This is a genomic window from Streptomyces sp. NPDC039424 (assembly GCF_055639495.1).
In genome coordinates, this window is record NZ_JBVKAI010000023.1 from 1 (window position 1) to 89,104 (window position 89,104).

The following is an 89,104-nucleotide window of genomic DNA, read 5'->3' on the forward strand; positions in this document are numbered from 1 at the left end:
ACAACACCAAGCCCGCACCAGCCACTACAAGCGACACGGACACAACCCCTGACCTGGCCATCAGTCACCACAAGCACCGTTGCAGTACTAAGGCCTGTAGTTTGGATCATCCCGGCGGCGCGGGGTCTGATGCGCACATCTGCGAACCAGAGCCTTCTCGGGTCGGCCACGAGGTACCGCACTTCACAGCCGGGCTGATCCAGACGACGGCCCTGGTGCTGCGCCGCGGAAGCTCCGCCGATCAGTTTCCGGCTCTTGTGTGGTCTACCCTTCGACGAAGGGAGCGCACCATGCGCAAGATCATCGTTTGCACGTTCCTGACGCTGGACGGCGTCATGCAGGCGCCGGGCGGTCCGGACGAGGACGCTCAGAGCGGCTTCGAGCACGGCGGCTGGCAGAAGCCGGTGGCCGACGACGAGGTCGGCACGGCCATCGCCGGTTGGTACGAGCACTCCGACGCGATGCTGCTCGGCCGCAAGACGTACGAGATCTTCGCGTCGTACTGGCCGACCGCCGACCCCGACAACCCGTTCACCCATCGGATGAACAGCATGCACAAGTACGTGGCGTCTCGGACCCTGACGTCCGTCGAGTGGCAGAACTCCACGCTGCTGGAGGGCGACATCGTCGATGCCGTACGCAAGCTGAAGGCGTCCGACGGCGGCAACATCAACGTCGTCGGCAGCGGCGACCTTGCCCAGACCCTCATGCGGCACGGCCTCGTCGACGAGTACCGGCTGACCATCCATCCGGTGATCATCGGCACCGGCAAGCGGCTGTTCGCCGAGGGAGCGATCCCCACTGCGCTGGAGCCGATCAGCGTCTCGTCGACGAAGGGCGGCACCATCGTCGGCGTCTACCGGCCGAACGGTAAGCCCAGCTATGACAGCTATTAGACGGCTTGGTTTGGATCACCGGGCAGACCACAGGAAGATGCCCGCTACGTGGAGTCCGGCCAGGTAGATGGCCGCGGTCTTCTCGTAGCGGGTGGCGATGCCTCGCCACTGCTTGAAGCGGTTGATGCATCGCTCGACGGTGTCGCGCTGCTTGTACGTCTCGCGGTCAAAAGCCAGCCTTCTGCCGCCCGGATGCCGCGCTTGCGCAGGTGCTGACGAATAGGCCTTGTCGGCCGGGACGGCGACCGGCCTGGTGCGGGGGCCGTCCGCGTCGGCACGGAACACGCAGGCGTCTCATCACCTCGCGGAAGGCGGGCGCGTCAGCGGCCTGCCCGGCGGTGAGGTGGAAGGCCAGGGGCCGACAGCGGCCATCAGCTGCGAGGTGGATCTTTGTCGTCAGCCCACCGCGGCACCGGCCGAAGGCATGGTCCACCGGCTCTCCGGGCGGGGCCCCTTTTTGCGGGCCCCGGCCGCGTGCTGGTGGGCACGCACGATCGTGGAGTCCACCGAAACAGCCCAGTCGAGGTCCTCGTCGGCGTCGGCCTGGGCCATCAGCGCGGTAAACACCCGCTCCCAGGTACCGTCGACGGCCCACATCCGCAGCCGGTTGTAAGGGCACTGAGCCGATCAGCCCCAAGATGTCTCGGACGTACTCCTCGAATTCGAGCACCTCGCCAAGTTGCTTGCGCGCGTTCACGTGTGTGATTCCTTTTCGTACGTGGGCGTGAATGGCCGGGACGTGCCGAGTGGGCCGACGGAGGGCGGCACCGGGCGGCCGACCACCCCGTGATGCTGAGCGTCGCCCGCCGCCTGATCGACGCCTGGGACCGCCGCGGGCCCCGGGAGTGCCGGTGGACGTGGCTGACGACATGACTCGGGGGACCTTGGACACCTGCCGCAGGAAGCTGCTGCCACGTGCAGCCCGACGTCGCCACGGACACGATCGCCGCCAGCACCTCCCGGTCGCCGTGACGACGCCGGCCACCCCCTTGAGGGCGCGACGGCTCCTCCGGCACCGCACGCTGGAACAGCTCCCACAGCTCGTCCGGCACCAGTCGCTCAACAATCCCTGCCAGCGACAACCCCACCACACGGCAGCAGGCCCAGTACGCCTGGACCCGAAGTGCGGTAACCGCCCTCGCCACCACAGTCAGGGAACAGGCCGCACGCCCGAAACAGGTGCGAAGTGGAAGCGGCTCCCAACTACAGCCTCACCGGTACGTCATGTGAAGCAACCCGGACGAGGGCCCTGCTCGGCGCGGTGGGCGAGGACAAGACGGCCAACAGTGGCCTCCGCCGCCTCCTCGCGGGATCCCACGCGGCGCCCCGGACCTGCCCGGCCCCCGGCAACCTCCGCCGCCGTCTCCCTGACCAGCCAAGGCGCCGACCTTTCCCATACGGTGCGCGCACCAGGTGGAGGTTTCCGCGCTGGGACTCCCGACCAGTGCCTCAGTCACCGGCTTCCTTTGCTGCTTGGTGAGCCACTACTGGTAGGAGAGGCGCTGACGCTGCCGGAGGGACTGGCGGAGGGCCTCGCGGAAGGGCTTGCCGTCTGCGAGGGCGAGCTGGGGCGGCGGCTACTGGTGCTTCGGCTACTGGAGCTTCCAGGGGTCGGCTCAGCCTTCACCGGTGGCGGCGCACTGGTGGTGGCGGGAGGCCGAGAAACCGTTGACCTGCTGGGAGTCGCCGTCGGCAGACGACGCCGGAGCTCGTCACTGTTGCGGTCCCGGACGCCCTTTCTGGCCGGGTGCGTCGTCACACGCTCCGGTGAAGCCGGTGAATCGGTGACGCGGACCCCAGGCTCCTCGGGAGATGGCTGTGCGGGGACCGAAGCTGCTCGTGGGGCTGTCGACTGGGGAAGCACCGATGCAGTGGCCACGCCCCCGAGGACAGTGAATGCGGCTGCGGCAAGAGACCGGACGGCATACTTCTTCAGCCGCGACGGCCGGTCGAACCGGTCTGCCGGCGAGTCGGGCAAGGGAGTTGCTGACCCAGGAAGGGGGGACCCCGAGGAGCCCGGTCCCCCGCTGAAGCGGACCTCCGGCATCGCGGCGTCGACGGCCGGAGCACCGTCTGTCCGATCGCTCAGCTGTGCCATGCCGGGGTCGTATGCCCCGCACTCCGGGCAGGTTACGGCGCCGTTGAGCGTGCGGCTGCACGGGATGCAGTAGTCCACGAAGCGACCGTTCTCTCAGTCCTCGAGTTGACGGGAGGCAGGGTGCGCCCAAGCGGGGCAGCAGTCAGCGGTGGGGAAACGCCGCTGGGTTTGTTTCGGACCGATCTTTAACATGTGCGAACCTCACTTACCGTTCTGCGGGTGGGTCACCGGTTACTGGGGTCAACGGGGCGGATCGAACGAGTGCTCAGTCGCTGACTGAATAGTGAGGTATGTAACTCCGCCGGAAAGGTCGTCAATCACCGGGACGGCGCGGCAGCCTCGGCGTACGAGCCGACGGTTGCGGCTCAATGCCGGCCGATGCTGCTCACTTCCCAGTGCTCGACGTCCCTTGCCGCGCAATGGTTCTCTTCGCTCCTGCGATGCCTTGGGGGCAGGGCGGGTCAGGCGGAGAGGGGTCCGCGGGCAGCAACAACGGCACCACCGCCACAGCCAGTCGTCTCTGCCGGGGCCGACGCGGCGACAGCGGTCGTATCAGTGTCGACACGCTGGGCGTGCGGGTTTGCGTGAACGGCAGTTCGGGACTCTCCTTGTCGATCTCTGCCGCCTACTCACGCATACGGTCGGCGTCGGCGAAGCGCGGATAGCGGTCGATGCCCAGACCTGGACGTCGTCCTCGAACCCGCCGCCGCGCCGGTCCGCGCATCGACACCCAGGGCTGGCCCGCGCGGGTCCATTACCGCCGGCGCGGTGGCGCGGATGCGCCGATTTCCGCAGTACCAGGCTCACCGTGCCCGCACCCGACAACCGTCCGAGACCACCCCGGTCACGCGGCACCGCACGGCCCGGCACCTTCCGGCCATCCGGCGGTGCCGGGCCAAGGGCAGCTACTCAGGGGCAGTTGACGACTGTGTCCCCCGTGTCGCGGTTGCAGGTGTCGAAGCTGAGACCGCCGTCGAGGTTGTCGTTGAAGAGTACGTTGTCCACGGCGTTGAGGGAGTCGTTGCCTTCGCCACCGTTGTGCGTGTCGTTGCCGCTTCCTCCGGTGAGGGTGTCGTTGCCCTGGTCTCCGTTGAGTGTGTCGTTGCCGTCGTCACCGTTGAGGGTGTCGTTGCCGGCATTACCGTTGATGGTGTCGTTGCCGGCCAGTCCGGAAATGGTGTCGTTGCCGGGTCCACCGTTGATGGTGTCGTTGCCAGGGGTGGCACGCAGTGCGCCGGTTGCGGGGTCGTCACCGATGAGCCGGTCTGCCCGGGGGCCGCCGTTGAGGTGGTCGTCACCCGCGCCGCCGATCACCGTCCCCGCAGCATCCAGGTTGGGCGAGATGGTGACGTCGTCGTCGGCGTCCTTGGCATTCACTTGGATCACCGCGACGGGCAGCGGGCAGTCTGCGGTGTGCGTCGAGGTCAGCTGACAAGGAGCGACAGCGGACACGGTGTCCCCCGCGTCCGTCACCACGACAACGTTGCCCTGCCGCCGGATGGTGATGTCGTTCGCCACAGCATCTTCGGCCGTGACGACCAGGGTGCTGCCCACCTGCTCGACGACCGTGGTGTCGGCGAGTGTTCCGTCGGCTGGCGCCACGCCGACCGCAGGGGAAGCATCGACCATCAGGGCGCAGAGAAGTGTGCCCACGGCCACCACCATGGTGCTGATACGCCGTGCTGCCATCGGTCCCCGCCTTTGGTGTCGTCTCGTCGTAGACCTGATGCTGGTGTGCTGCTCATGCACGCTCATCAGGGGCACCCGCTGACGGAGTCGCCGAGGTCAGCACGGCAGTCGTCCACGTCGGCGCCGCCTTCGACGTAATCGTTGCCGCTGGCGTCGTCCACGGCGTCGATCGCGTCCCGGCCACCGCCGCCGTCGGCGTAGTCGTTGCCGGCCCCGGCAACGATCTGCTCGTTGCCGCTGCCACCGCCAATCACGTCGTTGCCCGAATTTCCGTTGATGGTGTCCGAGCCGCCGCGTCCCTCGATGGAGTCGTTGCCCGCGCCGCCGAAGATCCGGTCCGCGTCGGCTCCCCCGGTCAGGGTGTCGTTGCCTGCACCGCCGGAGAGGAAGTCGGAACCCTCGTCCCCTTCGAGTGTGTCGTTGGCGGAGCCGCCGAGAAGGTTGTCGTCGCCCGCGCCCCCGATCAGAGTGACACCGAGGTTCCCCAGCGAGGAGGTGACGTTGTCGTTCTGGTCACCGGCGTTGACCACGAGTTCAGTGGTGTCGGCGGCCGTGCAGGCGACTTCCGTCGTACTGATCGCGATGCAGTCGCCGGACGGCGCGACGGTGTCTCCCGTGTCCCGGATTCTGATGCTGTTGCCGGTCTGCCCAACGGTGATGCTGTTGCCCCGCCCCACCCCGGCAGTGACGGTGATGGTGGTGCCGGTCTTGTTCACCAGCGTTGTGGCGAGAATCCCTGCCGACCGCGTGGCCGAAGCCGCGGCGGATGTGTCCGTGAGGTACAGATTGAAACCGCACACCGCCGCCAGAAGCACGACGCTGTGACGAACCGTTCTTCTCATGAACTGCTCCCCTCGAATGGGAATCCTGATTGGATCTCACGACCGGGCGCATTGCCCTTCCTTCGATCACCGGCTCTCCGATCACCGGACCGACCGCGCGCAGCAGTTCATACGGTGATGCCGTGGGCGAAAGCGTTGAACGTGTGGGATACGTCCCTCCTGGCTCCACTCCCGGATGGCCTTCCAGCACTCACCGGTCCTCGACCACGGCCCTCCGCTCAACGCCAACCCCCTGCCTGCACCCGGCCGGTGTCACCACTGGGTGGCCTGGGCACCCCGAGCATGCCGGGATGGGAAGCCGCACTGAAGACGAATTACCGCCATTGCCGGATTCATTTCCTCCGCGCTGTGGATCGCCGTCCTCATCGTGCTGGATCGATCACTCGGGCATGACAAACCCCAGGGTTTTCTCAGCTGAGCGTGTGTAATTTACGATTCATCCGTGCCGTATTGAATTACTGCCAGGCCCGGGTGAAGCCAGCACAGTTGCTGTGAAACGCCGTTGAGCGGGGCCAAATGGAGCCCTGCGGACCTGCCTCGCTGTGTGGTGGGTCTGTGGGGAGAGTGCCGAGCTCAGCACGGCCGGGACGTAGACCACCGCGGAGTTCCTGCGCACGGCGACACCGGGCGAGCGCTGTCGCGGCCACCGAGCACCTGGTTGGTACCCCGACCACACCCGACCGGGGCCGGTCCTGCGGTGAGGGCAGCACGGCGGGTGACGTGGAGCGCGCCGGCGATCTGGTGGAACAGCACGTCTGCGGCTTCCACAACGACGTGGTCCGCAAGGCCTGGACATGCCGGAGCCCGGAGTCCCTGAGGAGGCTGGGGCCGGGACCCGGGACGGAGCCGTCGTCCGGGCGGCGTGCGGGCCGCTGCGGCGAGCTCGTTCCGAAACTGGTTTTTCCGCAGACAGCGGTGGCAGGAGCGGCGCCCCTTTAGAGTCGCTTCATGAGGGAAGCACCGGATCCGGACCGCGGCGTGCGGTCGCGGAACGCAATTCTCGACACCGCGACCGAACTGATGTCGCTGCACGGCTATGCCGCCACGTCCATTTCGATGGTCTCCGCCGCCTGCGGGCTGCCCGTCAGTTCCATCTACTGGCACTTCGGCAGCAAGGACGGCGTCTATGTCGCGGTGCTCGAACGTGCCAGGGTCTCCTTGCTGTCGGCGCTGCCCCCCGTGGCAGTGCCGGGCGCGGACATCGGTGAGCGGCTCGACACCTTCCTCGAAGCGGTCGGAGATGCCTTCCAGCGCCATCCGCGCAACGTGAAGCTGCTCATCGGCCTGGGCATGCTGCAGCGCACCGCCAGCGCGGCGGCCCTGGCCGAACTGCACCACTACCGGGATGCTCTGCTGGTCTGGGCGCGCGACTCCCTCAGCTCCGTCTTCGGACTGCACGCCCGCCCGGAGGCCTCGGGCCAACTCGCCCGCTTCGCCCTCAGAGCGGCGAGCGGAACCGCCGTCGCGCGCTGGTTCGATCCGGCAGCTTCCCTCGACACCGGCGCGCTGCGCGTCGCTTTGCTCGCTCTGGCGGCCCACCAAGGCGTACCCCTGGGAGCGTCCGCTGCGGAGCCGGCCGACGGAGAGCAGTCGAGCGGGTAGGCACTCGCCGGGCAGCGGGCGTTGCCGACTTGGCCGCAGCCGCTGCCCGGTACTGCGGGCGTCGCCCCTCAGGACACCGCGTGCCGCTGCCAGAACGCGCAGCGGTGGTCGGCCGCGAAGTCGTCGGTGGGGGCCGTCCGGTCCGCGGCGAGCACCTGAACGCCGTCACGGTCGGTTGCGTATCTCGGCCACAGGGGAGCACCGGGTCCGTTGGGATTGCCGGTGGCGGCGAACCGGGCCCAGTAGCCCGTCATCGTCGAGGACAGCCGCCGCTGGGCGGGAGTCAGCGGACGCAGCGAGCCCATCGGGAACAGGTAGGCCAGTTCCGAGGCGTGGAAGGCGCCCTGCGGGGTGTGCGGCGCGGGGATGAACGGCGGCGCCTCGGGGTCGTTGAACTCATACGCGTACACGGGTACCCGCCCGCTGTACAGACGGCTGTCGCCTCTCGCCGGGCAGGCGAAGAACCGGTCGGTGCCGACCGCGGAGTACGCCAGGTTGGGCGAGGGATAGGCCGAGGCCGGGTAGGTGTCGAGGATGGCGGCCGCCTCGGCGGGGTACCGCGCCTTGATCAGGGCGGCGTAGGTCGCGGGTGTGAGTGGTCCGCCTCCGAGCAGGTCGACGCGGAGGGCGGTGAAGTACCGGTACTCGTCGTGGGTGCTGCCGCTCAGGACGGGGACGGCGTTCGCCCGTCCCGCCGACCACGCCGCGCGCGGCGAGACCGGAAGGACGCGTGGACCGGTGTTCGCCGCCCACAAGGCCGAGCCCACGGAATCGTCGGCGAACAACTCGGTGACGGAAGCGGCACGCAGACAGGCCGCCGCGGCCGACGGGTCGGTGCAGCCGACCGAGGCCGCGAAGCTGCTTCCCCGCTGCTCGGCCGCCGCCAGGGTCAGCGGGGCGAGGGCGGCGTCCGACGCACAGCTGCCGCTCTGTTGCACGGCCCGGTGGAAGAGCCCCTTCGCGGTCGGCGAGGCGATGTTGAGGCAGGTGTCGACGGATCCGGCGGACTGACCGCCGAGGGTGACCCTGTGACGATCCCCGCCGAACGCCCCGACGTTGTACCGCACCCAGCGCAGGGCGGCCTGCTGGTCCATCAGACCGTAGTCACCCGAGGCACGGTCCGAGCTCTCCGCGGACAGGGCGGGATGGGCGAGGAACCCCAGGGCGCCGAGACGGTAGTTGACCGTGACCACGACAATCCCGCGCCGGGCGAGGGCGGCTCCGTCGTAGTCGCTTCCGGAGCCATAGGCGTTGCCGCCGCCGTGCAGCCAGACGAGGACCGGCAGAGCCCCGCCACTGCTGTGGGGCGGGGTCCACACGTTCAGGAACAGGCAGTCCTCCGAGGTGCTGCCCGTCCGGTTGGACTCGCCGGGCAGGACGGGTCCGCCGTCCGGGAGCAGCGTCAACGGCGGCTGGGGGCAGGGGTTGCCCGGCGCGGTGGCGTCCCGTATCCCGGACCACGGTGCGGGCGGCCGGGGTGGTTGCCACCGCAGTGCCCCCGTGGGAGGGGCGGCGAAGGGGATGCCCTGGAAGATCCGGCCGCCTCCGGGTCCGGCCGTGCCGCGCACCGGGCCGGCCACGGTCCGGACGACCAGGGGGTCGTGGTCGGCGACAGCGGAGGCTTCTGAGGGCGCCGTGATCGACAGCAGCAACGCCGCGAGGGCGGTCATGGCGCGGGTCGCGGTGCGGCGCGCGCTGGGTAATCTCATCGTCTGCTTCCCTTCCGGTCGGCGTCCTGGCCGGAGCCACTGTTCGTCGGACGTATCTCGATTGCTGTGCACGCCGGTGGCCCGGATCACTGCGCGCGTTCGTAGGCGCCGATGTCACAGGCCACGCCCTGGGGGCGGGGGACGCCGCGCTGGTCGGTGGCCGGGCACCGGGCGGCCGCGTCCAGGGCCGGGCTGCCCGGCAGCAGCGCTCGGGTGTCAGTCGGGCCGCCGTTGTCGGCGAGTGGTCCGAGTAGCGCGGTACGGCTGGGCAGGTCGCCCTCTGCGGTCAGATGACAGCTGCCGTCGCCGTCGATGTTGTGGCCGAGGGACTGTATGGCGGCGAAGGCCTTCTCGCAGTCACCGAGGGTGCCGTCGCCGGTGTTTCCGGCCACGATCGAGTTCCGCAGGACCAGTCGCCCCAGTGGCAGGTCGATGACGTCGGGAATGGGTGAGGGCAGACTGTCCAGGTAGGCGGGGGCAATGTTGATACCGCCCCCGTGGGGTGCACTGTTCCCGGTGACCGTTGAGTTGAGGATCGTCACAGTCCCGAGGCCCCGGACATCCACTCCTCCGCCGTAGCCGCCCAGGCTTCCGGGACGGTCGCCCGGATCCGTTACGCGGTTGTCCGCGATCGTCGAGTTGACCACCGTGCCGCTGTCGTCGAACCTGATCCCTCCGGCCTCCCCCGCGGTGTTCCCGCTGACGGTGCTGTCCACCAGATCCAGGTGGGAGTCCGGGATGTTGAAGATGCCGCCGCCGTAGCCGGCGGAGTTTCCGGTCACGGCAACGCGCCGCAGCGTCATGTTCCCGGCGTTGGCGATCCCGCCGCCCCCGGTGTCGGTGATGGGCACCTCGTGCTGCTTGGCGGCTCCCCCCGTGATCGTCAGATCGGAGAGCTCGGTGTCGGCCCGCATGCGGAGGACCCGGTCGACGCGGTTGGCGTCGATGACGGTGGCACGGGTACCGGTGCCCCGGATCGTGGTGGGTGCGTTGATGTTCAAGTCGCCCGTCGTCGGGTCCGGATGGGATGTGCGGAGGAACAGGGGGTTGGGCGGAATGGTGAGGCGGTATCGGCCGGTGGGCAGGACGATGGTGCTGCCGGGCCGGGCATTGGCTGCCATGACCGCCGCACGCAGAGTGCACCGGCCTGCCGCAGTGCGGCACACACCGTCCGACGGATCGGCGTCCACCGCGTCGGACGTGGCGTCGACGGTGAACTCCGTGGGACCGGCCTCCGCGGCCGACGCGGGCACGGGGGCGGCGATGGTCAGTCCTGCCGTCAGGGCGAGCAGGACGGCGGCGGGTGTGCGGGCGTTCTTGTCCCTCATCGAAGGAACTCCTGTCCACGTAGGGGCGCTTGCTCGTGCTCCGGTCAGCGCAGGCTGCCGGCGTTCCACGACCACTCGGGTCGGTACGAGGCTGTGCTGGGGCTACGGGGTGAGCTGAGAGAGGGGAAGGGGCGTGCGCGGCGGACGCCTTTGAATGGGCGGGGGGCGCACGTTCCCGTATGCGGGGAGGCACGGTCGGCACCAACTCGCTGTAGCGAGCGTTCCATTCATGGGCGGTAGCTGTCCAGAGATCTGACAGAAACCCCGGCTCCCCGGGTCGTCCCCCGCTCGGTGTCGCCCAGTGGGTCGACCGGATCGCGGAACGGTGCGGGCAGTACAGGGTGAGGCAACTGACGGCCTTCAGCCAGTGGTGCCCCGGCCGGGCTCGTCCCCTGCCGGTCTCGGCCCAGGGGGCCAAGGACACCAAAGGGTCAGCAGGAGCGTCGGGCGGTGTCCCAGGGCGCGCGGTGGATCCACGCCCCGGTTCCTCCCGGAGCCCGAGTACCGGGCGCCCTTGCGAACGGCACCGGACCGTACGGCATGAACCACGTCGACACCGCGGCGAATCCGCGCGGCATGACTTACGAACCGACCCTGCGGAATATCAAGTTGGCCATTCTCACCGCGTTCGGTGTGCTGGGTCACTAGGGGGTGCCTGCGAGGGCCGGGCTGCCTGCGCATAGGGGGACCGCGCGAACAGCGGCGGTATCCGACTGAGAGCATGTGTGCTATGAACGCTGATTCTCCCTCTCCCTCCGCCGCCCCTGCCGCGGGCTTCCTGGCCGAACTCCGGGACGCCATCAGCATCCGCGCCTTCGGACTCGTACTGGGCGGCCTGCTGATACAGCTCGCCTTCACCGTCTCCTACCTGGGCGCCTTCCACTCCCCCACTCCGCACCGGATTCCGGTGGCGGTGGTGGCCCCGGGGCAGGCCTCGGCGCAGATCGTGGCCAAGCTCAACGGGCTCGCCGGCGACCCGGTGAAGGCGACCGCCGTCGCCAGCGAGTCCACCGCCCGGCAGCGGATCATGGACCGGAGGGCGGACGCCGCCTTCCTGTTCAACGCGAGCGGCACCAAGGACACACTGCTGGTCGCCTCGGCCGGCGGCCCCTCGGTGTCACAGACCGCCTCACAACTCGCCCAGAAGATCGAGGCTGTGCAGAAGCGGCGGATCGCGATCACCGACATCCAAGCCCCGAACAGCGGCGACGGGCGCGGCATGACCTCCTTCTACCTGGTGCTCGGTTGGGTGGTCGGCGGCTACCTGACGGCGACGATCATGAATATGTCGGCCGGTTCACGGCCGGTCAACCAGCACCGGATCATCATCAGGCTGGCGGTGCTGGGGCTGTACGCGATCGTGTCGGGTGTTGCCGGCGCGGTGATTGTGGGCCCGGTGTTCGATGCGCTGAGCGGTCACTTCTGGGCGCTGAGCGGGATCGGCGCCATGGTGGTGTTCGCGTCGGCGGCGACCTCGCTCGCGCTGCAGACGCTGCTGGGCATGCTCGGCACCGGGCTGACCATCCTGCTGTTCGTGGTACTGGGCAACCCGAGCTCGGGCGGGGTGTATCCGTCGGTGCTGCTGCCGGGCTTCTGGAGCGCGATCGGCCAGGCACTGCCGCCGGGCGCGGGCACCACGCTCGTCCGCAACACCGTGTACTTCGACGGGCACGCCACGGCGGTCGCCTGGTGGGTGCTCGGGGCCTACACGGTGGGCGGTACCGCGATCGCGCTGGTCGCGGCCTGGTGGCGGGAGCGGCGCAAGGCGGCGGCCGTCAGCACCGTGGCGTCAACCGGCAGCGGGCCGGACACCGTGCCTGCGGGGTGACGGCCGTACCGACCCGTACGAAGCGTGGATGGCGGTCAGCTCAAAGGCCCACAGCAGCACGGACAGGACGAGCGCCGACTCCAGCGTCGAAAATCACCGACCGATGCGGGCGCGCGGCTCCACCGCCGAAAGGAACCAGGCTCAGCACGGCCGGCCGCCGCGGCCTCCGCATCCGCCTCCGGGATGAAGCGACCTGGCTCGATATCACTCCGGGCCGTGCCGCTGGGCAACCAACCTGCCATGCTCAACGGCGATGCGTAGGCGCGCGGCCCAAGACCTGCGAAGTTGGTTTCCTCGGCCGCGAGCGTCACGCAGTCGGCTTCGGGCAGCAACCGCGGATCAACTACGCACCGCCGATTCCCCGCGCGGCGCCCGCCGCGATGGCAGTGCGCTGCTGAAACTCAGATCCCGGCTTCGCCCGCGATGCGACGGGCCTCGTCCACAAGCGCATCGATGCGTTCCACGGTGGGCGTGCCTGTCGCGCTCTTGTTCTTCGGTTCCTCAATCGTCCGCCTCATCACGCCCTCGGCGATCACGGCCACCTTCCACAGTCCCAGTACATGCCAGAATTGCAGTGCCGCCGGGTCCCGGCCTGTTTCGGTCAGGTACACCTGAGCGAGCTCGGCCCGGTCCGGGAAGCCTTCCATGACGGAGGCGGCGAAATCGCCCCCGGTGTCCTCCTCCCCTGCTTCCGGCCAGTACGCCAGCAGGCCACCCATGTCCGCCAGCGGGTCACCCAGCGTCGACAGCTCCCAGTCGAGCACCGCGGTCACCTCCCCGCTGTCGTAGGAGGTGATGACGTTGCGCAGATGGAAGTCGCCGTGTACGAGGGTGAGTTCGCGCTGCTCGGGGACGGCTGCGACCAGGCGCCGGGTGAGGTCCTCGAGGGCGGGCAGCTCGCGGGTCCTGGACTTCTCCCACTGGCCCGACCACCGCTTGAGCTGACGCTGCGCATACGGCTTGTGGCTTGCCAGACCGGTCAGCCCGGTTGCCTCGAGATCGACCGCGTGGATCTTCGCCAGCGTCCGCGGCAACGACCTCCCGATCGCCCGGCGGCGCTCGGGCGTCAACGACCGCACGATCGACATCCTGTCGACGACCTGGCCGTCCACGAATTCCATGAGCAGCAACGGGACGTCGGTCACGGCAGGCTCATCGGTCAGCCCGAGCACCCGCGGGGTCGGCACGGCGGTGCCCTCCAGCGCGGTCAGAATCCGCGCCTCGCGGGCCACGTCGTGCGCCGATGCCAGCAGGCGGCCCAGCGGTGGGCGCCGCAGCACCCACCTGCGGCCGTCCAGGTCCCGTACCAGGTAGGTCAGATTCGACTGGCCGAGCCCGATCCGGTCGAACGTCAATGGCCCGGCGAAGTCGACGCCGAGGGTCTCGAACCAGCGGTTCACCGCCCCGGCGTCGACTCCCACGATGTCCGCGCTAGACACCGATGCCGGCTCCTTGCCTGAACGGGAGCGCGTCACCGAGTAGTTGCCCGCCGTCGATCACCATGGTCTCGCCGGTGATCCAACTCGCGGCGTCCGAGGCGAGAAAGGCGACCGCCGAGGCGATGTCGGCAGGCTCTCCTATGCGCCCGAGCGCCGTAGCGGCGGATACGGCCTGCTCGTGCTCCTTCCACAGAGCCTCGGCCAGTTTCGTGCGCACCACACCTGGTGCCACGGCGTTGACGCGAACCTTCGGCGAGAGTTCGAGGGCCAGTTGCTTCGTGAGATGGATCAGTGCGGCCTTCGACGCGTTGTAGAGCCCGATGTTGGCTTCGAGGGACATGCCGCCGACCGACGCGGTGTTGACGACCGCCCCGCCGTGCTCGCCCATCCAGGCCCGGGTGGCCAGTCCCGTCCACAGGACGGGAGCCCACAGGTTCACGTCGAAGGTCTTGGCGAACCGGCCGTGGTCCTGGTCGATGACCGGTCCGAAGGCCGGGTTGGTCCCCGCGTTGTTGACGAGGATGTCCAGGCTTCCGAAGCGCTCGATCGCCAGATCGACACAGCGCTGGGCCGCTTCTTCGTCGACGGCGTGCGCACCTACGCCGACTGCCGTGCCCTCGACCTGGGCCGCGGCGGCGTCGGCTGCCTCCTGGGACCGGGAGGTGAGGACGACGTTTCCGCCGGCGGCGGCGATGGCCTGGGCGATCGCCAGCCCGATTCCGCGCGAGGCGCCGGTGACGACGGCGGTGCGACCGGTGAGATCGAGTCCTGTCATCTCAGTTCACCGCTGCCTTCTGGCCACCGGGGGTGCCGGTGCCGTTCACCACCGCGGTGTCCGCTCCGCGGTACTGCCGCAGTTCGTGTCGGGCGATGGCCCGCTTGTGGACCTCGTCGGGACCGTCCGCCAGCCGCAGCGTCCGCAGTTGTGCGTACATCATCGCCAACGGGAAGTCCTCGGTCACTCCAGCTCCCCCGTGCACCTGGATCGCGCGGTCGACCACCTTCAAAGCGATGTTCGGGGCCGCCACCTTGATGGCCGCGATCTCGGTGCGCGCTTCCTTGTTTCCGACCGTGTCCATGAGATACGCGGCCTTCAGCGTGAGCAGGCGGATCATCTCGATCTCGATACGCGCTTCCGCTATCCAGTCCTGGACGTTGGACCGGTCGGCAACCGGACGACCGAACGTCACCCGCGACTGCGCGCGCCGGCACATCAGCTCCAGTGCCCGCTCGGCCGCGCCGATCGCCCGCATGCAGTGGTGGATCCGGCCGGGACCGAGCCGGGCCTGGCTGATCGCGAAACCCTCGCCCTCGCCCTTGAGTACGTCCTTGGCCGGTACCCGGACGTCGCTGAAATCGATTTCGGCGTGCCCCTCGCGGTCCTGGTAGCCGAACACCGGCAGCCCGCGCATCACCGTGACCCCGGGGGCGTCGATCGGGACGACCATCATCGACTGCTGCCGGTGCGGGGCAGCGGTGGGATCCGTCTTCCCCATGACGATGAGCACCTTGCAATTGCGGTGCAGGGCGTTGGACGCGAACCACTTACGGCCGTTGAGCACGTACTCGTCGCCGTCGCGCTCCATCCGCAACTCGATGTTGGTCGCGTCGGAACTGGCGACACGCGGCTCGGTCATCGCGAAGGCCGAGGCCATCGTCCCGTCGAGCAGGGGCTTGAGGTACTTCTCCTTGTGCTCGTCGCTGCCGAACAGCGTGAGCACCTCCATGTTGCCGGTGTCGGGAGCGTTGCAATTACACGCCTCGGAGGCGATGTGGCTGCGGCCCATGATCTCTGCCAGCGGCGCGTACTCGAGATTTGTCAGCCCCGGGCCCCACTCGGGGTGCGGGTGGAAGAGGTTCCACAGTCCGCGCTTGCGCGCCTCCGCCTTGAGGTCCTCGATGATCGGCGGATGGAAGTGCGGGTCGCCCGACGCGCGCATCTGCTCGTGGTACACCGCCTCAGCGGGGTAGATGTGGGCATCCATGAACTCGAGCAGATCCGCCTGGTACTTCTTGGCGCGATCCGACATCTCAAACAGGGACATCTGAACTCCTGACAGGTAGGGGAGGAAAACTTGGTGGGCGCTTGTCGAGGTGACTGGCCACGCCTTCGACGAAGTCGGCCCCACGGAAGGCCTGCAGCATGAAGCCTTCCGCCCGCCGCACGGAATCGGCGTAGATGCCGTCCGCGTCGTCGCGCAGTTGGCTCTTGATGGTCGCCATGGCTGCCGGGGAGCAGCGCGCCGCGAGTTCGGCGGCGTACGCGACAGCCGCGTCGACCACACTGCCGGTGGGCACCAGGTGGTCGAGGAGTCCGATACGCAGTGCCTCCTCGGCGTCCACCATGCGGCTCGACAACAACAGGTCCGCTGCCCGGCTGTGCCCCACCAGCCGGGGCAACAACCAGGAGATGCCGTACTCGGCGATCAGCCCGCGCTGGGCGAATGCCGTGGTGAATCGGGTCGAGGGCGAGCCGAAGCGGATGTCGCAGTAGAGCGCCTCCACCATGCCCAGGCCCGCAGCCACCCCGTTGACCGCACCGATCAGCGGTTTACGCAGCGTCAGTGGCACGTCCCTCGGCCGGCGCCTCGCCCGGTGCGCCTCGGAGACCTCGCCGACCGCCTGCAGCCGCTGGAGGTCGGCGCCGGCGCAGAATCCGCGTCCCGCGCCGGTGACCACGACAACGCGTACATCCGGGTCGTCTTCGGCGGCGTCGAGCAGCGTGAAGTAACGGTTTTCGAGTCCGTCCGTCCAGGCATTGAGCTTGCGCGGACGGTTGAACGTGAGCACCAGCACCGGCCCGCGGTGTTCGGCGACGACGAGCTCGCTCGGCATGCCGGTCATGCCTGCCCCAGCAGGGAGCTCTGGTAGCGGCGCATCCCGCGCAGCCACCGGTCGTAGTCAGAGCCCTTCTGCCGGTACATGTCCAGAACGTCCTCATGCGGCAGGATCAGAAAGCGCTCTTCCTTGATCGCGGCGAGGACGGTGTCGGCGACCTCGGCCGGCTCGAGGACGTCACCCGCTGACGTGACGGCCTGCGTGGCCGCTCTTCCCAGCACGTCCCCTGAGTCTTTCCCCGCGGACAGCATGCTGGTGTTCACCCCCATCGGGCACAGACAGCTGACACGGATCCCGCGATCGCCGTACGTGACACTCAGCCATTCGGCGAAGCCGACGGCCGCGTGCTTGGTGACGGCGTACGTGGCGGAGCCGATCTGGGTGAGCATCCCGGCCGCCGAGGCGGTGCTGACGAAATAGCCCTCGCCACGCTCGAGCCACCGCGGCACCAGGAGCTTTGCCGCCCGGACGTGGGCTCGCAGGTTCACGTCGATCGAGAGGTCCCAGTCCTGCTCGCTCGCGTCGAGCCCGAGCGCCCCGGCGATGCCCGCGTTCGCGAAGTAGAGGCCGACCGGACCGAACGTACTCTCCGCCAGGGCGATCAACCGCTGGATCTGGGCGGTGTCCGACACGTCCGCCCCGGCGCTGACGGTGCTTCCCGGATGGTCGGCGTTGACTCTCTCCGACACCGCTCGCGCGGTGTCGGCGTCGAGGTCTGCGACGACGACCCGGGCACCCTCGCGAGCGAGCCGTGCGACCAGCGCGCGGCCGATGCCGCCACCGCCACCGGTGACGATGGCGACTCTTTGTGCAATGTTCACAGCGAACCCTCCGTAGCGGGCGTGCGGAGCTGCGGCAGGGCCTCCGAGACGATGCGACCGGTGGCTCCCCCCTCTGTATAATTGAATCCGACGTCAAGTTCAATCATGGAATGCGCCTGACACATCCAGAAGGCGCGCCTCGCTCGACTGGCTAGGAGCTCCCCGGTCGGTCCACGGCGCCTTTCGTCGGCCCCCAGAGGTACAAGCGGATCCGGCGAGGTTCAGCAGCGGACAACGCTTTCATCCACGAGTGACAGCCACCTGCGGTTCGACGGCTGCGGCGGGCCAGGTAGCGGGTCGCGGTCAGGGTGATCTGCCGGACCACGGGTGGGCGCGGCTCGCGCCCCGGACGCTCCCTTGGCGTGAGTGGGGCGACAAGCCGCAGTTGATCCCGGTCCTCGAACGTACCCGGGCCGGCGTCCTACGTCGTGCACGGCACGGTTTCCGCCGCAGCGATCCGTGTGTGGCTCCGGCCGTCATCCGCCCGACCGGCCCTGGCCCCGTCCGCATGCGGGTCAGTCCAGGCCTTGCGGCGGGCGCAGCCGGTCCTCGTCGCGATGCGTGCGCCAGGATCCGGAATCGGTGAACGGTCGTGGGCGGCCGACTCGCGCCCCGGCCGGGTAGTCGGATCAGCGGTGGCTGGGGAACCGCAGGGCGTTCGCCCAGAGCCGGGTGACCGTGGACACGAGTTCCTCGAAGTCCACCGGCGTACGTTCCTCTTGCCCTTCGCCGAGCACGAAGGCGTTGTAGGCCATGACGCTGACCATGCCCGACAGCGCACGGGAGGCCATCATCGGATCCACCTCACGGTCTGCGACGCCCCGCTCCTGCAGGTCTGCGATGCCGCGGGCGTTGCGGCGGATGAACGCGTCCGCGCGCCGGCTTCGGAACTCACGGAACTCCGGCTCCACTTGCGCGACTTGCTCAAGCAGTCCCATCAGCTTCGCGTTCCGTTTGTATGCCTTGAGATACGCGCGATTGCTCGCCTCGAGGACCGCGTACGGATCGTCGGTGCTCTGCACCCGGCCCATGCCGGGGTGCATCATGTCCTCCTGCGCCTCCAAGAGGACGGCGGCAAGCACCTCTTCCTTGTTGGCGAAGTACGTGTAGAAGGATCCCGCCGCGCATCGCGCCTCTTCGGTGATGTCGGTCAGGCGGGTGTCCAGGTAGCCGTCCCGCTCGAACACCTTCCGCGCGGCCGTCACCAAAGCAGCGCGTGTCCGCGCTCCCCGCGCCGTCGACGGCGGCTCGCGGAGTTGCGAGAGGGGCGCCATGGGCGGTGCCTTCTCGCTGTCGTCCTCCTCGGGGGCAAGGGTGTTCATCCCAGAAACTGTACTTGAATCCGACGCCAGAGTCATAAACGCTCGGGGCACGACGTGGAGAGCTCAGTGCCGGCCGGCGGGTACGTCGCCGGGCGCGGGGTCGCGGGTCAGAGCGGTACGGTCGATGGAGCGCTTGAGGATCTTGCCGGACGGACCCTTGGGAAGCGCGTCGACGAACCGGACGATCGCCGCTCCCGTGCCCAGTTCGGCACGTCAGCGGCACTGAGCTGCGAACCGGGCCGGGCGGTGACGAGCGCGACGACCTCCTCGCAGTAGTGGTCGTCGGGAACGCCGATGACGGCTGCCTCGATGATGTCCGGATGCCCGTAGAGAACTTCCTCCACCTCACCGGGGCAGTCATTGTGGCCGGCGCAGATGATCAGGTCCTTGATCCTGTCGACGGTGCGCAGGTCGCCGTCGGGTTTCGCCGAGGTCGCCGGTCGGAACCAGCCGTCGGGCGAGATCGCCGCGGCGGCGTCCGCGGGGCGGTTCCAAGCCGCGCATCACCGTGGGTCCCTTGATGTGGACCTCGCCGACGGTGCGCGGTGCGCACTCATGGTCGTCACTGCCACGCACCTGTACCTGCGGTCGCGGGACCGCCCTGCCGGTGTACCCGGTCCCGCCGCCGTCGATGTCGGTGAACGTGCCGAACGCGGTGGATTCGGTGAGCCCATACCCTTCGAGGACGGTGCAGCCGAAGCGGGCCTCGACGGCCCGGACGGCCTCCCAGTGCAGCGATGCGCCGCCGGGGACGGCGACACGGAGTTGGGCACTTCGGGCCGGCACCGGCCGTGGCTGGTCGCGTCCAGGCACGGCCGGAACGAAAGAGCTCAGCCCAGCAACTCAGCGCTGCCGGCCGGTTCTCGCCGCTCTTGTCCATTGATGCGGTGCCGTTCGATGGACGAACGCCGGTACACCTCCTGCCGCACCCGCTGGATCTCGCCCATGGGCCGGTGTTCCTCGCGTGATCGCCACGGCGTGATCGACGTGGCGTCAGCGGCCGCCAGGTTGTCGTTCCCACCGATGTTCTGGCGCGGAAGACTCACACCGGCGACTGTCACCCAGGGGGACAGGTCCTCGGGCCACTTGACGGACGTGTTGTCCACCGGCATCCGGGCCAGATCGGTGTTGAGCTGGACCTGGAGCTCGAAGGAGTGGTCTCGCTCCGCAGACTCGGCCACCAGGGTGCGGCGGAATGCCTCGTTGTCCGCGCGCACGTCCACGATCTGGTGCGTGAGGGAGGCCAGGGACGCGGCCGTCGGCACGGCACGGATCTTGGCGATGTGGTCGCCGTACCGGAAGGCGCCCATGCTGTTGTAGGTGTACGACAGCAGGTTCCTGCGCGGGACGGCAGTGAACGACAGCATGGCGAGCAGTTCGTCCCACAGCCAGCTGTCGGGATCGGTGAGCGTCTGCCGACGGGTCAGGAACTCCGCCATCCAGGTCTTGCGGCGGGCTGGGTCCACCAGGGCCTCGGGCAGTTCGGCGAACAGATCCTCGATCACCATGTAGTCGTAGGCGGTGTTCGCGAAGAAGACCTCGTTGTTGATCAGGTTGAGGTCGAAGGTGCCGCTGTCTCGTTCGTCGTCCAACAGCGAAGGGCCGGCGACCTCGAACAGCTTGATGCCCATTCCGCACGCAGCGCCCAGCTGGTGGTCGGGGCGGTGGTGGCCCAAGCCGTTCGAGTAGCGGACGACGGCGTCGTACGTGGTCGGCCGGGCGAAGATGCCCTGCCCGTAGAAGCCGGGGTTGTCACCAACCGTGACCGTGGCCTTGAGGAGGCCGTAGGTCTTTCCGTGGGCGGTGCGGACGGCGCGGCCGACGGTTTCGCGCTCGACAGAGGCGCGAGTACGACGCGCCACCTGAGCCACAATCGCCTCCATCTCCTCGTCATAGGTGGGGCGTTCATTGGGACGGTAGTCGTCGTAGCGGACGGGATGCATGATGCCGCCTCTCTGTTGTGGTGCACTACCCGCATACGCTAATGCGCAATTTGATTGCGCACAATGTAACTGTGGGTAATGACACATTCGCAGCATCCGATCGTCAGTGCTCTGGTTGGTCCCGCGGGGGCATCTGCCCGGGCTATGCGGAAGACCTACCGGCGCGGGTGCCGGCGGTGAGGGGCATCAAGACCGCGTCCCGCACGGTGAGTTGGTCGTTGAAGGTGCTTGGCCTCCCGGCCGACCAGGTCCGGATCGACATGCCAGGAGTACGGGGCATCTTGGCGGGGTGCGGTCAGACGGGGCGTCGCGAGGCAGGCCCTAATACGCGCGGCCCGGGTTGAGGATGCCCGAGGGGTCGAAGACGGCCTTGATGCCGGTCATCAGCTCCCGCTCGGTGGGACCGAGTTGTGCGTCGAGGTAGGGCGTCTTGAGGGAGCCCACGCCGTGCTCGCCGGTGATCGTGCCGCCGAGCGCGAGCGTGGCGGCCACGATGCCGTCGAACGCGGCACGGGCACGATCAGCGGCGTCAGGGTCGGTGGCGTCATAGACGATGGTCGGATGCAGGTTGCCGTCGGCGGCGTGGCCGAAGGTGCCGACCAGCACGCCGTGGTCGGCAGCAGTTCGCTCGATCGCGGCAATCAATCGGGGAAGGTCCTGAACCGCGACGCCGACATCGTCGAGCAGCGTGGTGCCCAGTCTCTCCAGCGCCGGGTACACCGTTCGTCTGGCCTGCATGAACATCTCGCCTTCCGTCGGGTCGGCGGTGTGCAGCACCTCGGTGGCGCCGCCGGCTTCAGCCAGCCTGGCACAGGTGGCGGCTTCCTGATCGGCGGACGGCCCGTCGCACTGGACGAGCAGCAGCGCCCCGGCCGACTCGTCCAACCCCATGCGTGTCAGGCGATTCACGGCGCGAATACAGGTGCGGTCCATCAGCTCCACCGCCGCTGGGTCGGCGACCGCCGCGATCTGCAGCACGGTGTCGACTGCCTGTTGGGACATCGGGAACGCGGCCACCGCGGTCGCGGTGGCCGTCGGGAACGGTCGCAGTCGCACGGTGGCGTCCACGATCACGGCGAGGGTGCCTTCGGAGCCCACGAGGAGCCGGGTGAGGTCGAGCCCGGTGACGTTCTTGCGGGTCGGCGGACCGGTACGGATCACGCGGCCATCGGCGAGTACGGCCGTCAGCGTGGCGACATGGTCGGCGGTGACCCCGTACTTGGCGCAGCACATGCCGCCTGCGTTCGTCGCCAGGTTGCCGCCGATGGTGGAGATCGCCTTGCTGCCCGGGTCCGGCGGATACCACAGACCGTGCTCGCGAGCGCGGGCGTCGAGATCGCCGGTGAGCACGCCCGGCTCCACGGTTGCCGTCCGGCCGGCCACGTCAAGGGCCAGGATGCGGTCCATCGCGGCGAGCGAGAGTACGACGCAGCCGTCGATCGCATTTGCCGCGCCGGCCAGCCCGGTGCCGGCCCCCCGGGTCACCACCGGGGCGTGATGGTCGCCGGCCACGCGCAGTGTGGTGATCACCTCATCGGCCGAGCGGGCACGTACCACCGCCGCCGGGTGCCCCGCCGGGGCCAACAGGCACTGGTCACGGCGGTAGGCCTCCATCGCGTCCCGGTCGGTGACCACCCGGCCCGGGAGCGCGGCGGCGAGGGCGGCGGCGACGTCCGCGACAACCTCGGTCATGGCGTCTCCGGCTCGTAGAAACCACTGACGTGAGCCACGACCAGCTCGGCGGCACGGTCGGTCGCGCCCGCGTCCAGCGCGTCCACGATCGCCTGGTGCTCGGCCAGCAGACGCGCGAGCACCGTGCCCTGATCGGCCACCGCGTCGAGCGCGTCGAGCAGGTAACCGGCGATGCAGTCGCGCAGCACGCCGATGACGAAGCCCAGTGCCCGGTTACCGCCGGCGTAGGCGAGCTGCACGTGGAATTCCACGTCAGCGGCGTGGAAGGTGTGGATGTCGGTGTTCTCCACCGCCGCCGCCATGGTCACCAGGCAGGACCGAGCCGCATCGGGCACGGAGGTGGTCTGCCGTATCGCCTCCGCCTCCAGCAGCATGCGCAGCGCCACCAGGTCCCCCAGCGGGATCGCGCCGACCTGCAACGCGGTGCTCAGCGCCAGGCCCGCCGCGCCCGCCGTGCGCTCGTGGGTGACGCGCGGACGCGCGGTGGAAACGGTATCCGCCCCGCTGATCAGACCGTGCGCCTGCAACACCCGAAGCGCCTCGCGAATGGTGGACCGCCCGACACCGAAGGACTGGGCCAGTTCGGTTTCCGTGGGCAGTTCGGTGTCGGCGGGGAGTGTGCCGTCGAGGATGGCCGCCCGCAGGCGCTGAGCCACGTCCAGGCTCAGGGGCAGGCGCGACACCGGCGAGATCGTCATGCGACACACGATAGCTCCTTGTCTGTTTGTCAGACAAGGAGCTATCGTGCTACTAGCTGCGCCCCAGGACACACAGGCCCTCCCTCAAAGACGCGGAAATCAGGTGTCGCCATGACCGACAAGCTCGAGATCGATCCGGCCAAGTCCGCAATCGTGCTCATCGAGTACCAGAACGAGTTCACCAGCGACGGAGGCGTTCTGCACGGGGCGGTCGCCGACGTCATGCACCGCACCGGCATGCTTGCCAACACCGTCGCCGTGGTCGACTCCGCCCGGCGGGCCGGAGTGTCGATCATGCACGCGCCCATCACGTTCGCGGAAGGCTACGGCGAGCTGACCCGACACCCCTACGGCATCCTCAAAGGCGTGGTGGACGGGAAGGCGTTCGTGAAGGGCACGTGGGGCGCGGCCATCGTCGACGAGCTGACTCCGGCGAACGGGGACATCGTCATCGAGGGCAAGCGCGGGCTCGACACCTTCGCCAGCACGAACCTCGATTTCATCCTTCGAAGCAAGGGCATCGACACGATCATCCTCGGCGGCTTCCTCACCAACTGCTGCGTGGAGTCGACCATGCGCACCGGTTACGAGCACGGCTTCCGGGTGATCACCCTGACCGACTGCGTCGCCGCCACCTCGCAGGAGGAGCACGACAACGCCATCTCCTACGACTTCCCGATGTTTTCGCTGCCGACGACCTCTGCCGACGTCATCGCCGCCCTGTAGTCCGCCGTCGGCGCCCCTGCTGCGCCGGCAGTTGACATCGCCTGGAGCCAACCGCGTGAGACCCACCCGTGGTCCCGCTCCAGGCGGTGTCCCCGGCGGCGGTATCTGCCGCCAACTGTCGGGAAGTGGAGTACCGCGCGCGGCAAAGCGAGCATCCACAGCACAGCGACGCGATTCTTGAGACGCGCGGCGCACTGTGCGGCACCCGGCACCTGTTCCGCTCCCGGGCCATCCGCTCGAGCCCGTCGCTTCCACGGACCAGATCGCCCACGCGGCGCAGGAACACCGCTCCGCGGTATGCGATGCGCGGCACCTCACCGGCCGTCCCCCGGCACGTGCCCACACGGCACAGCATGCCCGCTCGGCAGGGACCCAGCCCCGCAGGCCTCACCCTTGCCCGAGGTTCACCCTCGTGATCGACGTCACCGCCGGCGGCCGCCGACGCAGGGCAGCACTACCGGCGCCCGACATGTACGGCACCACCGCGGTCATCGCCGTCGGAGCCGCCAGGCGACTGGTGGCCGGCTCGGTTCCCCCCGGGCTCCTGGCGCCGGCGGAAGCGTTCCACGCTCGTCAGCGTGGAGCAGTGACAGCGCACCGCACCGGGCGGGGGGATCGCCGTGGACTTCACCGAGGCGAATCGACCCGGCTTCCCGCACCGAGCATCCACTGCGAAGCAGGTGGTCCATGTCCATACCGAGGGCGCTCCGCCGCTGCCGACGCGGGCCGAGGGTCGCCGTGTGGTCGAGGCCCGCGATGCCCTCGGCACATCGGACCGGGTGGCTGCTGCACGGCGACCGGCCCCATGACGCGATGGACGACGGGTGAATTACGTACCGGCTGCGGGGTGAAGAGAAAGCCGCGCGGCCTACCTATTGCATCCCAGAGGAGACGCGTACGCGGCCTCCCTCACCGAGGGGCTGTCGATACGGCCCTCAGCCCACGCCCTCAGCCTTCCCCGCTCCGCCGCCCGGAGGAAAGGAGGGCGGGGGCGCATCGATCCGCCGGCCTTGTATCCAGGAGGATCGCCGTCGTGTGGCCCACGCACCGTCATCCGCGCTTGCGCCGCAGGACCTTTGCCCCGTGCCAGCGGCAGACGTTGAGGGCGAAGTGGAGGTCGAAGGCGTTGGCCTCGAGGTCGAGCTGGTAGTGGTCGACAGCCCGCTGGATGCGGTAGTGGACGGTGTTGCGGTGGACCATCAGATGGTCCGCGGTGGCGGCGTAGCTGCGATTGGTGGCGAGGAAGAGGCGCAGGGTCTCGCGGAGCACTTCGCGGCGGGGATCGTCGACGGCAAGGTCGCCGAGGGTGTCGGAGACGAAGTCCGCGAGTTCGCGGGGCTCGTCGACCAGGAGGGCGATGGGGGCGACGCGGGTGAAGGCGACCGCGCTGGGGCTGCTGGGCCCCGCGGAGAGGGCGAGGGCCTTGGCGCGGGCTGCTGCACGGGTGCTGCGGCGAAAGCCGTCCAGCCCCGGGCGGACGATGCCGAGGGCAACGCGCACCGGCAGCGCGGCGCCGGCCAGTTCGGCCGTGACCGTGTCGGGGTCCACGAGGAGGTCGGGCCTGACGGCAAGCCAGATACGGGCGTCGGCCTCGTCGGTGTGGACCAGCAGGGGGCGGCGCTGGGCGTGCAGGACGGTGCACAGCAGCGAGGCCAACCGGTCGAAGACGGCGGCGGGGTCACCGGTCGCCGCGGTGCCGTGCAGCCAGGCCTCAACGGCCACATGGCTGCCGGACAACCGGTAGTCGAGGGCGGCCTCTGCCTGCAGCAGATCGACCCGGGGGTTCTCCAGGAGCTGGTTGACCCAGTACTGGCGCGGTATACCGCGGCTGCCCACCCAGCGTTCGCGCTCCTCCTCGTACACACGGCCGATCTGGTCGCAGACCCGGTCCAGGTAGGCCGAGGTGAGGGTGACCAGGGTGATGACGGTGCCGGCCGGGTCCGGCAGCCCCAGTCGGACCGCCTCACCGAGGACCAGGTCCAGGCTCTGTGCGTGGCCGAGTCGGTAGGCGCGCAGCAGGGCGGAGAGTGGAACGTCGCGTTGGGCGAGGCGGCGCGCATAGGAGACGGCCGAGGCGGGGGCGTCCACGGTTTGCGGGTCGATCCGGTTGATGATGACGTGGACGGCGGTGACGATGTTCTCGGTGATGCTGGCCTCAAGGAGTCCGCGCAGCGATTCGTCGTGCTCCAGTTGAGCGATCTCGGCCTCGGTCGTGGCGACCAGTTTGGCGATGAACGCGTCCCGGCGCGTCTGCATCACCTGGGCCACGACAACGACCGGATCCGGTGACCCGTCCGTCAACCGTTCCACAGGATCGTTCACCGGCCCAGGTACCGCAGTGCGGAGCGGGCGGCGTTCGCCCCGCACATGCCGTGCACCCCGGCGCCCGGTGGGGTGGCCGCCGAGCACAGGTAGACGCCGGGGATGCCGGTGCTGTAGGGGTCGAGGGCCGTCCGGGGGCGCAGCACGACCTGCCGTGCGGTGTTGGCACCGCCGACGATGTCGCCACCGATGAAGTTGGCGTTGTAGCGGGCCAGTTCGGCGGTCGAGCGCACCGAGAGCCCCACGACGCGCTCCCGGAAGCCCGAGGCGAACCGCTCGATCTGGCGCAGCACCGCCTCAGTGGCGTCACCCCGAAAGCCGTGCGGGACGTGAGCGTACGCCCAGACCGGATGCACGTCGCCGCGGGACCGGCCGGGGTCGGCGAGGTACTGCTGGCCGACCAGGACGAACGGTCGCTCGGGCATCCGGCCGCCGGCGGTCTGCGCCTCCGTGCGGACGACCTCCTCCAGGGAGCCGCCCAGGTGCACGGTTCCCGCGCGGCGGCATGCCTCATGGGTCCAGGGAATGCCGCCCTGGACGGCGAGGTCCACCTTGAACGCCGCCGGGCCGTGCCGCCAAGCGCGGTAGGCACGTCTCACCCGGCCGGGCAGCCGGTCGCCGCAGATGCGCGCCGCGGCGCCGGGCATGGTGTCGAGCATGACGATCCGGGCGGGAGCCAGCTCGGCCAAGGAGTCCACCCGCACCCCTGTCTCGACAGTCCCGCCGAGCTGGGCGAGCAGTGCGGCCAGGGCATCGGTGATGGTCCGGGACCCGCCGCGGGCGACCGGCCAGCCGAAGCGGTGGGCTGCGCCGATGAGCATCAGTCCGACCGCGGAGCTGGCCGGCCCGGTCAGCGGATACATCAGATGCGCCGCCGCACCCGCGAACAGCGCCCTGGCCTCCTCCGTTCGCCAGCGCCGGACCACGGCCGTGGCCGGCTGGAGCGCCCGGAGCCCGAAACGGGCCAGGGCCACCGGGTGGGCGGGCAGATGTGGTACTGGACGCAGCACATCCTCGGTGAGCGCGTCGAAGTCGCCGGCCAGCGGGGCGAACAGCCGCTCCCAGGCCGGGCCGTCCGCGCCGAGCCCGCTCGTGGTCCGTTCCAGGGAGCGGACCAGCACCCCGGCCCGCCCGCCGTCCAGCGGGTGGGCCAGATCGACCTCGGGCCACGCCCATGCGACGCCGTACCGCTCCAGGCCGAGGGTCCGCAGGAACGGCGAGCCCACGCCCAGCGGGTGTACCGCGGAGCAGTGGTCGTGCAGCAGTCCGGGGACGGTCAGTTCGCTGCTCCGGGCGCCACCGCCGATCTCGTCGGCGGCCTCCAGGACGGTGACCTTCAGCCCTCGCTGGGCCAGGCTGACGGCGGCGGCCAGCCCGTTCGGGCCGGCCCCCACGACGATCGCGTCACTCATGTGCGGCTCCCGCCACGATCGTGTCACTCATGTGCTGCCGCCACCTCGGTCGCCGGTCGCGGTGTGCCGACGGGCTGTACGGGGATCGCGGGCGTCTCGTCGTCGAGCCAGGGCTGCCGGGTCACCATGTCGCGCACGTTCACGTATCCCTCCTCGATCAGGCCGCTCGCCGCATCCACGATGCGGTAGTGCTGCCGCGCGCGGTGCGTCGGCTGCGACTCGAGAATGACGGCGCGCAGGTCGCCCGGCGCGAAGCCGCACCGCTGCTGTACGGCGGCCAGCAGCTGCTCGTTGTGCAGGTGGCCGTCGCCGAAGTTCCAGCCGAGGACCGCTCCCGCCACCGTCTCGCCCTCCCGCACATCGTAGGCCTCCACGTCGTCCACGGCCCGCGGCAGCAGCCCGGCCAGCGCGCGGCCGTGGGTGTGCATCGCCCGCCAGGCCAGCCCCTGGTGCAGCACCACTTCGGCGGTCTCGGCGCCGTACAGGCGGGTGAGCTGGTCGACGGGCAGACCGGACGCCTTCACGATGTGTTCGTTGAGCCGCTGCTCGGTGCCCTTGCGGAAGCACCACAGGCTGGTGGCCCAGTTGCCGGCGTAGTAGCGCATCGAGGGAAGGAACGACACCAGGTCGGGGCGGACATGGCCGAGCACCGGGACCACCACCAGGCTCAGCACCAGAACCGCGGCCAGCAGCGGGGAGTGCAGGGCGAAGGCGCCGGCCGCCGCGTCGTGGCCGAAGAGGACGAGCGCCGAGTAGATGAAGAAGACGTTCCACTCCAGCGGTACGCCCATCGGGAAGGTCGACAGGATGTGCAGATGGAAGACGACCATCACGGCCAGGGCGACGGTGGTGATGATCCCGCCGTGCGAGAGCACCAGGACCAGCGGCACCGCGTACTCGACGACCGTGCCGCCGTGCGCGGCCGCGGCGGCGAGCCCGGACGGCCTGAGATCGTCGGGGTAGTGCCGGTACAGCCGGCGCTTGAGCCAGGCCGGCCGCAGCGGACTGTTGCTGATCATCACAGCCACCACGAACGGGAAGTGGCGGTTGAGCTTCGAGGAGGCGGCGCCCCACCACAGGGCGACCATGACCAGCTTCAGCGCTGCGGGCATGTCGGTCGACGGGAAGAGGAAGACCAGCAGCGTCAGCCCGTAGTGCTCGGCGCGGGCGGCGAGGAAGACGGTCTTGTCGCGCAGCCCGAGGAGGGCGAGCAGCGCCGCGAGCACGGCGATGCGCCACGGAGCCAGCACGGCGGACGCACCCGGGTCACCCGGTGAGCACAGCAACCACACCGCCGCCCCCAATACGGCCGCGTACAGGGCCACGTCGGCCACCGTGCGCCGGGTACCCGCGGTGCCCGGGATCCGGCCTGGCCAGGGGGGCAGCCGTACGGTGCCGGGGCGCAGCCAGTGCAAGAAGGCGCCGACCGGCGGCAGGAAGTGGGAGCTGAGGGGACCTGAGCCGCAGCCGAGGCCCAGGACCTCGTACAGCAGCGTCCAGATCGCGAGCTTCTGGTAGACGATCGGCTCTGCCCACCACGAGCCGAAGTGCGTCACACCGCCGACGCCGGAAGTCGCGGAGACGACCGCGATGCCGCCGAGTGCGTATGCCGTGATCTTCACCAGGTACAGCAGATGCACGATGCCGGGGGTGCCGAAGCCGTGCCTGGCCCAGTGCTCGGCCAGCGGCCTGATGCGTTGCTGGTAGGGGCGGGTGCGCCAGCGCTGTGTGTCGATGTCTGCCATGTTCGGTGCGAGGAATCCCATGACTGCCTCCGTGTTCAGCCGGCGGTGGTGACCGCGGTGGTCCTGGCCCGGAGCGCGGGCTTGTCCGTCTTGCCGACGGGATTCCTCGGCAGTCGGTCGACGATGATGATCTCGGCGGGCACCTTGAACCTCGCCAGCCGGGCCCGGCAGTGGTCGAGAAGGTCGGTCGCGGTGGCCGAGGCGCCCGCGCGCAGCGCCAGGAAGGCCACCGGCACCTCGCCGAGTCGCTGTTCCGGTGCTCCCACCACGGCGGCTTCCAGCACATCGGGGTGGTCGCCGAGCGCGGTCTCGATCTCCTTGGGGTAGATGTTCTCGCCGCCGCGGATGATCATGTCTTTGATGCGGTCGACCAGCACCAGATAGCCGTCCTCGTCGAAGCGCCCGACATCGCCCGTGTGCAGCCAGCCGTCGACGACAGTGCGGGCGGTCTCCTCCGGGCGGCCCAGATAGCCGCGCATGACGTTGGGCCCGCGCACCACCACCTCACCGGTCACCCCGGCAGACACCATGCGGCCCTGCGGGTCCATCACGGCGACCTGCTGGCCGGGCAGCGGCAGTCCGACCGTGCCGGGCTTGCGCGGACCGTCCAGCGGGTTGGTGGTGGAGGCGCAGGTGCCTTCGGAGAGGCCGTAGCCCTCCAGGATCGGGATGCCGTAGCGGTGCTCGAACCGCTCGATGAGCGCGGGCGGCATCGGAGCCGCCCCACAGGCGGCGAACCGCAGCATCGAGGTGTCGGGCATCACCTGGTCCGGCAGTTCGGCGAGCATCGAGTAGATCGACGGGACCGCGGAGAAGCAGGTCGGACGGACCTCGGCGACCAGGCCGAAAAAGGTTTCCGCCCGGAACCGCCCGGCCACCGTGACCCGGCCGCCGGCCAGCAGGGGGGACAGCACGCCGACCACGATCCCGTTGACGTGGAACAGCGGCAGGATCAGCAGGCTGTGGTCGGCCTCGCACAGGCGGGCGCTGTCGATCAACATCCCCGCCATGGCGGCGAGGTTGGCGTGGTCGAGCATCACGCCTTTGGGGCGTCCGGTGCTGCCACTGGTGTAGATCAGCAGAGCGAGCGCGCCGGGGTCTGTCCGCGGTGGGGCCGTGTCTTCGGGCCCGGCGCCCAACTCGGCCACCGGCAGCGCTCCGGCGAGGGGCGACGGCCCGGCGGTGACGACCACGACGGCACCCGCGTCGCTGAGCTGGTAACGCACCTCGCCCTCGGTGAGTGCCGGGTTGACCGGGGTCACGGCCGCGCCCAGCCGCCAGGCGGCGAAGAGCGCGACGACGAAGTCCGCCGTGTTGGGCAGCAGCAGCGCCACCACGTCACCGCGCCCCGTACCCCGCGCCCGCAGGGCCGCCGCGGCCCGGCGTACCTGCCCGGCGAACGCCGCGTTGTCCAGCATTGAAACGTCATCAGCGATGCAGGGACCGTCCGCGTCCCGTCGGGCGCGCAGATCTGGCAGTTCCGCGATATGCATGTCGGCTCCTCGAAGTACGTCCACGGACGTCGGACGGACGCGGTGCGCGTCCTGACACGGCACGGATGTCCGGTACATGAGGAGAGACAGTACGAATCCGCGGATCCCCAGGCCCATGGGCGCGGGCGACGACGCTCGGGGCGGGACTTGTGCGCGGCGCACGAAGCGGGGGGCGGCACTCCCGCACTGACCCGCGCCGGTCCCGAGGCCTGGTGCACTCGGGGCCGGCGACGGGTTGCCGGGAGCCTGTCGGTGAAGAAGCCGCGGTCAGACGAAGGCGCTCTCGCCGGTGACCGCCTTGCCGACGATGAGCGTGTTCATCTCGCGGGTGCCTTCGAACGAGTAGATCGCCTCGGCGTCGGCGAAGAACCGTGCGATGTCATAGTCGAGCACGATGCCATTGCCACCGAAGATCTCCCGGCACCACCCCACCACCTCGCGCATCCGCGAGGTGACGAACGCCTTGGCCAGCGAGGAGTGCTCGTCACGGAAAACGCCGGCGTCCTGCAGCCGCGCGAGCTGGACCAGCATGCCCCAGCAGGCGGTGATGTTGCCCAGGCTCTTGACCAGCAGGTCCTGCACCATCTGGAACCGCGCGATGGGCCGGCCGAACTGCCTGCGCTCCTTGGCGTAGTTCAGCGCCAGCTCATAGGCGCCGATCATCACGCCGAGGGCCTGCCAGGCGACTCCGCTGCGGGTGGCGCGGAGGATCTCCGCCACATCGCGGAAGGATTCGATCCGCTGCAGCCGGTTGGCCTCGGGCACCTTGACGTCGGTCAGGGTTATCTCGGCGTTCTCCACGATCCTGAACGCGATCTTGTTCTCGATCTTCACCGGGGAGAAGCCCGGGGTGCCCTTCTCCACCACGAAACCCTTGACCCTGTCGTCCGCCTCGTCGCGGGCCCAGACCACCACCAGGTCGGCGAACGTCGCGTTGCCGATCCACCGTTTGGCGCCGTTGAGCACCCAGTTCTCCCCGTCCCGGCGGGCGGTGGTCCGCATGCCTCCGGCCACGTCGGAGCCGCCCAGCGGTTCGGTCATCGCGAAGGCCCCGATGGTCTCCAGTGCGGCCATCGAGGGCAGCCAGCGGTCCCGTTGCTCCTGGTCGCCGCCCCGGTAGACGCTGTACATCGCCAGGCCGCTGTGCACCCCGAAGAACGTGGCGGTGGAGGCGTCGGTGCGGGTGTATTCCATCGACAGCATGCCGATCAGCAGATTACTCCCGGCCGGCAAGGGGTCGCCGTACCCCTCGTAGGGGACGCCGGCGAGTCCGAGCTCGCGGAACCTGCCGATGAGCTCGCGGGGAAACTCTCCCTTGGACCAGTATTCGTTGACCAGCGGCTTGACCTCGGTGCGCATGAAGGCCCTGGCACGCAGCAGCAGTTCACGCTCGTGCGATGGCAACAATGACTCGACGTCATAGAAGTCCGCGGCCAACCGCTCGTCGGCGGACGTCTCCTTCGGCAGCAGGGTGGTCATGACCGGTTCTCCTTCTCCACGTCGGTGATGCCGTCCCGGGCGGACAGCACGGCGATCTGCTTGGCGTCGCGCTCCTGGCTGAGGTCGGCGTAGGAACGGGAGCCGTAGGCGTCCTCGACTGCGGCGACGAGCCGTTCGGTCTGTTCGGGGCTCTGCTCCGGCCGGCCGAGCGAGTCCCACATCGTGTGCATCGACACGCCGATGTGCTCGGCCATGTGCCGGTAGCCGCCGGGGCCGCCGCCGAGATGCGCGCCGAGGAACGGCCCCACGGTCGCCCAGCGCAGGCCGAGTGAGTTCACCATCACGGTGTCCAGTTCCGCAGGGCTGACGACGCCCTGCTCGACCAGGTAGATCGCCTCCCGGCTGAGGGCGTTCTGCAGGCGGTTGCCGACGAAGCCGGGGATCTCCTTGCGTTCCACGACGGGCACGCGGCCGACGAAGCGGTAGAAGTCCACGGCCCGCGTCACGCTCTCCTGCGAGGTGCGCTCACCGGGCACCACCTCCACCAGCGGCACCAGGTGCGGCGGGTTGAAGGGGTGGCCGATCAGGATCCGGCGGGCGTCCTCGATGGTGTCGGTGAACGCCGTCGCGGGGATCGCGGAGGAGGAGCTGAGCAGCAGCGCGTGTTCGGGGGCGGCGCCGACCAGGTCGGTGAACAGCTCCCGCTTGAAGGCGACGTTCTCCGGGCCGTTCTCCTGTACGACGTCGGCGTCGCGCACCGCGTCGGTGAGGTCGTCGGCCACCCGTACCCGCTCGGCGAGGCCGTCCACCTCCAGGCCCTGCGCGGCCAGTTGGCCGGCCGCTCGGCCGAGCGCGTCGGCGACCGCCTCCGCCAGGTCCGGCCGCGGGTCGGTGATCCGTACCCGCATGCCGTGGCCTGCGAAGAGCGCGGCCCAGGACAGTCCGATCGTCCCGGCGCCGACCACCGCGGCGGTGGTGAACGGCTTGGTCATCACATGGCCTCCTTCTGCGTCCCGGGCCGGGCGAGGCACGACAGGTAGTCGTGGACGGGCTTGACCGGCGCCAGGGTCAGATCGGTCAAGATGTGGCTGGCGGAGACGATCTCGTGCACCGGCAGATCGGCCAGCGGTGCCAGCGCGTGTGCGAACAGCTGCAGCCGGGCGGGGCCGGTCCAGGCGCCCTTCACCGTGATGTCGGTGATCTCGGTGCGCACCAACTGCGCTATCTGCGGCGCCCCGTCGAAGCCGGGAACCAGTTTCAGCATGTACGTCGGCACACCGATCTGGGCCACGGCCTCCTCGACCGACAGCTCGTAGTGCTTGTAGCCCATCGTGGCGGTCGCCACCCGAAGGGTGCCGACGTCGAGGACTCCGACCAGCGCGCCGTGGTCGGCGTAAAGGGCGGGCGACCCGGCGGTCTTGGGGTACGCGCTCGCCTCGCGCCCGGAGGTGATGGCCGGTAGATTGTCCAGATACATCGCGTGCAGGTACTCGCCCTGCTCGCCCTCGTAGCGAACCTGGATCGCCTGGCCGGCCTCGGTGTACGGCCCGTACCCGCTGACGTCGCCCATCCGCATGACCTCGAAGCGCACCAGCGGCTCGTCGATCTCCAGCGGTTCCGGCACCACCGCGCGCAGTGCCGCGTGGTCGGTGCGGTAGACGATGTTGAGGTACTCGCGGTTGGTGAAGCGCGGCACGACCGGCGGATAGGCCGGGTTGGCCAGTGGAGTCGCGATGTGCTGGGGCACGTCCTGCTGATTCATCGTGCGTTCTCCCTCGGGTCCCGTGGTTTTACCGGTCCTGCCAGACCGGGGAGCGGCGCTCGGTGAAGGCGGTCATGCCCTCGCGCACGTCGGCGGAGGCCGCGAGCCGTGCCATCTGCCGCCCCTGCACGGTGAACGCCTCCTCTTCCGGCGCGCCGTCCGCGATCCTGACGAGTTCCTTGACGGCAGCCAGTGCCAGCGGGGCGTTCTGCGCGATCCGCTCGGCCAGGTCCAGTGCGGTGGCGACGGTCTCCCCGGCCGTGACCACACGGTTGGCGATACCGAGTTGTCCGGCCCGTCGGCCCGAGATCGGCTCACCGGTCAGCAGCAGTTCCATCGCCAGGTGGTACGGGATGCGCTTGGGAAGCCGGATCACCCCGCCGCCTGCCGCGATCAGCCCGCGGCTGACCTCCGGGAGGCCGAACCGGGCGTCGTCCGCGGCGACGATCAGATCGCAGCCCAGGGCGAGTTCGAAGCCGCCTCCCATCGCCCAGCCCTCGACAGCGGCGATCAGCGGCTTGGTCGTCCGGGCCTGGGTCAGGCCGCCGAATCCGCGCCCCGGGATTTCGGGAGATTCCCCGGCCAGCGCGGCCTTGAGGTCCATCCCGGCACTGAAGGTGCCCTGCGCGCCGGTGAGCACGCCGACCCGCAGGTCGGGGTCCGACTCCAAGCGGTCGAGGGCGGCCGACAGCCTGGCGGCGACGGCCGCGTTGACCGCGTTGCGCGCCTTCGGCCGGTCGATGGTGATCAACAGGGACGAACCGATGGTCTCGGTCCGCACCTCGGTGGTGCTGTGCATGTGTGGGTCCTTGATCGACGGTGGGACAGCAGCTGACGGCGGATCGGTGAAGAGGTATCAGCGGCCTGCGGCAAGTTCCCGGAAGACCTCGTCGGTGTGCTGGCCGGGCAGCGGGGCGAGTCGGCGGACCGATGCCGGGGCGGCGGAGAACCGCACGGGGATACCGACCGAGCGGATGGCGCCCTCGCTAGGGTGCTCCACCACATCGAGCAGACCGCCGCCGCGCACATACGGGTCCTCGGCGGCCCGGTCCAGTTCGAGCACGGGCGCCATCGGGATGCTGTGCCTGGCGCAGACCCGGGCCCACTCCTCGGTGCTCAGGCTCGGCGAGCACTCCCCCACCAGTTCCATCAGCGCGTCGACGTCGTCATCGGCGATGGACTCGCTGTTGACGCGCGGGTCCGCGGCGAGGTCGGCACGGTCGGCGGCGAGGAAGAAGTCCCGGAAGTTCCGCGGGTTGTAGGGGATGACGCAGGCGAGGCCGTCCTTGGTGCGCACCGCGCGGTGCCCCCTCTTCATCGACAGCGGGAACCCCGTGGGGCCCTGCGGCGGTTCGAAGACATGGCCCGCCAGGTGCTCGACGAGGTTGAAGGCTATGAGCGTGTCGGTCATCGGTATCTCGATGTACTGGCCGGTGCCGGTGCGGGCCCGGTGGACCAGCGCGGCGAGCACCGAGTAGACGATGGTCAGCGCGCAGACCTTGTCACCGATGATCGTCGGCAGGTACGCCGGGGTGCCCAGCGCCCGGTTGGTCACGTCCACCAGGCCGGAGGCAGCCTGCACGGTCTCGTCGTAGGCTGCGTTGCCGGCCTGGTCGGAGTCGCTGCGGAAGCCCTGGGCATGGGCATAGACCAGGCCGGGGTGGCGGTGGGCGATGTCAGCGTGGGCGAGGCCGAGGCGGTCGAGCGCACCGGGGCGCATGTTGGTGACGAGCACATCGGCACTGTCGATCAGTTCCAGGGCCCGTTCGCGGTCGGCCTCATCCTTGAGGTTCAACCGCACGCTGCGCTTGTTGCGGTTGACGTTGAGGTTGAGCGGGGTCATACCGGGTGTGGTGCGGTAGGGGCCTACTCGTACCGTGTCGGACGGGGACTCGATCTTGATGACGTCGGCGCCGAGGTCACCAAGAATCTGCGCCGCGTAGGGCCCCATCACCACCGTTGACAGATCGATCACCCGTACGCCGCCCAGCGGACCGGTGGTACCGGCGTCCGTGATGTCCATCATCACTCCTGTTCACGCAGTAATTTCATGGCGAATCTTTCCACCGCCGACGCTATGCGTGAACGAGCCCAGAGGGAATGATCAACTGGCGAACAAGGGCATGACCGCAGCAGTCACACCCATTCCGTCAATCCTTGGAAAAGGGCAGTCGAAAATCGGTCAGACGGAGATGACCTCGTTGAAGATCTGCCGTGCCCGGGCCGCGACGTCACCCAAATCACCGCCGTCACCCGCCCGGTCCCTTCGGAACAACAGACCTGTTGTCAGGGCGGGCTGGAAGTCCTCGACGGGCAGCACGGCCACGTTGTCCAGCCGGTAGCGATGCATGGGGCTCTCCGGCGAGAGCATGGTCATCGAAAACGCGATGCCGGAGGAAATCAGTTCGGAGCTTCCAGAATAGTCCGCCACGTTTACGCGGATTCTCTTCTTTATGCCGGCTGAATTCAGTCGGGCGTCGATTTCATCGAAATAGGCCGGGACCGTGTCGTTGGGCGTAGCCACATAGGACAGATCGGCCAGTTCCTCCAGGGTGACCGACGCGCGCCCCGCGAACCGGTCGGCCGGCACCGCTGCACCCAGCCGCTCGCGCATCACCTCGATGACCTCCAGCGCCGCATCGGAGACCGGCAGCCGGGCCAGCGCCATCGCCAGCCTTCCGTCGTGCACCGCGTCCGCCAGAGCCGCCGACGTGCCGGGCCAGCGCTTCAGTTCGCACACCTCCCGGCAGGCGTCCTCCAGCAGCCGGACACGTTCCCGCAACAGCGGATGCACCCCGGCGGGCATCCCGATGAACAACCTGTCCAGCCGCGGGCGCACCGCCTCGCTCAGCCGCCACGGAACCGAGTTGACCCGCTCCAGAATGTCGCGCGCCATGGGAAGCAGGGCAGCACCCGCCGGGGTCAGATCGACCCGGTGGGTGGTGCGCTCGAAGAGCTCGTGACCGAGTTCGCGTTCCAGATCCTTGATCCGCTGGCTCAGCGGAGAGGCCGCCATGTGCAGTCTGCGCGCCGCCTGCGAGAAGTTGAGCTCCTCGGCCACGGCGACGAAGTAACGCAGGTGCAGCATGTCCACGCCTGGCACCCTACCTATGACGGGCCCCCGGCCGCCGGGCGTACTGGAACACCGGCCGCCGGGCTTGCGGGAACGTCTAGACCACATCGTGGTCTCCCTGAGCGTCACGGGCCGCTGGCTTGAGGCCATCCGCGGCCTCGGCGCGGCCACCCGCCGTGATGTCCTCTACGGCGGCGCCCGCACCGGGATGGCCCTCGACCTCACCCCTCCAATCGACCGGGACCGGATCACCCCTTCGAGCGCACGCTCCTCGGCACCTCGATCTGCTCCTCGCCCAGGTGCCGCACGACGAACTGGCCCTGCAGTGCGACCTCACGGTGGAGACCCGTCGTGACCGACCAGAACGCCTCGCCCGGCAGCCGGTGACGTCCCGCGTAGCGCCCTCATGGATCACCTTCCGGTGGACGTACCCGTCAGACTGCGCCTGCGCTGCGGCGATTTCAGGCATCGGCACATGGTCGAACCCGAGTCCCTCGCGAACCAGGTGGACATCCCGATTCTTAGCGTTCTGCCGCATCTTCCCCGAGACGAACGCTCGCCGTCCTGGCCGGTTCGCCCCGGGGCGGCGCACCCGGACCTCGGTGCCATCGAACCGCAGTTCCACGCCTTCGGCCGCGGCGTAGGCGAAGACGTCCTCCAAGGTGCGAAGCCGCAGGTCTAGGTGTCCTGGCACAGCGAAGCCCCGGGCAGCCGGCACTGGACGGATTTCATGAACGGCCCGGGTGATCGTTGAGCGGTCCACGCCGTAGAGAACAGCCAGAGCTGCATGAGGAAACTGGAACCGCAGGACGACCAGGGTGGCGATGATCCGATCGGTGAACACCAACTGATGGTTCGGGCCGGCTCCGACTGCCCTCAGACGGCCGCGACCCCTGCGGTTGTGCAGTCGCCCCTCCGCGGATGCCATCCACGCATGAGCCAACTCGCCGATCAGCGCGCCGAGTCGACGGTTCTGAAGTCCGGTGAAGATGGGATGGGACAAGGCCGTGCGGCCAAGGTATTGCGTCATATGAACACGCAACCCGCACGGCCCCCTTTACGTCACGGCGCACCTGCTGCGACTGCCGCGCAACATGACGTCGATCTACTCTCCATCGCTTGCGGTTGCGGCGATGCGGGCGGCTCAGAAGGTGTCGAGCGCGCCCACGGCCGCACGGATGTGGGCCGGCCCGAGACGCGGCCGCTCTCCGGCGCACCACCAGGAGAGCTGCCCCTCCACCTCGCGCGCATGCATGCCCAGGTTGTGTTCGACGCACAGGGGCCACGCCTGCCCCAGACGCTCAGCGACGGTATCCTGCGCGGCGTCGGCGACGATCGCCAAGGCATGAACAAGGTCTTCGGCCACCTTTGGGTACAGGTGACCGCCGTGCCACTCGCCATTGGCCAGCGCAACGTAGACATACTCCGGCTCGCCCGCCTCGTAGGAAGGCTGGGCCACCAGTTGCAGGGGCCCCTGCTCAGGAAGAGTCACTGCCAAGTCCCGGTCGAGGAGCGCAAGAGCCTCGTCCCACAAGGGGTACTCGCCCAGCGAGACGCGACGGAGCCCGGGACTATCGAAGAGAGCATGCATAGGGCCATCCTCCACTACGGACGGCCCACCCCAATCGCGCACCACGTCGTTAGTCCGTCAGCGCGGTGGAGGGGCAGCGGGCTCATCGACCGGTTCCTCCCCGGGACGGCAGGCCAAGGCCGTTGCTTCAGTGGTCGTGCCATATGTGCGCCTGACCTGATCTCCCCAACTCCCCGCCACCCGCAGGCGCGCGGACCGGCCTCATCGATGCCGGGCCGACGAGCTTGCGCTGATGGCATTCTTCGGCACGCGCCCCGTCCCATGTCAGGGAGCCCGCGCTCAAGAGCCAGAGCTGCCGCCCCCTGCCCGACCTGCAGAACTGGGACCAGCTGCTGCACAACACCCGGAAGGATGCGCCATGAACCCTCCGCACCACACCCTGACCGAACCGGCCTCCGACGCCACAATCGACACCGCCTGCCGGGTCCTGCGGCTGCCGACCATGCGCGCCCAGTTCGCCGACACCGTCGCACGCGCCGAGCGCGAGCACCTGTCCTACCGTGGCTTCCTCGCCAAACTGCTGATGGCCGAATGCAAAGACCGCGACCACCGACGCTCCGAGCGTCGGATACGCGCTGCTGGCTTTCCACGGCAGAAATGGCTGTCCGACTTCGTAACAACCTCGCCACCTGCGAATGGGTCTGCACGGGCGATCCCTTGTGTTTGATCGGTGACTCGGGCACAGGCAAGTCCCATCTGCTGATCGGCCTGGGCCCGGCCGCCGCAATGGCCGGCCACCGTGTCTGCTACGTGCCGCCAAGCTCGTCAACGAGCTCGTCGAGGCCGCCGATGACAAGCAGTTGGCCAAGACCATCGCCCGCTACGGCCGCGTCGATCTCCTCTCCATTGATGAACTTGGCTATCTCGAACTCGACCGCCGGGGGGCCGCTCTGTAGTTCCGCTACGATCTTCTCCTCGCGGAGACTGACCTCATGGGCCTTGGCCAGAGCAGCGCCGATATCGTCCAGCGCCGGTCGGGTGAGCAGTTCGCTGGCCAGAATCGGTTGCGAGGCCTGTTGAGGGCCCAGATGGGACAGTGCTAAACCAGCCGCATCAGGGTGGGAATCCAGGCGCTGAGCCCTCGGCACGTGCCCTGGCCCAGAGGTCTTCGGGTCTTCGAGAATGTGAATCCGGGCAGCGGCACGGTCGGCTTCCTACTGGGCTGTGACCTTGTGGTCCAGAGCCTGGCGGGTCTCGTCGCCTACCCTCGCCAGTTCTGCAGGTGCGCTACGAGCGTGAAGTTCGCGGATGTCATTGCCGGCGATGATCTCGCGTTGCGTGCTGACGATCTGCAGCAGAGTCGACAGCAGAACATCGTGATCCCGTAGTACGTAACGCAGCCGGTATGACGGGCACGCTCAAAATCGACCTCGAGGCGCGGGGCTGCGACAGCGTCCTCGGGCGGTGCTTCTCGGTGTCGTTGTGCGTTGACGCAACCTCATAGTTCGCCGATAGAAGGAGAGCTGCCGGCAGCGCTACCGGCGTATCCCCGATCGCCTGCAACAAGGAACGCGCCTTCCCACAAGGGATTCGATGCTCTTCCGCCGAAAGGCCTGCTGCAAAGTTAGTGATCTTCAGGAACTGCAGAGTGAACGGCAAGGGGGACTTGGGGTGGGCCTGGCCCTTGAAGAGCCGGTCGATGTGGGACTTGGAGGCAGCCACCTCGGAGATCGGATGCGCAGGAGGTTCAACCGTCTGGCCAGCCTCGCGTCGGACTCTCAGCTGTTCCTGCTGCTTCCGGGCCGCGGCTTCGAAGGCTTTCGCGATCTTGTCGGCCCTCGGCGCCACCGGCCTTGGCGCCCTCGTCGACGAGCTCACCGCCGACAACAAGCGGCTACAAGGCGAGCTCGACCAGGCACTTGCCCAGCTCAACGAACTGACCGGCCAGCTCGGCGAAGCGCAGGACGGCTTGGCCGCCGCCCGTGCCAGCATCCGCCAGATGATTCGCACCGAGAACGCAGCTGGCACCGATCCCAGGAGAACCTGAGATCCTCGGCTCGTGCCGTGATGTGTCAGGTCAGGGCCGTGCCGATGGCACCGAGCAGGGCGAACTGTTCGGCTGTGCTGGTCCCCGGTGGTGCGGAGCAGATGGCGATGCGCAGGTCGCTACCCGGGATGGTGAGGGTGTCGCAGTCGACGGTGACAGGGCCGAGGTCAGGATGGTGGACGGTCTTGCTGTCGGTGGTGTGAAAGCCCACAGCGTGGGACTCCCACAGGCCGTCGAAGCGTTCGCTGGCGCTGCGCAGGGTGTTGATCAGCGTTTTTAGGCGGGTGTCGTGGGGGTAACGGGCGGCGGAGGAGCGCAGGTCGGAGACCAGGGCTGCCTCGAAGCGGGTCTGCTCTTCGGAGGTGTGCGTGACGCGGGTGGGCAGGTGTGTGAAGTGTCGCCAGACGATGTTGGCCTCGCGGCCGCGCCAGAGTGAGGGGTCACCCATGAGGGTGGCCCACAGGGGGTTCCAGGAGATGAGGTTCCAGGCGGCGTCGTGGACGCTGAGCGGGCTGCTGTGGAGCTGGTCAAGGAGGCGCTGGACGCTGGGTGGGATGTACGGGCAGACCTGACCGGTCGTGGGCGGGGCCTGGCCGGCGAGCAGGTAGAGGTGGTCGCGTTCGGTCTCACTCAGGCGCAGGGCGCGGGCGAGGGAGGCGAGGACCTGCGGTGAGGGTGAGGTGGCGCGGCCGCGTTCGAGTCGCACTACGTAGTCGACGGACAGACCGGCAAGCTGGGCGAGCTCTTCGCGCCGCAGCCCGGGCGCCCGCCGGACACCACCGAGAGGGAGTCCCAGATCCTGGGGACTGATGCGGTCACGCCAATGGCGCAAGGCCTGGCCGAGGACTGCGGGATCGTCGTTCACGCTCCCATTGTCCGCGATGCGCGCTTCATAAGCCTGGTACTGGCCGACCCCCCGCTGAGGAGAGCTCTCCCCGTTGTTGAGCGTGGCGTGCAGGCTGATTGCCATGACAAAAGTCACCGTGATCACCGGGGCCAATAAGGGTCTCGGGTACGAAACGGCCCGCCGCCTGATCGAGCAGGGCCACACCGTCTACGCCGGCGCCCGCGACCCGCACCGCGGCGAGCAGACCGCCAAGGCCATCGACGCCCGGCCACTCCTGATCGACATCACCGACGACGCCTCCGTGGCCGCCGCCGCAGAGCAGGTCCGAGCCGAGGCCGGACGGGTGGACGTGCTGATCAACAACGCCGGCATCGCCGGTCCCGCCGCCGCGACCGGGGACCTGACCGCGGCCGACCTGCAGCAGGTCTTCGACACCAACGTCTTCGGCGCGGTGCGGACCACACGGGCCTTCCTGCCCCTGCTGCAGGCCGCCGAGCACCCGTCGGTCGTGAACGTCTCCAGCAGCCTGGGCTCGCTGACCATCAACGTCGACCCGACCGCCCACACCGACATCCTCCCGGCCTGGGCGCCGCTGCTGGCCTACAACTCCTCCAAGGCCGCGCTGAACATGCTGACCCTGCTCTATGCACGGGCGTTCCCGCAGATCACTGTCACCTCGGTCGACCCCGGCTTCACCGCCACCGACCTCAACGGCCACCAGGGCACCCAGAGCGTCGAAGAAGGCGCCGCCGTAATCGTCGCGACAGCCACCGCCGGCCCCGGTGCGCCCACGGCCACCTTCGTCGGTGCCACCGGCCCCGTGCCCTGGTGACCCACTCCTTGCCTGTCCCACCGGCCGCAACCGCGGCCGTGCAGCACAACCAAGAAAGACTGATCACGAACAGCGTTCAACGGGAGTCTCTCGCCACCGCCCAGGCGTTCATCGCCGCCTTCGAGAACCGCGACCCGGCCGCCGGGCCGCGCTGCTGTCGCCGGAAGCGTCGTTCGTCATCCCTCTGTCGATCGCGGGGACCCCGGAGCCCTGGTGCTTCGTCGGCAGCCACGCCCAGGTCCTCGCCTAGATCGAGTCCACGCGGCGAAGTTCGGCCACGTCGCGTTCCCGGACAAGGCCTGGACGGTCAGCGAGGGCGCCCCTTCAGTCTGCATCTTCCGCATCGACGTCGCCGACGGTCAGATCGCCAAGGTGTGGGAGTACGCCAACCTCGTCGCCTACGTCAACCTCGGCATCGCCGACTCTGAGGCGGAGCTGCCGCCCAGGCCCGCTGACGGCCGGTTTGCCGAGGTAAGAACGCAGGCAGAAAGGTGCCCCCGGGGAGACTGGACGGTCTCCCCGGGGGCTTCCCGCGTCCCGGCCGCATCGCAGGCGACTCCTCCGTGCCGTAGTTCCTCAGGCGGTCACTCGTCGAGGGCTTCGGCCACGGTGTCGAGGTCGGCGAGCAGCGCCGCCAGGCGGTCTCCGGGGACGGCCTTGATCAGGCGTTCCTCGATGGTGTAGACGGCGCTGCGGGCGGCGTGCCCTGGAAGGACGTCGACCCGAACAGGGCGCCGCCCTTGAAGGTCGCGGAACGGAAGTCGGCGGCGCGTTTGAAGGTCGCCAACGCGAACTGTGCTTCGTGTTGGAAGGTCGCTGACCTGAAGGTGGCGCCCGGCTCGAAGGTCGCGGACGTGAAGCTGGTGTCGCCCTTGAAGGTGGCGGACTTGAAGCTGGTGTCGCCTTTAAAGGTCACCGATTCGAAGTCGGTGGTGCCCTCGAAGGTCGCCGACTCGAAGTCGGCATCGCCTAGCCTCACTGACTCGACTGTGTCGGGGATCTCGGGGTTCCCCACTGCGCCAGCGTGATCAGCGGGCATGCTCGGGGCTGTTTCGAATACCCATGCAGTTGTCGAGGTGTCAGTTGTCGCTCGTCCCCGTCAAGTGAGCAAGTCCCGTTTCCGACCACACAGATCGCGCGGGTGAGCAACCCGGGCGGACGACGGCGATGTGGGTGAGAGACGGGCTGTGGTGCGACGAGGACCTCGCGGGCTGGTACCCCCGCGACGGACGCCTCACTGCCAGACCTCAGGCAATCGAAGCAGTCCGCTGCCGCATCGATTTGAAGTACGCCCTGACCACGGAGCTGGACGATCCCAGCTTCCACCACAGCGTGCTGGCCGACTTCCGCGAGCGCCACACCCAGGACGACCGCGGCGACAGGTTGCGGCGTGCCGGATCAGCTCGGTGATGGGCCAGTCCGCGCGGAAGCAGTCGCCGCGCACCTGCTCGATCGGCGTACAGGTCGGCCAGCCGCGGCCGCCGGCCAACCGAGAGCAGCACGTCGTGGCGGGAGGCGAGGACACACAGTGAGCAGGAGCACCGGGCGTCCCGGACCAGTCGCCGGCGCCGGCCACGGAGTCGTACGTTCAGCTGTACGGCACCGGCGCGTCGGCGTGTTTCCGCGGCTGACCGCTTCGCGAGGGGCTTGTCGGTTCCAGCGGACGGCAAAAGACAAAGGCAAGGAGACATCTCTCCTTGCCACTCTCAAGTTATAGCGCGCTGGGGGGCTTGCGGCAAGACCCGGGTCGCGGCGCAGAATCGTCGGCCGGGGTCACAACCTGCGGAGATAGGGGGGCACGACGTGCGTGTGTTGTTGTCGACGTATGGGGACGTGGCGACGTCGACCCCGTAGTGGAACTGGCAGTGCGGCTGAGGGCGCTCGCGGTGTAGGTGCAGGGGTGCGCGCCGTTCGACTCGGCAGAGGGAAGGCAGCCAAAGACGAGGACGTGCCCGACAAGAGGTTCGACAGAGGTGGAGGTGTCGGTGACGCGATCGGCCAGTGCGGTGCAACGGAGCACAGCGGCCTCGGAGGTATTGGAATGACAGAGCAGTACGTGATGGATTTTCAAGCGGTTGACGAGACGCAGGTCGCGGTCGTCGGCGGCAAGGGCGCGCACCTGGGCGGGCTGTCGCGGATCGAAGGCATCCGTGTGCCGGGTGGCTTTTGCGTGACGACGGACGCCTTCCGGCGGATCATGGCGCAAGCGCCGTCGATCGAGGGTCGGCTCGATCAGCTGTCGCGCTTGAACCCGGACGACCGGGATGCGATCCGTACGCTCAGCGCGCAGATTCGCCGGACCATCGAAGAGGTCGCCATCCCGGGTGATCTCGCGGCGGCGATCACCCGCGCGCTCGCCCCGCTGGGCGAGCAGGCCGCCTACGCCGTCCGATCCAGCGCGACGGCAGAGGACTCGCCGACGGCCTCCTTCGCCGGCCAGCAGGACACGTACCTGAACGTGGTGGGGCCGACGGCGATCCTCCAGCACGTCAGCCGGTGCTGGGCCTCGCTGTTCACCGAGCGGGCCGTGACCTACCGCCAGCGGAACGGCATCGACCACCGTACGGTCCACATGGCCGTGGTCGTGCAGCAGATGGTCTTCCCACACGCGGCCGGCATCCTGTTCACAGCCGACCCCGTCACGGGCAACCGGAAGGTCGCCACCGTGGACGCCGGCTTCGGCCTCGGCGAAGCCCTGGTCTCCGGCCTGGTGAACCCGGACGTCTTCAAGGTGCGACGAGATGAAGTCGTCGCCAAGGCGATCGCTGCCAAACAGCGCGCCGTGCACGCCCTGCCGACCGGCGGTACGCGGGAAGTGGCGATCGACTCGCAGCGGCAGGAGCAGCCGGCGCTGACCGATGCGCAGGTCGTGCAGCTCGTGCAGCTCGGGCGGCGGATCGAAGCGCACTTCGGCCGCCCGCAGGACATCGAATGGTGCCTGGTCGATGATGGCTTCCAGATCGTTCAGAACCGGCCGATCACGACGCTGTTCCCCATCCCCGAGACCGGCGACCAGGAGAATCACGTCTACGTCTCGGTCGGTCATCAGCAGATGATGACCGACCCCATGAAGCCCCTGGGGCTGTCCATGTGGCAACTGACGGCCATGGCGCCGATGCACGAGGCCGGCGGGAGACTGTTCGTCGACGTCACCCGGCGTCTGGCCTCGCCCGCGAGCCGCGCCGGCCTCCTGGACGTCATGGGCAGAGGCGATCCGCTGGTCAGGGACGCACTGGAGACCGTCCTCGACCGCGACGATTTCGTCCCGACGCTCCCGGACGCGGGCCCCTGCGGGCCGCCGACCAGCGGCGCGTCTGCCACGATCGAGACCGATCCCGCCATCGTCACCGGTCTGATCGAGCGCAGCCAGGCGTCCGTCGCCGCCCTGGAGCGTGACATCCGGACGAAGGCCGGACCGGCGTTGTTCGACTTCCTGCTGGACGCCTTCCAGGAGCACAAGCGAGTCCTCAGTGATCCGCTGAGCATGCAGGTGATCATGGCGGGGATGGAGGCCACATGGTGGCTCAACGACAAGCTGCAGGAGTGGCTGGGCGAGAAGAACGCGGCCGACACCCTGACGCTGTCCGCCCCCGACAACGTCACGTCGGAGATGGGACTGGCGCTGCTCGACGTCGCCGACGTGATCCGCCCTCATCCGGAAGTGGTGGCGTTCCTACAGGGCGTCGAGGATGAGGACTTCCTGGACGAGCTGGGGAAACTGGCGGGTGGGACCGAAGCCCGCGACGCCATCGAGGCCTACCTCGACCGGTACGGCATGCGCTGCGTCGGCGAGATCGACATCACAAGGCCGCGTTGGCGCGAGCGCCCCACCACGCTCGTGCCCGTGATCCTCGACAACGTCAGGAACTTCGAGCCGGGCGCCGCCGAGCGGCGCTTCGAACAAGGGCGGCAAAAGGCCCAGAAGAAGGAACAGGAACTGCTGTCATGCCTACGGGCCCTGCCGGACGGAGATCAGAAAGCCGACGACACCAAGCGCATGATCGACCGGGTCCGAACCTTCATCGGATACCGGGAGTACCCGAAGTACGGCATCGTCAGCCGCTACTTCGTCTACAAGCAGGCCTTGCTGCGGGAGGCCGAGCGTCTCGTGCAGACCAACGTGCTTCGTGAGAAGGAGGACATCTTCTACCTCACGTTCCAGGAGTTCCACGACGTCGTGCGCTCGAACCAAGTGGATGAGCAGCTCATCCAGCAGCGCAAGGACGCGTTCCGGTCGTACCACGCGCTCACACCGCCCCGGGTGCTCACATCGGATGGCGAGGCCGTCACCGGGGCGTACCGGCGCGACGACATGCCGACCGGTGCCCTGATCGGCCTCCCCGTTTCCACCGGGACCATCGAGGGAAGGGCTCGCGTCATCCTTGACATGGCGGAGGCCGATCTCGAGGCGGGCGACATCCTGGTCACGGCCTACACGGACCCCAGCTGGTCGCCCCTGTTCGTCGGAATCGCGGGCCTGGTGACGGAGGTGGGCGGCCTGATGACCCATGGCGCGGTCATCGCCCGGGAGTACGGCTTGCCGGCCGTCGTGGGCGTGGAGCAGGCCACCCGGCTGATCCGGGACGGGCAGCGGATCCGCGTCCACGGAACCGACGGGTACGTCGAGATCCTGCCATGACCGACCACACCGGGAAGGCCCATCCGCGGCTTCCGGCTAAGACGTCATCTCATTTGGCTGCCTGAGTAGGCTGTCGGTCGTAGTGGGGATCGTTGAGCGGCTGGTGCCGGACGAGTTGTGGGAGCTGTTCCAGGGAGTGGTGCCCGAGGCGCCGGTGCGGCCTCAGGGTGGTGGCCGACGCCGGCACGGTGACCGGGAGGTGCTGGCCGCGATCGTGTTCGTGGCCACGTCTGGATGCACGTGGCAGCAGTTGCCGTCGGCGTCGTTCGGGCCGTCGGGTGCGACGGCCCGAACGACGCTTCGCCGAATGGACGAAGGCCAGTGTGTGGGCCAAGCTCCATCGCCTGGTCCTGGACGAACTCGGCGCCCACGGCGAGCTCGACTGGTCCCGCTGTGCGATCGACTCGGTGAACATGCGGGCTCTGAAAAGGGGGACCTGACGGGCCCGAATCCTAATGGGCGCAAGGGCTGCCAACCATCTCCTTGCCTCTTCGCCGAGCAGCCTGCGCAGCATCCGTATGCTTCCGGTCATGAGATTTTTCCGGCCGCGTGGCCGAAGCGACGCCCAGCGAATGACGGGAACACCTGTGGCTGAGGCCAAAGCCCTTTACGAAGCCGGGCGTTACGCAGAGGCGGAGGCTGAAGCCCGTGCCGTGGCCCGAGCGCGGCCACGCGACGACGAGTACGCAGCTGTGGCGCTGAACATCGCCGCGCTCGCGACGGGCGCCCAGGGCCGCCACGCTGAGGCACTCGCCACCTACGACGAAGCGCTGCCTGCCTTCAGCAGGTTATTTGGAGCCGATCACTGGCTGACCCTGAAGCTGCGCTCGGACCGCGCCCAGCAGATGATCTCGCTCGGTCGGCACGCCGAGTGCGAGGCAGAATGTGCGGCCGTCGCCGAGGCCGCGGGCCGCGGTACCGGCCCGGAGATGTCACTCCTGGCAGCGGCCGCCCGCAATGGGCTGGTCTTCGCCCTCAATGCGCAGGGGCGCCACCAGGAGGCCGAAGCGCTCGCCCGGGAGGCCCTGGCCGCCCATCGCGCACGTGACCGGGCGTCCCTCGTCCTGCGACTCGGCCTGGCTCGCAGCCTCAACGGGCAAGCCCGCCACGAAGACGCCCTCACCGAGGCGCAGGGCGCCGACAAGCTGTACCGCGCTCTGCCCGATTACCAGCGCCATCCAGATACGGGCGCCGTCGAACTGGCCATTGCTACTGCCCTGTTGGGGTTGCGCCGCGCTCCCGATGCCCGTCGCCAGGCTGCAGCCGCTCATGATGCCTGCTTGGCCTCCTTCGGCCCGGACCACCACCGCACCATCGAAGCCCGAACGCTGCTCGAGCACATCGACGGCACCCGACCGTAAGCGCAGCGCCCCCGCTCGGGGCGGGTCGCAGGCGCTCCCTGGGCAGCTCATCCAGCTTTCGCGACGCGCCGGACCAAGAGGTCATCTCATTCGGTGACGTGGCCACGAACACGATCGCGGCCAGCACTTCCCGGTCAACCGTGCCGGCGTCGGCCACCACCCTGCGGACGAGTCGGCGCCTCACCTCTAAGAAACAGGCACTGACGTCGGAGTACCTGAGTACGCCGTGGCCAGGGCGCAGTGCGCGCCGTGCCCTCGTCATCCCGCCGGGCGGCGCGGCGACTCGGGAGCCGTCCCGCCGGGCGCCCCCGCGACTGCGTCTCGGGGACTCCGGGCCGACCCGCGCAGCCGTCAGTCTTGTCGGCACGACAGGCTGCAGAACGGCGCTCCCCCACAGCTGTTGGGTGAGGGAGCGCCGTCGTCTCCGGCGGGTCTGCGCCGCACTCGCCCGGGCCGGCCGCCGCCGCAAGAAGAGCGCCGCCTGATGTCCGCATCAGCGCCGTGGCCATGACGTGGGCACTTCGGAGCCGATGCTCGCTGCTGTTGAATCGCACGGAAGGTTGAAGTAGCGCACTCGTTTTGTCACGCCCTTCAATGCCGCAGCGAAGACTTCAGTGCTGCGGTCTCGGAGGCGATGTCGGCAAATATTCGGCGGTACTCGATCGTCCTTCGGGTATGCCACACCCGAGTCCTGCCCTGTCCCCAACTCCGCCTGAGTGGGCACACTGTGGCCACAGCAGCACCCCAGATGATCCGGTCGGCTGCCGCGGCGTCCACGCCCCTAGCCACACTGCGTGCCTCGCCCACCTGGCCGATGCCGACCGCGACGCTTACCTGGCCAGCCTGACCCTCGGCACCGATCTCGACCACCGCGGCACCCCCTTCACCGAACCCTTTATCGGTGCCCTCCTTGCCGTACTCCGCGCCCCCGCCACGGCTGACAACACACCCGACGGAGCAAGCTCCCAGCCCCACCAACAGCTACCTGTGCTGGGCGCGCTGCCGGTACAAAGAGCGGACTGCACGCCCTGCTCATGGAAGCCAGCGCCCTGGTGTCGCTTCTGTGAAGGCCAGGCCCGTGCCCACCGCGCGGCCGCGCGCCCGGCCAGCCGCGTACTTACCCGGCCCGGGCAGCTGCTGGCACACCGGTGCTGTGCTTGTGACGCCGAGGAAAGGCGCCTGCCGCGGCCGTTGCGGCCCCTGGCCTGCGGCCACGGGTAGCACGGGTGATGATCTTCGCTAGCTCGGGTTGTGTCACCGCTCCCATTCGGGCAGCCGGGCGCAAGATCAATCAGAAGCAAATGAGATCAAACGGCGCGCTCATGAGATCCGTTCGGCCTACCGAACGTCAAGAGCTGTACATCCTCTTTTTATGACCCCTACGAAAACCGTCAACCTGGAGAAATCGCTTCCTCCTGGATACCTCGTCGCCGATCCCCGCAGGCCAAGCTGGTGGGTGCGCTCCCATGATCCGAATGAGCCCGCACTGCACACAGAGCGAGCAACTGCGAGAAATATCGGGAGCCTGAGGCTGATTCAGATTCATCCATCGCGTCGACGCTCGCAGCCGTAGGGGCGACGAGCGGGAGGGGGCCACAGCCTTGCGGAAGTACCACTGGAAGCCCTGAGTTCCGGCGACGTAGCGCCGCTTGAGCCATCTCGCGCCGAGCGGCAAGCGCGGCCGCACTTAGGTCGCTAGGTCGGCGCTGCGTACCGGCCGCGCGGGAGCACTGGGCAGAGAGCAGGAGACGCAGGCGGAGAACGGGCGCGCTCCGAGCGGATCCGGGCAGGGTTCTTACCGCCGTTCCGGTCGGAAACATCCTCTGCCTGCTGAAATGCGTAAGTCGACACGGGCGCGATCGGTCCGGAACGCATGGCGCCTTCACCTGGCCATGTGGCGGAGAATGCGTGTAGAAAATCTACATAAACCCGAACGGATCGGGCTTCGCCACTGTGGGCACGGTCTTCGCTTCGTGGTCGCGACAGGTTCGGCTGCTGCGACAGGTTCGAAGCTGACGCCAGAAGATCAAGAAGTCGGCGAGCTCGGCCGCCAGGCCAGAAAGACCCTGCGGGACAGCAGTAACCCGTGAGCGATCCCACAAGTGCGTCGATCGGTTGGCGCGCGGCCGGCGAGGGGGCTATCGTCGATAGGTAGAACGACCGGTCTTCCTCCCTCAAGAGGAAGGGTCTATATCGGCCTTCCCGGCTGGGCTGCCTCCAGGCGGAGATCCCCCAGTAGGTCGCCGGTGCACGTCGAAGAGAGATCAAAAGGTTCCGTGAAACCAACCCGCGCCCCGGCCGAGCCGAGGCACCGCACAGAGCCGCTGCCTCATGCGGCTCCGACGGGATCAGCTTCCCGACCGGATCAGCCGGACGGCGTTCAGCAGGGTCTCGTAGGCGGCCGTGGAGTCGTCCAGGTAGCCGGCTGCCATCGCGCCGTCGTACAGCATCAGCAGTGCGCCGGCGGCCGACTCCGGGTCGGTGTGGCCGAGCCGGGTGAGCAGGTCCTGGAAGAGGGTGCGGATCCAGTTCCGGTGGGTCGTCACCAGGTCGCGGACCGGGTGGTCGGCGTCCGGGTACTCGGCGGACGCGTTCAGGAACGGCGATCCGCGAAAGCCGCGCTCACGGGCGTGCTCGGCGATCGCCTCGAAGATGAGGTCGATCGCTTCGGCGGGCGGGTGCCCGGCGGCCAGCGGTTCGGCCACCTGCTTGTAGTAGGCGTCCTTGGTCAGCAGGTATGCCACGACCAGGTCGTCCTTGGAGGCGAAGTGCCGGTAGAAGGTCGCCTTGGTCACCCCGGCCTCGGCGATCAGCCGCTCCACGCCGATCGCGCGTACTCCCTCGTAATAGAACAGCCGAGACGCAGCCCGGACCAGGCGTTCGCGAGGAGGCAGGTCTCCTTCGATCGTGCTCTCCAGACGCTTGGGGTTGGTTGTCTTCTGCCCAGTAGTACTCACTTCCCCATTCTGCCCGTGGCCCGGCCCTGAGTGGCCCCCACCCCCCTACGGCCTACCAGAGCCGCCACCCCCATCCCGTACGGCCCGAGCAACGTGGCCGCGCATTGAAAGGTTTGAACGATGACTCGTCGTCTTGAAGGAACCGTCGCCCTGGTCACCGGCGCGTCCAGCGGCATCGGCCACGCCACAGCCCTCGAGCTTGCCCGCGAGGGCGCGTCCGTGGCCCTGGTCGGCCGGCGCGAGGACCGGCTCACCGACCTCGCCGCGGAGATCTCAAGCGCCGGCGGACAGGCCCTGGTCGTGCCCGCCGACATCACCGACGCTCAGGCCGCCGCCGCTGCGGTCGAGCGGACCGTCGAAGGCCTGGGCCGCCTGGACACCCTGGTCAACAACGCCGGGCTGATGCTGCTCGGGCCCACCCCCGGCGCCGACCTGAACGACTGGCAGCGCATGGTCGACATCAACCTCATGGGCCTGCTGCACACCACCCACGCGGCCGTTCCTCACCTGGTCAAGGCCGCCGCCGACGGGCCGCGCCAGGTCGCCGACATCGTCAACATCAGCTCGCTGAACGGCCGCAACGCCTACGCCATGATGGCCGTGTACACCGCCACCAAGTTCGGCGTCACCGGCTTCAGCGAGGCGCTGCGCCAGGAACTGGCAAAGCAGCACGTCCGCGTGTCCGTCATTGAGCCGGGCAGCGTCGACACCGAACTGCGTACCCACAACTCGGAAGCCGTCCAGCAACTGCTCAACGCCGGCCTCGGCGACGTCGAACGGCTGCAGAGCCAGGACGTCGCCGACACCGTCGGCTACATCGTCACCCGCCCTCGGCACGTGGCTGTCGCCGAACTGCTCGTACGCCCCACCGAGCAGGCCTGAACCCAAGCCCGGAGTCCATACCCAGACATACAAGGAGGCGTGGTGGCGGTCGGCACTCGTGTCGCAGCAGCCAACACCATCGTCCGCGTCTGCCTGGTGCTGGCCACCGCCATCACGCTCGGAGACGGCCTGCAGCAATTGGCGCAGGGAGGCCCGGCGGACGCGGACAACCCGCACCGCTTCATGGCAGGCGTCTACATCGGCTGGGCTCCCCTGTTCTTCTGGGCGGCGGCAACGATCCGTCGGCAGGGAGTGCTCGTCTACTTCCTGGCAGTCCCGATCTTCCTCGGGGGCGTCGGTCGGCTGGTCTCCTTCTCCCAATACGGCATTCCCAGCCCAGCGGGAGTCTTCCTCGCCACCGCCCTCCTGGATTTCCTCCTCGCGATCGTCATCGTCTGGGCACATTCCAGTGTGCTCAGATCCGGACGAGCGCCGGCCACTGCCTGAGGCACCGGTCCCGGGCGGGCAGGGCAGGGACCGTGATCGCAGCCTGGGCGTGCAGGAGCGGGTTGCGTCCAGTGCCCTTCTGCCACGCCCGGCCCGCAATGTGCATTTGACCAGCAAGGAGACGTGGGAAGAGTGAGACGGAAAAGGATTCTGGCGGTGGTGACCAATCAGGGCACCTACGGGGAGAGCGAGCACCGGACCGGCCTGTGGCTGGGTGAGCTCGTCCATTTCTACGACAAAGCAGTGAAGGCCGGCCACACCGTGGATGTGGTGAGCCCGGAGGGCGGCGAGGTGCCTCTCGACCCTCGAAGCCTCGGCCGGTTGTTCGTCGACAGAACGGTTCGCACGTATCTCGACGACCCGGCCTTCATGGGCGATTTGAAATCCACCCGTTCTGTCGCCGAGGCGGATCCGGACGACTACTCCACGATCTTCTTCACGGGTGGTCACGGAACCATGTGGGACTTTCCCGACAGCGCTGACGTGCAGCGAACAGGCGACGCCATCTACGCCGCAGGCGGCATCGTCTCCTCGGTCTGCCACGGCGCCTGCGCCCTCATCAACCTCCGTGACGCCGACGGGAACCCGCTCGTACAGAACCGCAGCGTCACAGGCTTCGCGACGGTCGAGGAAGGACTGGCCGGCGTGAAGAGCAGGGTGCCGTTCCTCCTGGAGGACGAACTGCGCGCGAAGGGAGCCAAGTATGTGCGCTCCACCGTGCCGATGACGCCGCACGCCGTGCGTGACGGCCGCCTGATCACAGGCCAGAACCCGGTGTCCACCAAGGCTGTCAGCGACTTGATTCTCGGGGCCTTGGCCGAGACCGAGTAACAAGCACAGACACTTGGGGCGCCGGCATGTCGGAGATCCTCTTCGTGATGACCGGCGCCGACCACTGGACACTGATCCCGTACCAGGCGTTCACGGCCGTTGGCTACGAGATCGTCGTCGCCATGCCCGGCGGCGTCGTGCCGCCCTTGGACCAAGGAAGCCTGGCGCCGCGACAGCGGCGAGGAGGGCGCGAGGAAGGTGGCGGACGCCCTCGCCTCGATCAGCGAGATCCAGCACCCCGTCAAACTGGAGGACGTCGACCTCCACGACTACGCCGCCGTGTACTACCCCGGTGGCCACGGCCCGATGGAGGATCTGGCCGTCGACGCCGTCTCCCGCAGGCTCCTCATCGACGCCCTCGCCTCGGGCAAGCCGCTCGGCGTGGTCTGCCACGGCCCGGCCGCACTGCTGGCCGCCACCAAGGCCGAAGGCAACAAAGCCTTCGCCGACTACCGGCTCACCGGTTTCAGCCACGCCGAGGAGATCCAGGGCGGCCTTGCGGCCGGCACCAAGGACCACCCTGCGCTCACGCCGACCGGGCAGAAAGCAGCCATCGCGGCCGAGTCCAGAACCACGTGTGGCCACTGGTCGAGAACGGATCCGTTCAGGTGGTCATCGACCGGCCCCTGCCCATGACCGAGGCCGCGGAAGCGCACCGGATCCTGGATGCCCACCACATGGGCAAGATCGTCCTGGTCAACCCCGACACCGCACGACGCGACCCGCCGTCGCTCGCGTAGCTGACGGCAGGGTCGTCGTGCGCGCCGGAAAGCCGCCCAAGGAGCGCGGTCGGCGAGACCGACCCGAGGACGCCGACGAGCAGGTTGGTCGGCGGCACTGTCCGCTCGTAAGAGGCCCAGCCCGCGTACTCGCCTTGTCGACGCACGCGCGGACGGCACCAAGGAGTTGGTCACGCTCAAGGGCGGCTTCCACGAGGCGGGCGAGCCCTGGGTGAACCTGCGGTATGCCCACACCCGCCAGGCCAGACCGGCTCCGGTCCTGGCGGTCCGCGGCGGGGGTTCGGCTTCCGGAGGCCCTGATCGAGAATTTCCCTGCCTACCGGCATCAAGGCGCTGGGCTCACAAGACGATCAACGCGCTCAATGCCCTGCCGAAGTCGGCCCGGCCCGGACCTTGTCAGGCGGGGGGGCTTCGTTCGGCCGGCGAGTTGCACGAGGGCCCGCACCGAGAGACTGGGCCGCCGGGCGGGTGGGGCTACTGGGCCGGGAAGACCACTGTCAGGAGGCGGAAGAGCTCGGCGCGCTCCTCGTTGGACAGTTGGTCCAGGCCGGTCTGCGTCTGCTCCATCCGCTCGCGGATGGCGTCGATCAGCTTCTGGCCCGCCTCGGTGAGGGCGACGTTCTTCACGCGGCGGTCGGTGGCGCTCACCTCACGGCGGACCAAGTCGCGCTTTTCGAGCCGGTCGATGATTCCGGTCATGTTCGACGCGTCACAGGCGAGGGTGTGCGCGAGCGAGCGCATCGAGGCGGGCGCGCGGCGCAGCACCGTGAGGGTCTTTGCCTGACTGGAGGTAAGGCCCGTGTCGGCGGCGGCGGTCGTGAAGTCGGCGTAGTGCGTACTGACCGAGTGGGCGAGCAGCTCCATGAGCTGGGCCTTGGACGGGGTGGGCGGCATGCCTGGAGGGTACCCCGAAAAGCTTGAATCTCTCAATCTTTGACATGCCCCAGCTTCATATTGTTTGATGTCCTCAAGTATGGAGTACCTCGATGGTTTCAGTACTCGCCCATCGATGCGTCCGTCCTTTGGCAACCTTCCACCGGAAAGAAGACCGTGAAGTCCTCCCTCCCCACCGCGCCGGAGCGCCGCACCGGCAGCCGCAGCCTCGTGCTGGTGCTGGGCCTCGCCGCCATGGTCGTGTCGATGATGCAGACCCTGGTCATCCCGATCCTCGGCATCATCCAGAACGACCTCGGCGCCTCCACTGCGCAGGTCAGCTGGGTCACCACCGCCACGCTGCTGTCAGCCGCGGTCTTCACGCCGCTCCTGGGCCGCTTCGGCGACCAGCACGGCACGAAGCCGACCCTGCTCGGCGTGCTGGTGCTGATGGTCGCCGGATCCGTGCTCGCCGCAACCACGAGTTCCATGCTGTGGCTCATCGTGGCCCGCGTGATGCAGGGCGCCGCCACCGCGATCTTCCCGCTTGCGCTGTCCGTGCTGCGCTCAGAGGTCGAGCCCGCACGGCTGCCCGGCGCCATGGCTCTGGTGAGCGGAACGCTCGGGTTCGGCAGCGGCCTCGCCCTGGTGAGCGCCGGACTCCTCACCCAGGGCGCGCACCCCGACTACCACCAGGTTTTCTGGCTGGCCGCCGCACTCGCCACCGCCGCGCTCATCGCGGTTGCGGTAGCCGTACCCGCGCCCCGCACCCGGACGGGCGGGCGCACCGACTGGCTCGGCGCCGCCGGTCTCGCCCTGCTGCTCGTCCTGTTCCTGCTGCCCATCTCGCAGGGCCACACCTGGGGCTGGACCTCGACCCGCACGTTCGCCCTCTTCGCCGCCGCGGCCATTACGACCGTCATCTGGGTCCTCGTCGAACGCAGGGTCCGCGACCCCCTCGTGGACATGAAGATGTTCGTCCACCGCCCGGTGCTCTTCACCAACATCGCCGGACTTCTCGTCGGGTTCGCCATGTTCTCCCAGTTCATCGGCGTCTCCTATCTCGTGCAGACGCCCTCTGAGATCGCCGGCTACGGCTTCGGCGCCTCCGTCCTGCGCGCCTCCGTCGTCTACCTGCTGCCCTCCGCCCTCGTCTCGCTCGTCGCCGCGCAGTTCGGAGGCATGCTGGTACGCCGCATCGGCGCGCGTCTCACGCTTGCCGTCGGCGCCGTCTTCGGCGTCGTCGGTTTCGCCTGGCTGACCTTCGCTCACGACACCACCGCGTCGGTGATCCTGGCCGGCATGGTCGTCGGCGTTGCCATCAGCTTCGGCTATGCCGCGATGCCCGCTCTGATCGTGGCGGGCGTCCCCCACCACCAGACCGGTATCGCCAACGGCATCAACTCCATCTCCCGCTCCGCCGGCAGCGCGATTGGCAGCGCGGTCATCACCTCGCTGCTCGCCTCCCAGACACTCGACAACCTGCCCCCCGGGGTTCCCGCGCTGCCCGCCGAGAGCCAGTACACCCTGAGCTTCGCCCTCGCCGGCATGGCGTTCGTGCTGGTCATCGGCGTGGCCATGGTCGGCCTGGCGGTCCGCCGCAGGTCCCCCTCGCCCGCCACCGGCACGCCCGCCCCGTCGGGCGAAGGCGAAACCACGCACACGGCCGCCACGGTCTGACCGCACCACCTGCACGGCCGCGACTTTCCTTCCCCCGGATGCCGCCCTCCGGCTTCCTCTCCAAACCGAACAGGACACGATTGTGACTGACTCCAAGGCAGCCTTCACCATCGACGACACTTTCACCGCCGTCGAAGCCACCGCGCTGGTGGACCGGCTGCGCTCCGCCTTCCGTACCGGCCGCACCAAGCCCCTGGCCTGGCGCCGGACACAACTGACCCGCCTGCGCGACCTGCTCACCGACAACCGCGCTGCGATAGCCGACGCCCTCTACGCCGACCTGCGCAAGAACCGCGCCGAGGCCGACGCCATGGAGATCGAAACCACGATCGTCGAGATCGACGACTACCTGGAGCACCTGGAGGAGTGGACCGCCCCGCAGCCCGCCCCCGTGACGGTGCCCGGATTCCCCGGCAGCACCGCTCGCACCCAGTTCGATCCCCTGGGTGTCGCCCTGGTCATCTCGGCGTGGAACTACCCGGTCAATCTGCTGCTCGTGCCCGTCGCGGGCGCGCTCGCCGCCGGGAACGCGGTCGTCATCAAGCCCGCCGACTACGCCGCCCACACCTCGGCGCTGCTGGCCGAGCTACTGCCCGCGTATCTCGACACCGAAGCGACCGCGGTCGTCGAGGGCGGCGCGCCGGAGACCACCGTGCTGCTGGAGCAGCGCTTCGACCACATCTTCTACACCGGGAACGGCACCGTCGGCCGCATCGTGATGACCGCCGCCGCGAAGAACCTCACCCCCGTCGCCCTCGAACTCGGCGGCAAGTCACCGGTGTTCGTGGACCGGGACGCCGACATCACCACGGTCGCCCAGCGCCTGGCGCAGACGAAGTTCGCCAACGCCGGACAGACCTGTGTCGCCCCCGACTACGTCCTGACCGACCCGGACACCGCGACCGAACTGCAGGCCGCCCTGGTCGTCGCGATCAAGGGACTGTTCGGTGAGGACCCGCAGACCTCCGACGCCTACGGACGGATCATCAACGAGCGGCACTTCGACCGGCTGTCCGCGCTGCTGGGCTCCGGCCGTACGGTCACTGGCGGGCAGACCGACCGCGCGGACACGTACATCGCCCCGACCGTGCTGGCCGATGTCCGGCCCGACGAGCCCGTGATGCAGGAGGAGATCTTCGGCCCCATCCTCCCGATCCTCACCGTGGCGGACCTCGACGAGGCCATCGCGTTCATCAACGACCGCGACAAGCCCCTCGCCCTGTACGCCTTCACCGAGAGCAACACCACCAAGCGCCGCCTCGCCGCCCAGACCTCCTCGGGCGGCCTCAACTTCGGACTGCCGATGCACCACCTCGCCGTGCCGACGCTTCCCTTCGGCGGCGTCGGCGAAAGCGGCATGGGCAACTACCACGGCCGCTACTCCATCGAGACGTTCAGCCACCGCAAGGCCGTCCTCGACGTCCCCCTGAGCTGAACCGCCCCGGCCCCATGCGGCCGAATGCAATCCCACCCCGCAACCTCACACGCGCCGCCGTCCCCGCAACCTCCTCGGAAGAAGGCATCCCCAGCGCCAATTGACATCGCATTACGCCGCCCACGTGGCCGACGACCTCGAACGCAAGAACAAGGAACACGAACGCATCATGGACGACACGCTGCTGGAGCGACTCGGCGCCGGCAAGTACATACTGATCACCAGCTACCGCAAGAACGGCACCCCGGTCGCCACCCCGGTGTGGGTGGTACGCGACGGAGAGACTCTGGGCGTGCAGACCCAGGCCGATTCCTGGAAGGTCAAGCGGATCCAGGCACGCGGCGACATCCTCGTCGGCCCCTGCGACCTGCGCGGCAACCCGACCGGCGACCCGGTCCCGGCCACCGCCGAGATCACCGACGCGGCGACCAGCGCCCGCTACCGCACCCTCATCGCCCGCAAGTACGGCATCCTCGGCCGCCTCATGATCCTCAATAGCCGGCTGCGCCGGGGAGGGGACACGACGCTGGGCATCCGCGTGCGACTCGCCTCGTGACGAGTTGACGCACCACCAGCTCCGCATCAGGGGACGCCTGTCGGATGGAATGGCCTTGCTGAATGCCATCAGACGGTCACGGCGCAGAAGAGAAAGCGATCAAGGGGGTCGGATGATGGACACAGCGCAGAGTCAGCAGCAGGCGGCACCCGGCACCTGGACCGCCTTCGCCCGCTTCGTACTCTTCGGCGGCGGAGTGGGGCTCGCCTCCAGCTTCGCGGTGGCGGCCCTCGCCTCCTGGATTTACTGGGGCCTGGCCAACGCTCTGATCAGTGCCCTTTCCACGCTCCTAGCCACCGAGTTGCATGCCCGCTTCACCTTCGGCGTGGGCGGGCGCGCGACCTGGCGCCAGCATGCGCAGTCGGCCGGTTCCGCAGTGGCCGCCTATGTGGTGACCTCCGTGGCGATGCTTGTTCTGCAGCAACTGGTGGCAGCACCCGGTGTGGTGCTCGAGCAGGTCGTCTACCTGTCCGCCTCCGCGCTCGCCGGTGTCGCGCGGTTCGCGGTGCTGCGGCTCGTTGTCTTCGCGCGGAGTCGCTCGCAGGTCGCGGCCACTGTCCGCACCACCCGTCCCGTGCACACGACCGCGGCCCGCGCCGCGGCACCCGCCGGCCCCGTGGTGCTGTTCCACGCCGCTTGACCGTTGCGCCGGGCGGCCCGCCGCGCGGGATGAGCGGCCTCGCCGTGGACCGGCGTCCATATCACGCCCCAGCTGCGGGGCGGCCGGTTCCCGCTGATCTTTAAGCTCTGGATGGGCGCAATCCAGAGACTTCTCGGGGTAGATGACACCGCGGTGTTGGGCTGAACTGGGCCCGTGGTTGAGTCCATTCGCACCGCTTGGCACCGGAAGGTCATGCCTTGTTGCCACCTGCGCCTGCTTCGCGTGTCAGCAGCGTCTCGGCGCTCGTCGCCCCCCACCGGACCGGCCTGAACCGGGTCGCCCGTCCCGTGCGGATCACCACGGGACGGCGGATGGCCGAGGGCTTCCCGGAGGGTGTCGACGAGGTGGTGGTCATGCTGGACGCCCACGAGACCTTCTGGCAGTACGCCGACCAGGACCTCGACATCTGCTGGGGTGCAGCAGACGGCGAATCCGGGACTGTAACGACGGGGCGAACCAACGGTGGGCCCTGCGGCAGGGTCCGCCGGAAGAGCCCTGGCCCGGGATCTAGCGATCTACTCGATGCGGTCGGCTGTGGCGGCCCACGACGCGGCCGTGCGGCGGAGCGTCGTCAGCAGATACGGCCGCCAGGCCCCCTCGGGACCGGCACCTCCGCGCACGGCGCGCAACGCGCGGGCGAACGCCTCCGAGGTCAGGTCTTCCGCCGTGTGCGTGTCTCGTGTGCAGGTGCGGGCATCTGCGATGACCGAAGTGCGGTGCCGCCGGTAGAGCTCGTCAAGCGCGGCGTCGGCGGCGTCCGGGGGGCCGTTGCGTATGAACGCGGTCAGGTGAGCGTCGCTGACGGCTGCCGGAGCGGCGGCTACGGAGGTGCGGTCTCGCATGATAATCATCCCGGAAGGCGGCAGACGGGAAGGCTTGTCGAAGGCGACGAGCGGTCAGCTCGCGTGCCGTCCCGGGCCGTTATCAAGCCATGATCTGACGGCATCACCGTCGACAGCCGCGCGCCGCCATGACCAAGCAGGTCAACGCCGCCTCGCGGCCCGCGACACCGCCTGGTGGGGCCACGGCGCGGCGTGCGCCCCGCTGCGTGGAGATCGGATCCGTTCAGATCAGACCGCGAGCTCGACCGTGATGTTGCCGCGAGTGGCCTTGGAGTACGGACACATCTGGTGGGCCTTCTCGATCAGGTCCTTGGAGGTGGCGGCGTCCACGTTCCGGATGTCCGCGGAGATCTTGCCGATGATGCCGAAGCCCCCGTCGTTCTTGCCGATGCCGACCTCGTCGGGGACAGTCGAGCCGGAGATGCCGGCGTTCTCCTGGCGGGCGACCACACAGAACGCGCCCTGGAAGCAGGCGCTGCAGCCGGCTGTGAAGAGCTGCTCCGGGTTCGTACCGGCGCCGGAACCGCCCATCTCCTTGCGCGAGTTGACGGCGACTTCGAGGTTGCCATCGTCGGTGGCCACGCAACCGTCACGGCCGTTCTCTGCGGCGGCGACGGCGGTGCAAAGGACGTCGGACGGCTCGATCGAGATGAAGACGCTTCCGTCTGTGGTTCGGGTCGAGACTACCGATCCAGGGAGACGATCATCTTCCCGGTGTTCTCACCGCGCATCAGCTCAAGGGCGCCGCCCCCGACGGCATCGTTGCCGTTCTTGTAGTTGAAGGCGGCGTCGAAGCCGTACTCCTCGACGAGGAGCTGACCTTCTCGTCGGAGCCGGCGGAGCCGATGACCCGCGAGGCGCCCTTTCGGTCCCCTCCGGGGTTTCGCCAGCGCATAGGCCGTGGACATACGGGGATTGCTCGTCAGAGCGAACACCTACGAGAGCCGTTCGACAGCACGAGGTTGAAGATCGAGCTGAGAAGCCATCCGCCTACCGATAGCGGCCCCGGGTCTGATGAGGTGCTCACCGCACACCATCAGACCGGGGGCCGCCGAGGTCCGAGCACTCAGAACTTCACGAGTTCCCGCTCCTCATCCGGATCCGCGCCCTTCGAATCGCCCGAGCCGGACGAGCCCGACGAATGAGCCGAGTCGCCCTGCGTCCGCAGTCCTTCCCCCTCGACATCCACGTTCGGCAGCACCCGGTCCAGCCACTTCGGCAGCCACCACGCCTTCTTGCCGAGCAGGGCCAGGACGGCCGGGACGATCGCCATCCGCACGATGAACGCGTCGAAGAAGACCGCGATCGCCAGGCCGAAGCCGATCATCTTGACCATCGCCTCGCTGGAGCCGATGAAGCCGGCGAAGACCGCGATCATGATCACCGCGGCGGCCGTCACGACCCGCGCGCTGTGGTTGAAGCCGGTCACCACGGCCTGTCTCGCCTTCTCGCCGTGGATGTACGCCTCTCGCATCCGGGTGACGAGGAACACCTCGTAGTCCATCGCGAGGCCGAAGACCACACCGATCATGAAGATCGGCATGATCGCCACGATGGGGCGGGTCTCGTCGACGCCCACGAGGTCGGCCATCCAGCCCCACTGGAAGACCGCGACCACAGCGCCGAGGGCTGCCATCACGCTCAGCAGGAAGCCGAGGGCCGCCTTCAGCGGGACGAGGATGGAGCGGAAGACCACGATCAGCAGCAGGAACGCCAGGCCCACGACCAGGGCCAGGTACGGGATCAGCGCGTCGTTCAGCTTCTGCGCCACGTCGATGTTCATGGCCGTGGTCCCGGTGACCAGCACGTCCGCGTCCGTGTCGGCCTTGATCTCCGTGCCTGCGTCCCGGATGCCGTGCACCAGCTCCTCGGTGGTCACCGACGACGGCTCGGAGTCCGGGATCACAGTGATCGTCGCTGTGTCGCCCGCCTTGTTGGGGGCGGCCGGCATCACGGTCGCGACGTTCTTGAGGGCCTTGATCTGGTCGGTCACCTCAGTGAATGCGGCTTCCGGGTCGTCGCTCGCCTTCGCGTCGACGACGACCACCAGGGGGCCGTTGAAGCCGGGGCCGAAGCCCTCGGACAGCAGGTCGTACGCCCGGCGCTGCGTCGTCGAGGTCGGCAGCGAGCTGTCGTCCCCAATGCCCAGTTCCATGGAGGCGGCGGGGACGGCGACGGCCCCGAGGCCGACAACGCCGAGGAGCAGGACGGCGATCGGACGACGTACGACGAACCTCGCCCAGCGGGTGCCCATGTTGGCCTTGGCCGAAGCGGCCTTCCGCGCGGCTCGGGCGCCGCCCAGGAACTTGCTCTTCTCGCCCGCCGGCTTGACCCTCCGTCCCGCGTAACCGAGCAGCGCGGGGATCATGGTCAGTGCGATGAGGACGGCGATGGCGACCGTGCCGGCGGCGGCGATGCCCATCTTCGTCAGCATCGGTATGTTGACGACGGACAGGCCCACCAGCGCGATCACGACCGTGAGGCCGGCGAACACCACCGCGGAGCCCGCGGTGCCGACGGCCCGGCCGGCCGCCTCCTCGCGCTCGCGGCCCTCGGCCAGTTCGGTCCGGTAGCGGGAGACGATGAACAGGGCGTAGTCGATGCCGACCGCCAGGCCGATCATCGTGGCGAGCGTCGACGTGGTCGAGCCGAGGTCGAGGGTGCTGGCGAGGGCGGTGATCGCCGAGACTCCGATGCCGACGCCGATGAGCGCCGTCAGCAGTGGCAGTCCGGCCGAGATCAGTGAGCCGAAGGTGATGACCAGGACCACCGCGGCGACCGCGATACCGATGATCTCGCCGGCGCCGGTCTCGGGCTGCGCCTGGAGTGCGTCACCGCCGACCTCCACGGTCAGCCCGGCGTCCCGCGCGTCCTGCGCGATCTCCTGCAGGGCGTCCCGGGTGCTGTCCTCCAATTCCATGCCGGGGACCTTGTACTTGACCGACGTGTAGGCGATCGTGCCGTCCTTGCTGACGGCGTCGGCCTGGTACGGGTCGGTGACGGAGGCGACCTCGGGGCCGTCGCCCAGCTCGTCGACGGTCTTCTGCACGGTGTTCTTGTTGGCGGCGTCCGTCATCTTCTCGCCGACGGGTGCCTTGAAGACGACACGGGCGGTGCCGCCGTCGGCGCTCATCCCAGGGAAGCGCTGTTCCAGCAGGTCGAAGGCCTTCTGGGCCTCGGTGCCGGGGACGGAGAAGGACGTGTTGCCCGCCGCGGGGGCGCTGGCCGCGCCGAAGCCTGCGAGCGCCAGCAGTGCCACCCATATGAGGGCGACGAAGTGCCGTCGCCTGAAGGCGAGTCGGCCGAGTCTGTAGAGAAACGTGGCCACGAGGGCGTACTCCCAGTCAGGTCGTGGGGTGTTCAGGGCAGGGGTGATCAGCCCGGCGGGGAGGCAGGGCTGATCGGACCGACGACGTGAGCGGTCACGTCAGGTGCTGAGTGCGGGGTTTGTCAGGCGGTGGGCGCGCCGAGGGCGGGGAGGGCCACGGCGTCGATGTACGCAACGAGGAAGTAATGCGTCGGCGGCTGTGCGTCGATCAGCGTGCGGCGGCGAAGGCGCCGCACATCATGTGCATCGTGAACTTGATGGCCGGGGTGTCCGCACGGACCTCACCCCCGGTCGACCGCCCGCCGCAGCTTGGGACGGTACCCGGCCATCACTGGGAGACAGGCGAACCGCCGGCCGCCGGGCACCCGCCCGCCGAGGCGATCGACCTCGTCTTCGAGGCAATCGGCGAGCACGCGCGAGCGCGGTTTTCGCGGATCGCCGTTCATGAGCGGGCCGCCGGGTTCTCGGACGCGGCCCATCCGGTCCGCTGCCTGGGTGGCGGCCCACCGCAACTGGATCCGCACCCCTTTCACGGAGTTGCCGACCCGGCTCGGCCGCGCCGAAGCGGAGTCGGCCGCCGGTTCGCCGCTGATGCTGTACGACGGTGCGATGGCCGCCGACCACCCGGACGGACGGCTCGACGGCGGCGCACAAGGCCCTGCTGGACGCGGTCCGACGGATCCGATCGGGAAGCTGACCCCAGCGGGGACTCACGCGAGACCGGTCACCACGGCATCGCGTACCGGTTCGCGATAGCCGGCTGGGCGCGCGGCGTCAGGCTGGCGAGGAGCTCACTGACGGGGGCCACCTCGACCCTGGAGCGGATTGGTTTCATTAAGTTCTTCATCCCTGTTCGACGTGCACCGGGGGACCCCGCGAGAGTCCTCCGGCTGGAGGGGACCCGCCCAGACAGCCCTGAGGTCACCCTCATAGAAAGACCGGTCGTTCTACCTCTAGACAGTAGCTCCTCCGGAGTTTTCGCGCCACAACTCGACCCGATTGAGAGGTCCCTCACTCATCCGCCAGTGACAAGAGCTCGGCCCGCCGGAGGTAGCCTCCGCTCTACGGGCGGCAAGAGGAACTCCAGGCACTGAGTCGGCTTGTCGCCGAGGCCAGTGCGGGCCGGGGCGGAGCGCTGATCGTGCAGGGGGATGCCGGGGTCGGGAAGACAGCGCTGCTATGGCGTGCCACTGCCGCGGCCGGCAGCGACACTCGTGTACTGACCTGCTCGGGCGTCCAGGCCGAAGTCGCCCTGGCCTTCAGCGGACTGCAGCGGCTACTGACGCCACTGCTCGACCAGTTGCCGTACCTGCCGGATGATCAAGCCGCCGCGCTGCGCAGCGCGTTGGGCCTGTCCACCGCGCCCGCTGCGGATCTGATGGTCCGCACAGCCGTGTTGTCCCTGCTGGACCGGGCCGCTGCACGCGCCCCCCCTGCTGCTCGTCGCGGACGATCTGCACTGGCTCGATCCGGCCAGCGCCGGTGTGCTGCTCTTCGTCGCCCGCCGCCTCAAGGGCCGTTCCATAGCCTTCCTCGCCTCTGTCCGCGAAGGCGGGGAGGCCACCCAGGACCTGCCACAGCTCACGCTGTGCGGACTCGCCCCGGACGCCGCGTCCGCCCTCCTCGACGAGCACGGATGGGGGTCACCGGGTCCGGCCAGGCGCGCCATCGCCGCCGCTGTGGGAGGAAACCCGCTGGCGCTGCGGGAACTGGTCCGGCTCGGCAGTCCGGCGGAGGTCGCGGAGAAGGTCGTGCTCACCGGCACCGCCCCGCTCGGCCTCCGCCTTCGCGAGGTCTTCGCCGAACGCACCCGGGAACTGCCCCAATCGGCCCGCACCCTCCTGCTGGTGGCGGCGGAAGACACGGCCACACCGGCACCGTACTCGCCGCGGCCGGACGACTGGCGGTCCACGCACAGGCACTGGACGTCGTAGAGGCCGCCGGGCACCTGGAGGAGGTGCCGGGTGCCCGGCTGCGGTTCCGGCATCCGCCCGTACGGGCCGCGGTGTACGCCGACGCCTCCGCTCGCCGACGTGCGCTCGCGCATCGCGCGCTCGCGGACGAGCTGGCGACACAACACCCGGAGGGCGGGCAGCGAGAACGGGCCGTATGGCACCGTGCGCTCGCGACCACCGGCCCCGACGAGCAACTGGCCGAAGCATTGGAAGCCGGCGCGGAGACGGTGCGCCGCAGGGCGGACTCGCCGCGGCCCACGCCGCCTGGAAGTCGGGCAGCCCGCAGCTAGTGACCTGAGTCGGAGATTCGTCGGCAGTAGGCGGCTACTTTGTCGAGGATCTCGTCGGCGGTCTTGGTCCAGATGAACCCCCCAGGATGCGGCGGCGGGTCCTCGCCAGGGCGGCCGGGTCGGCGCGGTCCACGTACCAGGGGCGGTTGAGCCGGTCGGAGTTCTCCCGCGGCACCAGGTGGACGTGGAGGTGGAAGACGTCCTGCCACCCCGCGGGGCGGTTCGCCTGGAACAGGGTCAGGCCGTCGGGCTTCAGCACCCCGTCGAGGACCCCGGCCACGCGGTGGACGGTGCGCATCACCGCTGCCGCGTCGTCCTCGGAGATCTCCCAGATGTCCGCCGCGTGCGCGCGGGGGATGACGAGGGTGTGGCCCTCCATCACGGCGGTGTTGTCGAGGAAGGCCACGGTCCGCTCGTCCTGGAAGAGGATCTCCGCGTGCAGTCGGCCCGCCACGATGTCGCAGAACACGCAGTCGGACGCCATGTCAGCCCCCGTCCGTGCGGGCGGCGGCGTCGATCAGCTCGCGCCAGCGGCGGACGGCGGCCGGGTCGACCGGGCTGTCCCAGCCTCGGCGACGCACCGAGGTGCCGACGTGGAAGGCGTCGACGCCCCGAGCGCGCAGCACGGGGACGTGCCCGGCGCCGAGTCCCCCGCCCGCCATGACGGCCAGGGTGTGACCGGGCTCGCCCTGGCGGTCCGCCTCGGCCAGCAGCGTGGGCAGTCCTTCCGCGACACCGGCGACGCTGCCCGCGGACAGCAGGGTGTCCAGACCGGGCAGCCTCTCGATGGCAAGCCGTACCTCCGTCCGGTCGGCCGCGTGGTCCACGGCCCGGTGGAACGTCCAGCGGCAGCCCGGCACCGCGTCGAGCAGGGCGTGGACCGCGGGCAGGTCCGGCGCGCCGTCCGCGGTGAGGAAGCCGAGGACGAACTCCTCGGCGCCCGCCGCCCTCAGCGCCCCGGCGGCGGCGCACAGGGCGTCGAGGTCGGCGGCCTGGAAGCCGCCCTTGTCGCGCAGCATGACCCGCACGGGCACGGTGACGGCGTCCCGGGTGCGCACGAACTCCGCGAGCGCGGGGGTCATTCCGTCGGCTTCCATGTCGGCCGCCAGCTCCAGCCGGTGGGCGCCGCCCGCCACAGCGGCGCGCGCCTCCTCGGCGGAGGTGACGACGACCTCCAGAATCGCCTCGCCCATGGCTCAGACCTCCGTCCGGGTCGCGGCGGTCATGGCGGGCGTCGGCGGCGGCCAGGTCATCCCGGTGAGATCGGGGACGATCAGATCGGCCGCGGCCAGCGCCTCGGCGGACTGGGTGGAGGTGATCGCCACGCAGTCGGCGCCGGCGCTCTTCGCCGCCGCGACCCCGGCCGGGGCGTCCTCGAAGACCACGACGTCGGAGGCCGAGACACCCAGCGCCGAACAGCATGTGAGGCAGCCTTCCGGATCGGGCTTGCCGCGGCTCACGTCGTCGGAGGTGACCAGCACGTCGAACAGGTCCAGCGCCCCGACCGCGCCGAGTTCGTGCCGGGCGTAGTCCCGGGAGCCCGAGGTCACCAGGCCGAGCGGGACCCCCGACTTCCTCAGCCGGGCGAGGAGTTCGAGGGCGCCGGGGATCGGGGCTACCGGGGGCATGTCGGGGAGGGTCGTGTAGGCGAGGGCCTCGGCGGAGAGTTCGTCCACGGTGAGTCCGGGGAAGCGGGGCAGGTGGTCGAGCAGCGCCTCGCGAGGGGGCCGTCCGGCGAAGCCCCGGATGACGGCGTCGTCATGAGGGACGCCGTGGTTGCGGAAGAGCCGCGACCACGCCTCGTGGCTGCGGGGCTCGGTGTCGATCAGGGTGCCGTCGAGGTCGAACAGCGCGGCGGTGTACATGTCGGTTCCTTCGGTCGGGCGGTGGCTCACCACACCTGGGCGGAGAGGGCGGCAAGGTCGCGGGCGGTCCTGGAGAGCGGAAAGCGCGCCGCGTTGGCGAACCCTGACCGGCGCAGCCCGTCCAGCGCGCCGGGGTCGTCCCGCAGCCCGGTCAGCTCGGCCAGCGCCCGCCGCGGATCGGCGAGGAGATCGAGGGGCAGCGCCGAGTCGGCCAGCGCGTCCCGCAGCCCCGGCACCGGCTGGTACGCCACCGGCAGCCCGCACGCCTGCGCCTCCACGGCCACCAGACCGAACGCCTCCAGCTTCGCGGACGGCACCACCAGCAGATCGTGCTCGGCGAACGCCGCCCACAGCTCCTGGCGGCTCAGCCACCCGAGGTGCCGTACGGCCGACAGGTCCCGTTCCCCGGCCAGCCGCTGGAACTCGGCGACCGGGGCGGCCATGCTGAGCCGCACCCCGGGTACGCCGGTCAGCGCGGCGACCAGTTCGGCGGCGCCCTTCTCGGCGGTGAGCCGGCCGGCGTACAGCACTCGGAGCGGCCCGTCCTCCCGGGGGACGCGGACCGGCGGCTGGGCCAGCAGGGCGTCCGGGACGCCCCAGGGGATGTGGACGATACGGCCGCTGTCCGTCTGCGGGGCCAGCCGGCGCAGTTGGTCGGCCATCCCGGCTGTCGGCACCACCAGGGAGCGGGCCGCCTCGACCGCCTCCCGCAGCACCGCGCCCTGGGTCTCGTACTCGGCGGCGAACAGCAGGTCCGTGCCGTGCACCAGGCCGATGGCGGGCTGCTTGGGGTAGCCCCGCAGCAACGCCGGGGTGGCGCCGAAGGCGAGGTGCTGGAGGTGGACGACGTCCTGCTCGGTGTGCGGGAAGCGGGCGGTGACCGCGTCCGTCAGCCGGTCGACGTAGGCCCAGAAGCCTTCACCGCTGAGCTGTTTGCCGGGGACGTCCAGCAGGGCGAGGGGGCATTCGCCGGGCGGCGCGGTGGCGTGCGCAATCCCGGGGGTCAGCATGAACGCGCTCGCCGCCAGCGGCCCGTCCGGGTCCAGGTACAGGTCCTTGAGCAGTTCGACGCTGCCGCCCGGACTCCCCCAGGGCAGGTCGAGTCCCGTCAGGATCCGGGGCGCGCTCACCGCAGCTCCTCGTACAGCCGCGAGATGTCGATCCCGCTGGTCCGGGTGTATTTGCGGCCCAGTCTCTGGTAGCTGGACATCGCGCCCTCGGCGACCAGGAAGACGATCTTCCCGAAGGGCATCAGCGGATAGACCCGCACCGGCCGCGCCACCCGGATCTCCAGGGTCCAGCGGATGGCGTGGCCCACGTGTCCGAGCGGGGCGGAGACATGGACCCAGATACCGAGCGCGCCGAGGCTGCGGTCACCGTTGATCATCTGGGCGTAGCGCTCGGAGTGGGTGCGCTCGTGGGTGACGCCGAGGTAGAGCTGTCCCGGCCGCAGCACCATGCCCTCGGGCGGGATGACGTGCTCGGTGACCCGGGTCGCGGCGGCGGCGTCCAGCTCGTCGCCCTCGCAGACCCGGATGCGGTCCCCGAGGTGCCAGTCATAGGCGTTCGGCGAGATCCGCTCGGGATCGTAGGGCTCGATCACGATGTCGCCGCGCTCCACGGCGGTGGCGATGGCTTCGCGGGTGAGGATCATGTCGTGGGCACCGCCGCGTCCTTCCAGTAACGGGACTCCTGAGGGCCCGCCGAGGACTGGTACTTGCCGCGGTAGAGGTCGACCTCGCCGAGCGACACGAAGAACATGATCTGGCCGATCTTCATCCCCGGGTACACCCGCAGCGGCCGGACCGGGGAGAGCATCAGCGTCCACTGGCCGTGGAAGCCGATGTCGCCGATGGGCGCCGTGATCTCCACGAACAGCCCGAGCCGCCCGACCGAAGACCGCCCGAAGAGCAGCGGCACGTACTGGTCGGAGCCGACCTGTTCCACGGTGTGCCCGAGATAGAGCTGGTCGGGTCTGAGGACGTAGCCGTCCTCCTCGATGACGATCTCCCGGGTGGCGTTGGGGCGGTAGGGGTCGATGATCTCGTCGGTGTAGGTCAGCAGCCGGTCGCCGAGGCAGACGTTGTAGCTGTTGGGGTTCACCTGGGCCGGGTTGAACGGCGAGATGACGATCCGGCCGTCGTTCGCGGCCTCGGTGATCTCGGGGCCGGTGAGGATCACGCGGCCCTCCCCGCGGCGCCCTCGAAGTCGAAGTCCACCCGGTCCGCCACGTCCAGCTCCCGCAGCATGCGCAGGATCCCGGAGAAGTCGGTGACGAGCAGGTCCGCCTGCCCGCCGCCCCGGGAGTCCTCGACGATGTCCCGGGCCTTGGGGATGCCCGCGAACTCCAGGACCTTCAGCCACCAGTCGAAGTCCTCGGCGCAAAAGGCGTTGATGCCGGCGGGCAGGGACGCCACGAAGAAGTCCTGCTGGGACGTGGAGAGGTTGACGAAGACGTCCTTCATCACCTCGACCATGACCGGGCCGTGCGCCGACTCGTCGCGGGCGTGCAGCCGGGCGATGGTGGAGTGCAGCGGCTGCACGGTGGTGTCCCGGGCCATCAGGTCGAGGAAGGCGTTGACGCTGACCTCGCCGACCGTGGTCCACAGCAGGTAGAGCAGGTCCGACTCCCAGCGCTCGGCGGAGGCGTCCTGCGCCTCGTACAGCAGCCGGTTGGTGACGGGGTGCCCGCAGTCGGGTTCGGCGGTGATGCCCCGGGCCTCCCGGGTGCGCTGCATGCCGAGCATGTGCATGTACGTGTGCCACACCTCGTCGATGTGGGACTGCCGCACGATCTCCTTGACCTCGAAGCGGTCCACCCCGGGGAACACGGCGTGGCCGAGCTTCTCGAAGGTGGGGTTGACGACGAACTCCTCGGCGGCCACGACGCGTTCGTTGTACGCGATCCAGCCCAGGGTGTTCACCGTGCGCCGTTTGTCCTCCGGGGCGTCCCGGAAGTCGGGGTGCTCGCCGAACGGCATCAGCGCGACGGGGTAGTCGAGCAGTTCGGGGTCGTACTCCCCGGCTCCGGTGACCTTCTCCATGTCGGTGCGGACGGTGGCCCGGCGGGGCCAGGCCGCCGCCAGCCGGCGGAGCGTGCCGGGGCCGACCTGGCCGGTGGCTTCCTCGATGGTTCCCAACTCTTGTGTTCCTCCGTTGTCTTGCCGCGTCATTCGGCCGGTCCGGCGGTGGGGCGGGCCTCGATGACCCGGTATCCGCTGAAGCCGAGGGGCGCGCCGATCTGTGTCAGCTCGAGGCCGGCGGCGTCGAGGAGCTCGGTGAACTCCCGCTCGGTACGCTCTCGGCCGTGGGTCAGGACCATCAGGTTGAGGTCGCTGACGGTGAGAAAGGGGTCGGTCGTGGTGTCCGCGACGGGTGGTGCGACGACCTCGACGATCAGTACCCGAGCCGGGTCCGCCATGGCCCGGCGGCAGTTGCGGAGGATCGTCACGCAGGTCTCGTCGTCCCAGTCGTGCAGCACGCTCTTGATCACGTAGCGGTCGCCGCCCTCGGGCACGGCGGTGAGGAAGTCCTGGGCGGCCAGTTCGCACCGGTCCGCGACGCCCGCGGCGGCGAGGACGTCCGGGGCTGCGGCCACCCCCACCGGGGTGTCGACCAGGATCCCGCGCAGGTGGGAGTGGTGCGCGAGCACCCCGGCGAGCAGGGCGCCGTTGCCGCCGCCGACGTCCACGACGGTCTTGACGCCGTCGAAGTCGTACGACCGGGCGAGCGCCTGGGCCTCCGCGCCGCCGCTGACCGCCATCGCGGCGTGGAACTCAGCGCCCAGCTCCGGATCGGCCGCGAACAGGTCGAAGACCGAGCCTCCGGTGACCGACTCCACGGAGGGCCGTCCGGTGCGCAGACACTCGGTGAACCGTCCCCAGGAGGCCCAGACGGCCTCGCTGAAGTAGGGCATCAGCATCGGGCGGACGGAGCCCGGCACGTCCGAGCGGAGCAGGTCGCCTGCCGGGGCCAGCCGGAAGACGTCCTCGTCCTCCTGCTCCACCACCCCGAGGGTGGCCAGGCCCCGCAGCAGACGGCGCAGCGCCGGGGCCCGGGTCCCGGTCCGCTCGGCCAGCTCCTTGATCGTCAGGGGCTGCGCGGCGAGCAGGTCGGGGAGCCGCAGCCGGGCGGCGGCGTGGATCATCTGGGCGGGAATGAAACCGAAGGCGAGGCGGTAGAGGTGGGCTGCCGCCATCGGGTCGATCGTGTTCACGTGCCACTCGTTTCTGGACGAACTGGATGAACAGGAGCGAAGGAGATGGGCAGTGCGGTCAGCCCGCACAGGATGCTGATCTGGCGCCAGCGCAACTCATCCGCCGGGACGGCCAGTTGCAGTCCGTCGAAGCGGCCGAGCAGCGCTCCGAGTGCCGTGGTCGCGAGCATCCGGGCCAGCGGGGCGCCGAGGCAGTAGTGGATGCCGTGCCCGAAGGCCAGATGGGGGTTGGCCGTGCGCCGTACGTCCAGGGTGTCCGCGTCCGGGAAGGTGCTGGGGTCCCGGTTGGCCAGGGACAGGCCGATGTTGACGACCGAACCGCGGGGGATCAGGGTCTGGCCGATGACCACGTCGTCGACGGCGACCCGGAGGGCGGACTGGCCCGCCGATCCCTCGTAGCGCAACAGTTCCTCCACCGCCGACGGCAGCAGCGCCGGGTCGTCACGGACCAGGGTCAGCTGGTCCTGGTGGAGCAGCAGGGTGAGCAGGCCGTTGCCGATGAGGTTGGTGGTCGTCTCGTGTCCGGCGACGAGCAGCAGCACGGCCAGGCCGATGAGTTCGTCCTCGTCGAGGCTGCTGCGCTGCTCCTGGGCCACGATGAGGGCGCTGAGCAGATCGGGCTGCTCGTCCGGCGCCAGGTCCGGTCGTACGGCGGCGCGTTTGGCCGCGACGAGCCGGGTGAAGTAGGCGCGCAGCCGGCGGGAGCGCTCCTCGCGGGTGCGCGGTCCGACGGCGGTGGACAGGGTGCGCGCGGCCCAGGTGCGCAGGACGTCCCGGTCCCGGGTGGGCACGCCGAGCAGCTCACAGATGACCAGCACGGGCAGCGGGAAGGCGAGGTCGGCGATGACGTCCGCACGCCCGGTGGGCGCGAGGGTGTCGAGGAGTTCGCCGGTGACGGCCTCGGCCCTCGCCGCCAGCGCGTTGATCCGACGGCGGGTGAAGCCGTGGGAGACGAGACCGCGCAGCCGGGTGTGGTGCGGCGGATCGTTGTTGGCCATCGGGGAGTAGGCGTTCGCGGTGTCGACGGGATGACCGAGACGGCGCGGGTCGTTGGAGAGTCCGGGGGCGCGCAGGGCCTGGCGGGCCTCGGCGTACCCGGAGATCAGCCAGTAGGTGAAGCCGCTCTCCTCCCGTACCAGGCGGACCGGTGGTTCCGTGCGCATCCGCTGGTGGACCGCGTCCGGTTCGGTGAGCAGCCGGTACGGGCTGAAATCGAGCAGCGGTTCGAGATCCGGCTTGGTCTGCACCTGTTCCCCCCTGGGTCGACCGACCGGATCACCTTCGCACCGTGGCCGGAAGGTGTCGTCCGCCCCTGGACCGGATTTGCTTCTCAGACTGGGGGTTGAGCTTCCGACTCCGCCTCCACCGGTCGTCGCCTGGGGCTGTGAAGCCGGGATCGAATGCGGCTAGATCTTTCCGGCGACCTGTCAGTACTCTGCACAACGAGACGCGTGGTCCAGACCATCGGTCCGTGCCCGTTTCCCGTATGTCCGTCTTCGGGATTCATGCACTCATGGGGGTTATTTCACAGCATGACGAACACAACTGGGGCTGACTGTATACGGGTCGTGATCTGCGACCCACGGCATCTGATGCGAGCGGGCATGGTCAGCGTCCTGGAGAGAGAACCGGACATCAGCGTGGTGGGCGAGGCCCTCGACGGCCAGGAGATGCTCGCCGCGGTGCAGAGCCTGCGCCCGCATGTAGCACTCATCAACCACGACGCGGACGCCGTGGACGGCATCGCCATGGCGCGCAGTCTGCGGAGAATGGCCCCGGACAACGCGCCGGGCGTCCTCATGCTCAGCTCCAGGACCGAGCAGGCCGAGCTGTTGTCGGCGCTCAAGGGCGGGGTGCGCGGCTTACTCCCGGGCAACTGCGCCCCGCGGATCCTGCCCGCCGCCATCCGTGACGTCGCCGGCGGCGCGATGGTCCTGAAGTCACCGAACGCCGTGCAGCTGATCGGCAGACTGCTCAACCGCTCACCCGAGGTGACCGCATTCGCGGGCTCCGCGCAGCTCGAGCTGCTCACCACCAGGGAGCGCGATGTGCTGTCACTCGTCGCGAACGGCCACTCCAACCTGGTGATCGCCAAGATGCTGTCGCTGAGCGAGGCGACGGTCAAGTCCCACCTCTATCACCTCTGCCAAAAGCTCGGCCTGCGCGATCGCACCCAGGCCGTGATCCTCGCGTACGAGACGGGTCTGGTCCGCCCCTGCGCGGCCTGATCCGGCGGCCGGGGGCGGTGTCGGTGGCAGCGACCGACGCCGGCACCGTCCTCAGCCCGCCGCGGGGAGCAGTTCGGCCGCGTCGACATGGCTCACCGCCACCGACAGGAAGGCGTTCGCGGACGCCGGGTCGCTCGCGATCCATCGGGTGAACTCCAGCCTCTCCTGGGTCACTTCGAGCCGAGCGGTGTCGAGGGCGGTCCGGTAGCGCGGCTCCATCAACCGTCGGTGACCGTCGGCATAGCGGTCCAGGGCGGTCTCCAGCTCCCTGTCGTCGTGCAGCCCCGCGCCGACCGACCCGGCGAGCAGCGCGGCCTGTTCGAAGGCGTCGCTGATGCCGGTCCCGGTGATGGAGTCCTTGTGGCATCCGGCGTCCCCGACCAGGACCCAGCCCGGCCCCCTGACCGTACGGATGTGGTTGAGCTGGCTGCCGGTGCCGCGCAGCCGTTCCACGCGCCGTGCCGACAAGGCGCGTTCGGCCAGGTCGGGGGCGGTGGTCCGGATCGCCTCCCGGTAGGCGCGGTCCGCGTCCCGCCGTATGTCCTGGAACTCCGCCTGCGGGAAGTAGGCGGCCACCAGGGTGAGTTCGTCATGAGTGCCGACCACGCCGATGAGCCGTCCGGTCCGCTCGTACACCTCGAACTGTGCGGGCAGCCCCTCCCAGTAGCCGTAGTAGACGCAGGTGAGCGGGGTGTCCTCCCGCTCCACCGCCGCCCCGCACAGGCCCGCCAGCGTCGAGCGCATCCCGTCGGCCCCCACCACCAGGCGGGCCCGCACCGTGCTCTCGCCCCGGCCGGTCCGGCAGCGCACCCCGGTCACCCGGCCCCCCTCGGCGAGCATCCCGGTGACGGTGTGACCCTGCCGGAACTCGGCCCCGGCCTCGACGGCCGCGTCGATCAGCATGCTGTCCAGGACGTACCGGCGCGGCGCGTACACCGCGTCGATGCCCTCCTCCACTGGGACCGGACCGGCGAGCCGGACGTCCTGGAGCGTGTAGGAGATCCGGCGCACCGGCGGGCAGCCGGTCGCGGCGAGCCGGTCCAGCAGCCCCCAGCGCCGGAGCAGCCGCAGTCCGGGCCGGTGGATGTGCTGGGTGGAGAGGGTGTCGCTGGGGAAAGCCGCCCGGTCCAGCAGCAGGACCCGGTACCCGGCCCGCGCGAACAGCAGCGCGGTCGAGGCACCGGCGCTGCGCGCGCCGGCCACCACCACGTCGTAGGACTCCATGAGTCGGGTGCTCCTTCTGTTCAGAAACCGGCTCGCAGGGGCAGGTGCGGGTCGGTGCGGTCCGGTGCGCGGGGGCCCACGGTCACCAGCACCAGTGGCTGGAGCGGACACGTGGTCAGACCGAGGGCCGACCGCACACCCGCGGGGTCGAAGTCGCAGTGCACATGGCTCTCCAGGCCGACGGCCGCAGCGGCCAGCGCGATCCGCTGGGCTGTGGCACCGGCGGCGATGTTCTGCGCCCGGTACCAGCGGTCCCCGCAGCGCTCGACCCCGCCGCGCGGATCGCCGCAGACCGCGAGGACCGCGGTGGCGGTACGGCATTCGTCGGCCAGCATGGGGCTCTTGGCCGCGGCGAGCACGTCCCGTGCGGCGTCGGCCCACCGGGTGCCGGTCAGCGCGTGGGCCTCGGCGTCGTAGAGGTACGCGCCCGTCTCCACCTCCGGGACCCGCTGGAGCAGTCCGGCGAGCTGAACCGGGACCTCCACCCCGGTCAACGGGGTCCCCGCGGCGGCGAGGAGGGCGGCGAGCGTCCGCTCGGGCACCGGGGCCGGCCGGAAGCCGTACGCCGTGCGGCGGCCCGGGAAGCCGCCTGCGAGGTCGAGGGCGGCGGGGGGCAGGGCGTGCCGGGGGCCGTCGGGGAGCGGCCAGGGGGCGGGGCGGTCGCCGAAGTCCCCCGGTGCGGCCCGCCGGATGGCGGCGTGCAGGGCGGCGGCCTCGGCCAGGGCGGGGATCTCGGTGATGGGGACCGGGCCCGGCACGGCCACAGGCACTTCGGTGACGGGGTCCGGGCCGGGCTCGGCGTCGGCGATCTCGGTGACGGGGCCCGGGCCGGACCCCGCGACGGGCACATCGGTGGCAGGGCCCAGGCCCGGCCCGGCGGCGGGCAGCCCGGCGTGACGGCCTGTGAAAGGCGCCGCTGCGGGTGCGTCCGGCCGCTGCAGGGTGATCACCGCGAACACGCTCTCCGCGAAGGAGGAGAACCCGAGCAGTTCGTCCAACGCGGCGTCCTCGTAGCGCAGATGGACGGTCGCCGTCAGGCCCGTCGCCTCGGCCGCGGCCACTGTCTGCGCGGCCGCCACCCCGACGTCGAGGCTCTGGAGGCGGTAGCCGAACACTCCGTACTTGGCCATGTTGCGCCACAGCACGCAGCTCAGCAGCAGGACGAACTCCGGTTCCTCTGGAGGCGGTTCGGCGAGCAGGGACGTGACCAGGTGACGCCGGTCGTCCGCGCGCAGGTGCTCCAGGGCGTGGTGGACCGGGTCGTAGTGGGAGAGTCCGGCGGGGAGGCCGTCCAGGGCGGGATGCGCGAGGTAGAGCTCCACGGGGTAGCGGGAGCCGGAGGCGGCGGCGGTACGGCCGGGTGACAGCAGCCTTGGGCGGGCGGCGGAACCGCCGAGGCCGATCGGCATGATGCCGCTCATCCAGCGCATCCGGGTCAGTCCGCCCGCCCGGTGCAGCAGCCAGGACAGACGCCGGAGCGGTTCTGTGTCCCGGGGATCCCGTCGGTCCGGCAACGGCCGACGGCGCGCTGACGGGTACCGCTTGTGGACCGGCGGAAGCCGGAGCGGGTCGGCCGCGGGCAGGGCGTCCGGCGGCTGGTGGCCGGAGTCCAGGTACTGCAGGGCGGCCGAGGCTGTCGAGGACGTCATGCGACCCTCCAGTGCGGTACGGGCATCAGATAGCGCTCGTCGTCGCCGGGGGTGCCGAGGGCGACCTGGAACACCGGCTCGTGGCCCGGCGGCAGACACAGCGCGCGGGCGAGCGGTCCGGCGGCGTAGCCGTTGTGGATCCGCGCGGCGAGCCCGGACCGGGCGCTCAGCACGCACAGCCGCTGCGCGACGACGCCGGCCTCGTGGTGCAGCACCCGGAACCCCCGGTCGCCGAAGGCCACTTGACCCCGGTGGGCGGGGACCGACAGGAAGACGACGGCGTTCACCGTGCGGTAGTCGATGTTGGCCGCCTCGAGACCGAGGCCGGCTGCGTGGGCGGGACCGAGGTGCCGCAGACCGTGCGGGGTCACCTCGTGCACTCCGTCCTCGGCCCCGGTCACATCGACCGTCCATAGGTGTGCCCGCACGGGCGGCCCGGAACCTTCCGGCACGGCGTCGGAGTCGTACGGCGTGAAGGCGGGCAGGACGGCGTCGAGCACGGCGGCCACCGGCACCGGCCGCGGCTCCGGGTGGAACACCGGTGCGCCCGAGGTGCGTGCGCGCAGACACTCGGCGAGTTCCCCGGCCGGGGCGGGTGCGGCGAGCGCGTGCTCCTCGTGCGGCAGCCGGGCGATGGACGCCGTGTCGGTGAGGCGGGCGGCGGTGTCCAGCTCGACGAGGTCCGTGAGCGCGCCGACACCGGTGGCGGGACGACCGGGAGGCGGCGTCAACGCCGCCTCCCCCTCGCGGGACACCGCATCGGCGCCGGTGTGCCCCGCGTACAACGGCACCACCGCGGCCACGCTCTCCTCCGGACGCGAGGCCCCGATCAGCCGCTCCAGCGGCCCGTCGAGGAACTGGTGCCGCAGCTGTCCCCGCACGCCGAGCGCGCCCGCGACCATGAGCGCGTTGCCGGCCACCAGACCCGTCTCCTGCGCGCACAGCCGGTACGCGTACGCCCCGTACCGGAACGCCGTGCGCCAGAAGACCGTGGACAGCAGCAGTACGCCCACCGCACCCTCCAGGTCCGTGCCGAGCGCCGCGCCGATCAGGGCGCGGAAGTCGCCGTCCCGCAGCAGGACGAGGGCGTGGTGCGCGGGGTCGTAAGCGTAGACGCCCGCGGGCAGTCCGTCGTGGCCCGGCGTCCACAGGTACGTCTCCACCGGCGCGAAGCAGCGGGCGGAGGGGGCGGCCCGGTGGTAGGGCCAGCGGGCGGTGGGGCCGAACTCGGTGCGCAGCACGCCGCAGGTGTAGTGGAGCAGCGCGGAGTGGAGGCGGGCGCTCGGCGCGGGCGGGCTCCCGGTGCCGTCGCCGAGGGCCTGGCTCAGCGTGCCGAGCGTCCGGGGCGGCGACGGCAGCGGATACCGGGGCAGCGAGCCGTGGCGGGTGAACCGCTCCGGTTCCTCCGGCGCGCCCTCCCGGCCGCCCGGCCCCTGCCCGATCAGGTCGGCGTAGGCGTGCAGGGACCGGTGCCAGTACCGTGCGCCGGGCGGCTCGGGGGCCCGGTCGGCCCCTTCGACAGCAGTCATCCGCGGAGTCCTCACGGGAACGGGTGGGGGTGGGGGTTGATGTCCTCGGGCGTCAGCACACGGTCGCGGTGGCCGAGGTCGTACGGCACGGTCAGCAGCCGCGGGATGCCGTCGACCCGCCGGTTCTGATGCCCGAACGTCATCGGCAGGGTGCCCGGCACCATCACCTTGACGCAGGCGAAGCCGCCCGCCCGGTGCTCCGGCGTCGTCTGGTCCACGACCAGGACGTCCAGGCCCCGGTCCAGATAGCGGCGGAGCATCTCCTCCAGGTCCGCCCGCAGATCGGTGTGCGCGGGCCACCGCCACTGCTCCTCGAAGCTCGCGAACGGCCGTGCCTCGCGCTCCCCCAGCAGGAAGTCGAACCGGTCGAAGGCGTCCTCGTGGCTGTAGAGCACGGAGTGGTCGCCCATCACCTTCACCAGGGACGGGTCGCGCACCATGCGCGCGGCGCGTTCCCGCTCCGCCGCGTCGTAGATCTTGGCGTGCTCCAGCAGATGCGCCGTCTCGTGCAGGACGTTGACGACGGCCTTCTCGGCCAGCAGCGCGGAGCCGCCCGCGCACAGGACGCGCGGTCTGCCCGGGTCGCCGAGCGTGTCGAGACCGACCGCCCAGAAGCACGGGACGCCCTGTTCCAGGGTGGCCGAGTAGAGGCGGACCTCGTACCCCGTCCGTTGGCGCAGATGCTCGATCATCATGGGGATCGAGCGGTCCCGCGCGGAGTCCGGGTCGACGCGCGGGATCGGCATCTGTCCGTACCAGGTCATCAGGAAGGCGTCCCGTTCGGCCACCTCCAGCAGCCCGCACAGGACGGCCTCCTCCAGACAGCCGCCCATGGCGCAGCCGTTGGAGATCTCGTAGACGAAGCGCGGGTCGTCGTGGCTGTGCGCCGCGTAGTAGGCGTACCGCTCGGGGATCAGCACCGGCTCTGCGCGGGCGAAGGACCAGCCCCATACCCAGGGCATCACCAGGTCCTCGTCGTACCGGATGTAGGGGAAGCCGGGCAGGTCGTGGCGGTCGTCGGGGTAGAGCCCGAAGGTGCGGGGGTCCACGGCGCGTTCGCCCAGCTCGCGCCTGCTCGCCGTGACCGTGGTGCGCCGCCCCCGTGGCTGCTCCCCGCCGAACCGCTCCAGTGCCTCCAGGACGGCGGTGATCCGGGAGGTGCGGTAGTCGGTCGTACGGCCCCACCCGTGCTGCGAGTTGTTGCCGCGCAGGGAGCTGAGCGGGGCCACCGCGCGCGGCAACGGCCCGCCCCGCTCGTCGTCCACGGACGGTACGACACCGGCGGCGCGGTCCACATAGATGTCGTACAACTCCCGTTCGCGCGCCACGACGTTCTGCACCCGGAAGACGTCGGGCGCGGGCTTGGGGCGGGCGGCCGGGGCGATCCGTGCCGCCTCGGGACCGTCGGGGGGCAGACCGCCGCAGTCCGCGCAGAGCGTGTACGGCAGGTAGCGGTGGGAGCTGACGGCGAGCGAGGCGAGTTCGACGCGGAGGAACCGGTCGTCCGGCCGGCGGCCCTCGACGGTGCCCGCGCGGTCGGCGGCGTCCTGCGGCGGGGGTGCGCCGGTCAGGGTCGACCGCAGGAGGCCGACGGCGAGCTCGGCCGCCAGGGCCGCCGCCGTCCGGGTGCGCAGTGGCGTGAGCCGGGCGGACAGGGTGGTGCCGTGGCGGGCGCGCAGGGTCTCGTGGTGCTGGGCCTTGTCGCGGGCGAGGCGGCGGCGCCAGTCGGCGCAGGTCGGGCAGGCGTCCCCGACGACGGGTCCGACATGGATGGCGTCCGCCTCGGTGTTCAGCGGGATCCAGGGGACCCCGGCCGCCTCCGCGGCCTTGCGGATCTCGGCGTGGCCGGTCGTGTCGGCGGTGTCCGAGGCCACCAGGACGGCGGCGCAGGAGCCGAGCGCGTCGGCGAGCGCGCCGCGGTCCGGCCGCACCAGCGGAAAGGAGCGGGCCAGGACGGCGGCGGTGGCCTGGTCGAGCAGTCCGCCGTCACCGAGCAGGGCGACCGGGCCGGTGGGGTGCTCACGCATCGAGCAGCACCACCCGCACGAGATGCGGCAGTACGGCGTGCACGACCGGGTCCTGGTCCAGCGGTACGACGACGGGTTCGAGTCCGTCGGCGCGCAGGGCCTCGACGAGCGGGCGGTGCCGTTCCCCGCCGGCGCCCTCGGAGGGGGCCCACAGGGACACTTCGGGCGAGGGCGCGTACTCGGTCTGGTCGTGCGTGTGGGCCTGGTGGGCCAGCAGCAGGCGCCCCAGGCCGGACGCGGCGGCCTCGGCGGGGGTGAAGCCGGCCCCGAGCTCGGTCAGCCCGGTCTGCGCGTCACCGAGGCGGAAGGCGTAGGCGCTGACCCCGGCGGGAGCCCGGAGCGCGAACGCCGACAGGTCCTCGCCCGTGGTGAGCAGAAGGTCGCGCAAGTGGCCTGCCCGGTCGTCTAGTTGGAGGTCGGCGGGTGCCACCGGCTCCCGCCGCTTGGGCAGCCGTCGCACGAGATGGTCCAGCAGCGCCCGCTCCACGGCGTCGTCCCATGTCGCACCGGCGCCCGTGCCGACGGGGTGATGCCCGAAGACCTCGTCCGCCGGCACGTCCCGGACCGTGCCGTCCGCCGCCGCGAACCCGGTCACCGGGCCGTCCGCCGACAGCGCGCCGGCGCGGACGGCGTACGCGGCCAGTCCGTGCCGCAGCGCGGCGTCCTGGGCCTGCGCGAAGTCGGCTCCCGCGCCCCACACCGGGAAGGACTCCCCGGGGCGCCCGGGGTCGGCGACAGCGACGCGGACGACCCGCAGCGGGAACTGCTCGTAGTGCCCCTCGGACACCGGCCCCAGCACCCCGAGCCGCTCGTCGGTCAACGCGACGACGCGTTCGGCGAGTTCGCCGCCGTCGGAGGCGTCCGGCGCTTCGGCGAGCCGGTGGACGGACGTCTGAAGCGTCTCCAGGTCGACGCGAACGGCACCGGCCGCCGCGGTGTCCTCCTCCGCGACCCCGGTGACGTGCTCGAAGGCGCGGAACACCAGGTGGTTGGCGACAATGCCCGGGACGGGCCCGGTCAGCAGGTCGCTCCGCGTCTGGGCCACCGGGCTGCCCAGTCTCCGCCACAGCCGCTCCCAGCGCATCGCCGGACGGTCCGCCGGGCACACCGGCCCGATCCAGGCCTCCTCGCCGAAAAGAGTCACGGCGATCAGGGTCCGGCCGAGTTCCGCGCAGGCGCGGTCGACGGCCGTGAGGTGCCCGGGAGCGGTGCGGTCGGCCGCGTACAGGACGAGGTCGGCGGCCTCGACCGCGTGCCACAGCGCCGCCGTGTCGGTGACGTCCAGCGATCCGTGGTCCAGGTGCTGTGCCACCGCACGGTCCCGGGCCTCGTCGGCGAGTTCCTTGAGCCGCATGTCCACCCCCGGCTCCTCCCCACCGGTGGTCAGGGCCGAGACCCGGGCCACACCCGTGAGCAGGGCTCCCTCCACGGTGGCGCAGAGCACCGCGCCCGCTCCGAGGACCAGGAGCCGGGTACGGCGGTACCGCTGGAAGCGCAGCGCGGGCGAGGAGCGGAAGGACTCGACGAAGGCGATCTCGGTGGCGTACGCCTCCAACTCGGGACCCGACAGGGTGTGTTCCTCGTCCTCGCCGACATCGCGGACCAGTCCGGCCTCGTGCAGCGCGCCGACAAGCCGCTCGACCATCTGCCGGGTCGCGGGCCGCATGCTCGCGGTGAGGTCGCCGACGCTGTGTCTGCCGTCGAGGTGCGGAGACAGCTTCTCCAGCCACGCGTAGGTCGAGGCGCCCTGGAGGGTGACGATGTCGCTGCCCTTGGACAGCAGCACGCCGTCCCCTTCGGGGGTGGGGGTGAAGAAGACGCCGGTTCTCATCCGCGGGCGCATGGCCGCGATCCTGCTCTGCATGGTGGAGGACTCCGCATTCTGCTGGTCGGGCGTGCGCGCCCCGGGCGAGTCGTGAGGTCGATCGTGTCAGCGGGCCCCCGCCCCGGTCGTCCGTCGGCAGTCTGCATTCCTGCCTCCGCCGAGAAGAGGCGGCCGGACCGGGTCTCCCACTGCTGTGGGGCCCGGGGTCTCAGATCCGCTGGTGATGGCGGGTCAGCTCCTCCAGCACCGGGACGAGTTCGGCGGGTCCCGGAAGCCGCGCCAGCTCGTCGCGCCAGACGGCGGCGCCCTCCCGGCAGTCCTGGAGAACCGACCGCAGAGCCGCCCGCAGCGACTCGGGGTTCGATTCCCCTCGCCGGAGGGCGACTCCGGCGCCCTTGCGTACGAGCTGTACGGCCGCCGCCTCCTCGTCCCAGGCCGGCTCCGGCACGATCAGCTGGGGCACGCCCGCCGCGGCGGCCGACGCGAAGACCTCGGCACCGCCGTGGTGGACGACCGCCGCGCAGCTGGGCAGAACCCGCGCCCAGGGGACGTCCGACGGGCCGACCAGCTCGATGTCCAGCTCCCGCAGGGCGTCGGCGAGCTCCTCCCCCGCCGCCCAGACCCGCGGGCGCAGCGGCCGGCCGCGCAGCCGCTCGGGGACGCTGCCGCCACCGCCGTAGGGCACCCAGCGCACGTTCTCGTACCGGACGCCCGGCGCGGACAGCCGCATCCCGGGCGGCATGGGGTCGACGGTCCACTGGCCGAGGACCAGTTCCTCGGCGTAGGGCAGTCCGTAGGGTTCGAGGAGCTGCTGCATGGTCTCCTCCAGCGGCTCCGGGAAGCCGTCGCTGGGGGCCTGGTCCCGGTAGCGCGCCGCACGCCCGCGCAGCCAGGCGATGTTGTCGCGGCCCCACAGCAGCCGGGCGTGGGCGGCGCCGCCGACGCGGGCGGCGACGGCGGCCGGGAGGCAGAAGGGGTCCCACAGCACCAGGTCGGGCCGCCAGCGGACGACGGTGCCCGTGAGCTCCTCCAGCAGGGGGCGCAAGGCCGCGAAGGCGCGGGTGGTCCGGTACCACTGGGCGCCCCAGTCGGGGCAGTCCCCCGGACCGATGTGCAGTCCGCCTCCGGGGTGGCCGGCCAGGGCGGGGTTGCGGCTGAGGTCGGTCAGCGCGGCGAGATCCTCGCCCTGTCCCACCGGGACGGCCGCGAGCCCCGCCTCGGTCACCGCGCGCACCAGGTCCGGGTGGGTGGCGACGCGCACCTCGTGGCCGGCGTTCTGGAGCGCCCAGGCGAGCGGGGGCACCGGGAAGGCACGGGCCGCGACGGGAAAGGCTGCGAACAGGACACGCACGGGTCACTTCTCTCTCGCCGGGTGCTCGATGAGCCGGCGGTAGTGGTCGACGGTCTCGGCAAGAACCGGTTCGAAGGGGACTTCGGGCGGGTGACGTCCGGGTGCGGAGCACGCGGGTGTGCGCTCGGGCCCCGGCGGAGGATGTCGCGGGAGTGGGCGGCCGCTCCGGTGACGAGGTGGCGCGTCATGAGGCGATCCGCACGGAGCTGTGGTCGCCGAGCACCAGCTGGTGCGAGGTGGGCACGCGGGGCGCGGGCGCGACCTGGACGTGGCAGCCGATGAGGGAGGCGTCGATCCGGCGCACGCCGGTGATGGTCGCTTCGCTCAGCACGATGGAGAACTCGATCTCGCTGTCCTCGATCCGGCAGTGCTCGGCGATGGAAGTGGACGGTCCCACATAGGAGTTGACGATGACCGATCCGGCGCCGATCAGCGCCGGGCCCACGATCCGGGAACCCCGCACGACCGCTCCCGCGCACACCTTCACCCGTCCGACGAGTTCGCTGTCGGCGCTGACGCTGCCCTCGACGGCGGGTTCGAGCACCTCCAGGACACTGCGGTTGGCCTCCAGCATGTCGGCGACGGTGCCGGTGTCCTTCCAGTACCCGGTGATGACGGTCGGGCGGATGTCCCGGCCCTGCGCGAGCATCAGCCGCAGCGCGTCGGTGATCTCCAGCTCGCCCCGCTCGGAAGGGGCGATGGCGCGGACGGCCGCGTGGACGGCGGGGGTGAACAGGTAGGCACCGACGATGGCGAGATCGCTCGCGGGCCGCTCCGGCTTCTCCCGGAGGTCCGTGACGCGTCCGTCGGCGGAGAGCGTGGCGACGCCGTAGGCACTGGGGTCGGGGACCCGGGTCAGCAGCAGCTGGGCGTCCGGTCGGTGCGTGCGGAACGCGTCGAGCAGCGCGCCGATGCCGCCGACGATGAAGTTGTCGCCGAGGTACATCAGGAAGTCGTCGTCACCGAGGAAGTCCCGGGCGATGAGTACGGCGTGGGCGAGGCCGAGCGGCCGGGGCTGGGGAAGGTAGGTCACCCGCAGCCCGAAGCCGGAACCGTCGCCGACAGCCCGCCGGATCTCGGCGGCGGTGTCGCCGACGATCACCCCGACGTCCTTGATCCCGGCGTCGGCGATGGCTTCGAGGCCGTAGAAGAGGACGGGCTTGTTGGCGATGGGGACGAGCTGTTTGGCGGAGGTGTGGGTGATCGGGCGCAGTCGCGTGCCCGCGCCGCCCGCCAGCACGAGGGCTTTCACGAGGCTCCTTTCGATGCTCGATGTGTCCGGCTGCTCAGTGCCGCGGCGCGCGGAACGCGGCGACCGTGAGCGGGCCGAAGACCACGAGCAGCAGCAGGGACCAGCCGAGCGTGGCGGCGATCGGGTGCGTGATCGGCCAGGCGGCGTCGGCGGGTACGGCGACGGTGTTGCCGAACAGCTCCCGTACGGCCGACACGACCGCGCTCACCGGGTTCCAGTCGGCGAGCAGCCGCAGCACGGTGGGCAGCCCTTCGGTGGGCACGAAGATGTTGGAGATCATGGTGAGCGGGAACATCAGCATGCCGACCAGGTCGGTCGCCGACCGGGAGGGCATGACCAGGCCGATCCACATCCCCAGCCAGCTGAAGGCGTAGCGGGCGAGGAGCAGCAGGGCGAGCCCCGGCACGACCCCGGTCGGGCGCCAGCCGACCAGCAGCCCGCAACCGGCCATCAGCGCCAGGGTGATGACCCCGCCGAGGCACTCGGCGAGGGACTGCCCGACGGGTACACCCGTGCGGCTCATGGGCAGCGAGTGGAAGCGGTCGGTGATCCCCCGCTCCTTGTCCTCGGCCACCACCGCCGCGCTGGCGGCGATGCCGAACACGGCCATCTGCGCGAGCATGCCGGGCATCAGGAAGTCGACGTACGCGCCACCGCCGGGCGGCCGCATGTTGCTGCCGAGCACGTAGACGAACAGCAGGGTGAAGAGCAGCGGGATCACCAGGGCCGTCACGGCCCGCTCCGGGGCGCTGCGCAGGTGCAGCAGATAGCGCCGGGCGACCGTCGCCGCGTCCCCGGCGCACCAGCGCAGCCGGGACAGCAGGGGTTCGTCGGCGGTGTGCCAAGTGGTGGGTGAGGAAGGGGAGTTCACACAGACTCCCGGTTCCGGTCCGGCCGGCGCATGAGGTTCAGGAACACCTCGTCCAGCGTGGGCCGCCGCAGGGTGAGATCGGCTACGGCGATGTCGGCGGACTCCAGTTCGCGCAGGGCCGTGGCGAGCACGGCCGTGCCGGGCGCCGCGTCCGCGCCGAGGGCCAGGGTGACCCGGCGGGGGTCGTCGCCGGTGCCGGGATCCCGGCCGCCGGCTCGGGCCAGGATCTCGGCGGCCCGGCCGCGCTGTCCGGCGTGGCGGACGGTGAGGTCGATGGACTCCCCGCCGAGCGCGGACTTCAGCTCGAAGGGGGTGCCCTCGGCGACAACGCGGCCGCCGGTGCCGTCCGGGTCGTTCAGCACGGCGATCCGGCCGGCGAGGTGGTCGGCCTCGTCCAGGTACTGCGTGGTCAGCAGCACGGTCGTCCCGGCCCGGACCAGCTCCCGCACGCTCTCCCACAGACCACCCCGGCTTTGTGGATCGAGGCCGGTCGTGGGCTCGTCGAGGAACATCACCGCGGGCGGGACGACCAGCCCGACCGCGAGGTCGAGCCGCCGGCGCATCCCGCCGGAGTAGGTGCGCACCGGCCGCTCGGCCGCCTCCGTCAGCCCGAACCGCTCCAGCAGCTCCTCGGCCCGTCGCCGTGCGGCGGCTCCGCGCATCCGGTACAGCCGGGCGAACATCTCCAGGTTGTCCCGCCCGCTGATCACCTCGTCCACCGAGGCGTACTGTCCGGTCAGCGCGACGCTTCCGCGCACCCGAGCGGGGTGCCGGACGACATCGTGCCCGGCCACGCGGGCGGTTCCGCCGTCGGGGAGGGACAGGGTCGCCAGGATCCGGACCAGCGTGGTCTTCCCCGCGCCGTTGGGCCCGAGCAGTCCGCAGACGGTTCCGGGTGCGACGGTGAGGTCGACTCCGCCCAGGGCGGGCGTCGCCCCGAACGCCTTGCACAGGGCGCGCACCTCGATCGCGGGGGCGTCGAGCGGGGGTGGGGGCACGGGTTCTCCTCGGGACGAAGACTTACGGTCGGGTTCGGGCGGCGGGGCGCAACCGCACCGGCAGCGTCAGCAGCCCGCGCATGTCCCCGACGGGCCGCCACAGCGGGGGTGCGCTCGGATCGGCCGCGGCCAGCTCCGGGCAGCGGTCGAGCAGTACGGCGAGGACGGTCTCGGTCTGGAGCCGGGCGAGCGGCGCACCCAGGCAGAAGTGGATGCCGTGGCCGAAGGAGAGATGGGGGCCGCGGGCCCGGGTGAGGTCGAGCCGGTCGGGCTCGGGAAAGGCCTCCGGGTCCCGGTTGGCCGCCGAGAGCGCCACGCTGACGACGCTGCCGGCCGGGATGACGGTGCCGGCGACCCGCACGTCCTCCCGTGCCACCCGCAGCGTGGTCCGCGCCAACGACGCCTCGTAGCGCAGGAGTTCGTCCACGGCGGAGGGCAGCAGCTCGGGACGGTCGCGCAACAGCGCGAGCTGGTCGGGATGGCGCAGCAGGGCGTCGACCGCGTTGCCGATCATCCCCGTCGTCGTCTCGTGGCCCGCCACGAGCAGCAGCACCAGCAGGCCGACGAGTTCCTCGTCGTCGAGGCGCTGCCCCCGGTCGTGCGCCACCACGAGGGCCGCGAGCAGGTCGGGCTGCTCCTCCTGGGGCAGATCGGTGCGGACGTGGGGACGCTTCGCGGCAACGAGGGAGGCGAACCAGCGGTGCAGTCTGCGGGTGCGCTCCGCGGGCCCTGATCCGTTGCCGGACACGGTGAGCATCCGGGTGGCCCAGGTCAGCAGCGCGCCCCGGCTGCGGTGCGGTACCCCGAGCAGCTCGCTGATCACCAGGACCGGCAGCGGGAAGGCCAGCGCCGCCATCAGGTCGACGCCGTCCTCGTCAGGGACCGCGTCGAGGAGTTCCCGGGTGAGCCGTTCGACCCGTGGCCGTAGCTCCTCCACCCGGCGCGGGGTGAACGCACCCGAGATCAGCCGCCGTAGCCGGGTGTGGTCCGGAGGGTCGCTGTTGACCAGGGGCAGGAAGAAGCTGTCGGCGCCGGAGACGCCGTACCCGGCGGAACTCAGCGCCTCTTCGGCGAACCTGGGGTCCTTGGAGAACCGGGGGTCGAGCAGCACGGCCCTGGCGTCGGCGTGCCGGGTGATCAGCCAGTAGTCGAGGCCTTGCGGGTTGCGCACGAGCCGGGGGCCCGGGCTCTCGCGCAGCCGGGAGTAGTAGGCGTGCTGATCGGCGAAGAAGGCGGGCGTGTCGATCTCGGTCGGCGGGGTCACCGGGGATCCAGCAGGGATTCGATGGTGTCGGCCGCTGCGGGGGCTCCACCGGCCCGCTGGATGTGCCCGCGCATCTCCCGCACCCGGGCCCCGAACGAGGAGTCGGACAGTACCCCCAGCGCCGCCTGCCGCAGACCGTCGGCCGTCACCCCGCTCCGGTGCAGCATCACCCCCAGACCCAGCTCCGCCACCCGGTCCGCGTTGGCCCGCTGCTCACTCATCTGCGGAATCGCCACCATCGGCACCCCGAACGACAGCGACTCCATCACACTGCCCATCCCGGCATGCGTCACGAACAGATCCGCCTCACGCAACACCCGAAGCTGCGGCACATGCGCCCGCACCTCCACATGCCCAGGCACCCCCGCCAGCCGCGCGGGATCGACCCGGTCCCCCACCGCCATCACCACATCCCACGGCAACCCGGCAAAGGCATCCACACACGTCTGGAAGAACCCCAGATCATCGTTGTGGATCGTCCCCAACGACACCAACACCAACGGCCGTTCACCACCCGCCCGCCGACTCCACACCCCGTCCGTGACCCGCCGTCCGAGGCAGGGCCCTACGAAGTGGACGTCGTCGCCGAACGTCTCGCCTCGGAACTGGAACTCGCGCGGGATGAACACCAGCGCCGGACCCGACTCGCTCCCGGTCATCAGCTCCTTGGGCCCGAAGGGGACCCGCACCCGGTCCAGCAGCTTGGCGACACCGTGGAAGACGCGCATGACCTCCGGGTGCAGCGGATCGACCTCGGTCCGGACACTGGCCAGCGACCAGTCGGCGCTCGCCGCGAAGGTCGTGCGGTACGGCAGCGCCGTGATGCCCCGTCGTGCCGCGGCCAGGCGGGCCGCCCATCCGGACGGGTCGTCGTACACCACCAGATCGGGCCGGTCCGCCGCGAACGCACGGTCCAGCGGCCCGAGTACGGCCACGGTCTCGCGCAGCAGATCGCGCAGCACCTTCGCGAGGTCGGCGCTGCCGAACCGGTCCGAGCGGTCTCCGGCGCCGTCGTCGGCCGGCAGCCCGTCCATCGTGGACTCGTAGAGCAGCGGCCTCGCCCCGGTCCCGGCCACGGCGGCGGCGAACCGGGCGGTCGTCGCGAAGCTCACCCGGTGCCCGCGCCGCGTCAGCTCCTCGGCGACGCCGAGCGCCGGGTTCACATGGCCGTGTCCGGGCAGAGCGAAGAACGCGATGTGCGCCGGGTGGGGCCCACCGGCCTGGCGGAGACCACTCACCGTCCCACCTCAGCCCGCACCAGCAGGGATTCGATGGTGTCGGCCGCTGCGGGGGCTCCACCGGCCCGCTGGATGTGCCCGCGCATCTCCCGCACCCGGGCCCCGAACGAGGAGT

Annotated in this window: 74 protein-coding genes and 9 pseudogenes; 25 read left to right on the forward strand and 58 right to left on the reverse strand. The window is 70.0% G+C overall.

The genetic code is table 11. The features are described from left to right. Positions 1-290: 290 nt before the first annotated feature. Positions 291-896, forward strand: a complete 606-nt coding sequence (locus ACZ7L0_RS37010; protein WP_471246970.1) for a dihydrofolate reductase family protein — start codon at positions 291-293, stop codon at positions 894-896. Positions 897-911: 15 nt separating this feature from the next. Here ACZ7L0_RS37010 and ACZ7L0_RS37015 read toward each other — a convergent pair. The 4 genes and pseudogenes from ACZ7L0_RS37015 to ACZ7L0_RS37030 form a co-directional block, all read right to left on the reverse strand. Next, positions 912-1,517: pseudogene (locus ACZ7L0_RS37015) on the reverse strand (IS5 family transposase); the annotation flags it as partial. 278 nt (positions 1,518-1,795) lie between these two features. Further along, positions 1,796-1,972: pseudogene (locus ACZ7L0_RS37020) on the reverse strand (transposase); the annotation flags it as partial. A 1,931-nt stretch (positions 1,973-3,903) separates the two neighbouring features. Beyond that, complete coding sequence (locus ACZ7L0_RS37025) at positions 3,904-4,683, reverse strand: calcium-binding protein (RefSeq protein WP_471246971.1); 780 nt, start codon at positions 4,681-4,683, stop codon at positions 3,904-3,906. A gap of 65 nt (positions 4,684-4,748) precedes the next feature. Further along, complete coding sequence (locus ACZ7L0_RS37030; RefSeq protein WP_471246972.1) at positions 4,749-5,498, reverse strand: calcium-binding protein; 750 nt, start codon at positions 5,496-5,498, stop codon at positions 4,749-4,751. Positions 5,499-6,473: 975 nt separating this feature from the next. On the opposite strand from ACZ7L0_RS37030, the gene ACZ7L0_RS37035 reads away from it, so the two are divergent. Next, complete coding sequence (locus ACZ7L0_RS37035) at positions 6,474-7,127, forward strand: TetR/AcrR family transcriptional regulator (protein ID WP_471246973.1); 654 nt, start codon at positions 6,474-6,476, stop codon at positions 7,125-7,127. A gap of 68 nt (positions 7,128-7,195) precedes the next feature. On the opposite strand, the gene ACZ7L0_RS37040 is transcribed toward ACZ7L0_RS37035, so the two are convergent. Beyond that, the gene (locus tag ACZ7L0_RS37040; protein ID WP_471246974.1) at positions 7,196-8,836 is read right to left on the reverse strand and encodes a carboxylesterase/lipase family protein; all 1,641 of its coding nucleotides are present in this window, start codon (positions 8,834-8,836) and stop codon (positions 7,196-7,198) included. An 86-nt stretch (positions 8,837-8,922) separates the two neighbouring features. Continuing rightward, positions 8,923-10,164: a choice-of-anchor Q domain-containing protein gene (locus tag ACZ7L0_RS37045; protein WP_471246975.1), complete on the reverse strand. Its 1,242-nt coding sequence runs from the start codon at positions 10,162-10,164 to the stop codon at positions 8,923-8,925. A gap of 721 nt (positions 10,165-10,885) precedes the next feature. On the opposite strand from ACZ7L0_RS37045, the gene ACZ7L0_RS37050 reads away from it, so the two are divergent. Then, positions 10,886-11,992 carry a DUF3533 domain-containing protein gene (locus ACZ7L0_RS37050; RefSeq protein WP_471246976.1) on the forward strand — a complete coding sequence of 369 codons (1,107 nt, stop codon included), beginning with the start codon at positions 10,886-10,888 and terminating at the stop codon, positions 11,990-11,992. A 401-nt stretch (positions 11,993-12,393) separates the two neighbouring features. Here ACZ7L0_RS37050 and ACZ7L0_RS37055 read toward each other — a convergent pair whose 3' ends face one another. The 11 genes from ACZ7L0_RS37055 to ACZ7L0_RS37105 form a co-directional block, all read right to left on the reverse strand. After that, entirely contained in the window at positions 12,394-13,431 is a 1,038-nt protein-coding gene (locus tag ACZ7L0_RS37055; RefSeq protein WP_471246977.1) for a phosphotransferase family protein, read from the reverse strand. Next, the gene (locus ACZ7L0_RS37060; protein WP_471246978.1) at positions 13,424-14,206 is read right to left on the reverse strand and encodes an SDR family oxidoreductase; all 783 of its coding nucleotides are present in this window, start codon (positions 14,204-14,206) and stop codon (positions 13,424-13,426) included. Before ACZ7L0_RS37060 ends, ACZ7L0_RS37055 begins: the two co-directional genes overlap by 8 nt. A 1-nt stretch (position 14,207) precedes the next feature. Then, the gene (locus ACZ7L0_RS37065) at positions 14,208-15,476 is read right to left on the reverse strand and encodes an acyl-CoA dehydrogenase family protein (RefSeq protein ID WP_471246979.1); all 1,269 of its coding nucleotides are present in this window, start codon (positions 15,474-15,476) and stop codon (positions 14,208-14,210) included. Continuing rightward, positions 15,463-16,275, reverse strand: coding sequence for an enoyl-CoA hydratase-related protein (locus ACZ7L0_RS37070; protein WP_471246980.1), 813 nt, complete (start codon positions 16,273-16,275; stop codon positions 15,463-15,465). The genes ACZ7L0_RS37065 and ACZ7L0_RS37070 overlap by 14 nt, the downstream gene beginning before the upstream one ends. After that, a complete protein-coding gene (locus tag ACZ7L0_RS37075) occupies positions 16,272-17,090 on the reverse strand; it encodes an SDR family oxidoreductase (protein ID WP_471246981.1) in 819 nt (272 codons plus the stop codon). Before ACZ7L0_RS37075 ends, ACZ7L0_RS37070 begins: the two co-directional genes overlap by 4 nt. A gap of 629 nt (positions 17,091-17,719) precedes the next feature. After that, positions 17,720-18,412, reverse strand: a complete 693-nt coding sequence (locus ACZ7L0_RS37080) for a TetR/AcrR family transcriptional regulator (protein ID WP_471246982.1) — start codon at positions 18,410-18,412, stop codon at positions 17,720-17,722. A gap of 107 nt (positions 18,413-18,519) precedes the next feature. Beyond that, positions 18,520-18,756 carry an AMP-binding enzyme gene (locus ACZ7L0_RS37085; protein ID WP_471246983.1) on the reverse strand — a complete coding sequence of 79 codons (237 nt, stop codon included), beginning with the start codon at positions 18,754-18,756 and terminating at the stop codon, positions 18,520-18,522. 13 nt (positions 18,757-18,769) lie between these two features. Then, complete coding sequence (locus ACZ7L0_RS37090; protein WP_471246984.1) at positions 18,770-19,225, reverse strand: AMP-binding protein; 456 nt, start codon at positions 19,223-19,225, stop codon at positions 18,770-18,772. Between the two features lie 17 nt (positions 19,226-19,242). Further along, positions 19,243-20,355 carry a catalase family protein gene (locus ACZ7L0_RS37095; protein ID WP_471246985.1) on the reverse strand — a complete coding sequence of 371 codons (1,113 nt, stop codon included), beginning with the start codon at positions 20,353-20,355 and terminating at the stop codon, positions 19,243-19,245. Positions 20,356-20,676: 321 nt separating this feature from the next. Continuing rightward, positions 20,677-21,969, reverse strand: coding sequence for an FAD-binding oxidoreductase (locus tag ACZ7L0_RS37100; protein WP_471246986.1), 1,293 nt, complete (start codon positions 21,967-21,969; stop codon positions 20,677-20,679). 74 nt (positions 21,970-22,043) lie between these two features. Beyond that, positions 22,044-22,745 (reverse strand): FadR/GntR family transcriptional regulator, encoded by a 702-nt coding sequence (locus ACZ7L0_RS37105; RefSeq protein ID WP_471246987.1) that lies wholly within the window; start codon positions 22,743-22,745, stop codon positions 22,044-22,046. Between the two features lie 111 nt (positions 22,746-22,856). Between ACZ7L0_RS37105 and ACZ7L0_RS37110 the strand changes: the two genes are divergently transcribed. Further along, positions 22,857-23,471, forward strand: a complete 615-nt coding sequence (locus ACZ7L0_RS37110; RefSeq protein WP_471246988.1) for a cysteine hydrolase family protein — start codon at positions 22,857-22,859, stop codon at positions 23,469-23,471. A gap of 1,050 nt (positions 23,472-24,521) precedes the next feature. Here ACZ7L0_RS37110 and ACZ7L0_RS37115 read toward each other — a convergent pair. The 10 genes from ACZ7L0_RS37115 to ACZ7L0_RS37160 form a co-directional block, all read right to left on the reverse strand. Then, the gene (locus tag ACZ7L0_RS37115) at positions 24,522-25,739 is read right to left on the reverse strand and encodes a PucR family transcriptional regulator (RefSeq protein WP_471246989.1); all 1,218 of its coding nucleotides are present in this window, start codon (positions 25,737-25,739) and stop codon (positions 24,522-24,524) included. 50 nt (positions 25,740-25,789) lie between these two features. After that, positions 25,790-27,232: a phytoene desaturase family protein gene (locus ACZ7L0_RS37120; RefSeq protein ID WP_471246990.1), complete on the reverse strand. Its 1,443-nt coding sequence runs from the start codon at positions 27,230-27,232 to the stop codon at positions 25,790-25,792. After that, the gene (locus ACZ7L0_RS37125; RefSeq protein WP_471246991.1) at positions 27,229-28,971 is read right to left on the reverse strand and encodes a DUF3556 domain-containing protein; all 1,743 of its coding nucleotides are present in this window, start codon (positions 28,969-28,971) and stop codon (positions 27,229-27,231) included. Before ACZ7L0_RS37125 ends, ACZ7L0_RS37120 begins: the two co-directional genes overlap by 4 nt. A 14-nt stretch (positions 28,972-28,985) precedes the next feature. After that, positions 28,986-30,443 (reverse strand): class I adenylate-forming enzyme family protein, encoded by a 1,458-nt coding sequence (locus ACZ7L0_RS37130; protein WP_471246992.1) that lies wholly within the window; start codon positions 30,441-30,443, stop codon positions 28,986-28,988. 267 nt (positions 30,444-30,710) lie between these two features. After that, positions 30,711-31,922: an acyl-CoA dehydrogenase family protein gene (locus tag ACZ7L0_RS37135; RefSeq protein WP_471246993.1), complete on the reverse strand. Its 1,212-nt coding sequence runs from the start codon at positions 31,920-31,922 to the stop codon at positions 30,711-30,713. Then, positions 31,919-32,875 (reverse strand): 3-hydroxyacyl-CoA dehydrogenase NAD-binding domain-containing protein, encoded by a 957-nt coding sequence (locus ACZ7L0_RS37140; protein WP_471246994.1) that lies wholly within the window; start codon positions 32,873-32,875, stop codon positions 31,919-31,921. Before ACZ7L0_RS37140 ends, ACZ7L0_RS37135 begins: the two co-directional genes overlap by 4 nt. Beyond that, entirely contained in the window at positions 32,875-33,645 is a 771-nt protein-coding gene (locus ACZ7L0_RS37145) for an acetoacetate decarboxylase (protein WP_471246995.1), read from the reverse strand. The genes ACZ7L0_RS37140 and ACZ7L0_RS37145 overlap by 1 nt, the downstream gene beginning before the upstream one ends. Positions 33,646-33,673: 28 nt before the next feature. Continuing rightward, entirely contained in the window at positions 33,674-34,444 is a 771-nt protein-coding gene (locus tag ACZ7L0_RS37150; RefSeq protein WP_471246996.1) for a crotonase/enoyl-CoA hydratase family protein, read from the reverse strand. Positions 34,445-34,501: 57 nt separating this feature from the next. Continuing rightward, entirely contained in the window at positions 34,502-35,671 is a 1,170-nt protein-coding gene (locus tag ACZ7L0_RS37155; protein ID WP_471246997.1) for a CaiB/BaiF CoA transferase family protein, read from the reverse strand. 156 nt (positions 35,672-35,827) lie between these two features. Then, positions 35,828-36,739 carry a LysR family transcriptional regulator gene (locus ACZ7L0_RS37160; protein WP_471246998.1) on the reverse strand — a complete coding sequence of 304 codons (912 nt, stop codon included), beginning with the start codon at positions 36,737-36,739 and terminating at the stop codon, positions 35,828-35,830. A gap of 400 nt (positions 36,740-37,139) precedes the next feature. Here ACZ7L0_RS37160 and ACZ7L0_RS37165 point away from each other — a divergent pair, with 400 nt between their 5' ends. Then, the gene (locus ACZ7L0_RS37165) at positions 37,140-37,400 is read left to right on the forward strand and encodes a hypothetical protein (protein WP_471247088.1); all 261 of its coding nucleotides are present in this window, start codon (positions 37,140-37,142) and stop codon (positions 37,398-37,400) included. 30 nt (positions 37,401-37,430) lie between these two features. Here the strand turns inward: ACZ7L0_RS37165 and ACZ7L0_RS37170 are convergent. Further along, positions 37,431-37,748 (reverse strand): annotated as a pseudogene (locus ACZ7L0_RS37170) (transposase family protein); the annotation flags it as partial. A gap of 114 nt (positions 37,749-37,862) precedes the next feature. Continuing rightward, complete coding sequence (locus tag ACZ7L0_RS37175; protein WP_471246999.1) at positions 37,863-38,309, reverse strand: hypothetical protein; 447 nt, start codon at positions 38,307-38,309, stop codon at positions 37,863-37,865. Positions 38,310-38,751: 442 nt separating this feature from the next. On the opposite strand from ACZ7L0_RS37175, the pseudogene ACZ7L0_RS37180 reads away from it, so the two are divergent. After that, positions 38,752-39,205: pseudogene (locus ACZ7L0_RS37180) on the forward strand (ATP-binding protein). 872 nt (positions 39,206-40,077) lie between these two features. After that, positions 40,078-40,296 carry a DUF4164 family protein gene (locus ACZ7L0_RS37185; protein WP_471247000.1) on the forward strand — a complete coding sequence of 73 codons (219 nt, stop codon included), beginning with the start codon at positions 40,078-40,080 and terminating at the stop codon, positions 40,294-40,296. 25 nt (positions 40,297-40,321) lie between these two features. On the opposite strand, the gene ACZ7L0_RS37190 is transcribed toward ACZ7L0_RS37185, so the two are convergent. Continuing rightward, positions 40,322-41,161, reverse strand: coding sequence for a helix-turn-helix transcriptional regulator (locus tag ACZ7L0_RS37190; RefSeq protein ID WP_471247001.1), 840 nt, complete (start codon positions 41,159-41,161; stop codon positions 40,322-40,324). Positions 41,162-41,264: 103 nt separating this feature from the next. Between ACZ7L0_RS37190 and ACZ7L0_RS37195 the strand changes: the two genes are divergently transcribed. Then, positions 41,265-41,975, forward strand: a complete 711-nt coding sequence (locus tag ACZ7L0_RS37195; RefSeq protein WP_471247002.1) for an SDR family NAD(P)-dependent oxidoreductase — start codon at positions 41,265-41,267, stop codon at positions 41,973-41,975. Between the two features lie 661 nt (positions 41,976-42,636). Here ACZ7L0_RS37195 and ACZ7L0_RS37200 read toward each other — a convergent pair. After that, a complete protein-coding gene (locus tag ACZ7L0_RS37200) occupies positions 42,637-42,954 on the reverse strand; it encodes a pentapeptide repeat-containing protein (RefSeq protein WP_471247003.1) in 318 nt (105 codons plus the stop codon). A 194-nt stretch (positions 42,955-43,148) separates the two neighbouring features. Between ACZ7L0_RS37200 and ACZ7L0_RS37205 the strand changes: the two genes are divergently transcribed. The 4 genes from ACZ7L0_RS37205 to ACZ7L0_RS37220 all read left to right on the forward strand — a co-directional run bounded on the left by ACZ7L0_RS37205 (position 43,149) and on the right by ACZ7L0_RS37220 (position 47,975). Next, positions 43,149-43,385 carry a hypothetical protein gene (locus ACZ7L0_RS37205; protein ID WP_471247004.1) on the forward strand — a complete coding sequence of 79 codons (237 nt, stop codon included), beginning with the start codon at positions 43,149-43,151 and terminating at the stop codon, positions 43,383-43,385. A 631-nt stretch (positions 43,386-44,016) separates the two neighbouring features. After that, positions 44,017-46,614: a rifamycin-inactivating phosphotransferase gene (gene rph, locus ACZ7L0_RS37210; RefSeq protein WP_471247005.1), complete on the forward strand. Its 2,598-nt coding sequence runs from the start codon at positions 44,017-44,019 to the stop codon at positions 46,612-46,614. A gap of 103 nt (positions 46,615-46,717) precedes the next feature. After that, complete coding sequence (locus tag ACZ7L0_RS37215) at positions 46,718-47,209, forward strand: transposase (RefSeq protein WP_471247079.1); 492 nt, start codon at positions 46,718-46,720, stop codon at positions 47,207-47,209. Beyond that, positions 47,187-47,975: a tetratricopeptide repeat protein gene (locus ACZ7L0_RS37220; protein ID WP_471247006.1), complete on the forward strand. Its 789-nt coding sequence runs from the start codon at positions 47,187-47,189 to the stop codon at positions 47,973-47,975. The genes ACZ7L0_RS37215 and ACZ7L0_RS37220 overlap by 23 nt, the downstream gene beginning before the upstream one ends. A 2,348-nt stretch (positions 47,976-50,323) precedes the next feature. On the opposite strand, the gene ACZ7L0_RS37225 is transcribed toward ACZ7L0_RS37220, so the two are convergent. Next, positions 50,324-50,932 (reverse strand): TetR/AcrR family transcriptional regulator, encoded by a 609-nt coding sequence (locus ACZ7L0_RS37225; RefSeq protein ID WP_471247007.1) that lies wholly within the window; start codon positions 50,930-50,932, stop codon positions 50,324-50,326. A 120-nt stretch (positions 50,933-51,052) separates the two neighbouring features. Here ACZ7L0_RS37225 and ACZ7L0_RS37230 point away from each other — a divergent pair, with 120 nt between their 5' ends. From ACZ7L0_RS37230 to ACZ7L0_RS37250, 5 genes and pseudogenes are all read left to right on the forward strand, one after another. Continuing rightward, on the forward strand, positions 51,053-51,814 hold the full coding sequence (locus ACZ7L0_RS37230; protein WP_471247008.1) for an SDR family NAD(P)-dependent oxidoreductase: 762 nt from the start codon (positions 51,053-51,055) through the stop codon (positions 51,812-51,814). 42 nt (positions 51,815-51,856) lie between these two features. After that, positions 51,857-52,261 (forward strand): DUF4345 family protein, encoded by a 405-nt coding sequence (locus ACZ7L0_RS37235; protein WP_471247009.1) that lies wholly within the window; start codon positions 51,857-51,859, stop codon positions 52,259-52,261. 156 nt (positions 52,262-52,417) lie between these two features. Further along, positions 52,418-53,092 carry a type 1 glutamine amidotransferase domain-containing protein gene (locus ACZ7L0_RS37240; protein ID WP_471247010.1) on the forward strand — a complete coding sequence of 225 codons (675 nt, stop codon included), beginning with the start codon at positions 52,418-52,420 and terminating at the stop codon, positions 53,090-53,092. A gap of 26 nt (positions 53,093-53,118) precedes the next feature. Next, positions 53,119-53,605 (forward strand): annotated as a pseudogene (locus ACZ7L0_RS37245) (DJ-1/PfpI family protein); the annotation flags it as partial. Between the two features lie 95 nt (positions 53,606-53,700). Then, positions 53,701-53,832 (forward strand): hypothetical protein, encoded by a 132-nt coding sequence (locus ACZ7L0_RS37250; RefSeq protein WP_471247011.1) that lies wholly within the window; start codon positions 53,701-53,703, stop codon positions 53,830-53,832. Between the two features lie 474 nt (positions 53,833-54,306). On the opposite strand, the gene ACZ7L0_RS37255 is transcribed toward ACZ7L0_RS37250, so the two are convergent. Further along, on the reverse strand, positions 54,307-54,726 hold the full coding sequence (locus tag ACZ7L0_RS37255) for a MarR family winged helix-turn-helix transcriptional regulator (protein ID WP_468607314.1): 420 nt from the start codon (positions 54,724-54,726) through the stop codon (positions 54,307-54,309). 156 nt (positions 54,727-54,882) lie between these two features. Between ACZ7L0_RS37255 and ACZ7L0_RS37260 the strand changes: the two genes are divergently transcribed. The 5 genes and pseudogenes from ACZ7L0_RS37260 to ACZ7L0_RS37280 all read left to right on the forward strand — a co-directional run. Then, a complete protein-coding gene (locus ACZ7L0_RS37260; RefSeq protein WP_471247012.1) occupies positions 54,883-56,385 on the forward strand; it encodes an MFS transporter in 1,503 nt (500 codons plus the stop codon). A gap of 109 nt (positions 56,386-56,494) precedes the next feature. Continuing rightward, entirely contained in the window at positions 56,495-57,820 is a 1,326-nt protein-coding gene (locus tag ACZ7L0_RS37265; protein ID WP_471247080.1) for an aldehyde dehydrogenase family protein, read from the forward strand. 169 nt (positions 57,821-57,989) lie between these two features. Next, the gene (locus ACZ7L0_RS37270) at positions 57,990-58,376 is read left to right on the forward strand and encodes a PPOX class F420-dependent oxidoreductase (RefSeq protein WP_471247081.1); all 387 of its coding nucleotides are present in this window, start codon (positions 57,990-57,992) and stop codon (positions 58,374-58,376) included. A gap of 115 nt (positions 58,377-58,491) precedes the next feature. Continuing rightward, complete coding sequence (locus tag ACZ7L0_RS37275; RefSeq protein WP_471247082.1) at positions 58,492-59,016, forward strand: GtrA domain-containing protein; 525 nt, start codon at positions 58,492-58,494, stop codon at positions 59,014-59,016. A gap of 245 nt (positions 59,017-59,261) precedes the next feature. Next, positions 59,262-59,465, forward strand: a pseudogene (locus tag ACZ7L0_RS37280) (precorrin-6A synthase (deacetylating)); the annotation flags it as partial. An 87-nt stretch (positions 59,466-59,552) separates the two neighbouring features. On the opposite strand, the gene ACZ7L0_RS37285 reads toward ACZ7L0_RS37280, so the two are convergent. The 5 genes and pseudogenes from ACZ7L0_RS37285 to ACZ7L0_RS37305 all read right to left on the reverse strand — a co-directional run. Then, the gene (locus tag ACZ7L0_RS37285; protein ID WP_471247013.1) at positions 59,553-59,879 is read right to left on the reverse strand and encodes an RNA polymerase sigma factor; all 327 of its coding nucleotides are present in this window, start codon (positions 59,877-59,879) and stop codon (positions 59,553-59,555) included. Positions 59,880-60,107: 228 nt separating this feature from the next. After that, positions 60,108-60,530: an Ohr family peroxiredoxin gene (locus ACZ7L0_RS37290; protein WP_471247083.1), complete on the reverse strand. Its 423-nt coding sequence runs from the start codon at positions 60,528-60,530 to the stop codon at positions 60,108-60,110. A gap of 113 nt (positions 60,531-60,643) precedes the next feature. Beyond that, positions 60,644-60,744: pseudogene (locus tag ACZ7L0_RS37295) on the reverse strand (NADP-dependent oxidoreductase); the annotation flags it as partial. A gap of 201 nt (positions 60,745-60,945) precedes the next feature. Continuing rightward, positions 60,946-63,207 carry an MMPL family transporter gene (locus tag ACZ7L0_RS37300; protein ID WP_471247014.1) on the reverse strand — a complete coding sequence of 754 codons (2,262 nt, stop codon included), beginning with the start codon at positions 63,205-63,207 and terminating at the stop codon, positions 60,946-60,948. 122 nt (positions 63,208-63,329) lie between these two features. Continuing rightward, positions 63,330-63,515, reverse strand: a pseudogene (locus tag ACZ7L0_RS37305) (TetR/AcrR family transcriptional regulator C-terminal ligand-binding domain-containing protein); the annotation flags it as partial. A gap of 761 nt (positions 63,516-64,276) precedes the next feature. Between ACZ7L0_RS37305 and ACZ7L0_RS37310 the strand changes: the two are divergent. Further along, positions 64,277-64,624 (forward strand): annotated as a pseudogene (locus ACZ7L0_RS37310) (ATP-binding protein); the annotation flags it as partial. Between the two features lie 67 nt (positions 64,625-64,691). After that, positions 64,692-65,141 (forward strand): hypothetical protein, encoded by a 450-nt coding sequence (locus tag ACZ7L0_RS37315; RefSeq protein WP_471247015.1) that lies wholly within the window; start codon positions 64,692-64,694, stop codon positions 65,139-65,141. Between the two features lie 345 nt (positions 65,142-65,486). Here the strand turns inward: ACZ7L0_RS37315 and ACZ7L0_RS37320 are convergent, their stop codons facing one another. Genes ACZ7L0_RS37320 through ACZ7L0_RS37360 form a run of 9 tightly spaced genes read right to left on the reverse strand, consistent with a single transcriptional unit; the run spans position 65,487 to position 72,780 of the window. Beyond that, positions 65,487-65,936: an HIT family protein gene (locus ACZ7L0_RS37320; RefSeq protein ID WP_471247016.1), complete on the reverse strand. Its 450-nt coding sequence runs from the start codon at positions 65,934-65,936 to the stop codon at positions 65,487-65,489. Between the two features lies 1 nt (position 65,937). Continuing rightward, positions 65,938-66,645: a copper homeostasis protein CutC gene (locus ACZ7L0_RS37325; protein WP_471247017.1), complete on the reverse strand. Its 708-nt coding sequence runs from the start codon at positions 66,643-66,645 to the stop codon at positions 65,938-65,940. A 3-nt stretch (positions 66,646-66,648) separates the two neighbouring features. After that, positions 66,649-67,317: an HAD family hydrolase gene (locus ACZ7L0_RS37330; protein ID WP_471247018.1), complete on the reverse strand. Its 669-nt coding sequence runs from the start codon at positions 67,315-67,317 to the stop codon at positions 66,649-66,651. A gap of 26 nt (positions 67,318-67,343) precedes the next feature. Then, complete coding sequence (locus ACZ7L0_RS37335; protein WP_471247019.1) at positions 67,344-68,447, reverse strand: glycosyltransferase family 4 protein; 1,104 nt, start codon at positions 68,445-68,447, stop codon at positions 67,344-67,346. Continuing rightward, complete coding sequence (locus tag ACZ7L0_RS37340) at positions 68,444-68,971, reverse strand: dCTP deaminase (protein ID WP_471247020.1); 528 nt, start codon at positions 68,969-68,971, stop codon at positions 68,444-68,446. The genes ACZ7L0_RS37335 and ACZ7L0_RS37340 overlap by 4 nt, the downstream gene beginning before the upstream one ends. Next, entirely contained in the window at positions 68,968-69,498 is a 531-nt protein-coding gene (gene dcd, locus ACZ7L0_RS37345; protein ID WP_471247021.1) for a dCTP deaminase, read from the reverse strand. Before dcd ends, ACZ7L0_RS37340 begins: the two co-directional genes overlap by 4 nt. After that, on the reverse strand, positions 69,495-70,457 hold the full coding sequence (locus tag ACZ7L0_RS37350) for a diiron oxygenase (RefSeq protein ID WP_471247022.1): 963 nt from the start codon (positions 70,455-70,457) through the stop codon (positions 69,495-69,497). The genes dcd and ACZ7L0_RS37350 overlap by 4 nt, the downstream gene beginning before the upstream one ends. A 29-nt stretch (positions 70,458-70,486) precedes the next feature. Beyond that, positions 70,487-71,533, reverse strand: coding sequence for a methyltransferase (locus tag ACZ7L0_RS37355; RefSeq protein ID WP_471247023.1), 1,047 nt, complete (start codon positions 71,531-71,533; stop codon positions 70,487-70,489). After that, complete coding sequence (locus ACZ7L0_RS37360) at positions 71,530-72,780, reverse strand: cytochrome P450 family protein (protein ID WP_471247024.1); 1,251 nt, start codon at positions 72,778-72,780, stop codon at positions 71,530-71,532. The genes ACZ7L0_RS37355 and ACZ7L0_RS37360 overlap by 4 nt, the downstream gene beginning before the upstream one ends. 321 nt (positions 72,781-73,101) lie before the next feature. Between ACZ7L0_RS37360 and ACZ7L0_RS37365 the strand changes: the two genes are divergently transcribed. Next, the gene (locus tag ACZ7L0_RS37365; RefSeq protein WP_471247025.1) at positions 73,102-73,761 is read left to right on the forward strand and encodes a LuxR C-terminal-related transcriptional regulator; all 660 of its coding nucleotides are present in this window, start codon (positions 73,102-73,104) and stop codon (positions 73,759-73,761) included. Positions 73,762-73,812: 51 nt separating this feature from the next. Here the strand turns inward: ACZ7L0_RS37365 and ACZ7L0_RS37370 are convergent, their stop codons facing one another. The 11 genes from ACZ7L0_RS37370 to ACZ7L0_RS37420 form a co-directional block, all read right to left on the reverse strand. Next, positions 73,813-74,985: an NAD(P)/FAD-dependent oxidoreductase gene (locus ACZ7L0_RS37370; protein ID WP_471247026.1), complete on the reverse strand. Its 1,173-nt coding sequence runs from the start codon at positions 74,983-74,985 to the stop codon at positions 73,813-73,815. 20 nt (positions 74,986-75,005) lie between these two features. Beyond that, the gene (locus tag ACZ7L0_RS37375; RefSeq protein ID WP_471247027.1) at positions 75,006-76,634 is read right to left on the reverse strand and encodes a SagB family peptide dehydrogenase; all 1,629 of its coding nucleotides are present in this window, start codon (positions 76,632-76,634) and stop codon (positions 75,006-75,008) included. Beyond that, a complete protein-coding gene (locus tag ACZ7L0_RS37380; protein ID WP_471247028.1) occupies positions 76,631-78,163 on the reverse strand; it encodes a SagB/ThcOx family dehydrogenase in 1,533 nt (510 codons plus the stop codon). The genes ACZ7L0_RS37375 and ACZ7L0_RS37380 overlap by 4 nt, the downstream gene beginning before the upstream one ends. 11 nt (positions 78,164-78,174) lie before the next feature. Next, positions 78,175-80,190, reverse strand: a complete 2,016-nt coding sequence (locus ACZ7L0_RS37385; protein WP_471247029.1) for a TOMM precursor leader peptide-binding protein — start codon at positions 80,188-80,190, stop codon at positions 78,175-78,177. Next, the gene (locus ACZ7L0_RS37390; protein ID WP_471247030.1) at positions 80,183-82,054 is read right to left on the reverse strand and encodes a hypothetical protein; all 1,872 of its coding nucleotides are present in this window, start codon (positions 82,052-82,054) and stop codon (positions 80,183-80,185) included. The genes ACZ7L0_RS37385 and ACZ7L0_RS37390 overlap by 8 nt, the downstream gene beginning before the upstream one ends. Before the next feature lie 169 nt (positions 82,055-82,223). Continuing rightward, positions 82,224-83,366, reverse strand: coding sequence for a nucleotide disphospho-sugar-binding domain-containing protein (locus ACZ7L0_RS37395; protein WP_471247031.1), 1,143 nt, complete (start codon positions 83,364-83,366; stop codon positions 82,224-82,226). A gap of 184 nt (positions 83,367-83,550) precedes the next feature. Beyond that, positions 83,551-84,618: a glucose-1-phosphate thymidylyltransferase gene (locus ACZ7L0_RS37400; protein ID WP_471247032.1), complete on the reverse strand. Its 1,068-nt coding sequence runs from the start codon at positions 84,616-84,618 to the stop codon at positions 83,551-83,553. Positions 84,619-84,652: 34 nt separating this feature from the next. Further along, positions 84,653-85,489: an ABC transporter permease gene (locus tag ACZ7L0_RS37405; RefSeq protein ID WP_471247033.1), complete on the reverse strand. Its 837-nt coding sequence runs from the start codon at positions 85,487-85,489 to the stop codon at positions 84,653-84,655. Continuing rightward, entirely contained in the window at positions 85,486-86,487 is a 1,002-nt protein-coding gene (locus ACZ7L0_RS37410) for an ATP-binding cassette domain-containing protein (RefSeq protein WP_471247034.1), read from the reverse strand. Before ACZ7L0_RS37410 ends, ACZ7L0_RS37405 begins: the two co-directional genes overlap by 4 nt. A gap of 22 nt (positions 86,488-86,509) precedes the next feature. Next, complete coding sequence (locus tag ACZ7L0_RS37415) at positions 86,510-87,751, reverse strand: cytochrome P450 family protein (protein ID WP_471247035.1); 1,242 nt, start codon at positions 87,749-87,751, stop codon at positions 86,510-86,512. Beyond that, complete coding sequence (locus tag ACZ7L0_RS37420) at positions 87,748-88,989, reverse strand: macrolide family glycosyltransferase (RefSeq protein ID WP_471247036.1); 1,242 nt, start codon at positions 88,987-88,989, stop codon at positions 87,748-87,750. Before ACZ7L0_RS37420 ends, ACZ7L0_RS37415 begins: the two co-directional genes overlap by 4 nt. Between the last annotated feature and the right edge of the window lie 115 nt (positions 88,990-89,104).

Excerpts from the sequence above, each read along its gene's own strand:
- ACZ7L0_RS37320 (WP_471247016.1), bottom strand. The coding sequence starts at position 65,936 with ATGGCGTCCGACTGCGTGTTCTGCGACATCGTGGCGGGCCGACTGCAC.
- ACZ7L0_RS37050 (WP_471246976.1), top strand. The coding sequence starts at position 10,886 with ATGTGTGCTATGAACGCTGATTCTCCCTCTCCCTCCGCCGCCCCTGCC.
- ACZ7L0_RS37330 (WP_471247018.1), bottom strand. The coding sequence starts at position 67,317 with ATGTACACCGCCGCGCTGTTCGACCTCGACGGCACCCTGATCGACACC.
- ACZ7L0_RS37040 (WP_471246974.1), bottom strand. The coding sequence starts at position 8,836 with ATGAGATTACCCAGCGCGCGCCGCACCGCGACCCGCGCCATGACCGCC.
- ACZ7L0_RS37125 (WP_471246991.1), bottom strand. The coding sequence starts at position 28,971 with ATGGGATTCCTCGCACCGAACATGGCAGACATCGACACACAGCGCTGG.
- ACZ7L0_RS37070 (WP_471246980.1), bottom strand. The coding sequence starts at position 16,275 with ATGACCGGCATGCCGAGCGAGCTCGTCGTCGCCGAACACCGCGGGCCG.
- ACZ7L0_RS37105 (WP_471246987.1), bottom strand. The coding sequence starts at position 22,745 with ATGACGATCTCGCCGGTGTCGCGCCTGCCCCTGAGCCTGGACGTGGCT.
- ACZ7L0_RS37385 (WP_471247029.1), bottom strand. The coding sequence starts at position 80,190 with ATGCGTGAGCACCCCACCGGCCCGGTCGCCCTGCTCGGTGACGGCGGA.
- ACZ7L0_RS37130 (WP_471246992.1), bottom strand. The coding sequence starts at position 30,443 with ATGCATATCGCGGAACTGCCAGATCTGCGCGCCCGACGGGACGCGGAC.
- ACZ7L0_RS37380 (WP_471247028.1), bottom strand. The coding sequence starts at position 78,163 with ATGACTGCTGTCGAAGGGGCCGACCGGGCCCCCGAGCCGCCCGGCGCA.
- ACZ7L0_RS37045 (WP_471246975.1), bottom strand. The coding sequence starts at position 10,164 with ATGAGGGACAAGAACGCCCGCACACCCGCCGCCGTCCTGCTCGCCCTG.
- ACZ7L0_RS37195 (WP_471247002.1), top strand. The coding sequence starts at position 41,265 with ATGACAAAAGTCACCGTGATCACCGGGGCCAATAAGGGTCTCGGGTAC.
- ACZ7L0_RS37270 (WP_471247081.1), top strand. The coding sequence starts at position 57,990 with ATGGACGACACGCTGCTGGAGCGACTCGGCGCCGGCAAGTACATACTG.
- ACZ7L0_RS37145 (WP_471246995.1), bottom strand. The coding sequence starts at position 33,645 with ATGAATCAGCAGGACGTGCCCCAGCACATCGCGACTCCACTGGCCAAC.
- ACZ7L0_RS37285 (WP_471247013.1), bottom strand. The coding sequence starts at position 59,879 with ATGCGAGACCGCACCTCCGTAGCCGCCGCTCCGGCAGCCGTCAGCGAC.
- ACZ7L0_RS37135 (WP_471246993.1), bottom strand. The coding sequence starts at position 31,922 with ATGACCACCCTGCTGCCGAAGGAGACGTCCGCCGACGAGCGGTTGGCC.
- ACZ7L0_RS37025 (WP_471246971.1), bottom strand. The coding sequence starts at position 4,683 with ATGGCAGCACGGCGTATCAGCACCATGGTGGTGGCCGTGGGCACACTT.
- ACZ7L0_RS37155 (WP_471246997.1), bottom strand. The coding sequence starts at position 35,671 with ATGATGGACATCACGGACGCCGGTACCACCGGTCCGCTGGGCGGCGTA.
- ACZ7L0_RS37140 (WP_471246994.1), bottom strand. The coding sequence starts at position 32,875 with ATGACCAAGCCGTTCACCACCGCCGCGGTGGTCGGCGCCGGGACGATC.
- ACZ7L0_RS37080 (WP_471246982.1), bottom strand. The coding sequence starts at position 18,412 with ATGAACACCCTTGCCCCCGAGGAGGACGACAGCGAGAAGGCACCGCCC.
- rph (WP_471247005.1), top strand. The coding sequence starts at position 44,017 with ATGACAGAGCAGTACGTGATGGATTTTCAAGCGGTTGACGAGACGCAG.
- ACZ7L0_RS37150 (WP_471246996.1), bottom strand. The coding sequence starts at position 34,444 with ATGCACAGCACCACCGAGGTGCGGACCGAGACCATCGGTTCGTCCCTG.
- ACZ7L0_RS37110 (WP_471246988.1), top strand. The coding sequence starts at position 22,857 with ATGACCGACAAGCTCGAGATCGATCCGGCCAAGTCCGCAATCGTGCTC.
- ACZ7L0_RS37065 (WP_471246979.1), bottom strand. The coding sequence starts at position 15,476 with ATGTCCCTGTTTGAGATGTCGGATCGCGCCAAGAAGTACCAGGCGGAT.
- ACZ7L0_RS37325 (WP_471247017.1), bottom strand. The coding sequence starts at position 66,645 with ATGGGCGAGGCGATTCTGGAGGTCGTCGTCACCTCCGCCGAGGAGGCG.
- ACZ7L0_RS37230 (WP_471247008.1), top strand. The coding sequence starts at position 51,053 with ATGACTCGTCGTCTTGAAGGAACCGTCGCCCTGGTCACCGGCGCGTCC.
- ACZ7L0_RS37035 (WP_471246973.1), top strand. The coding sequence starts at position 6,474 with ATGAGGGAAGCACCGGATCCGGACCGCGGCGTGCGGTCGCGGAACGCA.
- ACZ7L0_RS37095 (WP_471246985.1), bottom strand. The coding sequence starts at position 20,355 with ATGCATCCCGTCCGCTACGACGACTACCGTCCCAATGAACGCCCCACC.
- ACZ7L0_RS37340 (WP_471247020.1), bottom strand. The coding sequence starts at position 68,971 with ATGATCCTCACCCGCGAAGCCATCGCCACCGCCGTGGAGCGCGGCGAC.
- ACZ7L0_RS37010 (WP_471246970.1), top strand. The coding sequence starts at position 291 with ATGCGCAAGATCATCGTTTGCACGTTCCTGACGCTGGACGGCGTCATG.
- ACZ7L0_RS37275 (WP_471247082.1), top strand. The coding sequence starts at position 58,492 with ATGGACACAGCGCAGAGTCAGCAGCAGGCGGCACCCGGCACCTGGACC.
- ACZ7L0_RS37220 (WP_471247006.1), top strand. The coding sequence starts at position 47,187 with ATGACGGGAACACCTGTGGCTGAGGCCAAAGCCCTTTACGAAGCCGGG.
- ACZ7L0_RS37060 (WP_471246978.1), bottom strand. The coding sequence starts at position 14,206 with ATGACAGGACTCGATCTCACCGGTCGCACCGCCGTCGTCACCGGCGCC.
- ACZ7L0_RS37100 (WP_471246986.1), bottom strand. The coding sequence starts at position 21,969 with ATGGAGGCCTACCGCCGTGACCAGTGCCTGTTGGCCCCGGCGGGGCAC.
- ACZ7L0_RS37375 (WP_471247027.1), bottom strand. The coding sequence starts at position 76,634 with ATGACGTCCTCGACAGCCTCGGCCGCCCTGCAGTACCTGGACTCCGGC.
- ACZ7L0_RS37175 (WP_471246999.1), bottom strand. The coding sequence starts at position 38,309 with ATGCATGCTCTCTTCGATAGTCCCGGGCTCCGTCGCGTCTCGCTGGGC.
- ACZ7L0_RS37390 (WP_471247030.1), bottom strand. The coding sequence starts at position 82,054 with ATGCAGAGCAGGATCGCGGCCATGCGCCCGCGGATGAGAACCGGCGTC.
- ACZ7L0_RS37370 (WP_471247026.1), bottom strand. The coding sequence starts at position 74,985 with ATGGAGTCCTACGACGTGGTGGTGGCCGGCGCGCGCAGCGCCGGTGCC.
- ACZ7L0_RS37255 (WP_468607314.1), bottom strand. The coding sequence starts at position 54,726 with ATGCCGCCCACCCCGTCCAAGGCCCAGCTCATGGAGCTGCTCGCCCAC.